This window comes from Mesorhizobium liriopis (genome assembly GCF_024053505.1).
Classification (GTDB): domain Bacteria; phylum Pseudomonadota; class Alphaproteobacteria; order Rhizobiales; family Rhizobiaceae; genus Mesorhizobium_B; species Mesorhizobium_B liriopis.
Window position 1 is genome coordinate 55,412 of the sequence record NZ_JAMXQS010000001.1, and the last position, 112,561, is coordinate 167,972.

The following is a 112,561-nucleotide window of genomic DNA, read 5'->3' on the forward strand; positions in this document are numbered from 1 at the left end:
CGCTGCGGTGACGGGCGCGGCGTCTGGAATCGGGTTGGCCACCAGTGAGGCCATGATCGCGGAGGGAGCGCGCGTGGTGATGGTTGATCGCGACCAATCCGCGCTCGAAGCACTTCGGGACAAGCATGGTGATGCCGTGCTTCCTGTGGTCGTTGACCTTCTCGATCCAGCGGATTGCGCAACCTTGCTCCCTAGAGTGCTTAACGCTGCTGGCCAGCTCGATATCTTTCACGCCAACGCAGGCACGTATGTGGGCGGCGAATTGGTCGATGCTGACACGACGGCCATCGACCGGATGCTCAACCTTAACGTGAACGTCGTGATGAAGAATGTGCACGATGTCTTGCCGCACATGATCGAGCGCGGTACGGGCGACATCATCGTCACGAGCTCGCTCGCCGCCCATTTCCCCACCCCTTGGGAGCCGGTCTACGCCTCGTCCAAGTGGGCCATCAATTGCTTCGTGCAGACCGTCCGGCGACAGGTGTTCAAGCATGGCATCCGCGTTGGCTCAATTTCGCCGGGACCGGTGGCAACCGCGCTGCTGTCGGACTGGCCAGCCGACAAGCTAAGGGAGGCGAGGGAAGCCCAGAGTCTCCTCGAAGCCAGCGAGGTGGCCAGTGTCGTGACTTTTATGCTCACCCGCCCCCGCGGCATGACGATCCGCGACGTGGTGATGATGCCGACCAACTTCGACCTTTGAGGCCTGCGCTGCTCAGCGGAGGAGCCGCTAATCAGCGCTGCAAGTAGGCCCCAAGTTTTGCTGCTTCCGCCATCATCGCAGGACCGTCGTTCTTGGACGCATCCTGCCTCGGCAAGCTGTTGAGTTCACCATGATGAAGCCGCTCGGCATGCGCCGATCATCGACACGCAGCTTGCCGTGGCTCTTGGGAACAAACGGACGCTACCGCAACACCTGTCCGTCTGTCAGCCAAGCATCTCGCTTACCCGCCGTCTCCTCACAAAGCCTGGAGTCATATCGTATCCCCAATCGATCGGACCGGGGCCTACAGGTCAGGCTGCTCCCAATCTAATCGTGTTTGCCGACAACGCACCCTCGTGAACGAGGAGGCCAATGCCGCCGTTGTGAAAAGCATGAGCACTGGCATCGCTTGCCTCGATGCGTGTGTCACCGACGGTGGCTGTGATCGTATCACCTGCGATCCGCGCCTTGACCGGGATCTGGTGTTCGAAGGTGAGTTCGAAAGACGTGCTCGCGAGTACCTTCGTTTCATCGTCACGCACGCGGACGATTTCGAGCTTGTTGTCGCGCGTCATCCTCACCGCGTAATACCGCTTGAGGCCTTGAACGCGGAGCGCGATGCCGCCGTAATTGCCCAGATGCACGGTGACGCCCGTTTCCACTGAATAGTCGGTCCATTGCCGCGTGCCATGCGAGACAAGGCCTTCGTCGCGTGATTGCGAGATGCGGAAGCTCGCGGGAAAGCGCTTGGAGAAGAACGAAACGCCGTTGACCCATGCCATGCGCCAGAAGTCGCCGTCGCCGGCCGGGCGCTTGAGCGTGAAGTCGGGCGCGCCATCCCAGCGCAGGTAGTCGATCAGCAGTGTGCCGTCGGCGCGCTTCCCGGTAGTGGAAATTGCGATGCCGATCTCGGCGATCGGTTGGCCGTCCTGTTCGGGCACGCGCCATTCGAGAACGGTTTCCTGGCCGGGTGCGAGAGCCACGGCTTCGCCCTCGACGTCGTTGAGACTGTCGCTGCCATTATAGGCGCGAAGGAACAGGCCGGCCTCAATCGTGCCCTTGTTGGTGTCGGGCGCGATCACCCGAGCGCGCACCGTCTGGCCGGGATAGACCAGCGGACTCGCCATCAGGTCATAGGTGCGCATGGCCAGCACCTCCGGGGGGGAGAACGTCGGGGTCGTGGCAATCGCGCGCTGGCCGGGAGCGAGCGCGTGATAGTTGATGCCAAGGGCCCGATCCGGTCCCTGTTCGATGTTGGTAACTGAAACCTGGGGCGCGCCGTGGCGCAGAAGCTGACGGAACCCTTGCGTGCTGCCCGGCAACGAGAAGTGGAACTGCGCTCCGTTCTTTGGTGGCGCCATCGGCTCTTCACCGTTTAGGCGTCGGCCGAGATCGGCAAGATAGATGGCAGTGCGCACCGCGTCGTTGACAGAGTTGCCGCCATCGGCCGAGGAGATCAGGAGGCGATCAGCCACGGGCCCACGCCAGTCCGGCCCGTTCTCGATGCCTTCGAGGCCGAGCATGATGCCGAGCAGGCAGCCGACATTGCCGGCATTGCAATCGGTGTCCCAGCCGGACGTGTTCACGATGGTCTGCGCCAGCGCGAAATCGTCGGGCGCATAAAGGACAGCCATGATCATCAACGCATGATTTGGGATCACGTGGCAGTTCCCGGGATATTTGTCGTAGCCGTAGCGGTCCTCGATCAACTGCCGCGTGTGGCGCCATTCAGCGTTCGCCTTGTGCCATGCGCGGATGTCGGCGATGAGTTTGGCGATGAGGCTCTCTGCCGGGATCACGGACAGACCCGTGTCGATCAGGTGGTCGATGTCGCTCGAGCGGAAGGCTTCCGCTTCCATCGCGGCCCAGAGCATCGCCGCATAAACGGACTCTCCGTCATGACTGACCTTGCCGGCCTGCTCCGCGAGCTTCGCGGCCAGTTGCGGCTTACCCGGTGAGACGAGCGCCCAGCCGTCGATGAAGATCTGCGCGCCGATCTGCTCGGCCACGGTCTGGCCATTGGTTTCAATCGAGCCGCTGGCGGGTGCAGGAATCCCCTTCTTGAGGTTGATCCAGGCTGTGTGCTCGGTGGAATTGCCGACTCCGCCCCACCACAGGATCGAGCGCTCCTCGACGATGTAGTTAAGCCAGGCCTTGCCGATCTCTTCAGCCGAAAGGTCGGGCGAGAGGGTATAGTCTTCCAGCGCACGCACGAAGGTGAAGGTGCCGGCCACATCGTCGTCGGTGACGACCAGCGGCTGGTCGAGCTGGTCGTGAACGTAATAGGTGATTTCGCCCAGCTCCTCCATGATCCTCTGGTAGGTCCAGCCCTCGAAGGGGCGACCGAGATAAACGCCGATCAGCTTGCCGAGAACGCCGGCATAGACGCGTTCGAGATAGTCGTTCGGGACGGGCATCGGGAAACCTCGATTGTTCGAAAATTGAAAGCTCAGCCCTTCACGGCACCGCCAGCCATGCCTTCGATGAAGCGGCGCTGGAGCAGGACGAAGAGGATGACGACGGGGAGTGTGACGATGAGAGCAGCAGCCATGATCTCACCCCAGTCGGACGTGTACTGACCGCTCAAAAGGAAGAACGCGACCACCGCTGTCTGCCGCTCAGCACCTTGCAGAAACGTCGTGGCGATCAGGAACTCGTTCCACGAGTAGAGCCCGATGATCAGCGCGACGGTCAAAATGCCGGGCGAGACGATCGGAAGCATCACCTTGGAAAAGACCTGCCAGTGGCTGGCACCGTCCATGATCGCCGCTTCTTCGAGCTCGCGCGGCACGGCAAGAAAATAGGTGCGCAGGAGCATCACCGCGAAAGGGGAATAAACGGCCGTATAGATGAGCGCCACCGCGAAGGTGTTGTTGATGAGCCCAAGCCGCGCGAAGCCGAAGTACAGCGGAAACAGAAAAAGCTGGATGGGCGCGGTCGTGGTGCCGAGCAGATAGAAGGTGATGATCTTCCAGCTCTTCACCTTGCGCCGCGCGAGCACATAGGCGGTCAGTGAGGCGGTGGAGCAGACGAGCACGATGGTGGTCGCCGTCAAAATCGCCGAGTTCAGCATGGTCGCGCCGAAGCGCGCGTCGGCCCATGCGCGGGTGAAGTTGTCCCAGCGCAAGACTTCGGGCAGCGCCAGCGGGTTCTGGACAATCTGCGCTGCGGGCTTCAGCGAATTCAGCACCAGCAGCGCGATGGGAAAGAGCGCGATCAGCAGTCCGATCCCGAGGGCGCAATAAGTAAGGCGCAGCGTCGTGCGGTTCTCGACGAGGTTCATCGATCGAACTCCTTCGCCTGCGCGCGGATATAGAAGGCGGTGGCAGCGAGCCCGAACAGGCTGATGACGACCGCGACCGCGGCCGCCTTGCCTACCGCGAGATCATAAAAGGCGCTGCGATAAGCGAGGGTGGAAAGCACCTCGGACGAGAAGGCCGGGCCGCCCTGCGTCAGGATGTAGACGAAGTCGAAAACGAGAAACGACCAGATCACGGTCATGATCATCATGAGCGTGATCGTGGGGCGGATGCCGGGCAAAAGCACGTACCACATCAGCTGCCAGAAGTTCGCGCCTTCGAGCCGCGCCGCCTCGATCTGCTCCTGCGGCACCTGCCTGAGTGCGGCAAAGAAGATCACGCAAAGGAAGCCCCACCAGTGCCAGAGATCGACGGTGGCGATGCCGTACAGTGCCGTCGAGGTGCGGGTGAGAGGGTCGGCCACCTCGATGCCGAAGCGGTTAAGGAGGCCATTTATCCCACTAACAGGACTGTAGATCATGCCCTGCCAGACGCGCGCGGTGATGGCTGTTGCGATGACCATGGGCAGGAAATAGATGACTTGAAAGAACGATGACCCGCGCCGCGCGACGAGCAACATGGCGGCGGCAAGCAGGCCCATGGCGATGGGCACCGTTAGAAAGATCGCAGTCCAGATGACGTTGTTGGTGAGTGCCGTCCAGAACACACGGTCGGGCCACAATGCGCGGAAGTTGGCGAGGCCGACAAAGACCGGATCGGAAATGCCGTCCCAGCGGAAGAAGGCGAGCGAGATCGTCATCAACGCCGGAATCAGGATGATCACGACATTGATGAGAAGCGTCGGCACCAGATAAAGGCAATGCATTCCGGTTCTCCCGGCTGAACAGGCAGGGGAGCGGCCGAAACCGCTCCCGGATATTGGCTGGAAGGGCTTAGCGCGCAGGGATCGCTGGCACCTTGCCTTCTTCCTTTTCGCCCTGGAACGTCGCGTCCAGCTGGGCCAGGAAATCGGCGGTGGTCGAGCGTCCGAGCCAGACCTCCTCCATGCCGCTGACAAGGTAACTATCGGTTGCCGGCGGCAGGAAGGTCCAGGTTGTGTAGCCGTAGCGGTTGGCGGCAACGGACTCCGCCAGCGTCTTCATGGCTTCCTGATAGAGAGCGGGCACTTCCGTGCCGATCTTCACTTTGGAGAGATCGGACAGTGGCATGTTCCACTCTCCCTGCCATGCGGTATTCATCGCGCCATAGGCTTCGTCGGAGAAGATAAAGTCGATGAGTGCCGCAGCCCCGTCCGGGTTCTTCGACGAGGCGGCGACCGAAAAGGTCGAGCCGACGCCGAGCGGATAAACCGGCCCTTCGATGCCATCTGCCGTCGGAAAGCCGACGAAGCCCGCTTCCGCGTTGTTCTGAGGGAAGTAGGTCGCAACGCGCTGGAACTGCCAGGTGCCGGTTGGCATCATGCCGGCCTTGCCCGATGCCATCAGGGCAAAGGCCTGCTCGTCCGTGAGCGAGAAATAGTCCTTGCCGAAATAGCCGGCCTGCCACCACTTGTTGAGCGTATCGATGGCCTTCACGAAAGGCTCGGCCGTCCAGGGCTGCGCGCCGGTCAGGGCCTTGTAGACGTTATCGGGCCCAGCTACGGCGTTCAAGGCGATCGACACATAATGCTCGTTGGCGGGGCGCCAGTTGGCATTGCCGGCAGCGAAAGGCAGGATGTTCGCGGCCTTCATCTCCTCAGCGAGCGCTTCCAGCTCGGCCAATGTCTTGGGCGCCGTCCAGCCGTTCTTCTCGAACAGTGTCTTGTTGTAGAACAGGCCAAGCGTTTCGTAGGTCTTGGGCAGGGCGAAGAGCTTGCCGTCATAGCGGCCCATTTCGAGGAAAACGGGCAGCAGGCGCTCGTTCCATTTGAACTTAGCGGCATAGTCGTCTAGCGCGAGCAACTGGCCGGCCTTGGCCATCGGCGCCACATAGCTCGGCCCAGCGGTGAAGACGATATCCGGTCCGCTGCCCGACAGCATCGCCACGCGCAGCTGCTTGTCCAGCTCGGTGCCTCGGTAATCGACGGCGACGTCGAATTGCGGATTCTTCGTGGTGAACGGCTTCACGAGAAGGTCGCGGATGAAGCCCTGCTGCTCGGGCGTCGCGGTCTCGTACCACCACGTGATGCGCTGCTTGTCCTGTGCCCGTGCGATCGTGCCGAGCGCGGTATTGGCGAGAAGCGCGCCGCCTGCGAGCTTCAAGCCGGAAAAGAGAACGTCGCGTCTGTTCATGATGGTTTCTCCCGAAAAAGGTTCTTGTTGCGTCACGTCGATTCCCGCTCGATGAGCTGGAAAGGCATTTCCTCAGCGGTGCCGGGGGCTGCCCGGTCGCCCTTGAGCCGCTTGAGCAGGATTTCCGCCGCACGCTCCCCCATACGGTCCTGAAACTGAGTCACGGTGGACAAAGAGGGTGAGACGAGGCGAGCGGCTGAAATATCGTCGAAGCCGATCACCGCGATCTCTGCCGGAATGGCGACCTTGCGCTCGCGCAGCGCTTGCATCACGCCGATTGCCATCAGATCGTTGGCCGCGAAAATGGCCGTGGGGCGCTTGGGCGCATCAAGTAGCGTCATAGCAGCGCGATGCCCGCCTACCTCGTTGAAAGCCTCGTCCAGCACGATCCAGGGCTCAGTTTTAATCCCGGCCAGTGCCTGACCATAGCCTTGGGCTCGTACCGCTTCAGGGCCACCCTTGCCCGCCACCATGGCGATGTGGCGATGACCACGTGCAATCAGGTGTTCAGTCGCAGCACGGGCGGCGGCGCGGTTGTCGACATAGATATCGTCGATCGGAATGGAGCCTGCATGCTTGGCTGAAGACTCCAGCCTCACCACTGGTATGTCGACATCCATCAGCACGCGAAGATCGGTAGCGCGGAGCGAAAAGAAGACGCCGATCACGCCATCAACACGACCCTCCCGCGCCCAATCCAGGAATTGGTGTTCTCGAGCGGGGTCGCCGTCGGTGTTCATCGTAATCACGTCATACCGCACGTCCTGCGCGATCTTTTGGACGCCGCGCACGAGCGCAGGGTAAAATGGATTGGTAATGTCGGGCACGATGCAGGCGATTGTCATCGTCCGCTGTGTCTTCAGCGCCTGCGCAAAGCGGTTGGGCGTGTAGCCAAGTTCTGCTGCAGCCGTTGTTATTCGTTGCAACGTTTCCACCGGCACAGGCGCCGTGGTCGAACTATTCAGTGCGATCGACACCATTGCCTGCGAGACGCCTGCGCGCTTAGCGACATCTCTCTGGGTTGGCCTGCGTGTCGGCAAAACAAATCCACTTATACGTATAAGTTATACGTATAAGTTTCTGCTGTTGCTAGGTCAAGCTGTTGCTTCAGGATCCCAAACAGGCCGCGAACCCTTCCACCTTTCGTGTTTTCCAGGGCTATGAGGAACATCATGATCGAAGAACAGGTTTCTGTTGCCCTTACTGATCCGAGAAGGGTGCGCGCCGCCGCTCAGCTCACGCGGGAGCAGGTGGCTGAGCGGGCGGGAGTGAGCCAGCAGGACATCAGCGGCCTGTAGTGTGGTACGCGAAACCCAAGTACCGAGACAGTCCACATTCTCGCGGTCGCGTTAGATGTGACGCATGTCGGCTTACTTAACCCCAGTTCCGAAACTTAGACCGCCGATTTCATCACCTATGTCCATGGGACAGCGGCATAATTTCATATTCAGTTTCAAAGGGGTGGCAACGGCCGTTGGACATCAACAAGATATTGATATTGATGAGGTATTCTGCTCCCCTAGGGCGTACCAGTAGCCTCCACGACTTCCCGACTTTGCTGAGTTTTATGACTTCAATGTCCAACCTTTCCGATAGGGTGGACGACGACTCGGCAAGTTGCGTTGCCTCTTTCCCAGCCGTTGATCTTTTCAAGCCGGCTCGGTGATCGTAGTCGAACCGAATGATCCTGGCTTTGGTCCAAGTGTGGAAGCCACCGCGATCCTCATTGCACGCGTCAACTGACCAGCCAGTGCGCGCCGGAGGCCGATATTCTGACTTTCGGCGAACCCGCCTGAATGGTTGGCGAGATGACACCGGAGCACGGGTGAGATCGGTCTGACGTTTCTCTCAAGCCACGCCTTGAATAAACCAAGATAGGCACACATATATTGATGGTGCAGCGCGTCCCCGTCAGAGGTTGATGCGCGATTTTCTTCCCTTTCGTCCGACCACGGATGTACTGGCGAGTTGAGTGGTGAAGAAGCGCACTTCTCGAAAGAGACAGCTGAGCCGTTGGGTGAGATCCCCAGCGGCTTTTTTGTTGTCCAATTTTCGTGGCGAGCAGCGTGAAAAGCAGCGCCTCAACCGCCTCTTTGCAGGAGCGCCTCCATGACGAACAAAGCCAAGCCCGATGTTTCCCCCAGCTCAACGCCTGAGACCGAGCGTGTGCCAAAGGACGGCTCAATGCCGCGCGTGTCCGACACGCTGATCAAGTCTCCCGAGACACCCGATGCGGACTATCATGCCGAGGCATTGGCGAATGCCGTGGTCGACAATGAAGCAGGTACGAGGCCCGACAGTGAAATCGGTGGTATCGTGCCGCTGAAGCGGAAGTAATCTCCGCCTACCCCCAATGCGAAGCCCGCGCTGAGGTGCATCCGGCATCACGGCATTCCGAGGGTCGTCACACGCGTTCGAGTTTGCGGTGTGGTCGAGCGGGCAGGGTGATGGTGATCGGGTCGCCGACAGCGACATCGCCCCCCGATACGACGATCCCCATGATGCCTGCCTTGCGGATCAAACCGCCCTGTTCGTCGCGGTCGAGAACGGCGGCGGTGAGGCCGGGCTGGTAGGCGTCGAGCTGGGCGCAGGGGTTGCGCAGGCCTGTGATCTCCACCACTGCACCGTCGCCCAATGAAAGCTGAGTGCCCGTGGGAAGGCTGAGAAGATCGATTCCGCGCGTCAGCACGTTTTCGCCGATCGTACCGGGGCCGACCCGGAATCCCTTGGTCTGCAGCTTCTCCAGCGTTTCCACGGCGACAAGATGAATCTGGCGCAGATTGGGCTGGTTCGGGTCGACCTTCCCGCGCGAGCGGTGCTTCACCGTTTTCCCCATATGCGCGTCGCCTTCGACGCCGAGGCCCTGGAGCAGGCGGATCGCAGACTGTGGTTCCTTGGAAAAGTGATGATTGGGACTGAGCGCCAGGGAGACGATTGTTGCGCTCATGAAGCGAACCGCCCCAGCGCGAACGGCTCGGGCGCCCGGTCGGCGGTGAGGCCGCGCAAGAAGGCGACGAACTCGCCGACATGGGTTTCGACCGCGCCGGTGTTGGAAATGGTGCAATCGACCGGCAGGTTGGTCATCGCGGCTTCTCGGTCGAGCCGGCGATCCACGGCCACGCCATCCTCGCGGCCTCGGGCGAGAATGCGGCTGCGCAAGGTTTCGCGCGGGGCTGTGACGAGCACCACGCGGGTCTCGGGAAAACGCGTGCGGGCATCACCGAGAGCGCGGCGCGACAGGTTGCAGATCGCGATGCGGCGGCCAGCGAGATCGTCGAGCACGAGCCCCGGAATGGCGTAGCTCAGGCCATGAGCGTCCCATGACAGCGCGAAGCGGCCCTGTTCGCGCAAGGTGGCGAAACGCTCGGGCGGCAAGGTGTCGTGGTCTTCGGCTTCCGAAGGCTGACGGGTGACGATGCGGCGGGGGAAAACGAAGTGATCGTCGTCCTCCAGGGCCTTCCGCGCGCCTGCGATCAGCGTGTCCTTGCCGGCCCCGCTCGGGCCTACGACGCAAACCAGAATGCCTGCCATCGTCTTGTTCTCCTCACTTCACGCCGCGAAACGACCTTCCGTCCACACGCGGCGGACCATGGGTGCCTCGTCGGCCACGGCCACTCGCACCAGATCGGCGCGCTTTCCCACTGCGATCTCGCCGCGATCGTCGAGCCCGGTCGCCTTAGCAGGCGCGGATGTCACCATGGTGATGGCTTGCGGCAATGTGATCGAGGCGACGCGGCGTGGCAGGTGGAAGGCGGCGAAGAGCAGGCTCGCCGGCACGTAGTCCGAGGAAAGCACGTCGAGAAGGCCCGCTTCGCCCAGCGTTTCGGCTGCCACATTGCCCGAATGCGAGCCGCCGCGCACCACGTTCGGCGCGCCCATCATCACGGCCACGCCCGCGCCATGCGAAGCTTCGGCCGCTTCCACCGTGGTCGGGAATTCGGCCACATGCACGCCATCCGCGACCGATTCCGCCACATGATCGGCGGTCGCATCGTCATGGCTTGCGAGCACCGCCCCCGCTTTTTCGGCAACCGCCACCAACTGCTTGCGATGGTCGGCCGCGAAGCGCTCGTGCAGGTCGAGGCGTTTCTGGATGAACTGCTGGATCTCGCTCTCCGACATCGAAGTGCGGCGGGTGTAGAAGCGCCGCCAGGTTTCCAGATCGCGGAACTGCCGCTGGCCGGGCGTGTGATCCATGAGCGACATCAGGTGCACGGGAAAGCGTGCCACATAGCTTTCCACCTGCTCCACCACATCCGGCGAGGCGATCTCGCAGCGCAGGTGGGTGCGATGATCGACGCGCAGACCGCCGATGCGACGCGCCGCATCGAGCGCTTCGGCGAGCGTCACGAGATCGGCTCCGATGGAGGCTGAGTCGGCATCCGAGCCCGCGCGAAGCGAGTCGAAGACGGTGGTGATGCCCGACGCCGCGATCTGCGCGTCATAGGCTGTCACGGCCGAGAGCGCATGCCAGCGCACATGCGGGCGCGGCGCGAAATGGCTTTCGAGATGGTCGGTGTGGAGCTCGATCAGGCCAGGCAGGAGATAGTCGCCTTTGAGGTCGAACCCGCGCTCGGGTGCATCGCCTTCACCCCACTCGACGATGCGGCCGTCTGCCACCGTGACCCAGCCCTTGTCCACCAGGCGGTCGGGCAGAACGAGAACGGCATTTTCGAGGACGAAGCTTTCGGGCTCAAGCATGGGTCAATTCTTTCTGGGATGCGCCGGGCTGGGGCGCGAAACGGGACACGTCGATCACCCGCGAGGCGACGGCGTCGCGCACGTCCTCGTCGTGGAAGATGCCGAGAATGGCGACGCCTTCTCGCTTCTTCTGTTCGATCAGCTCGACCACCGTCTGTCGGTTAAGGGCGTCGAGGGATGCGGTCGGCTCGTCGAGAAGCAGAAGCGAGCGCGAGGCGGCCAGGCCCCGCGCGATGTTCACACGCTGCTGCTCGCCACCGGAAAAGGTCGCAGGCGGCAGGTTCCAGAGCTTTTCGGGCAGGCGCAAAAGCGAAAGCATCTCCCTGGCCTTCTCGCGTGCCTGCTCCTCGCCGCCGTTTTCACCGCGCGCGGCTTCCGCCACCACGTCCAGCGTGGACACGCGGGGGATCACGCGCAGGAACTGGCTGACATAGCCGATCACACGGGCGCGCAAGCTCAGGATTTCACGCGGGGAGGCTTGCGTGACATCGACTTCGACGTCGCCGTCCCGCACGAGGATGCGGCCCCCGCTCGCGTGGTAATTGCCGGTGGTCATCTTGAGGATCGAGGATTTGCCGATACCTGACGGCCCACCGAGCACCACGCATTCGCCGGCATCGACCTTGAACGAGACATCGCGAACCACGCCGATCTCGGCCTGATCGCGCAGATGCAGCGTGAAGTTCTTGGAAACGTCTTGAAGTTCGAGAACGGGCGTCATGCGGGCAGCACCGAGGAAACGAGGAGCTGGGTATAGGCATCCTGCGGGTCGTCCAGCACCTGATCGGTGAGGCCGGTTTCGACCACGCGGCCGCCGCGCATCACCATGGTCCGGTGCGACAGGAGCCGCGCCACCGCGAGGTCGTGGGTAACGATGATGACCGCGAGGCCGAGATCGGAAACGAGGCCGCGAATGAGATCGAGCAGGCGCGCCTGCACCGACACATCGAGGCCCGAGGTCGGTTCGTCCATGAAGACGATGCGCGGATGGGTGACGAGGTTGCGGGCGATCTGGAGGCGCTGGCGCATGCCGCCCGAAAAGCTGCCCGGCATGTCGTCCACGCGCGCTTCCTCGATCTCGACGCGCGTCAGCCAGTCAATCGCCTTGCCGCGAATCTGCCCGTAATGGCGCTCGCCCACCGCCATCAGCCGCTCGCCGACATTACCGCCGGCGGAGACGCCCATGCGCAGGCCCTCACGTGCATCCTGCCGGACGAAGCCCCAGTCGGTGCGAAGGAGAAAACGCCGCTCGGCCTCGGAAAGGCTGGCCAGATCGCGTGTTTCGCCCGTGCGGAAGCGGTAATGAACGGAGCCGGCGGTCGGCTCCAGCTCTGTCGAAAGCAGCGACAGCAAGGTGGACTTGCCCGAACCGGACTCACCCACCACAGCCAGAACCTCACCTTCGTGCAGGTCGAAGGAGACATCGGTGCAGCCGAGCCGCGCACCATACATCTTGCGCAAGTGCCGCGCGGAAAGAAGGGACTGGTCGCTCATGCGGCGGTCTCCACGGGCAGGGCGGCATCGGGCGGGTCGAGGCGGAAACTGTAGCCGTAACGGGTGAACCCAAGGCTTTCATAGAAAGCGTGGGCGTGGGTCGAACGGACGTTGGAGGACAGCACCAGCTTGTAGCAGCCCTTGGCGAAGGCGAGCTTCGCGGCTTCCCGCATCATCTGTCGTCCGACGCCCCGGCGCTGGAAACGGGACGAGACCACTACGCTTTCCACCATGCCGATCGGCGTTCCCCAATGCGCGATATTGTCGATGCGCATCATGCAGAAGGTGCCAGCAGGCTGGCCGTCGACCTCGGCGAGATAAACGGCATAGTCGGGATAGCGCGCGAACGCCTCCATCAGGCGCTCACCGTCTTCGAGGGAGACCACGCGGCCATCATTGAAGTCGGGCTGCGCGTAGAGCGCGAGCACGGCCGGCAGGTCGGCCTTCTCAGCTTTGCGAACGAGGAGCTCAGACACGCGAGTTCCCTCCCGCCGTAATGGCTTCGGGCGCCGTGCCCAGCATTGCGCCGCGATGGCCCTCGCCACGGCGCGTTTCGCAATGGTCGGTGTCGGAACAGACGAACATGCGCCCCCCGCGATCGTCGAGCACGATCTCGTCGAGATAGACATCATGCGCGTCGCACAGCGCACAGGGTTGTTTGAACGTCTGCACCGCGAAGGGATGGTCCTCGAAATCGAGGCTCGTCACCTTGGTGTAGGGCGGCACGGCATAGATGCGCTTTTCGCGGCCCGCGCCGAACAGCTGGAGGGCCGGGCAGTCGTCCATCTTCGGATTGTCGAATTTGGGCGTGGGCGAGGGGTCCATCACGTAACGGCCGTCCACCTCCACCGGATAGGCGTAGGTCGTGGCGATATGGCCGTGGCGCGCGATGTCCTCGTAGAGCTTCACATGCATCAGCCCGTAATCGGCCAGTGCGTGGAGGCGGCGCGTTTCGGTTTCGCGTGGCTCGAGAAAGCGCAAGGGCTCGGGGATGGGCACCTGGAAGACGAGCACCTGATCCTCCGTCAACGGTGTTTCCGGGATGCGGTGGCGCGTCTGGATGATCGTTGCTTGCGTTGTGGCGGTCGTCGTTTCCACGCCCGCCGTGCGCTCGAAGAACTTGCGGATCGACACGGCATTGGTGGTGTCGTCCGAACCCTGGTCGATCACTTTGAGCACATCGTCGGCGCCGAGGATCGCCGCCGTCACCTGCACGCCGCCGGTGCCCCAGCCATAGGGCATGGGCATTTCACGGCTAGCGAAGGGCACCTGATAGCCGGGGATGGCGATGCCTTTGAGGATCGCGCGGCGGATCATCCGCTTGGTGCCTTCGTCGAGATAGGCGAAGTTGTAGCCGGTCTCGCTCATTCCGCGGCCTCCCGCATGGCTTCCTCAGCGGGCGCTGGCGCCGCCTCGTATTCTTGCCTGAGCGTGCGAAGCAGGCCGAGCTCGGCCTGGAAATCGACATAGTGGGGCAGTTTGAGATGCTCCACGAAGCCTGTCGCCTGCACGTTGTCGCAATGGGACAGAACGAATTCCTGGTCCTGCGCAGGCGCCGATTGCTGTTCGGCGAATTCGGCGGCGCGGAGCGAGCGGTCCACCAGCGCCATCGACATGGCCTTGCGCTCGGACTGGCCGAAGACGAGCCCGTAGCCGCGCGTGAACTGCGGTGGCACGCTTTCGCCACCGGCCTTCTGGCCGCCATGGAACTGGTTGACCATCTGGCACTCGGTCAGTTCCACCGTGCCCATCGGCACGGCAAAGCCCAGCTCCTCCGGCACGAACTCGACCTCGACCGCGCCGAAGCGGATTTCGCCGACGAAAGGATGGGTGCGGCCGAAGCCGCGCTGGGTGGAATAGGCGAGGCCGAGCAGGAAACCCTCGTCACCACGCGCCAGAACCTGCAGGCGCTGGTCGCGTTCGGTGGGGAATTCGAGCGGCGTGCGGGTGATGTCGCCGACCGGCGCGTCCGGGTCGGGCGCGGGCTCGCGTTCGATCAGGCCTTCCTCGCCGACCAGATCGACCACGCGTGGCGTCGCCTCGTCGCTGGCCGTGCCGATGGCGGGCTCAGCCGTTTCATCCCCCGCCGCTTCCAGTGCGAAGTCGAGCAGGCGGTGGGTGTAGTCGAAGGTCGGCCCGAGGATCTGGCCGCCGGGCAGGTCCTTGAAGGTCGCCGAGACGCGGCGGCGGATCTGCATTCGTCCGGTATCGACCGGCTCGCTCGCGCCAAAACGGGGCAGGGTGGTGCGGAAGGCGCGGACGAGGAAGATCGCCTCGATCAGATCGCCGCGCGACTGCCGGATGGCGAGCGAGGCCAGCGAGCGGTCGTAAAGCGACCCTTCCGCCATCACGCGATCGACGCCGAGCGCCAGCTGTTCGGCGATCTGCGCGGTGGAGATGGCGGGCAGGCTGGTGTCGCCACGCCGCTTTGACGCAAGCAGGCGATGCGCATTGTCGATGGCCTTCTCGCCGCCTTTGACTGCGACATACATGGCTCAGGCCTCCTCAGTCAGGCGCGACGAGCGCGGCAGGGCTGCGAGCGCGCCGGGTGCGGCGAAGATGAAGTCGACCCCGCGCGGAAAGAGCGTGCGGTTGTCGCGCAGGGTATCGATGAACTCGTCCGGCAGAGGTGTCGGTGAAAGTGTTCCGGGCCGTGGCAGGCCAGGGCCTTCGACGCGCAAGGCCGTGCCACCTTCCAAGCTCTCGACCGCGAGCACGACCGTCGTGGAGCGGTCGGGAAATTCTTCCGTGCCCAGCGCGAATGCGTCGAGCGGCGGCAGCGCGCGGGGATCGCGAACGAGCGCGAAAGCTGCTTCCGCCGGATCGCTGACGACCGGCGCACCGGTGTGGAAGCCCAGCCATTGAGCGACGGCGGGCTCGGAGCCGAGCGTTTCATCGAGCCAAAGCGGGGCGTCCTGATCGGCAAGCGCCAGCGCGATGCTCGCGAGTTCAGGCGTCAGCGGTGCCGGAGGGATGAGGTCAAGTGCCAGCGGCTGCACCGTGGTCGGGCGCGCCAGTGCATCCATCAGCACGCGAAACACCTTCTGCGCGTCGTGCGCGGCATCGCGAAAACCGGAGGCGAGTGCAGTGCTCATCAATTGTCTCCGCGCGTCATGGTGAAGAACTCGACGCGGGTCGCGGCGGTATGCTCCGCTTCGCGCTTCGCCTTGGCGGCGAGGCGTTCGGCGATGGGCGCGAGACCTTTCTCGACCTGCGAACGCGTTGTGGGGCGCTGCCAAAGCGCATCGAGAATGGCGGCAGCGCGCGCCTTCTGCCCGTCGCGGCCGAGATGGTAGGCAAAGCCGGCCGTCCCGTCGCTCAAGGAGACGGCAGCGCGCGAAACGCTCGCCTCGCCGACATTGAAGGGCGCGCCTTCGCCCCCGATCCGGCCGCGCAGCATCACGAGACCTTTCTCGGTGGGGCGCAGGTCGGAAACCGTCTCGTCACTCACCAGATCGGAAACCAGCGCTTCGAGTTCCCCACGCGGGGCATTCGCGCATATGCGCATCGCCGCCTGCCGTGCCTTGACCGTTTCTGCTTCCATTCCGTCCATCGGATGCATCCACTCGCCGTTCGTGGTCTTATTGACCTGAACTGAATGATTTGTCTAGTTATCTCGACAACTACACTGAAGGCAGAGCGTGACACGCTGATGACAGGGGCGACGGAGACCACGGCGGAAAGCTTCGAGCGGGGCGGGGGCATCGCCGTCTGGCGGCGCATTGCGGACGCCATCGAAGCGGAAATCGCGGCGGGCAACATGGCGCAAGGCGACAAGCTGCCGACCGAAGCCACGCTCGCGCAGCGTTTCGGCGTGAACCGCCACACGGTGCGCCGCGCGCTGGCCGCACTCGCGGCGGATGGTGCGGTGGAATCGACGCGCGGCAGCGGCACCTTCGTCGGCAGCGCGCGCATCCCCTATCCGATCGGCCCCTCCACCCGTTTTTCGGCCATCATGACGGCGGAAGGGCATGTGGCGGGCGCCGAGCTGATCGGTGCGGAAACGGTGGCGGCCAGCCGCGTGGTGGCCGAGGCGTTGGAGATCGAGGAAGGCGCTCCCGTCCTTCAGGTCAAGCTCAAGCGCCTGAGCGACGGCATGCCCGTCTCGCTTGGCACGAGTTTCCTGCCCTTGCCCCGCTTCGCCGGCTTTCCGGAGGCGCTGCGTGCGCAGGGCGCGGTGACGCCCGCACTGAAGGCCTGTGGTGTTCAGGACTATTCCCGTCGCGAAACACGAATTTCGGCACGCCTCGCAACCGGCGCCGAAGCCGCCACGCTTCAGCTCGAAGCCGAGCGGATCGTGCTGATGGCGACCGGTCTCAATGTCGACGATGCCGGCGTGCCGATCCAGTTCACCGAAGCGCTGTTTGCGGCGAGCCGGATCGAGCTGGTCGTGGGCTCGGGCCTGTAGGACCGACCAACACCCAGCCTGCGGGGTCGTCTGGCGGTTCTTTTCCGCCCCTGCTGCATCAAAACGCTTGCCCCTATCTCGATAGGAGCGGCACACTTTTCCTTGCAGGTTCGAAAAATCCCTCGCCAGCCGCCTCCCGATGCCAAATGTTGATCGGTCCTAGCGCGCCTCGCGCCCTATCAGTGCCAGGCGCAGGCGTGTCGAGATCCAGTCGATGATGGCGACCGTCACCAGGATCATCAGGATCAGGAAGGCGACCTGCTTGAGTTCGAGCACGCGGATCAGTTCGGTGAGGTAGATGCCGACACCGCCGGCACCCACGATACCGATAATGGTGGCCGAGCGCGTGTTGGATTCGAAGAAATAGAGCACCTGGCTCGCCATCACGGGCAACACCTGGGGCAGAAGGCCGAAGCGCACCTGATGCAGGCGGCTGCCGCCGGAAGCCTGAACGCCCTCCGCCCCGCGCCGGTCGGTCGCCTCGATGGCTTCCGAGAAGAGTTTTCCCAAGCCGCCGAAATCCGAGCAGGCGATGGCGAGGACGCCGGCGAACGGTCCCAAACCCACCACATTGATCCACATCAGCGCCCAGATGAGGGTGTCGACCGAGCGCACCACATCGAGCCCGCGCCGCACGGGGAAGCGAACGAAGATGTTCGGAATGACGTTCTTGGCAGCGAGAAACGCCACCGGAAAAGCGAGGATCGCGGCGACCAAGGTACCCAGAAAGGCGATGGCGACGGTTTCCACGAGCGCATCGAAAAAGGCCGTGAAGCGGCCTTCCGGGTTGGGCGGCAGCATCAGGATGGCGAACTCGCCCAGGCGATGCAGCCCGCCGAAGATGCGCGCGAGCGAGAAGTCGAGCGCGACGAAGGCAAAGCCGGTGAAGGCGACGAAAGCGGCGATGAGTGCCCCAAACTTGAACCGCTGCACCGTCGAGGTTGTGAAGAGTTCCGGATGGCGGCTCTTCAACCCGGCCATGTCGCCGAGCGCTCGCTCACGAAGCGTGGTGTCGGCGATGCTCATCGGGTGGGTGCCTCGAAGCCGATCAGGCGATGACGGATCTTTTCGGTCACGAGGTCGATCACGACCACGGTCGCGATGATCATCAGAAGGATCGCGCTCACATCGGTGTAGTAGAAGTTGCGGATGGCGACGAGGAATTCCTGGCCGATGCCGCCCGCCCCCACGAAGCCCATGACGCCCGCGCCGCGCACATTGATCTCGAAGCGCAGCAGCGAATAGGAGGCGAAGCCGGGCAGGATCTGGGGGACGATCGCAAAGCGCACCGCCTGCACCCAGCTCGCACCGCCCGAAAGCACGCCCTCGAAGGGCTTCATGTCGGCATTCTCGACCACCTCGGCGAAGAGCTTGCCGAGCGCGCCGGCCGTGTGGATGGCCAGCGCCAGAACGCCCGCCATGGGCCCCAGGCCGAAGGCGATCACGAAGAACAGGGCGAAGACGATCTCGGGCACCGTGCGGCAGAATTCCAGCAGCCGCCGCGCACCGAAGCGTAAGGAAGGGCTGGAAACGAGATTGGCGCTGGCGAGGAAACAGAGGGCGAAAGCGGCGATGCCGCCCATCAGCGTGCCGAGATAGGCGATGAGGATCGTCTCGCCGAGCAGCTTCGCCCAGCCATCCAAATTCCAGTACCAGGCCCGGATGTCCGCACCCAGCGTCGCCCAATGCAGGTCAGGCACGGTGCGCCCGACATAGGAGGTGAAGTTGCCGAGATTGCTGAAGAAGGTCGCCGGCCGCACTTCGGCGAAGGATGCGCTCAGAACCACCAGCACGAGCAAAACGGCGAGGCAGCCCAGCGTCACGAGGCGCCGGCGGCCGATCTCGTTTTTGTAGCGTTGCGTGAGGCCGGCGAGCTGATGCTCGGGCAGGATGGAGATGGCGCGGGCCAAGGGCGGAGCTTTCGGGAAACCGAGATCGAAAGGAAACGCGGCCGGCTCGTGGGGAAGCCGGCCGCTTGACGGAAGCAACGATTACGAGCGCTTGCGCAGGTCGTCGTTGAACTTGATCATGTCGATGATGCCCTGGAAATCTTCGGCCTTGGTTGGCGCGAATTCCTGGTCCTTGCCGTCGGAGAGGCCGTCGAAGGCCGCCTTGTCCTTCTTGTTCATGTCGAGGAAGGCCTGCTTGATCTGCGCGCGCAGTTCGGCGGGAAGGCTTTCGAGCGCGGCATAGGGGCCTTCGGGAAGGAGGTCCGACTTGAACACGACGCGGAAGTCTTCCTTCTTCATCGGGTTGCCGTCGGCGTCCTTGAGCACGCCCTTGGTGATCATGCGGGTGAGGTTGGAATCGTTTTCAGTGTTCCAGGAATTGGCGGCTGCATCGACGGTGCCCTGCGCAAGAGCGAGAACCGCGTTGTCGTGCGAGCCGGCATAAACGCTCTGGCCGAAGAACGTGTCCACGTCATAGCCAGCCTTGTTGAGGAAGAAGCGCGGCGCGTTGTTGCCGGACGTCGAGTTCGGATCGACCAGCGCGAGCTTCTTGCCCTTGAGATCCTCGATCTTCGTGTACGGGCTCGAAGCCAAGGTATAGATCACCGAGTAATAGCCGGTCACGCCGTTCTCGTGGCGGGCGAGCGCGAGCGGCTCGGTCTTGACGCCGGTCATCACGGCACGGGCATAGGAGGCCGGGCCGTAGAAGGCGATGTGGATGTTGCCGGCGCGCTGGCCCTCGATCACCGCGGCGTAATCATTGGCGACGCGCAAGGTGACCTTGGTGCCGAGTTCCTTGGAAAGGTAATCGGCGAGCGGGGTGTAGCGGTCGGTGGTGGTCGAGGCGTTTTCCGCCGGGATCACGCCGAGCACGAGCTCGGGAAACTGCGATTTCCAATCCTGGGCGAAGGCACCCGAAGTGGCGAAGGTTGCGGCAGCGGCAGCTGCGAAAGATAGCACGGTCCTGCGGGAGAACATGTGAAGCTCCTGGTTTCAGACGATCTGAGGTCTTGTTGTTGAGGCGTTTGCTCGTGGAAGCGGTTGCCGGGTCAGGCAACGACCGCAGCGGGACGAGCGGCCCGCGCGGCAAAATCGATCTGGTTGGCAGCCGGGCCGACCACTTCATGGGCCTCGATGCCGTAAAGTTCGCGCGCGGCGAAATCGCTGAGCGTTTCGGGGGCGCCGTCGAACACCACGCGGCCGGCCGACATGCCGACGAGGCGCGAGCAATAGCTCTTGGCGATGTCGAGTGAGTGGAGGTTGCACAGCACGGTGATGCCGTACTGCTTGTTGATGCGGGCAAGCGCGTCCATCACGACCCGCGTGTTGCGCGGATCGAGCGAGGCGATCGGCTCGTCGGCCAGGATGATCGAAGGCTCCTGAACGAGCGCGCGGGCGATTGCCACGCGCTGTTGCTGGCCGCCTGAAAGCTGTTCCGCGCGCTGGGCTGCGAACTGGGCGATGTCGAACTGCTCCATCACGGAAAGCGCCATCGCCTTGTCCTCGTCGGCCCAAAGGCGCAGCACGGAAGATGTGATCGAGGTCTTGGCAAGGCGGCCCATCAACACATTGGTGAGCACGTCGAGGCGCCCGACCAGGTTGAACTGCTGAAAGATCATCGCGCATTCGGCGCGCCATTCGCGAAGGGCTTTGCCTCTCAGCGCGCCGATGTCGCGGTTGTCGTAGCGGATCGTGCCGCTGGTGGTGTCGGCCAGACGATTGACCATGCGCAGAAGCGTGGATTTCCCCGCACCAGACCGGCCGATCACGCCGACGAACGAACCCGCCGGGATTTCCAGCGAGACCTGATCAACGGCCAGTTTTGAGCCGAAGCGGCGCGTGACACCATCGAGAACCAGCATGCCCGAACCCCTTGGCTTCCAGTCGATGGGTCTTTTGGGTAGGCCGGTCGTGCAACAGTTTCGTGACGTTAGCCGGGTTCGAGCTTGTCACGAGAGCGACATGCGTTTGTGAGAACGGGCCCCGTTTTAAGGGAAGAGGGGCGGCTCGCATGGCGGCTAAGAAACTGGGGCTGGAGCCCGTGATCGACGCTTCCGCTCGCGTGACCCGCTCGGAGCTTGGAGCCTATACGGAGATCGGCGCCCGCACGCTTTTCACCGAGTCCGCGCTCGGCGATTATTCCTATGTCGTGCAGGACTGCGAGATCATCTACTCGTCAATCGGCCGCTTCACATCGATCGCGTCCCATGTGCGGATCAATCCGGGCAATCACCCGATGGGGCGAGCCACGCAGAGCCATTTCACCTATCAGGCCTCGGCCTATTTCGAGGGCGAGACGGATGAGGAAGGCTTCTTCGACTGGCGTCGGTCGAAGCCCGTCGAGATTGGTCACGATGTCTGGATTGGTCATGGGGCGGTGGTTCTGCCGGGACGCAGGATCGGCAACGGTGCCGTGATCGCGGCCGGGGCCATCGTCACCAAGGACGTTGCGCCCTACACCATTGTCGGCGGCAATCCGGCACGGTCGATCAGGCCGAGGTTCAGTGAGCGAATCACAGCGGACCTTGAGGCCTTGGGGTGGTGGAATTGGTCGCATGAGGCATTGCGCGAAGCGTTGCCCGACTTACGTACACTCGGCGCGGAGGACTTCGTTTCTAAATACGCGTGATAACCCACAGCGCTCGGTTGAGTGACACAACGAATTTCACGCGTGAAATCGGCGGTGTTCGAATTTAAAAGGGGCATTCGAAACGCAGATGCTGCTGTCGCCATATGCCACGACACAGACTGCCTGAACAGGAATTCGACCATGGACATGCGCAGCCCGCGCGCGACCTTCGACTGGCGCGACCCGTTTGGTCTGGAGAACCAGCTCACGGAAGAAGAGCGCATGGTGCGCGAGACCGCGCGTGCATATGCCGAGGACAAGCTCCTGCCGCGCGTGCAGGAGGCGTTTCGCCATGAGCGCGTCGATCCGTCGATCTTCGCCGAGATGGGATCTCTCGGCCTGCTGGGCCCGACGATCGGTGAGGAATATGGCGGGGCGGGGCTGAATCATGTGTCCTACGGCCTGATCGCGCATGAGGTGGAGCGGATCGATTCGGGATACCGCTCGATGATGAGCGTGCAGTCCTCGCTGGTGATCGTGCCTATCGACGCCTTCGGCTCGGAGGAGCAGAAGCAGAAATATCTTCCGCCGCTCATCAAGGGCGAGAAGATCGGCTGCTTCGGCCTGACCGAGCCCGACCATGGCTCCGACCCCGGTTCCATGGCGACGCGGGCGAGGAAGGTCGATGGCGGCTATCTTCTGTCGGGCTCGAAGACCTGGATCTCCAATTCGCCGATCGCCGACATCTTCGTGGTCTGGGGCAAGACCGAAGACGGGCTGATCCGGGGCTTCATTCTTGAGAAGGGCTGGAAAGGCCTGTCCGCGCCGGCCATCCATGGCAAAGTGGGCCTGCGCGCCTCCGTCACCGGACAGGTGGTGATGGACGACGTGTTCGTGCCGGAAGAAAACATGCTGCCGGGCGTAACCGGGCTCAAAGGCCCGTTCACCTGCCTCAACTCGGCACGTTTCGGTATCGCCTGGGGCGCGCTGGGTGCTGCGCAGTCGTGCTACGAGACGGCCCGCCAATATGTGCTCGACCGCAAGCAATTCGGCCGGCCGCTTGCGGCCAACCAGTTGATCCAGAAGAAGCTCGCCGACATGGCGACCGAGATCGCGCTTGGCCTTCAGGGATGCCTGCGGCTCGGGCGCATGAAGGACGAGGGCCACCCGCCGGTGGAGCTGACCTCGATCCTCAAGCGCAATTCTTGCGGCAAGGCGCTGGAGATCGCGCGCAATGCGCGCGACATGCTGGGCGGAAACGGTATTTCCGACGAGTTCCCCGTCGCGCGCCATCTGGTGAACCTCGAAGTGGTCAACACCTATGAGGGCACACACGACATCCACGCGCTCATTCTCGGCCGCGCCATCACCGGCATCCAGGCCTTCGCCAACTGAGCGTTTGTCCCACCCCTGCCGAACAGCCTCGAAAGTGGTTTGGCAGGGGCGCCACTTCACAATTGCTCCGAGCGCGCCAGTTAAAAGCGTCGCGCCCCCCATGCCCTGATGGCATTCGCGGGCTGCAGCGATTTCAGGTTTCGGTGCGGCGTTGGACAATCAAGACACTTCCACCCATCAGGGCAGAGCTGACGAGACGGCAGACGAAGCGAACCTCAAAGCGTTGGATGGGCAAAGCCCCCAGCAATCCAAATCCGATTCCCCGCCGAAGCCCGAGCCGAAGCGTCCTTCCTTCATCAAGCGCCATCCCGGCCGGGTACTGCTCGGACTGATCGTGCTCGCAGCGCTCGCCGTCGCCGGCTATTTCATCTGGCTCGTCTTCTTCCATCCATATGAGAGCACCGACGACGCCTTCGTGGATGCACGCTCGTTCTCGGTCGCCACCAAGGTCTCCGGCTTCGTGTCGGAGGTTCTGGTCGAAGACAACCAGCATGTGTCCGTCGGCGATGTGATCCTGCGTATCGACCCGGTCGATTACGAAGCCTCGCTCGCGCAGGCCAGGGCCACGCTCGAAGGCGCGCAGGCTTCCGTGCAAAGTGCCGAGGCGCAGATTTCGGCTGCCAAGACCACCGTCGAGCAGCGGCGGGCGGAGCTCGAATCCGCCAATGCCGCGCTTCAATATGCCAGCGATGAAGCTGCCCGCCTCCAGGCGCTGCAGAAAAGTGGCACGGGCACCGTGCAGGCTTCCCAGCAGGCGACATCGAACCGCCAGCAGGCACAGGCGGGCGCCTCACAGGCGCAAGCGGCGATCAACTCGGCCTTGCGCAATGTGGATGTGGCCCAGGCACAGAAGGCCAACGCGGTCGCAACCCAGCGTCAGGCGGAAGCCGCGCAGAAGGTGGCCGAGCAGAACATCGCCTATACGACCATCACCGCGGCTCAGCCCGGCCGCGTGGTGCGTTTGACGGGTGCCAAGGGCCAGTTCGTGGATGCGGGCCAAAGCGTTGCGATGTTCGTACCCGACGAAATCTGGGTCACCGCGAACTTCAAGGAAACGCAGATCACCGACATGCGCCCCGGACAGGCGGTGGATGTGGTGATCGATGCCTACCCGGATCATGAACTGAAGGGCAAGGTGGACTCCGTCCAGCCCGGTTCCGGCACGGCCTTCTCGCTGCTTCCAGCCGAGAACGCGACCGGTAATTATGTGAAGGTGACCCAGCGCGTGCCGGTGAAGATCGTGGTCGATCGCTGGCCGGAAGACGTGTCGATCGGACCGGGCATGTCGGTGATCCCGACCGTTACCGTTCGCCCGCGCGACTGAGGCTCCCATCGTGAGCGCGGCAGCAGGAGGAATGGGCGCGCGGGCTTCTGCCGGTGCGAAGAACCCATGGATCGTCGCGATGGTGGTTTCGCTCGCGACCTTCATGGAAGTGCTCGACACCACCATCGCCAATGTCGCGCTGCGCTATATCTCGGGCGGCCTCGCGGTGAGTGCGGATGAGGCTTCTTGGGTCGTCACGACTTATCTCGTTTCCAACGCCATTGTGCTGGTTGCCTCCAGCTTCGTCGCCAAGCGCTTCGGCCGCAAGCGTTTCTATCTCGGCTGCCTGGCCGTCTTCACGCTGTCTTCGGTGCTTTGCGGCTTTGCCTGGAACCTCGAATCCCTGCTGCTTTTCCGCGTGATCCAGGGATTCGCGGGCGGCGGCATGGTGCCCGTGTCGCAGTCGATCCTGACCGACTCGTTTCCACCCGCCAAGCGCGGTCAGGCTTTCGCGCTTTTCGGCGTGGCGGTGGTGGTGGCACCCGTCGTCGGTCCCACGCTCGGCGGCTGGCTGTCCGACAACCTGTCCTGGCACTGGTGCTTCCTGATCAACGGCCCTGTCGGCGTGATCGCCTATTTCCTCGTGCGAGCGACCGTGGAAGACCCGGAAAGCGCTCAGAAGGAGCGTGCCGAGATGCGAAAAAAGGGCATCCGCTTCGACCTCGTGGGCTTCATCCTCGTCGCCACATTCCTCGGCGCGCTGGAACTCGTTCTCGACCGTGGTCAGGTCGAGGACTGGTTCGATTCCACCTTCATCATCGTTTCCACCGCCGTCTGCGTCGGCTCGCTTTTGATCGCAATTCCATGGTTCATGACAAAGGATCATCCGGTGATCGACGGCACCTTGATCGTCAGCCGGCAGTTCGGCTCATGCATGTTGGTGATGGGCGCGACCGGCGCGATCCTGATCGCGAGCACGCAATATATTCCGCAGATCCTGCAGGAGAATTACAGCTACACCGCCACCTGGGCCGGCTTGGCGCTATCGCCCGGCGGCATCGTCACCATGATGATGATGTTCGGTGTCGGGCGGCTGAATTCTCTGGTCCAGCCCAAATATCTGATCGCCATCGGCGCGGGGATCATCGCGATTTCGATGTATAATCTGACGCGGGTCTATGCCGACCTCAATTTCGGGTTCTTCGCCTGGGCGCGTATCTATATCGGCCTCGGCCTGCCGCTGATCTTCATTCCGATCACCTCGGCCTCCTATGACGGCTTGCGGCGCGATCAGACCGACCAGGCTTCGGCGCTCCTCAATGCCTCGCGCAATGTCGGCGGTTCGATCGGCGTGGCGATCGCGTCCAACACGCTGGCGCATCGCGAGCAATGGCACCAAAGCCGGCTCGTGGAGCATGTGGTGCCATCCGAACCGTCTTATGTGAACGCGGTCGCGCAAGCGACGCGCTACTTCATCGACCGTGGCGTGGGCGCTGCCGAGGCACAGTCGCGTGCGATGGCGCTGATCGGCCGGCAGGTGGCCGTTCAGTCATCCTATCTCGCCTATATCGACGTCTTCTTCGTTCTTGCCATGGTCTCGGCTGCGGCCGTCCCGCTCGCGCTCATCCTGCGTAATGTCGATATGCACAAAGGCGGCGGTGGTGGGGGCGGCGCCCATTAGAGGTTCGCGCCACGCCCATGAGCCTGAAAGCTCTCCAGGTCATGCGATAGACTGCTCTGACCATAAGCGTAATAGCCGCGACCGGACGTGCCGTAGGCCTGGCGATAGTCGAAACCATCCAGGTCCACCTTCGACAAGGCTGCGCCCAGAATGGTGCCGCCCGCGATACGCAAACGTTGAAGGGCGTTGCGTGCGACGCGGCGTGACACGCTTCGCGCCGAAACGACCATCAGGGTCTCGACCTCGCCATCATCCATCTCAAGCGCGATCCCACATTTCGCGAAGTCATCCCATCCAAGCTTTTCGAAGCCATGGCCATGGGGGTGCCGGTCGTGCTCGGGCTGGAAGGCGAGGCCGCGGAGATCGTGGAGCGTCATGAGATCGGAAGCGTCATCGAGCCGCAAAATGCCCGGGCGATGGCGGCGGCCATCAAAGAACTCGCAGCCGACCCGCAGCGCCGGGCAGAAATGCGCGCGAATGCCGGTCGCGCGTCCCTCGGCTATGAACGCAAGCGACTTGCCCTGAATATGCTGGAGGTTGTGGCGGACGCGGTTGCCCGCCACCAACCGCGACGGAGGCCGTCGCCTGCAAGGCGTCCATGGTGGGCACGCTAGTGAAAGAAAATGGGCCCGGAAAGTCTCCGAGCCCAAGAACGTCGTAGGAGGCGTTGGACGATTATTCTGCCGTCGCTGCCTTCTTGCGGCCACGACGGGCGGGCTGGACCTCGGCCTCGACAGGTGCACTGTCTTCCACGCCGGCATCACCCTCAGCGGCCTTGCGGCCCAGGCCGAGCTTCTTGGCGAGCTCCGAACGGGCGGACGCATAGTTCGGCGCCACCATCGGATAATCGCGCGGAAGATTCCACTTCTCGCGATACTGTTCCGGCGTCATGCCATAACTGGTCATGAGGTGGCGCTTCAGCGATTTGAACTTCTGCCCGTTCTCGAGGCTGACGATATAGTCGGGGAATACCGAGCGCTTCGGATTCACCGCAGGCACCAGTTCTTCCTTCGGCTCAGGCTGTGGCGAAGCCAATGCCTGCAGCGCCGCGCTCACATTGGCGATGAGATTGGGCAATTCCGCCATCGGCACCGGATTGTTGCCGACATAGGCGCTCACGATATCGGTCGTCAGTTCCAGATGGTTTTGGTCATTATCGGACATTGAATAAGCCTTCGAGAGTCAATTGAGGTCCATCGATCCGAGCTTCTGTCAGGTCTGAATACGAAGAACACCTTCCGCCCCCAAGTCTTGCTGAAAGCAATCTTCCCCACCGAACGGCGGATCGACTTCTTTCACGAATAATCCCTGATCTCAAGTGTCGTGCGAAGAAATGAGCAACAAATTTGTTGGTCTAAGAAACGGATGGGTGCTCTTGGTATCGTCCCTAGCGAGGGAATGTGCTTCAGACAGCAAAAAGTGCAAGTCAAAATTGCGAGAACCTTTGACTTGGGAGGTGGCTAGAGTGGAATGCGCAAATTGAGTGTCGCAAATCGGTACACTCTTATTTGCTTCGCCAACGGCAGCATTTCGAAAAGGCTCCAAGTTTATGAAACCGATTTCAAGGATCTTGTCATGTGGCTTCGTGTAGATGGCTGTAAGCCGTAGAAAGATGCCGGAGCTGGTGGCCGCAATTTGCTAAGCGCATAGGTGGCCGAACCGTTCATGAACTGGGATTTTGCTCAGAAAATAACCAGTCACAAAGAACAATGGTCGGAAATGCTTTCAGGGAACTGTTTGTAAGTTAGGCGAGACCGGTGAGTGAAACTTCCGAGCATTGGAGGGTTTCTGGAAGGTTTCGCCTCCCATTTCTGCTTGCCGTCGAAAGTGCGCCATCTCGCTAAAATTTAGCGCAAATCTTGAATGATGGTGATACAACTCATCATTGCAGCGGGACGTCGCGAGATAGTCCCTCGATGATCGGGCATTCCGGTCGATCGTCTCCATGGCAAAGATCGACGAAGCGCCCCAGCATTTCGCGAAGGCTGAGAAGTTCGGCGACCTTTCGATCGATTTCGCCGAGCTTCGCGGTTGCCAAGGCCTTCACTTCGGACGATTCTCGCGCCTTGTCGTCGTAGAGCGACAGGAGTTGCCGGCATTCTCCGACCGAAAAGCCGAGCGAGCGTGAGCGCTGAAGAAATCTCAGCCGGTGCACGTCCTCGTTCGAGTAATCGCGATAACCGTTGTCGCTACGCTCCGGAACAATCAAGCCGATATCCTCATAGTAGCGGATCGTCTTGGCGGGCAGGCCGGAGCGCTCGGCAGCGTGTCCGATATTCATGGTTCAAGCCTTCCTTTCATCTCCGAGCCTCAAACCGCGCAGCCGCAAGGCGTTGCCGATCACCGAAACGGAAGACAGGCTCATCGCAGCGGCTGCGAGCATCGGCGACAGAAGAACGCCGACAATCGGGTAAAGCACCCCGGCTGCGATCGGCACACCGAGACTGTTGTAGGCGAAGGCAAAGAACAGGTTCTGCCGGATGTTGCGCAGCGTGGCCTCCGCCAGGCTGCGCGCGCGCAGGATTCCGCCGATGTCGCCCTGCAGCAAAGTCAGCCCCGCACTTTCCAGCGCTACATCCGCACCTGTGCCCATGGCGATGCCGACATGCGCGGAAGCGAGTGCCGGCGCGTCGTTCACTCCATCGCCCGCCACGGCAACCAGCCGGCCCTTGGCTGCCAGCCCATCGACGAGTTCCTTTTTGGCTTCCGGCGACATCCCGGCATGAACCTCGTCGATGCCGAGTTCGCGGGCGACCGCATGGGCCGTCCGCTCATTGTCGCCCGTCGCCATAACGATGCGCAGTCCTCTCGCGTGCAGCGCGCGGATGGTGCCGGCGGCGTTCGCCTTCACCTGGTCGGCGACGGCCACGATGCCTGCCGGCTGGCCATCGACTGCCAGGAACATCGCGGTACGGCCTTGGTCGCCAAGCCGATCAGCCTCCGCGGAAAGTGCGGAGGGATCGGCGCCGACTGTCTGCATCAGCGCTCGATTGCCGAGTGCAACGGCCCGGCCACTGACGATCCCACGCACGCCCTGTCCGACCACCGCTTCAAAGCCTTCCACCGCCACCAGTTCGACGCCGCGCTCCTCCGCGCCGCGCAGGATGGCCTCCCCAAGCGGATGCTCCGAACCTCTTTCCAGGCTCGCGGCCATACGCAGCACATCGTTTTCGCTGAAGCCTTCGAGCGCCAGGATATCGGTCAGGCGAGGGCGGCCCTCGGTCAGCGTGCCGGTCTTGTCCACCACCAAAGTGTCGATCTGCGCCAGCCGCTCGAGCGCCTCGGCGTCACGAACCAATACGCCTTCGCGCGCACCACGCCCCATCGCCGTGGTGATCGACATCGGCGTCGCCAGTCCCAACGCACAAGGGCAGGCGATGATCAGCACGGAGACCGCGGCGATGATGGCATGCGCCAGCGCAGGCTCAGGTCCGAACAGGAGCCAGCCGAAAAAGGCGAGCGCCGCGACCCCCACCACGGTGGGCACGAACCATCCCGACACGCGGTCGGCAAGTGCCTGGATCGGCGCGCGCGAGCGTTGCGCGGTGGCAACCAGCGCCACGATGCGAGCGAGCACCGTGTCCGCTCCGACGAGATCCGCTTGGATCACCAGCGTGCCCTGCTTGTTGAGCGTGCCGCCCGTCACCGCGTCGCCTGCGGTTTTCTCCACGGGCAGCGGTTCGCCGGTCAACAGCGACTCATCCACCGAGGAGCGGCCTTCGACGACATGGCCATCCACCGGCACGCTTTCGCCAGGGCGAACACGCAGGCGTTCGCCCGCCACGATCTCGGCCAAGGGCACGTCCTCCTCGCGGCCGTCCTTGCCGATCCGTCGCGCTGTCTTGGGCGACAGGTCGAGGAGCGCACGAATGGCCGAGCCGGTCTGCTCGCGCGCTCTGAGTTCCAGCACCTGACCGAGAAACACCAAGGCTACGATCACACTCGCGGCCTCGAAATAGACCGGCACACCACCCTCATGCCCCCGCACGGTGTGTGGCAGTGCCTCGGGGAAAAGCAGGGCGAACGTGCTGAAGCCCCATGCCGCGCCCACACCGAGCGCAATCAGCGTCCACATGTTCGGGCTGCGATTGCCGATCGACTGCCAGCCGCGCCGGAAAAAGGGCAGGGCGGCCCAGAGCACGACCGGCGTCGCCAGCGCGAACTCGATCCACAAAGCCGTCTTTTCGCCGAGCCAGGCGCGAAAGGGCAAGCCGACCATCGGCCCCATGGTCAGAAGCAGGAGCGGCACTGAAAGGGCGGCACTCAGCCAGAAGCGATGGGTGAAGTCGGCAAGCTCGGGATTGGGCCCTTCCTCGTCTGTCGGCACGCCCATGGGCTCCAGCGCCATGCCGCAAAGCGGGCAGTCGCCGGGCTTGTCGCGCACCACTTCGGGATGCATCGGGCAGGTATATTGCGTGCCGGCCGGCATTGGCGCGGGCTTGGGCGCACCAGCAAGATAGGTGTCGGGCGAGACCTCGAACTTCGCCTTGCAGCCAGCCGAGCAGAAATAGAACTTCTGCCCCTCATGGCGCAGGAAATGCCGTGCGCTCGCGCGATCCACGCTCATGCCGCAGACGGGGTCCTTGGCGGAAAGATACTCTTCCGGCTTGGCGACGAACTTCGAGCGGCACCCTTCGCAGCAAAAGAAGAAGCTCCGTCCGTCATGCTCCGCGCTCGGCTTGCCGGCCGCGGGGTCGACCGTCATGCCGCAGACAGGATCGCGCACCACAGCAGGCGGCGCGTCGACTTTCGGCGCAGAACAGCAGATCTCGCCGTGATGGTGATGCCGGTGCGAAGAGTGTTCGGTCATGGCAGAAGCCTCATATCGGGCTTCCTAGATAGGGATTCCAGTTACTGGAAGGTCAAGGCAATCTGTTTCGCTTGACCTTCCACCTGCTGGAAGGCGCATCGGTAGGATGGAAGTTTCGCAAAAGGAGTTCCCCGTGCAAACACGTGCCCTGATCCTCTCCGTCCTGCTCCTCGTGGCCCCGCCCGCTTTCGCGCAGGAGAGCCATTCGAACGCGGATCATTCCGCCATGAACCATGCCGCGATGGAAGGCGCGTCCAAGGAATACATGGATGCGATGGCACGCATGAGCGAGGCGATGAACAAGATGACGATGACCGGCAAGGCCGACATCGATTTCGCGGAGATGATGATCCCGCACGATCAGGCGGCGATCGACATGGCGAAGAGCTACCTCGCGAGCGGCGACAACGATCCGGAACTCACCAGGATGTCGAACAAGATCATCGCCGCACAGGAGCGCGAGATCGGCATGCTCAAAAGCTGGCTCGCCAGGAACAGATAGGCTGGATCAGCGCGTCGGCAGCGGATCGGACGGACCGGGATCCGGTGGCAAGGGCTGTGGCGTCGGCGGCTCAGGGTCTGGGATCGGCTTGGGCGGGTTGGCTGGCATGGCAGCGCCTCCTTCGCCGCCATCAACCGTTTTGCGTAAGCTCGGTTCCCGCAGCCTGCATCAGCGCTGCCCGCACGCGCTCGCGCGAGAAGGGCAGGTCGGTCAGGCGCAGGCCCGTCGCATGGCGGATCGCATTGGCGATTGCACCGGCCATCGGCCCCTGTGCGGCCTCGCCCGAGCCCAGGAAAGGCTCTCCCGGACGGTCGATCACATGGACCTCGACCGAAGCCGGCACGCCGCTGAAGCGAAGGATCGGATAGGTGGACCAGTCGATGCCCGTCACCCGCGTGCGGTCGAAGGGCACGGCCTCGAATAAGGTCCAAGAGAGTGACTGCAGGATGCCGCCCTCGGTCTGGTTGCGGATGCCGTCCGGGTTCACGGCTTGCCCGCTGTCGATGGCACTCACCACGCGCTTGACCTGCACGCGTCCTGAAATCGGATCGATCTCTGCCTCCAGCGCGATCGCGCAATAGGCCGCGAAATTCTTGTAACGCGCAAAGCCGAAGCCCCGCCCCGTATTCTGCGGCAAGGGCTCGTTCGACCAGCCGAACCGTGTCGCAGCCTCCTCGACCACGGCTTTCGCGCGTAGGTCTTCGAGATGCTTCAAGCGGAACGCGACGGGATCGGTTTTCGCCAGCAGCGCCAGTTCGTCCATCGTGGACTCGATGGAAAATACATTCGCATAGGCGCCGAGCCCGCGAAGCGCGGAAACGCGTAGGGGCATGTCCTTGAGGAAATGCCACACCACCTGTTTCGAGGGCGACACATAAAGCGGCACGGAATTGCGGTCGCCATTGCCCGACTTGGTGATCTCGAGTTCCGGCTCTTCCGGCGCGAAGCGTTTGGCGCTGTGCCGGCCCGCGAGCAGTGCGCCGGCCGGGCCGGGGCGCGTCGAATGGGTGTTCGACCACAGCTCGTAGTTCCACTCGCTGATTTGGCCCGAAGCATCGATGCCGGCACGCACTTGGGTGACCATGGCCGGCCCGAGAGGCTCCCAGCCATGTTCCTGCTCGCGCATCCATTGCACGCGCACGGGGCGGCCCGGAAAGCGTTGAGCGATCAGCGCGGCGTCCGCTGCCGCATCGTCCGCTCCGTTATGGCCGTAGCAGCCCGAGCCCTCGCGATGAACCACGCGCAAGCGATCGGGCCCCAGTTCCAGCATCTCGCCGATTGCCTTCTGGTCCGGATAGACGCCCTGCGTGTGCGACCACACCGTCATGCGCTCGTCTTCCCAAAGCGCCACGGCACATGAGGGCCCGATCGAACCATGCGCCTGATAGGGCCGCGTGAAGCTCGCCTCATAGGTGTGGGCGGATGGAACAGGCGTCCCTTCGCTCGCCACCGTGCCGTCCTCGCGCGGCAGCTGCCGCAGGAAGTCGGGCAGGGCCGAGCTGTCGGGAAGCGTTTCGCTCTCGCTCCATTGCGCAGCCTTGGCGAGCATGCGCATGGCCTTGATCGCGCGGAATTCCTTATCGGCCACCACCGCCAGAAAATCGCCGTCGCGCACCACGCCGACGACACCCGGCATCGCGTCCACGCCTGCCGTGTCGACAGCCTGAAGCTGTGCGCCATAGCTTGGCGGGCGCACCACGCGCGCATGAACCATGCCCGTCATGCGCATGTCCTGCACATAGGCCTCGCCGCCCGTCACCTTGCCCGGAATGTCGATGCGCTGCATCGACTGGCCGATCTGCCTGAGCTGGTCGGGCGCCTTGAGCGGGCTCTGCGGCTGCGCTTCCACATGCAGAAGCGTGCTGGACACGAGCGCGCCATAGCTCAGCGTTTCACCGTTCGGCGCGATCACCGAGCCGTTTTCGGCCCGCAAGGTAGCGGGGTCGAGGCTCCATCGGCCCGCAGCTTGGCCGATCAGAAGCGCGCGGGCCTGGGCCGCCGCATTGCGCACGGCGGTCGCCGAATTCGGCATGGACTGGCTGCCGGCCGTGTAGCCCTCGTTCGGTGTCTGGCCCGTATCGGCCGTGATCATCTCGATGGCGCGCGGCTCCACCTCCAGTTCTTCTGCCGCCACCTGCAGGATGGCCGTCTTCACGCCTTGGCCGAGTTCGGCCTTGCCGGTGAACACCTTGATCGAACCGTCCGCCTCGATCCTGATCCACGAGTCGAGGAAGGGGCTTTGCGCCAGCGCACCGGGTAGCTCGGGCACAGCCTCCTTCGGCGCGCCGCCTGCGACCTCGCCCTCCTGCGCGAAGGCGCGGCTCATAGAGAAAGAAACGACGAGCGCGCCCGCGCCTTTCAGAAGCCCACGTCGGGAAAGGGCGTTCATGCGCCGCCTCCACGCTTGAGATCGCGTGCCCGCGCCACGGCCTTCAGGATGCGCGAATGCGTCCCGCAACGGCAGAGATTGGCTTCCAGCGCATCGCGGATTTCAGTGTCGCCCGCGTCTGGATTGCGCCGCACAAGCGCTTCCGCCCGCATCATCATGCCGGGAATGCAGTAGCCGCACTGCGCCGCCTGCTCCTCGATGAAGGCCTGTTGCATCGGTCCCGGCTTCCCGACCGTGCCCAAGCCTTCGACGGTCGTGATCGAACGGCCCTCGAGAAGCATCAGCGGCGTCAGGCATGACAGAACGGGCTTATCGTCCACAAGCACCGTGCACGCCCCGCATTGCCCGAGCCCGCAGCCATATTTCGCGCCATTGAGCGCGAGATCGTCGCGCAGAACATAGAGCAGTGGCGTATCCGGCTCGGTCTCGACGCTCTGCTCCTTGCCGTTCACACGCAGCGTCACAGCCATGGCGTCGTCCTCACGCTGGAATCGGTCGGAGAGGCAGCCGTGCCATCCGAGCGGTAGAGCGGCACGCGCGTCTTGCCCGATATCGTGTCCTCGACGCGCGTCGAAAGGTCGGGCCAAGCCGGCTGGTCGGAAAACTCCTCGCGCAGATAGGCGATGAGGTCGGTCAGCTGACCCGCATCGAGTGCGCCCGCGAAGCCGGGCATGATCGGCCCGCCTTCGCCTTCCGGCGCGGGCAACCCGTAAAGCGAAACATTGATGATGTTCTGCGGGCTCGGTGCGTTGACCGCCGTGCTCAAATGAAAGTTTAGGCCGCCATGCGGCAGGGCGCGTCCGCTTTCGTGGCAGGACGCACAAGCGGATTGATAGATGGCCTGGCCGCGTGCGCTAGCGGAAGAGGGGATGGCTTGGCTGTCGGCAGTCGGTGCCGCAGAGGCCGGCGTGGCCTCGCTCGTCTCCCCGGCTTTCGCCAATGCCTGTTCGCCCTTAGCGATCCGTTCAGGCGAAGGCGTGCCCATGCGGTCGGCGACATAGGCTGCGAGCGCGGAAACATCTTCGGGCGCCGCCACGCCGAGATTGGTCGTGACCGGCGCCATGGTGCCGCGTGACACGCCACGGATCTGCTGAAACCCGTTGGCGAGATAGAAGGCGAGCTTCTCTTTGTCCCACGGCACCGGCGCGGGCGACTTCTCGTTGATGGCATAAGCATGCCAGCCCTCGAGTTCGGCCCCGTCCCAATGCTGCTCGGCGATCTCCGCGCCCAAGGCATTGCGTGGCGTGTGGCAGGCGCCACAATGGCCAAGACCCTCCGCCAGATATTTTCCCTGGTTCCACGCCGCGTCATGCGCGGCATCCGGCTGATAGGCGCCGGGCCTGAAGAAAAGCATCTTCCAGCCTGCCACGAGCATGCGGTGATTGATGGGGAAGGGGAGGCTGTTTCCGGGCGTCGGCGCATCCACCGCCGGAAGCGACATCAGATAGGCGTAAAGGGCCCGGTTGTCCTCGTCACTCACCAGCGTGAAGTGGTCATAAGGGAAAGCCGGATAGAGGTGGTTGCCTTCCCGATCCACGCCCTCGCGCATCGAGCGCCCGAACGCAGCTTCCGACCAAGTGCCGATACCGCTGTTCCGGTCCGGTGTGATGTTGGTGGAATGGATCGTGCCGAATGGCGTATTGAGCGCCAGCCCCCCTGCGAAAGGCTTGCCGCCGGGTGCGGTGTGGCACGTCACGCAATTGCCGATCGCCGCAAGCTGCTCGCCCCTCGCACGGAGCGCCGGGTCGATCTGCAGTTGCGCTTCTTGAGCAGGGATCTCACTTTTCCAGGCATAAGCGACGAAGCCGCCCACGGCGATGAGAACAAGGACCGTAAGCCCGAGGAAGATGCGGCCGAAGCGCATGGAGCGAGATCATCTCCCGTGGCTGAAACTGGCTTGGGAAAAGAGCGAACGTAATCTCGGCAGGTTGGTTGCGTTGTTCGCTGCGCGAATAACGCGGGTGTGAAGCAGGAGCGGTCATGGAAAAGGGCGCCCCGAAAGGCGCCCCACTGAAAATCAGCCGAACAGCACTGCCGCCTTCTGCAGCGTGATCCACACGCCCCACAGGATCGGAATGCCGACCGCTGCCCATGCCAGCATGGCCTTGGCGTCGAAGCCGCCCGTTCCAATGCCGAACGAGCCCGTTGGTCCGGCATTCGCCGCCACCGTCTTGGCCTGCAAGGCTGCGACCTCTTCCTTGGACATGAACCACTTCTCGTCGAGCGGCCTGACCAGCGCGTTCGCGACGAGACCCAGCGCCAGCATGCCGGCGAGAATGTACATCGTTCCGCTGTAGAGTGCGGGGCCCGACACGCCGGCCGCGACCTGTGCCTCGCGAATGTAGTTCACCACCACCGGGCCCACGATGCCGGCCGTCGACCATGCCGTCAGCAGGCGCCCATGGATGGCCCCCACGAACTGCGTGCCGAAAATGTCGGCCAAGTAGGCCGGCACGGTGGCAAAACCGCCGCCATACATCGACAGGATGATGCCGAAGGCGAGCACGAACAGCACCTTGTTGCCGCTCTCCGCAAAGGTCGGCGCGAGCGCGTAGAGCACGATGCCGATGATGAAGAAGCAGTAATAGGTGTTCTTGCGTCCGAGCTTGTCAGACAGCGAGGCCCAGAAGAAGCGCCCGCCGATGTTGAAAAGCGAGAGCAGGCCGGTGAAGCCGGCGGCAATCGCCGCGATCGAAGCCTTCTGCGAGGTGTCGAGCTGGGAGAAGGAAAGCTCGGGCAGGCCGATCAGGCGTCCCCCGAAGATTTCCTGCAGCATGGGCGAGGCCATGCCGAGCACGCCGATGCCCGCCGAGACGTTGAGGCAGAGCACGGCCCAGATCAGCCAGAACTGCTTGGTCTTGTGGGCGTCGCGCAGGTGCACATGGCCGGCGGTCACCATCGTGCCGCGCGCCGCTGGCGCCGTCCACCCTTCGGGCCGCCAGCCTGCGGGTGGGATGCGATAGCCGAAAGCGCCGGCCATCATGAACACGAAATAGATCGCCGCCATCACGACGAAGGTTTGCCAGACGCCGACGGATTCCGCCGACTTGAAGCTGTTCATCAGCATGTCGGCCAGGGGCGCACCGATCATCGCCCCGCCGCCGAAGCCCATGATCGCCATGCCGGTCGCCATGCCGCGACGGTCGGGAAACCATTTGATGAGCGTCGAAACGGGCGAGATGTAGCCGAGGCCCAGGCCGATGCCGCCGATCACGCCGGCACCCAGCCACATCAGCCAGAGCTGGTGCAGGTAGACGCCGAGGGCTGCCACCAGAATGCCGCCGCACCAGCAGAGCGCCGATACGAAGCCCGCCTTGCGCGGACCCACGCGCTCCAGCCAGCCGCCCCAGATCGCCGCCGAGCAGCCGAGCAGCACGAAGAACAGCGTATACATCCAGCCGAGATCGGCCACGCGCCAGTCGCAGCTGGTGGTGAACAAGGCCGATGCGAGCGTCAGCCCGTCACATGCCGCCGGCTGGTCGATCCCGACCGCACGCGACAGCGGCAGCCAGAACACGCTGAAGCCGTAAGCCATGCCGATACAGAGGTGGATGGCCAAAGCCGCCGGCGGAACCAGCCACCGGTTGAAACCGGGTCTGGCGACGATGCGCTCCCGGTCGAGTAGTCCCGCGTTCGATGTGCCGGCCCCCGCCAGCCCGGATACTGCCATTGTCTAAGCCCTCTCTGCAATGGATGTGCGGAATTGCGTCAATCCCGTTCCCAACGCGTCCGCTGTTGGAAAGATTTCAGTTGCCCGCTAGGGCCTTAGGTGGATCACGAACGCGTCTTGTGCTGTCCGTATCGATCTGCCGAACCAAGGCCGAACCTGCCGTTCAGCGGTTCGATCCCGGTTCATCTGACACAAGACACGTTCCTGATCCACAGCCAGCTCTAGGATCGGTGCTCCGGAAAATTGGTGTCGCCCTTGTTCTCGCCCATGGCCGTGCCTTTGCCTTCGGGCGCGCCTTGGGTCGTGTCCATGCCGGTGCCTGAACCCGTATCCGGATCGGCATGAGGGCGACGGATGAGGGGGGCAGCATCGCGCACCAGCGGGTGCAGGCCCTCTCCGCCATCGTCCAGACAAGCGAACAGCGCCTTGCGCATGCGCGGCTCCCAGAACTTGTTGATATGGGTCGCCACACCTTCCGCGCGATTTTCGGGCTTCTGCGAGTCGAAGAAGGTCGCGATCTGGTTGGCCATGCGGATCAGCTTGGCGTGAACCGAGTGGGCAGGATGCGCCTGCGCGCCGCGGTCCTGCTCTTCCGCCTCGTTCTGGCCCCACTGCGCTTCCATCTGCTCAGGCTGCATCGCTGACATCCTCTTGCCCCGCCTCCCGCCCGGTCGGGCCTTTGTCCTCCAGCAACGGCGCAATCCGCTCGGAATGGGTGAAGAGGTCGAACTCATCGCCCCGCACCAGCGCGCAAAGCGTGATGCCGGCACCATCCGCCGTGCGCACCGCGAGCGCGGTGGGAGCCGAAACCGCGATCAGCATCGACGCACCGATGGCCGCCGTCTTCTGCACCATCTCGACGGACACGCGGCTGGTAACGACCACGGCTCCGCTCGCGCCTTCGATTCCCTCGCTCGCCAGCGCCCCGGCGAGCTTGTCCAGCGCATTGTGCCGCCCGACATCCTCGCGTGCTGCGACAATGCCCTGGCGTGGCACATAGAAGCCCGCCGCGTGCACCGCGCCCGTCTGGCGATGAAATGGCTGCTTTTCGGACAAAAGCCTCACCGCTTCTGCCACCTGCGCGGCCGACAGTCTCAATCCGCCCACGACGGAAGGCACGCTGCGCATCGCCTCGTCGATCGACTCGATCCCGCAAAGCCCGCATCCCACCGGTCCCGCCAAGCGCCGCCGCCGCGCCTGAAACTTTTCCGATGCGCCTTCGCGAAGGCTGATCTGGATATCGATCCCGGCACCGGCCTCCTCGATGGCGATTTCCTCGATCTCTCCGGGCGAGCGAATGACGCCTTCGGTCAGCGAGAAGCCCAGCGCGAAATCATGCAGATCGGCAGGCGACGCCATCATCACCGCATGCGTCGTCCCACCATAGGACAGCGCAACAGGCGTTTCCTCGGGGATTGTGCGCTCGGCGGTGAAGTTCTTTTCGACCCGCTGCGCGAAACGAGATGCGGTCGTAAGGGGAGGGCGGCTCAAAGGGAGTTTGCCTCTCGTGATAAGGACGTCGCGGCCGCCCTCACTCGGCCGCTTCCAATCGTCCCTCGATCCGCCGCGAGCGCCGTGCGAGCGCGTCGTATTCTTCCTGCCAGTGCGACGGCCCGTTGGACGGCGAGACCTGAACGGCCGTCACCTTGTATTCGGGGCAGTTGGTGGCCCAGTCGGAGAAGTCGGTCGTGATCACATTGGCCTGCGTGTCGGGATGGTGGAAGGTCGTATAGACCACGCCCGGCGAAACGCGATCGGTGATCGTCGCGCGCAGGGTCGTCTCGCCCGCGCGGGACGCCAGCCGCACCCAGTCGCCATCGCGCAGGCCACGGTTTTCGGCATCGTGCGGATGGATCTCGAGCCGGTCTTCCTCGTGCCACACGACATTCTCCGTGCGCCGTGTCTGCGCACCGACATTGTACTGCGAGAGAATGCGTCCCGTGGTCAGCAGGAGCGGGAAGCGCGGGCCGGTCTTTTCGTCGGTCGCCACATATTCGGTGCGGATGAACTTGCCCTTGCCGCGCACGAAGCCGTCCACATGCATGATGGGCGAGCCGAGAGGCACCTTCTCGTTGCAGGGCCACTGCACCGAGCCGATCTCTTCGAGATAGGCATAAGAGACCTTGCTGAAGGTCGGCGTGGTCGCCGCGATCTCGTCCATGATCTGGCTCGGATGGGAGTAGTTCCAGTCGAGCCCCATGGCCTTCGCCAGGTTCTGCGTCACCTCCCAATCCGCATAGCCGTTCTTCGGGCTCATCACGCGGCGGACGCGGTTGATGCGCCGTTCGGCATTCGTGAAGGTCCCGTCCTTTTCGAGGAATGTCGAACCGGGCAGGAAGACATGCGCGTAGTTCGCCGTCTCGTTGAGGAACAGGTCCTGCACCACCACGCATTCCATCGCGGCGAGGCCCGCCGAGACGTGCTTGGTGTCGGGGTCGGACTGAAGAATATCCTCGCCCTGGATGTAGATGCCCTTGAACGAGCCATCGACGGCGGCATCCAGCATGTTCGGGATGCGCAGTCCCGGCTCGTCGGAGATTTCCACGCCCCAGAGCTTCTCGAAGATGTCGCGCGTGGCGTCGTCTGAAACGTGGCGGTAGCCCGGCAATTCGTGCGGGAACGAGCCCATGTCGCACGACCCCTGCACGTTGTTCTGCCCGCGCAACGGGTTCACGCCCACGCCCGGACGTCCGATATTGCCAGTGGCCATCGCGAGGTTCGCGATGCCGATCACCGTAGTCGAGCCTTGAGAGTGCTCGGTCACGCCCAGCCCGTAATAGATCGCGCCATTGCCGCCGCGCGCATAAAGCCGTGCAGCCCCGCGCAGGGTTTCGGCCGGCACGCCGGTCAGCGCCTCGGTCGCCTCCGGGCTGTGGCGCTCGTCGGACACGAACTCGGCCCAGTCCTGGAACTCGTCCCAGTCGCAGCGCGAGCGGACGAACGCTTCGTCGTAGAGGCCTTCCGAAACGATCACATGGCCGAGTGCGGTCACCACGGCGACATTCGTGCCGGGGCGAAGCTGCAGATGATAGTCGGCCGCGATATGCGCTGATTTCACCATGTCGATGCGGCGCGGATCGATCACGATCAGCTTGGCACCCTGCCGCAGCCGCTTCTTGAGCCGCGAGGCGAAGACCGGGTGACCGTCGGTCGGATTGGCGCCGATGATGACGGCCACATCGACATCCTCGACCGAGTCGAAGTTCTGCGTGCCCGCCGAAGTGCCATAGGTCTGGCCCAGGCCATAGCCCGTCGGCGAGTGGCAGACGCGCGCGCAGGTGTCGACATTGTTGTTGCGGAAGCCCGCGCGGATCAGCTTCTGAACGAGATAGGTTTCCTCATTCGTGCAGCGCGAGGACGTGATGCCACCGATGGACTCGCGCCCATACTGGTACTGGATGCGACGGAACTCGGAAGCCGTATGCGCCAGCGCCTCTTCCCACGAGACCTCGCGCCACGGATCCGAGATCTTCTCGCGGATCATCGGGTTCAGGATGCGGTCGCGGTGGGTCGAATAGCCATAGGCGAAGCGGCCCTTGACGCAGGAGTGGCCGCGATTGGCCTGGCCATCCTTCCACGGCACCATGCGGACCAGTTCCTCGCCGCGCATCTCGGCCTTGAACGAGCAGCCGACGCCGCAATAGGCGCAGGTGGTGACCACCGAATGCTCGGGCTGGCCGATCCGGATCACACTCTTTTCTGTCAGCGTCGCGGTCGGGCAGGCCTGCACGCAGGCGCCGCAGGACACGCATTCGGATTCGACGAAAGCCTCGTGCTGGCCCGGCGACACGCGCGAGCCGAAGCCGCGCCCTTCGATGGTCAGCGCGAAGGTGCCCTGCACTTCCTCGCAGGCCCGCACGCAGCGCGAGCACACGATGCATTTGGATGGATCGTAGGTGAAATAGGGATTGGACTCGTCCTTGGGCAACCAGTTGAAATTGACGCCGACCCCGTCGCCATTGGCTTGGCGCGCCTTCACATGGTTCTCGCCCTCATAGCCGTAGCGCACATCGCGCAGGCCGACCGCGCCTGCCATGTCCTGCAATTCGCAGTCGCCATTAGCCGCGCAAGTGAGGCAGTCCAGCGGGTGATCGGAGATGTAAAGCTCCATCACGCCCTTGCGGATGTCCTTCAGCCGCGAGGTCTGCGTGTGCACCACCATGCCGGGCCCGACCGGCGTCGTGCAGGAAGCCGGCGTGCCCGGACGGCCTTCGATCTCGACCAGACAGAGGCGGCAGGAGCCGAAGGCATCCACCATATCGGTCGCGCAAAGCTTCGGCACCGAAATACCGGCCTCCTTCGAGGCGCGCATGATCGAGGTGCCCTCGGGCACGGTGATTGTCTTTCCGTCGATGGAAAGGGAAACGAGCTTTTCCGACCGGGAAGCCGGGGTGCCGAAGTCGATTTCAGGAACGAGACCCATCAGTGCCTCCTGAGCTTAGTGGATTGGTGCCCGCCGTTTCCCCGGCGAGCGTTGCGGCAACGAGAGCGTTGGCATGTCCGTGGCCGATGCCGTGCTCGGACTTCAGCCAGTTGACGATCTGCATATGCTTGAGGGCCGTCTGAGACCGGATCAGCCCCTGCCAATGGCGGATCGGCTTGCCATAGGTCTTCTCGATTGAAGGAAAATAGGACGCCGGTCCTTTGACCTTTGCGGTTTCACTCATTCCGCCGCCTCCCGCATTGGAGCAGGCCTGAAATCCTCCGGGAAATGCGTCATCGCGCTCGTCACCGGATAGGGCGTGAAGCCGCCCAGCGCACAGAGCGAGCCGAACTTCATCGTGTTGCAGAGGTCGGCGACGAGCGCGAGGTTTTTCTCGGGCTCGACGCCCATCCGAACCTTGTCCAGCGTCTCGACCCCGCGTGTCGAGCCGATCCGGCACGGCGTGCACTTGCCGCAGCTTTCGGCCGCGCAGAACTCCATCGCGAAACGCGCCATATGCAGCATGTCGGCGGTGTCGTCGAACACGGTGATGCCCGCATGCCCGATCAGCCCGTCCTTGGCCGCGAAGGCTTCGTAGTCGAAAGGCGTGTCGAAGAGGGCCGGCGGAAAATAGGCGCCGAGCGGTCCACCCACCTGCACGGCCTTCACCGGCCGACCGCTCCCGGTGCCGCCGCCGATCTTTTCGACGATTTCGCCCAGCGTCAGCCCGAACGCCGTCTCAAAGAGGCCGCCATAGCGGACATTGCCCGCGATCTGGATCGGGATGGTGCCGCGCGAGCGGCCAAGCCCGAAATCCTTGTAGAACTGCGCGCCACGGTCGAGGATCACCGGCACGGACGCCAGCGAGATCACGTTGTTGATCACCGTCGGCTTGTTGAAGAGCCCCTTATGCGCGGGCAGGGGAGGCTTGGCGCGCACGACGCCACGCTTGCCTTCGAGGCTGTTCAGCAGCGAGGTTTCCTCGCCGCACACATAGGCGCCGGCCCCCATGCGCACTTCCATGTCGAAGCTGTTCGCGGTGCCGAGCACGCTGGGACCCAGGATCTTCGCCGCCCGCGCGATGCGGATCGCCCGCTCCATCGTCTTGATGGCGTGAGGATATTCCGAGCGGATATAGACGAAGCCCTTGGTCGCCCCTGTCGCGATGCCGGCGATCGCCATGCCTTCGATGAGAACGAACGGGTCGCCCTCCATGATCATGCGGTCGGCGAAGGTCCCGCTGTCGCCTTCATCCGCATTGCAGACGATGTATTTGCGGTCATCCACCGCTTCGAGCACGGTCTTCCACTTGATGCCGGTCGGAAAGCCTGCCCCGCCGCGCCCGCGAAGGCCTGACTCGGTCACTTCCGCGACGATTGCGGTCGGTGTCAGCCCAACCGCGCGCTTCAGCCCAGCCAAGCCGCCATGCGCCTGGTAGTCGTCCAGCGACAGCGGATCGGTCAGCCCGCAGCGCGCGAAGGTCAGGCGCGTCTGGTTCTTGAGAAAGGGAATGTCGTTGGTGATGCCGAGCGACAACCGGTGCGAGCCGCCCTCGACGAGACCGGCATCGAAAAGCCCGGCAACATCGCCAGCCTTCACCGGCCCGTAGGCGACGCGGCCCGCAGCCGTCTCGATCTCGACCAGCGGCTCCAGCCAGACCATGCCGCGCGAGCCGTTGCGCACCACCGTGGCATCGAGCCCGCGTGAGGCGATCTCCCGCTCGACCGCAGCAGCCACCTTGTCGGCGCCGAGTGCGAGCGCTGCCGAATCGCACGGCACATAGATGCGCACGCTCATCGCCGCACCTCGTCCACGATTTCGTCGATCACATCCGCGTCGAGCCGGCCGAACACCTGCCCGTCGAGCATGGCCGCCGGCGCGCAGGCGCAAAGACCGAGGCAATAGACGGGCTCCAGCGTTACCGCATCGTCGCTCGTCGTCTGGTGAAACCCGATGCCGAGCTTGGCCTGCAACTGCACGAGCACCATATCGCCGCCGCTTGCCTGGCAGGCCTCGGCGCGACACACCTTCAACACGTGCCGTCCTGCCGGATGCGTGCGGTAGTCATGGTAGAACGTCATCACGCCATGCGCCTCGGCGCGCGAGATATTGAGCGCCTCCGCCACGATCGGCAGCGCTTCGGGCGGCACATAGCCGAACTCCTCCTGCAATCCGTGCAGGATCGGAAGCATGGGTCCTTCAAGGCCTTTGCAAGCGTCGATCACGGACGCCACGCGCTCAGTCACCTCGGTACTTGCAGGCTGCAAAGACATGCAGCGCCCTCCCCAAGTCTCCTCAATCGGACGAAAGCAGAGTTCGACGCGCTATTCAATAAAGCAATATCGTTGCTTGATAGGATTTTTCGATCAATCGACCGAATTATTCTATATTGCGCTGCAGCATTTTGCTCAGCGATCGGGCTTCATCTATCAAGGCGGAAACCAGCGGCGAATGCGGATCGCGTCTCGCGATCACCAAGCCGACCGAATGCCGCGCATAGGGTTTCACGATCGGCACCGCGCGGATGGTTTCGGCGAAGCCCAGCGTTTCCGCGAGGTTGAGCGGCATGATCGACGCCCATTTGCCGGTTCGGATATGGGAAAACAGCACGATCATCGAATTGGACTCAAGTGTCGGGCGGACCTCCGATCCGGCCTCGGCCAGATGATGGTCGATGATGCGCCGGTTCTGCATGTCCGGCGTCAGAAGACAGAGCGGCAGCTGCGCGACTTCCGCCCATGATACGGAGTCCGCATCCGCGTAAGGGTTTCCGGACGCGATGATCAGCCGATACTCTTCTGAATAGAGCGGGATGCTTTCGACGCGCCCCAGCGGCTCGTTGTCGAGATAGGTCAGGCCGGCATCGACCTCAAAGTTCCCGAGCAGCGACAGGATTTCCACGGACGTCCGCGACAGGATCGAAAACGAGATGCCGGGATGCCTGGCGCGCAAGGGCGTCGTGATGTGAGGCGTCATGGCGAGTGCCGTCGGAATGGCCGCGATCCGCAGCCGTCCCGACAGACCGGAGCGCGCCGCGCGCATCTCGTCGCGCATGGCGCGCGCATCGCCTGCGATCCGCCGCGCCCAGCCCAGCACCTGCTCGCCCTCCGCCGTCAGGCCCTGAAAGCGGGACCCGCGATTGACCAGCGTGACGCCAAGCTCCTGCTCCAGTGCCTTGATGGCTGCCGAAAGTGTGGGCTGCGTCACCCCCAGCTCTTCCGCCGCCCGCCCGAAATGCCGCTCACGGGCGAGCGCGATGAAAGCTTCGAGCTTGTCGATCATGCGCGGGGCAGGGGCAGAGCGTGCGTCATTGCCGAACAGGATAGCGCCAATGGCGACGCACGAGAAGCCTCGACAAATATACCCCCACCCCCTATATCTTTAGCCGTCTCGAGGGAAGTTCCGATGTCCCATCTCGTTTCCGAAAAGCCCAGGCTTCTCGCCCGCGTGCGCCGCCTTCGCGGTCAGCTCGATGCCGTCGAGCGTGCGCTCGAGGCCGAGATCGGTTGCGCTGACGTGCTGATGCTCGTCGCTTCCATGCGTGGCGCCATCAACGGCCTGACCGCGGAACTGATGGACGATCACCTGCGCGAGCACGTGCTGAATGCCGAGAGCGAAGCAGACCGCGAAAAGGGCGTCGCGGAACTGAGCGAAGTCGTGCGGAGATATCTGAAATGAGCGCCGCCCATCATCATGACCACGCGCCGGTGACTGGCGCGCACGACCACGTCTTTCTGGGCGACGAACACAGTCGCAACGAGCGGCGCACATGGCTCGTCATCGCGCTGACCGCTTCCATGATGGTGATCGAGATCGTCGCCGGCACGATCTACGGCTCGATGGCATTGGTCGCCGATGGCTGGCATATGTCCACCCATGCGGCGGCCATGCTGATCGCAGCGCTCGCCTATCTCTATGCCCGCAAACACGCGCGCAACCCGCGCTTCACCTTCGGCACCGGCAAGATGGGCGATCTCGCCGGCTTCGCGAGTGCCGTGGTGCTGGCGCTCATCGCACTTCTGATCGGCTGGGAAAGCTTTCTGCGCTTCCGCTCGCCCGTGCCCATCGACTTCACGCAGGCGATCCTCGTCGCAGTGGTCGGCCTTCTGGTCAATCTCGCCAGCGCCTGGCTTCTGCGCGACGACCACCATCATCACGGTGGCGGCCATGGGCATCATCACGGTCACGACCACCATCACGATCACGAGCATGACCACCACGGCGGGGGCAGGGACAACAATCTCCGCGCCGCCTATCTCCACGTCCTCGCCGACGCCCTGACCTCCGTTCTCGCCATCGTCGCACTTCTGGCCGGCAGCCTTTACGGCTGGATCTGGCTCGACCCGCTGATGGGCGTGGTCGGCGCGCTCGTCATCGCGCGCTGGTCGTGGGGGCTCATTCGCGATGCCGGCGGCGTGCTGCTCGACTATGTGCCGCCGAGCGAGGATCTTCCGTCGGAAATCCGCCAGGCCGTCGAGGCCGGAGGCGACCGCATCACGGACCTCCATGTCTGGCAGCTCGGCCCCGGCCATCACGGCGCCATCGTCGCGCTCACATCTGACAACCCGATGGCGCCCTCGCACTATCGCGAGAAGCTTGCCCATATCCACGATCTGTCCCATGTGACGATCGAGGTCGAGCCAAAGGCCGCATGAGCCGGCGCTTGGTGCAAAGGCCGATCTGCCTTATGTGATCGAACGTCCGTTTCGCCGAAAGTTCGCGTCATGAGTGTCACCAAGGAAACCGTTCTCGAACGCCTGCGAACCGTGCGCGGGCCCGATCTGGAAGATGACATCGTGGCGCTCGGCATGGTGTCCGATATCTTCATTGCCGACAGCAAGGTGTTCTTCTCGATCACGGTTCCGGCGGCCCGCGCCAAGGAACTCGAACCTCTTCGTGCCGCTGCCGAGCGCACGGTGAAGAGCATGGAAGGTGTCACCGATGCGATGGTGGCGCTCACCGCCGAGCGCAAGGGCGGCGGCATGGAGAACGCCCCGCCGCGTCCCAAGCCCACGATGCCGGCAGCACGCCCCCAGCCGACGCCTGCCGCGCGTGGGTCTGCGCATCACGGCCACGCTCATCCGCCCGCCGCGGCACCGTCGGGCCCTCAGGCGTCCAGGCGCGGCGTGCCCGGCGTGGAGAAGATCATCGCGGTCGCGTCCGGCAAGGGCGGCGTGGGCAAGTCCACCACGGCCGTCAACCTCGCGCTCGCACTGGCCGCCACCGGCAGCCAAGTCGGCATTCTCGATGCCGATATCTACGGCCCCTCGCTGCCGCGCCTCATGGGCCTTTCCGGCAAGCCCGAAACCCGCGACGGGCGCATTCTCCAGCCGATGCAGCGCTATGGCGTGAAAGTCATGAGCATGGGCTTCCTCGTCGAGGAAGACACGCCGATGATCTGGCGCGGGCCGATGGTCATGTCCGCACTTTCGCAGCTGTTGCGCGAGGTCGATTGGGCGCCGCTCGACATTCTCGTGGTCGATATGCCCCCCGGCACCGGCGACGCGCAACTGACCATGGCCCAGCAGGTGCCGCTGGCCGGCGCCGTCATCGTCTCGACCCCGCAGGACCTGGCGCTGATCGATGCCCGCAAGGGCCTCAACATGTTCAAGAAGGTCGATGTGCCGGTGCTTGGGTTGGTCGAGAACATGAGCTACTTCGTGGCCCCCGATACCGGCAAACGCTACGACATCTTCGGCCATGGCGGCGCGCGCGAGGAAGCGGCCCGCATCGGCGCGGCTTTCCTCGGCGAAGTGCCGATCGAGATGCGCATCCGCGAAACCTCCGATCAGGGCACACCCGTCACGGCGGCCGACCCGGATGGCCGTGAGGCGGCACCCTATCGCGCCATCGCGCGGAAGGTTCTCGAGCGGCTCGATGAGGTCGCGCAGGCCGACGCCGCTCCGGCGATCGTGTTCGAGTAGCGCGGCCCGCCCTAACCTCAGTGGCAAAATGCGCCTTGCTCACCGCCGGGCGCTGATCTATCCCATCCCAAAAGTCATACTTTTCGGGATGGGACCGCAGCCATGGCCGGCAACGCCACCAAGAAGAAGCTCCGTTCGCAGGAGTGGTTCGACAATCCCGACAATCCGGGCATGACCGCGCTCTATCTCGAGCGCTATCTCAACTACGGGCTGACACGCGCCGAGCTGCAATCGGGCAAGCCGATCATCGGCATCGCCCAGACGGGCTCCGATCTGAGCCCCTGCAACCGCCACCATGTCGAGCTTGCCAAGCGCGTCCGCGAAGGCATCGTGTCGGAAGGCGGCATCGTTCTCGAGTTTCCCTGCCACCCGATCCAGGAAACGGGAAAGCGCCCCACCGCCGGCCTCGACCGCAACCTGGCTTATCTCAGCCTCGTCGAGGTGCTTTACGGCTATCCGCTCGACGGCGTGGTGCTGACCATCGGCTGCGACAAGACCACGCCAGCCCTTCTGATGGGCGCGGCCACCGTCAACATTCCCGCCATCGCGCTCTCCGTCGGGCCGATGCTGAACGGCTGGCACAAGGGCCGGCGCACGGGCTCGGGCACCATCGTCTGGGAGTCGCGTCAGCGCCTTTCCGCGGGCGAGATCGACTACGAGGAGTTCATGCAGATCGTGTCGTCGTCCGCGCCCAGCGTCGGCTATTGCAACACGATGGGCACCGCGACCACGATGAACTCACTCGCCGAAGCGCTCGGCATGCAGCTGCCCGGCTCTGCCGCGATCCCCGCGCCCTATCGTGAGCGCGGCCAGATCGCTTACGAGACGGGCCGCCGCATCGTCGGCATGGTGGAGGAAGACCTGAAGCCTTCCGACATCATGACCCGCGAAGCTTTCGAGAATGCCATCGTCGTCAATTCCGCCATCGGCGGCTCGACCAATGCGCCGATCCACCTGAATGCCATCGCCCGCCATCTCGGGGTGCCGCTCGACAATGACGACTGGCAGCGCATCGGCCACAAGATCCCGCTCCTCGTGAACCTCCAGCCGGCCGGCGAGTATCTCGGTGAGGACTATCACCATGCCGGCGGCGTGCAGGCCGTGGTGCGCGAATTGATCAAGGCCGATCTCCTGCCGCATCCGAATGCCTTGACCGCCAACGGCGCGGCGATCGGCGAGAATTCGTCCTACATCAAGACCGAGAATTACGAGGTCATCCGCTCCGTTGCCGACCCGCTGAAGAAGGAAGCCGGCTTCATCAACCTGCGCGGCAACCTGTTCGATTCCGCGATCATGAAGACCTCGGTGATCTCGGAGGAATTCCAGACGCGCTATTTGTCGAATCCGGATGACCCGATGGCCTTCGAAGGACCTGCCATGGTGTTCGACGGCCCGGAAGACTACCATGCCCGCATCGACGATCCCGCGCTCGGCATCGACGAGCACACGATCCTTTTCATGCGCGGCGCCGGTCCTGTCGGTTATCCGGGTGCGGCCGAGGTCGTGAACATGCAGCCGCCGGCCTACCTCATCAAGAAGGGCATCCACGCGCTGCCCTGCATCGGCGACGGTCGCCAGTCGGGCACCTCGGGCTCGCCCTCGATCCTCAACGCCTCGCCGGAAGCAGCGGCCGGCGGGGGCCTGGCCCTTCTGCGTACCGGCGACCGCGTGCGTATCGATCTCAAGGCGGGCAGGGCCGATATCCTGATCTCGGACGAGGAACTGGCCCAGCGCCGGGCCGCACTGCAGGCCGAGGGCGGCTACAAATACCCCGCCCACCAGACGCCCTGGCAGGAGATCCAGCGCACCTTCGTCAACCAGATGGCGGAAGGTGCCATCCTCCTGCCGGCCGCGAAATATCAGGATATCGCCCACCGCAACGGCGTGCCACGCGACAATCACTGATCCTGCCTCTCACAGCGGCGTGACCCATGGTGAACGCATCCTTCAGGAGGCATTCATCGTTGGGGCGCGAAGCTTGCGCTCGATGGGATTGATCGGTCGTAAGCCACAGGCGGCCCATCGGCCCCGACCGTGAAAGGGAGTTGATACCATGAAGACATTCATGATCGGCGCGCTGGCGCTCACGATGGCCTCGACATTCGCTGCGCCAAGCTTTGCGCAGACCTATCGCTCGGAAGCGCGTGAAGCCCGTCAGGACTATCGCATCGAACGACAGCTTCGCCGTGGCGAGATCACCCCGCGCGAATATCGCCGGTTGATGCGCCAGCAGGAGCGCATCGATCGCAGCCAGCGTCGCGCGGCGCGGGACGGCGTGATCACCTGGCGCGAGCGCCAGCGGATCGAGCGCCAGCAGAACCGTGCTTCGCGCAACATTTATCGGAAGTCGCACAACGGCCGTTACGTGTACTAAGCCGTTCGACAAACGCGAAGACGAAGGGCCGGGACGCATAAGCGTCCCGGCCCTTTTTCATGTCGGCGCGTTGTTGCCTACCAGCGGTCGTAGAACCCGCCATAAATAATGCCGCCCCGCACGAACGGCCCGTCATTGTAGAGCCGGGCCCGGCGATCCGCGCGTCGGTCCAGATCGATGCGTTGCAGGCATTCGGCGAAGCTCGCCGTGCCGGGCCGGAAGCCGTAATCGCGACACTGGATCTCGTCGTTCCGCCTGACTTCCGCGGGGCTCAATGTTGTGCAGCCGCCGATCGCGGCGGCAGTCAGAAGAAGAAAAACAACGCGCGCGCGCATGGCCCGATCACCCTGAATGAAGCTTCCAACGCATCATAGAACAAGCATGCGCCGAGGCCAGAAGCTTCGGTCAGCTTCACGCAAGCCTGAATGGTCTACATGCGGATGCGCATCGAGTGAGGACGGCCCCGAAAGGCCGACCCCGCATAAAAAGAAAGCGAAGTGCTTTCTTCCCTTTTGCGAGGGGCGCGGACCGAAAGCAGCCCGCCTCAACCGGCGGGCTTTTTTCGTTTCGCCAGCATATCGCCTTCTCGATCCAGCCTCGCATCAGCAAATTCGACGCATGTTGGCAGCAACCGATTCACCATTGCCGGTGAATCCCAGCATGGTCGTGCCCGATTCGGGAATCTGTGCCGGCTTTTCAATTCCCCGGTAAGCTTTGGCGTGAGAAAAATCTCGCTCAAGAGCAAGGCCATTCTAACGCAAGACAGGGGTCGTTTCGGTGTCCGTTTCAATCGCGCGAGAGCAGGGAGCGTTCGTTCGCTGGCCTTCCGCCACGCCGCAAGAGGCGAGCGCGACGGCACCTGCTCTCACGACCGTCCGGGAAACACCGTCCCACTCGGCACCGGCCGCCGCGCCGTCTCGCGGCGCCGCCGAACTGTCTCAGGCACTCGCCGCCTTTCTTTCGCAGTACAACGACAATTCCAGCAACGGTGCGACGGCTTCCGCCCGCCATGTCGCCGAGGCCTATGGTGCGGCGTCTGAAACCTTCGAGGCATCGAGCAGCGCCGCCCCTTCGTCCGTTTCGCCGACTGCCATCGACAGCGCGCTCGACGGTCTCCAGGCCGATTTCGACAGCCTGATCTACAATCTGCGCTCGGTAAACGCCCAGCAGGCCGATCCGAGCCGGCCCATGGGCTCGTCCTACACGATGCCTGGCACCAAGAGCACCGATACGGTCACGCAGATGAAGTCGGACGTCGCCGATTTCGTGGGCGGTCTGATGAAGGTGACGCTGGCCATCGGGCAGAACGACCCGGCACGCGAGGCGGCAGCGCCGGCTGCTCAACCGCCGGCTTTCCCGGTCGCCACGCCTTCGGCGCCAACGAGCGCACAGCCGGTGGTGGAAACCGATAAGGCGCTGCAGGCGACCGTCCTCTACAGGCCTGAATCCGCTGCGCCCACCGCCGCAGCCAAGGTTTTCACCGGCTACAACCCGAATGATCAGCGCTCCTCGCTGTTCGGCCGCCTGCAGCGCCACTTCAGCGAGCTTTGATCCGCCTCAATAACCCAGGCTCTTGCGCGGCAGGAGAATATTGGCATGCCGCGCGCGCAAACCGTCATCAGTCTGTTTCGAGACGTGGCGCGGAAAGCGGGTCGCGAGGATGCGCTTCTTTTCCTCGATCGCGCGCTGCAAACTGTCCGGCCGTCCCTTTTCGTTCCATTCCTTGGGGCTGAAACGATCGCCGATGGCGGGGTAGAAATATTCCGTCTGCATCAGCGAAAGCGTCTGCTCGTGGCCGAGATAGTGGCCCGGCCCGTTCAGGCAGACATCCGCGATGGTTTCGACCGAAAGCGCTTCGTCCGTCACCTCGATCCCGCGCACGCAGCGTTGGCAGTGGCCGAGCATGTCATTGTCGATCAGGAGGCTTTCGAGGCAGAAGCCGAGCAGCGAGGCATGCATGCCGGCGGACTCGTAGACGAGATTAAGGCCAGACAGTCCCGCCATCACATTGGTGATGCCCTTCTCGTAACCCGACTGGATATCGGGCAGCTTGGCATCCGCCATGCCGGCCGCCGAGCCGCCCGGCAGGTCGTAGAACTGCGCCATCTGCCCGCAGGCGGCGGTCAGCAGCGCCTGCTCGGCCGAGCCGCCCGACATCGCGCCGGTGCGCAGGTCGGACACGAAGGGCCATGTGCCGAAGATGCAAGGATGGCCGGGCTTGATGGCGTTCACATAGACGAGCCCCGCCAGAACTTCCGCCACCGCCTGCACCACCGCACCCGCAATCGCGGCCGGCGCCGTCGCGCCCGCCTGGCCGGCTGAAAGCAAGAGGATCGGGATGCCGCCTTCGACGCAGGCTTCGAGCACGCCGCAGGCGTCCTCGGCGAACTTCATGGGCGGCACCACGAAGCAGTTGGAGTTGGACACGAAGGGCCGCGCCCGGAATTTCTCCTCGCCGCCCGCAATGGCATAAAGCATGTCGAGCGCAGGCTTGACGTTCTCGCGCACCGTGAAGCTCGTGCCCACATGCTTGGACGTGCCCATCACGCAGGCGTAAAGCGTGTTGAGGTCCATATCGAGCGGATCGGGAATATCGCGCGGCACCATGGGGCGCTGGAAGAAGTGGATGTTGTCGCAGCCATCCACGATGCGCGCGGCGTCATAGATGTCCTGAAGCAGCGACTCGCGATATTCGCGCTTTTCCACATCGACCACATGCACGGCCGCACCTGCCGTGCCGTAATGCACGCGCGTGCCGCCAACCTGCATGTCGTGGCGCGGGTCCTGCCCGTGAAGCGTGATGTTGCGCGCGGCCTTGGCGATCGTGTCGAGAACCAGCCGGCGCGGGAAACGGATGCGCCCATCCTGGCCCAGTTCGGCACCCGCGCCCCTCAGCGCCTGGATGGCCGATGGGATGGCGTTCGCAAAGCCGACCGTTTCGAGAAGCGTCAGGACGGCTTCATGGATGCGCTCGAGATCGCGCTGGTCGAGCGGCCTGTAGCGCCCGCCCTCCATGCCGGGCCGGATGGGGCGGACATCTTCCGCCAGCGGCGCGGATCGCAATGCCCGCCGCGCCTCACGCCCGCCTGATCGCCTTCCCCCCGCCGGCTTCTCCACCGTCATCGACATCGCTTGCTTTCCCGCATGAGAGACCTGGCGTTGGCCGCCGGTATGCTTCTTGGCCGTCAGGCGGCGGCCGGTCGCCGCCCGGCGGCGGTCGCCAGCTCGCGGATACCCGGCTCGATATGCTGGAGCGCGATCGACGAGATGCCGAGCCGCATGAACCGCGTCGGCTTGTCCGCCGCTTCGAAGAACCGGTCGCCGGGCTCGATCAGCACGGAGCGCGAGGCTGCCGCTTCCGCGATGCCGCGCGCATTGGTGCCGCGCGGGCCTTCGAGCCAGATCGAGGTTCCCCCCGCGCTGTCCGTCGAGCGCCAGTCGGGCAAGAAGGCATCGATCGCCTGAACCAGCCGCGTGCGCCGTTCGGCAAAGGCGGTGGACAGACGCCGCACCAGGGCATCGTGATGGCCGAGCGACAGGAAAAGCGCGACCGCGCGCTGGTTGTTGGCGGGTGGATGGCGCAGCATGAAGCGGCGCAGGGCGCGGAGTTCGGCCACGAGTTCGGCGGGCGCCACGATGAAGCCCATGCGCAGGCCCGGCGCAAGCGTCTTCGAAAGCGAGCCGACATAGATCACCCGGCCGGTGCGGTCGATGCTCTTCAAGGCCTGCTGCGGGGCGTCGTCGAAGAGCTGGCTGTCATAGCCGTCCTCGATGATGATCCGGTCGTTGCGCTCGGCATCCGCCAGCAGTTCCTCGCGCCGCGCGAGGCTCATCGGCACCATGGTCGGGCAATGATGGCTGGGCGTGACGAAGACGGTTTGCGCATCGGGATCGATGCTTTTCACCACCAGCCCATGCTCATCGACCGGTGTCGGCGCAATCCGCGCGCCCATCAGCTTGAAGGCCGAGCGCGCATCGGGGTAGCCCGGATCTTCCATCGCCACCACGGACTGCTTGGTCGCCAACAACTGCGCCAGCATGAAGATGGCGTTCTGCGCGCCCAGCGTCACGATGATCTCGTCGGGGCTCGCAAAGATACCGCGCCGGGGCAGGAGCCGGGCCTGGATCTGCTCGATCAAAAGCGGATCGTCGCGATCCACCATGTCCGCCGCCCAGTTGCGGATTTCGAGCACGGCCAGCGCCATGCGGTTGCATTCGCGCCATTCGGCGGTCGGGAACAGCGAAGGGTCGAACTGGCCATAGACGAAGGGATAGGACGTCTTGATCCAGTTCTCCTGTTTGCGCGAGGGCGGCAGGGCCGACGGCGTCATGGCCCGCCGCTTGGCCCAATCCACGCCGCGTAAGGGCTGCGGCTGCGCGCCCTCGGGCTTTGGCGGGGTCGCCAGCACTTCCGGATTGACGAAATGACCGCGCCGCTCGCGCGCCACGAGGAAGCCCTGGTCCACCAGCTGCTGAAAGGCCAGCACCACCGTGCCGCGCGCGACACCGAGCTTTTCGGCCAGGATGCGGCACGAGGGCAGGGGCATGGATGCCGCGATCTGCCTGTCGAGAATGGCCGCGACGATGGCCTGCCGGATCTGCGCTTGCAGCGTCTGGCCGGAATCCGGCGAGATATGGAACAGGCCTGACCAGATGGCCGTATCGTTTCTGTGTGTCATCGCGCACCCTCCTGCCGGACGATCCTCTTGGTGGGCTCAAGCCGGCTGCGATTTCTGGACCAAGGCTAGCTTCGGCCTTTGGACCAATCCTATAGGCCAGCGGCGTAAGATGTTATGCCAGTTTTGCGGGAGCCTGTCGCGATGATCCGCGTTTGCAAGCTTCGCGCGTTCTGCTAGTCCGGCCGCGCCAGTGTTTCCCCAGGAGCCGCCTCCCATGTCGCCGCTTTCCACTGCCCGCGAAATCGAAGCTCTCAAAAGCCACCGGGCCGAGACGCCCAAGGATATGCGCGCGGCCTTTGCCGAAGACCCGCAGCGCTTCGAGCGCTTCTCGCTCGAACATGACGGCATGCTGCTCGACTGGTCGAAATGCGCCGTGAACGAGAAGACGATCACGCTGCTGGCGGAGCTTGCCCGCGCTGCCGGCCTCGAAGAGCGTCGTGCCGCGATGTTCCGCGGCGACAAGATCAACGGCACCGAGAACCGTTCCGTTCTTCATGTGGCGCTGCGCGAGAGCGCCGACCGTGGCCTCACGATCGATGGCGAGGATGTCCACAGGGAAGTGGAAGAAGTCCTGTCGCGCATGAGCGCCTTTGCCGAGGCCGTGCGCTCTGGCGAGGCGAAGGGCGCGACCGGCAAGCCGATCACGGATATCGTCAATATCGGCATCGGCGGTTCCGATCTCGGTCCTGCCATGGCCGTGCTCGCACTCGCCCCGTTCCATGACGGCCCGCGCGCGCATTTCGTGTCGAATGTGGACGGCGCGCATATGCATGACACGTTGAAGGAGCTGGACCCCGCTTCCACGCTCTTCATCGTGGCCTCCAAGACCTTCACCACGATCGAGACCATGACCAATGCCGAAACGGCGCGGAAATGGATCGAGGCCGCGCTCGGCACGGATGCCGTCGGCCATCACTTCGCCGCCGTTTCCACCGCGCTCGACAAGGTGGCCAAGTTCGGGATCGGCGAAGACCGCGTGTTCGGCTTCTGGGATTGGGTCGGCGGCCGCTATTCGCTCTGGTCCGCCATCGGCCTGCCGATCATGATCGCGGTCGGCCCCAAGAATTTCCGCGATTTCCTGGCGGGCGCCGAAGCCACCGACAAGCATTTCGCATCCGCGCCGCTCGAGCAGAACCAGCCCGTGATGCTCGGCCTGATCGGCTGGTGGCACCGCGTCGCCTGCGGCTATCCGGCACGCGCCATCATTCCCTACGACCAGCGCCTGTCCCGTTTTCCCGCCTATCTGCAGCAGCTCGACATGGAGTCGAACGGCAAGAGCGTGACCATCGATGGCGAACCGGTGACCACGCCGACCGGCCCGCTTGTCTGGGGCGAGCCCGGCACCAACGGTCAGCACGCCTTTTTCCAGCTTCTCCACCAGGGCACGGACGTGATCCCCGTCGAGTTCATCGCAGCCGCTTCCGGCTTCGAGCCCGATCTCAAGCATCACCACGACCTGCTGCTCGCCAACTGCTTCGCGCAGTCCGAAGCCCTGATGAAGGGCCGCACGCTGGCCGAGGCGCGCGAGCAGATGGGTGCCAAGGGCATGGCGGCGGAAGAGGTCGAGACGATCGCGCCGCACCGCGTTTTTCCCGGAAACCGTCCGTCGATCACCATCCTCTACGACAAGCTCGATCCCTTCACCTTCGGCCGCCTGATCGCGCTCTACGAGCACCGCGTTTTCGTGGAGGCGCAGCTGTTCGGCATCAATGCTTTCGACCAGTGGGGTGTTGAACTCGGCAAGGAACTGGCGACGGGCCTGCTGCCCGTGGTCGAGGGCAAGGAAGACGCCGGCTCGCGCGACAGTTCGACCGCCGGTCTCGTCGCCTTCATCCACGGCAAGCGCTGAATGGGCAAGATCAAGGCCGTCCTGTTCGACAAGGACGGCACGCTGATCGACTTCCAGAAAACCTGGTTCGCGGTGGGCGACGCCATGGCGCTCGCCGCCGCCAACGGCGACCGGGCCGAGGCCGACCGGCTGCTGGAGCAGGGCGGCTACGACTTCACTGCCGCCCGCTTCAAGCCCGACTCGGTCTTCGCCGCCGGCACCAATGCCGAGATCGTCGCGCTCTGGTATCCCGAACTGAGCGATGCCGAGCAGGCGGAACGCGCCAAGGCCTATGACGCCTTCACGGCGGTCGAAGGCGCGAAACGCGCGGTGCCGCTGCCCGGTCTCGAAGCAGCCATTCGCGCGCTCCATGCGCGCGGCCTTCGCCTCGGCGTTGCCACCAACGACTCGGAGGAGGGGGCGAGGCTCACGCTCGAAGCTCTCGGCCTTTCCCCTTTCTTCGATGCCGCCTACGGCTATGATTCCGTCCCAAATCCCAAGCCGGCCCCCGATCCGCTTTATGCCTTCGCCAAGGTCGTCGGTTGCGAGCCGCAAGAAATCGCGATGGTGGGCGATAACAACCACGACCTCGTGATGGCGAAAGCCGGCGGAGCCGGGCTGGCGGTCGGTGTATTGTCCGGCACGGGAACGCGGGAAATTCTTTCACCTCTCGCGGATGTCATCTTGGATTCGGTCGCCGAGCTGCCCGATTTGCTGGCTAAGGCTTAAGTATAAGTCTCGACGGTCTCCGAAATCGGGCTATCTGATCCCAGGTTTCCAGGAGACCTCATGTCGCTCTCGATCCTCCTCACCGCCAGCACGCTCCTTCTCGCAATGGCCGCCGCGCCGGCTGCGGCCAGCCCGATCGAGGGCTTGCAGTGGAGAAACCGTGTGGTGATCGTCTTCGGTTTGGACGAAGCGAAGGTCGACAGCCAGCTCGACGCCTTCCTTGCCGACCGTTCGGCGCTCGAGGAGCGCGAGATGGTGCTGATCCATGTCGATGGCGAGGCTGTGTCCGTGCCCTTCGGCGACATCGACCCGCCGAGCGCCGGCGCGATGCGCGAAGCCTATCGCATCGATCCCGATGAGCCTTTCGTGGTGATCCTTGTCGGCAAGGACGGCGGCGAGAAGCTGCGCCGAACCGAACCCGTGACGGCGAGACAAATCTTCGATCTCATCGACTCGATGCCGATGCGCCAAAGCGAAACCAAACCCTGAGCCTGCCGAAGAGTGAACTTGCCGAAGGGTGAGCCTGCCGAAGGGTGAGCCTGTCGAACCCCTAGCCTCTGAGTTCGCGCCTCAGGATCTTGCCGACATTGCTTTTGGGCAGTTCCGTCCTGAACTCGATATGGCGCGGGCGCTTGTAGTTGGTGAGGTTGTCGCGGCAGAAGTCACGCACCTCATCCTCGGTCAGACTCTGGTCCTTCTTCACCACGAACAGCTTCGGCACCTCGCCCGCGCGCTCGTCCCGCACGCCGATCGCGGCCACTTCCAGCACCTTGGGATGGCGCGCCACGACCTCTTCCAGCTCGTTCGGATAGACGTTGAAGCCCGAAACGAGGATCATGTCCTTCTTACGGTCCACGATCTTGACGTAGCCGCGCTCGTCCATCACGCCGATGTCGCCGGTCCGCAGGAAACCGTCCTCGGTCAACGCACGGCGGGTTTCCTCGGGCTGGTTCCAGTAGCCAGCCATCACCTGCGGGCCCTTGATCAGGATCTCACCAACCTCGCCCAGGCCCACATCGCGTCCGTCATCGTCGCGGATCGTCACTTCCGTGGATGAGATCGGCACGCCGATCATGCCGGAGAACTCTTCGGCGTCGAACGGGTTGGCGGTGGCGACCGGCGAGGTCTCGGACAGCCCGTAGCCCTCCGCGATCCAGATCCCGGTCAAGGCCTTCCACTTCTCCGCCACCGCGCGCTGCACCGCCATGCCGCCGCCGAAGGTCAGGATCAGGGCGGAAAAGTCGAGCTTGCGGAACGCCTCGTTGTTCAGAAGCGCGTTGAACAGCGTGTTGAGGCCGGGAAAGACGTTGACCTTGTGCCTGCCGAACTCCTTGGCGAGTGCTGGAATATCACGCGGATTGGGGATGAGGATGTTGTGCGCCCCCTGCTGCATCCCCATCACGGCATTCACCGTCAGCGCATAGATGTGGTAGAGCGGAAGCGCGCAAAGGAAGGTCAGCCGATCGGGCTTGGGCTTTTTGGCATAGGCGCTTTCGAGCCACGCCGCATTCTGCGCCACATTGGCGAGGATGTTGCGGTGGAGCAGCATCGCACCTTTCGAGATGCCCGTCGTGCCGCCGGTATATTGCAGAAAGGCGAGGTCGTCCGGTCCCACCTGCACAGGCCGGAAGTCGAGTTTCCTGCCCTGTGCCAGAGCCTGCCTGAACGCGATATGACCCGGCAGCCTCCATGCGGGCACGAGCTTCTTGACCTTGCGCACCACGAAATTGACGAGCGTGCCTTTCAAGACCCCCAGCATGTCGCCCATGGTCGCCACCACCACATGGCGAAGTGCGCCCTTGTCCTGAACCTGTTCCAGCGTATGGGCGAAGTTCTCGAGGATCACGATCGCCTCCGCGCCCGAATCCTTGAGCTGATGCCCGAGTTCGCGCGGCGTGTAGAGCGGGTTGACGTTGACGACGACGAGCCCGGCCCGCAGCGCGCCCATCAGCGCCACCGGATATTGCAGCACATTGGGCATCATGATCGCGACACGCGCGCCCTTCTGCAGTCCCAGCGACTGCAGGAACGCGCCGAAAGCGCTCGACGCCTTCTCGAGCTGCTTGAAAGAAAGTGTGGTGCCCATGCAGGAAAAAGCGGGCCGCCCCGCATAGCGGCTGGTGGCACGTGCCAGCAGGTCTCCGACCGAATTGTCGGGGAGGGGCGTGATCTCGGGCGAAACGGAGGACGGGTAGCTCTTCAGCCACGGTTTGACGGGACGTTCGCCCGGAACGGGCTTCGCCGTCATCGCTGTTGCCGGAGCCTGTGTTCCGTTCTCATCCGCCATTCAGTTCCCTCCATCCGGCGAGCTTCCTGCTCGCCCTCGCTTTTCCTTTGAGTGTGGCGACAAGCATCCGGTCGCGCAAGTCTCGCTCTATTGCCCGAAGCCCTGATGCGCGTTGAGGAAAGCGATCTCGGCCGGCGTGCTTTCACGGTCCAGCACGCGGTTGCGGTGGGGAAAGCGGCCGAAGCGGGCGATGATGTCGCGATGCTCTTCGGCATATTTCAGCGTTTCCGGATCGCCCAGCGCGCTGAACAGCATCACCGAATGCTCCTGGTCCGCCATCACCTCGGAATGTTCGAGCGGCATGTAGATGAACTGGCGGTGCTCGGGCGCGATCTCTGCATCGAGTTCCTTTTCCACCGCGTTGCGCGCGATAAGGGCCGCCTGGTTGTCGGTGGCGAAGGCTCGTGCCGTACCGCGAAACATGTTGCGCGGAAACTGGTCGAGCGCGATGATCGCAGCCAGCGCCGCATCGGCCTCGTGATAGGCATCGGCGGGCAGGCTGGTGGCCAGTTCCTCGTGAATGGAAAGGAAGCGCGCGCGGATCGTTTCGTCGATCTCGGGCGTCGATTCGTACCATTGTTCGGGGGAAAGCTCGCCGAACCAGAACTCCAGAATCTCGGCCTGCCAGCTTTTTCTCACGACGATCTCGCCTTTCTGTGAACCGCGGCGACAATGCCGAAAATCCATTCGAGAACAAGTTCAGAGGCGTTGATTGCAACAGACGCACGGATGAACAGCATAAAATTGCTCAAATATCCGTCGGTTAAGCAATTTTCTTCCGTCCCCGGTGCTTGGGTCGCTATTGTGTTCCCAACCCTGAAAAACCTGCTTATATGCCGCCTTCGCCGGCCCGAACGGGGGGCTTGGCAAACAACAGGGAGCACTCAATGAAGAAGACGATTTTTGCGGCAGCGCTTCTCGCCGCGACCGTCCTCAGCGGCGCGGCCAGCGCCAAGACCTTCGTGTTCTGCTCGGAAGGTTCGCCGGAAGGCTTCGACCCCGGCCTCTACACGGCCGGCACCACCTTCGACGCCTCCGCGCACACGGTCTATAGCCGCCTGCTCGAGTTCAAGAAGGGCACGACCGAGACCGAGCCGGGCTTGGCCGAGAGCTGGGAAATTTCCGACGACGGTCTTCAGTACACCTTCAAGCTTCGTTCGGGCGTGAAATTCCAGACCACCGATTTCTTCACGCCGACCCGCGAACTGAACGCGGACGATGTGGTCTTCTCCTTTGATCGTCAGATGAACGCCCAGAACCCATGGAACCAGTATGTCGCTGGTGCTTCCTGGGAATACTTCGCTGGCATGGGCTTCCCCGAGCTGATCTCCAAGATCGAGAAGGTCGACGACCTGACCGTTCGCTTCACGCTCAAGCGCAAGGAAGCGCCGTTCCTCGCGAACCTCGCAATGCCTTTCGCCTCGATCGTCTCCAAGGAATATGCCGACAGCCTCGACAAGGCCGGCACCAAGGAAAAGCTGAACCAGCAGCCGCTCGGCACGGGCCCCTTCCAGTTCGTGGCCTACCAGCAGGATGCGGTCATCCGCTACAAGGCCAATCCGGACTTCTACAAGGGCAAGGAAAAGATCGACGATCTGGTCTTCGCCATCACCACCGACGCCGCCGTGCGCTTCCAGAAGCTCAAGGCCGGCGAATGCCACCTGATGCCTTACCCGAACTCGGCCGATGTCGAGTCGATGAAGTCGGACCCGGCTCTCAAGGTCGAGCAGCAGGAAGGCCTGAACGTCGCCTATCTCGCCTACAACACGACGCAGGCGCCGTTCGACAAGGTCGAGGTGCGCAAGGCGCTCAACATGGCCATCAACAAGCAGGCGATCGTTGACGCCGTGTTCCAGGGCGCTGCGACGCCGGCCAAGAACCCGATCCCGCCGACGATGTGGTCCTATGACGAGAGCACGGTGGACGACAATTACGATCCCGAAGCCGCCAAGAAGATGCTGGCGGATGCGGGCGTATCCGGCCTCTCGATGAAGGTCTGGGCGATGCCGGTGGCGCGTCCCTACATGCTCAATGCCCGTCGCGCGGCCGAGCTGATCCAGTCGGACTTCCAGAAGATCGGCGTCACCGTCGAGATCGTGTCCTATGAATGGGCCGAATATCTCGAGCGCTCCAAGGCCAAGGACCGCGACGGCGCGGTGATCCTCGGCTGGACCGGCGACAATGGCGATCCGGACAACTTCCTCGACACCCTGCTCGGCTGCGATGCGGTCGGCGGCAACAACCGCGCGCAGTGGTGCAGCAAGGAATTCGACGATCTGGTGACCAAGGCCAAGGAAAGCTCCGATCAGGCCGAGCGCACCAAGCTCTACCAGCAGGCCCAGGCCGTGTTCAAAAAGGAAGCTCCGTGGGCGACCCTCGATCACTCGCTTGCCATCGTGCCGATGCGCAAGGAAGTGACCGGCTTCGTGCAGAGCCCGCTCGGCGACTTTGCCTTCGACGGCGTCGACATCACCGAGTAATTTGAACTAGACATCGCGAGCGGGGGCGCCATCTCCAATGATGGCGCCCCCGTTTGCTAAGAGCCTATTCGAGAATTCATCGGCAAAGGGCCAGCGAGGAATTTTCGCTGTTCCGCGAGGCGCCGAACGTCAACGATGCTGAAGCATCGGCGAGTCTCGGCAACGACGCGGGCGGCGGAAAGAACCTCCGGACCGACCCGAAGACACGATCAAACAGGCTCCAAACGCCTTCGCACCGGCCCGGCTTGGCCGAACAGGACAGGCTTTCCATGTTCCGTTTCTTTCTCGGCCGCCTGGCCGTTCTGATCCCGACATTCCTCGGCGTGTCGCTGATCGCCTTCTCGTTCATCCGTCTTCTGCCCGGTGACCCGGTCGCCCTTCTGTCCGGTGAACGCGTGATGTCGCCCGAGCGCCACGCCCAGATCAGCCACAATCTCGGCCTCGACCGACCATGGATCGTGCAGTATCTCGACTATCTCTGGGGCGTGCTCCACGGCGATTTCGGCACTTCCATCGTCAGCAAATCCTCGGTCAGCGAACAATTCCTGCAGCTCTTTCCGGCGACGCTGGAACTCAGCATCTGCGCGATGATCTTCGCCATCGTGATCGGCATTCCGGTGGGTGTCTTCGCAGCGCTCAAGCGCGGCTCGTTCGCCGACCAGACGCTGATGGGCGTGGCACTCGTCGGCTATTCCATGCCGATCTTCTGGTGGGGCCTGCTGCTGATCATCCTGTTCTCGGGTGTGTTGCAGTGGACGCCTGTCTCGGGCCGCATCTCGCTGCTCTACTTCTTCCCGCCCGTCACCGGCTTCATGCTGATCGACTCAGCTCTGTCCGATCAGGCCGGTGCCTTCAAATCGGCCTTCAGCCACCTGATCCTCCCTTCAATCGTGCTCGGCACGATCCCGCTCGCGGTGATCGCGCGCCAGACGCGTTCGGCCATGCTGGAGGTTCTGGGCGAGGACTATGTGCGCACCGCGCGTGCCAAGGGCCTTTCGCCCTTCCGCGTGGTCGGCATCCACGCTTTGCGCAATGCCATGATCCCCGTCATCACCACCATCGGCCTGCAGGTCGGCGTGATGCTCGCGGGCGCGATCCTTACCGAAACGATCTTCTCGTGGCCCGGCATCGGCAAGTGGATGGTCGATTCCGTGTTCCGCCGCGATTACCCGGTGATCCAGGGCGGCCTGCTCATCATCGCCGGCATCATCATGCTCGTGAATCTGGCCGTGGACCTGCTCTACGGTCTCATCAACCCCCGCATCCGGCATTGAGGAATTGAGCGATGGCTGACACCACTGCCGCCGAGGATGTCGTGATCGATCCGTCGCGGGCGCGACGGCTTTCCGAATTCTGGTACTATTTCTCCGAAAACCGCGGCGCGGTGATCGGGCTCGTCGTCTTCATCATCCTGGTGCTGGCTGCCGTGCTCGCGCCGCTCATCACACCTCACGCGCCGGCCATGCAGTATCGCGACGCGGTGCTGCTGCCGCCCGCATGGGAAGCAAACGGCCGCGCAGCCTATCTGCTCGGCACCGATGCGGTGGGCCGCGATATCTTCTCGCGCCTGCTTTACGGCGCGCAGTTCTCGCTCTTCATCGGCGTGGTGGTGACGCTGCTCGCCCTCGTGGGCGGCATCGTGGTGGGCGTGATCGCCGGCTATTTCGGCGGCTGGATCGACACGCTGATCATGCGCCTGATGGACATCATCCTGGCTTTCCCTTCGCTGCTTCTGGCGCTGGTTCTCGTCGCCGTGCTCGGGCCGGGCCTGACCAATGCGATGATCGCCATCGCGCTCGTGCTCCAGCCGCACTTCGTGCGCCTGACGCGCGCCGCCGTGATGGCCGAGAAGAACCGCGAATATGTGGTCGCCGCGCGTGTCGCGGGCGCGGGCTCCTGGCGGCTGATGTTCCGCACCATCCTGCCCAACTGCATGGCGCCCCTGATCGTGCAGGCGACGCTCTCCTTCTCGAACGCCATTCTCGATGCGGCGGCCCTCGGCTTCTTGGGCATGGGCGCCCAGCCGCCGACGCCCGAATGGGGTACGATGCTGGCCGAGGCGCGCGAGTTCATCCTGCGCGCCTGGTGGGTCGTGACCTTCCCCGGCCTCGCCATCCTCATCACCGTGCTTGCCATCAACCTGATGGGCGACGGCCTGCGCGACGCGCTCGACCCGAAGCTCAAGCGGTCCTGATGGAAGGTGCGTCTTGGAACTGAGCGCATGGATCACGCCCGCGATCGTCGCAGCCCTCATAGCGGGGCTGGTGAATGTCGCGGGATGGTTCGTGACCTACCAGCGCGAGCGCCGGCTGGAAACGGCACGGCGCGAGGAGAAGGTGCGCGATTACATCACGGCCCTTCGCGCGGAAATCCGTTGCCACAATTTTCGCTGGTCGGAAACCGAAGCGGTCGAGCATCTGGCTGCGATCGCGGCTCGGATCGAGGGGAACCCGTCCTACACACCCTTCGTCCCCCGCGATGCAGGCAACAAGATCTACGACGCGATCGTGAACGAGATCCATCTTCTGCCTGCCGAGGCCATCGACGCGGTCGTGCGCTATTACGCACAGACCCATTCCGTTGCGGAGATGGTGGAGGACTTGCGCTCGGAGACTTACGATCGTCTCGACGCTGCGCGGAAAACGGCGATCTACCGGGACTATATCAGTCTCAGAACGGAAGCTGGGCGACTCGCGAGCGAGGCCGAGGACGCGCTCAACAACTGGCGCGGCGCGTCATGATGCGATCAATAGCCGGGGCGAGGGCCCGTGGGACCGGAAATCGGCTTGACCGGCGGAAGCTGGTTGGTGGTCGACATAACTGGGTTCTCAACCATTGCCCCCGAAATATAGACAAGATTGGAAGGAATTTGAAGTGAGCATCCTTCTCGAAATCGAAAACCTCTCCGTCGAGTTCGAAACGGCCTCCGGTCCGTTCCGCGCGGTGGACGGCGTTTCCATGAAAGTCCACGAAGGCGAGGTCTTGGCCATCGTCGGCGAGTCCGGTTCGGGCAAGTCGGTGTCGATGCTGGCCGTGATGGGCCTGCTGCCCTGGACCGCCAAGGTCCGCGCCGACAAGATGCTGTTCCAGGGCCGCGATCTTCTGGGTCTCGACGCCTCCGCCCGGCGCAAGCTGGTCGGCAAGGACATGGCCATGATCTTCCAGGAGCCGATGGCCTCGCTCAACCCGTGCTTCACGGTCGGCTTCCAGATCGAGGAAGTGCTGCGCGTCCATCTGGGCCTCGACAGGAAAGCGCGTCGCGCGCGTGCCATCGAGCTTCTCGATGCGGTCGGCATTCCCGATCCCGCCTCGCGCCTGTCCGCCTATCCGCATCAGATGTCGGGCGGTCAGTGCCAGCGCGTGATGATCGCGGTCGCCATCGCCTGCAACCCGAAGCTCCTGATCGCCGACGAGCCCACCACCGCGCTCGACGTGACGATCCAGAAGCAGATCCTCGACCTCCTGATGCGCCTTCAGGCCGAACACGGCATGGGCCTCATCATGATCACCCACAATATGGGCGTGGTCGCCGAAACGGCCGACCGCGTGGTCGTGCAGTACAAGGGCAAGAAGATGGAGGAAGCCGACGTGCTCTCGCTGTTCGAGAACCCGCAGCATCCCTACACCAAGGCGCTTCTGGCCGCGCTGCCCGAAAACGCCACCGGCGACCGCCTGCCCACCGTTTCCGCAGCCGCCTTCGAGGAGGTCCTCCAATGAGCCCGGTTCTCGAAATCCGCGACATCAAGCGCGACTACCGCCTGCCCGGCGGCCTGTTCCGGCAGGACAAGGTGATCCATGCCGTGAAGGGCGTGTCCTTCGCGCTCGAAAAGGGCAAGACGCTGGCCATCGTCGGCGAGTCCGGCTGCGGCAAGTCCACGCTCGCGCGCATCCTGACCATGATCGATGCGCCGACAGCCGGCGAGCTCTTCATCGAAGGCAAACGCGTGGACATCGCCAAGGATGGTCTCTCGCCCGAGATGCGCCGCAAGGTGCAGATCGTGTTCCAGAACCCCTATGGTTCGCTCAACCCGCGCCAGAAGGTCGGCGAGGTGCTGATGGAGCCGCTGGTCATCAACCAGACCGACATGCCCGCATCCGAGCGCCGCGAGCGCGCGCAGGGGATGCTGAAGAAGGTCGGCTTGGGCCCCGAGCACTTCAACCGCTATCCGCATATGTTCTCGGGCGGCCAGCGCCAGCGCATCGCGATCGCCCGCGCCCTGATGCTCAATCCCAGCCTTCTGGTTCTGGACGAGCCGGTTTCGGCCCTCGACCTCTCGGTGCAGGCGCAGGTCCTCAACCTGCTCGCCGATCTTCAGGACGAGTTCGGCCTGACTTACGTCTTCATCAGCCACGACCTGTCGGTGGTGCGCTATATCGCCGACGAGGTGATGGTGATGTATTTCGGCGAAGCGGTCGAACACGGCACGCGCGATGCCGTCTTTTCGAACCCGCAGCACAGCTACACCAAGACCCTGTTCGCCGCGACGCCGCGCGCCAGCGTCGAAAACATCAAGGCGAGGCTGGCAAGAAAAGCCGCTGCCTGAAGGGCCTGTCAGTGGAAAAGAGAAGGGCGCCTCGCGGGCGCCCTTTTTGGTTTCACTCAGTCGGTCAGCTCAGCGGGGACCTTGCCGCCATTTTCGGCGAGCTTTTTCAGTAGCGCCTTGTGAAGCCAGATATTCATCGTGGCCGAGTCGTTCTTGTCGCCGGTGTAGTGGAGTTCGTCCGCCAGCTCCTTGCGCGAAGCGAGATCGCTGTCGAGGTCGAGTGCCTTCATCAGGTCGACGATGGAATGCTTCCAGTCGAGGTTCTGGCCGTTCTTCTTGACGGCCGCGTCCAGCACCGCCGCGACATCGACCTGGCCCGATGCCGGGCTCGGTGAAGGGGCCGCTGACGAGGGAGTTGACGCCTGTGCGGTCTGTGTCGGGCGATCGACCTGGCTTGGCTGCGCCACGCCGCCGGACGGTGCGACCGGGGAGGGCGCGGCGGGAGCGGATGGGCTCACCGAAGCGGTCTGCGGCTGCGTGCCGGGCTGAACGGTCGAGCTCGGCTGAGCGGTCGTCGTCGGAGCGGCAGCCTCGGCCTCGTGATGCCCCCAGATCTTTTCCTTGATCCTGCTGAAAATACCCATTCCGCTCTCCTTGCTGTCGGCGATTATTGGCAGCCGTCTTCACGCGGCCGTGACATAAAGCGGGAAAGCCGGACCTTGGTTCCGGCTCCCGTCACCTGCCGCACCGACAGGGTCAGCCAAGAAGGCACCGCGGTCGACGCGTGGGCTGAAGGCCGGTCGAGCGCGCCGGAAGTCACTGCGGCCGCCTCGCATATACGGTTCGCCGCGACCACGCCCAACGCCCCGAAACTGATGCACCGGGGAACCGAAGCCGTGCCCTGAGGTTCGAACAGGCGGACCTTTCCTTTGGAAAAGCGCAAGCTTTGGAACGGCGCGGAACTCTGCGCCGAACCGCGCATTCTGTTCATCTCGGCGTGAGCGCGAGTTGAACGGCTTGTTTGGCAGGTCTTTCAGCCAGTGCACGCGCCGGACCGGCGCAAAAGCGTCGTTGATCCCCTCGGCGTGCGAGCGCCGTTGACCCATTGAATTTTTGCTTCAAGCGCCAGGAGATTGAAGATGAGCAATCAGGATCCCCCATTCGGCAACCCCTCGGATCGTCCTCTCGGCTCCTCCTCGAGCCTCGACCAGTCGGCGAAGAACGAGGCGGACAAGCTGCGCGACGCCGGCAATACCGTGCGCAACGACCTGAGCAGTGCTGCCGAAACCGCGAAGTCTGACTTCCGCTCGGCAACCGAGACCGCCAGCCGCGACTTCGCCGCGCTCAAGGACCAGGCTTCGAGTCAGTTGAGCGAGCTGAAGAACCAGGCCACGAGCGAGTTTTCGAACATCAAGTCGCAGGCTCAGGGCCAGCTCGGCGAGGCAACCGAAAAGGCCAAGGCCTACGCGACCGAGCAGGCCAGTCAGCTCGGCGACCGTGCGCGCAGCTTCGCCAACGAGCAGAAGGGCGTCGCGGCCGAGCAGGTCGGCGGCTTTTCCGAGGCCGTGTCGCGCTTCGCCGACGATCTGCAGGGCAGCAACAGCGCCGTTGCGGGCTATGCGCAGAACCTCGCCGGCAGCCTGCGCACGCTGGCCGACAACGTCCAGAACAAGAGCGTCGAGGATCTTTTCTCGATTGCCCAGGATTTCGGCCGCCGCCAGCCTTTGGCCTTCGCAGGTATCGCGGCCCTTGCCGGCTTCGCGGCCAGCCGCTTCCTGATCGCCTCGGCCAACCGGTCGGAGCCTGCGCCTGCATACGGTCGCGAGCGTGACTATTCTTCCACGCGCGATGCGCTGGACCGCGACGATTATGAGGTGGATTTCGAGCGTGACGCCACGCGCGACACGTCTCCCGCTTCCGGAGTGAGCACCCATGGCCGGATTTAACGACGGTCGCCCCCTGACCGAACTGCTGGGAAGCCTCGCTGGCGACATCAGCAGTCTGTTCCGCAAGGAAATCCAGCTTGCCAAGGCCGAGGCCTCCGAAAAGGCCACCGAGATGGCCCAGAGCGGCGTTCAGATTGCCATCGGCGCGATCCTCGCCCTCGGTGCTCTGGGCGTCTTGCTCGGCGCGGCCGTTTCCGGCCTTGCCATGTGGTTCGTCTCGATGGGCTTCACGCCGCCCGGCGCGAACGCTCTGGCTGCCCTCATCGTCGGCGTGATCGTGGCGATCGTCGCCTGGCTCTTCATCTCGCGCGGCCTCAGCGGCTTCAAGGCGCGTAATCTCAAGCTCGAACGCACCGCGACCTCGCTTCAGCGTAACGCGACCGCCGTGAAGGAGAAGTTCTGATGTCCAACTACACAGACACCGACTATTCCGAGCCGAAGTCCTCGGCCGAGATCCAGCGCGAGATCGAGCTTCAGCGCTCGCGTGTGGAAAACACCATCGACCAGATCCAGGACCGTCTTTCGCCGGGCCAGATCGTGGACGAGCTTCTGTCTTACACCAAGAACGGCGGCGGCGAGTTCGTTTCCGGCCTCGGTCGCGCGGTCAAGGCAAACCCGATCCCGGTCGCGCTTCTCGGCCTCAGCGTCGCCTGGCTCATGGCCGGCCCTTCGAAGGCATCTTCCTCGCGTTCCTATCGCGAAGATCGTGTCCGCCCGGTGCGCGCCTATGACTACGCCTATGAGGACGATTTCTTCGACGATGACGATTTCGACGACCTCTACGATGTGAACGACGAGGACTACCCTTACGCCACCGTCGAAGGCTCGTCGCTGCGCCGGTCTTATTCGGGCTCGGACGAAAAGACGGGCGGCCGCTTCTCGGAATTCGTCGATGACGCGGGCAAGAAGTTCCGCGCCGCCACCGACGAACTCGGCAACCGCGCTGGCCACTTCACGGACGAAGCCGGCAACACCTATCGCGGCTTTAAGGACAGCGCCGGCAACCGCATCGCGTCCTTCCGCGACGAAGCCGGCAACGTCATCGAGGGCCTGAGCGATTGGGCGTCCGACACCTGGGCCAAGGCACGCCGCGCCCTGCACGACGCCCGTGACGGTGCCTCGATCCGCGCTCGCCGCACGAGCCGTTCGGTCTCGGAAGCCGCTTCGGCCTTCTCGAGCTCGGTGTCGCGCAATGCACGCCGCGCGTCCGACGCCGGCGCTTCGGCCGGCCGCGGCATCTCGCGTGCCGGTGCCTCTGCCGGCCGCAGGTTCGCCGAGGTCGGTTCGGCCGTCGGCGATCGTGGCGCTCGCGCCGCACGTTCGGCTGCCGATACGATGCACGAGCAGCCGCTGATCACCGGCGCGCTGGCCTTCGCCGCCGGTGCCGCGATCGCAGCGCTTCTGCCGCGCACGCGACAGGAGGACGAACTGCTCGGCGAGACGGCCGATCAGGTGAAGGCCGAGGCCGGCCGCCGCGCGGCTGATCTCTACGAGCAGGGCAAGGAGCAGGCTGCTTCGCTCTACTCGGAAGCCAGCAGCAAGGCCGGTGACCTTTACCATCAGGCAACCGAGCGCGTTGGCGAGGCCTATAGCCAGGCGCGTTCGGCGGTTGCGGATCAGGCTGCCGCTGCGCGCGGCGCGGTTCAGGACGCTGCCGACAAGACCAGTGCTGCCGCGCAGGACGCGACCAACCGCGCCGGCGATGCTGTGCGCGACGTCGAGGTGGAGCGCGATACCGACCAGTTCGGCAATCGCGATCAGGCCCGCAACATCTGAGTCTCGACCCTCAAGCCAAGATCGGAAAGGGCGGCCCGCCGAGCGGGCCGCCCCTTCTTGTTAAGGAACTGTGCGGACGCAAGAGCCGTTAAATCCGACCAATGGGAGGATATTGACCGTGAACACCGCGAACCTTCAGCTCGAAGGCCTTTATCTCGCGCTCGCCGCGCTCATGGGCAGTTTGCGTCGCCACGATATCCTGAGCGAAAGCGCGATCGATGCGGCGCTTGCCGAAGCCGAGCGCGCTGCAAACGATGACAGCGAAATTGCCAGCGAACGCAGCGAAGCCAATCGCCAGGCCGTTGCCTTTCCCATCCGCCTTCTTCGACTGGCGAATGCCTATGGCACCGCTGAGATGCCGAGCTTCAGCGAACTCGCGGCGCGCGTCGGCCAGCACAACCACCAGAACGAACGCGAGGAACAGTGACCATGACCGACAAACCCGACGCCAGCACGCCAGATCGCAAACTCGGGCGCGGCAAGGATAGTGGCACCGGTGCCTTCGCCGGCACGCAAACCGGCGGCAAGAACAGTGGCGTCTCGAGCGCCAAGCCGCAGGTCATCACCGGCCACGAGGACGCCAGCTTCAAGGATAACCCGAAGGACCCGGGCAAGGACAGGTAAAGGGGGGAGGGGTGCTGAGCTTCTCGCAGGGGCTGGGGCGCGTGGGTTTCGGCGCAATCAAATCCGCACCGAAGCAGCGCAACGTGCATCAGGCTCCTCTCACCTTGACCACCAGCGCGTAGAGCGACTGACTGGCGGCCATGAACAGTCGCGTCCTCTTGCGGCCTCCGAAGCTCAGGTTTGCACAGGCTTCGGGAAGATGAATGATCCCGATCCGCGTCCCGTCGGGATCGAACACGTGCACGCCATTGGTCGCGGTGCTGCCCGAGCCTGAAGCCGCCCAAAGCCGCCCATCCTCATCACAGCGGATGCCATCGCTCTTGGCCGGCGCCATCTCGCCGAAGGCGCGGCCGTGGGCGAGCCGGACACCATCCTTCACATCATAAACGGTCAGCGACTGCTGAAATCCCTCATCGCCCGGATTGCCGGTGTCGACGAGATAAAGCCGCGAGAAATCCGGCGAAAAGCACAGGCCGTTCGGCCGTGCATGCGCCTCGCTGACGATTGCCAGTGTCCCATCGGCCGGGTCGAACCGGTAAACCCGCGTCGGCAGCGCCGGCTCGTCGCGGTCGCCCTCATAGTCCGACATGATCCCGTAACCCGGATCGGTGAACCAGATGCCGCCATCGGGATGGCAGGCGATATCGTTGGGCGCATTGAAACGCTTGCCTTCGAAGCGGTCCGCGAGAACCGTGATCGTTCCGTCATATTCGGTGCGGGTCACCGAACGAGGTCCATGCTGGCACGTCAGCAGGCGGCCTTGGTTGTCACGGGTATTGCCGTTCGAAAAACCGCTCGGCTGGCGGAAGGTGCTGACGGCGCCGGTTTCCTCTGTCCAGCGCAGCATGCGGTCGTTCGGGATATCGCTCCAGATCAGCTGACGCGTGTCGCCGAACCAGACCGGCCCTTCCAGCCAGCGTCCGCCCGTCCAGAGCCTTTCGATCGCAGATGAATGGTGCACGCAGGCCGAGAAGCGTGGATCGAGCGTCTCGATCGCCGGATCGGGGTAAGCGACGACCTCGCGCTCCCAATCGCGGTCGAGCGCGAATTCGTATGACGCGGCGAGCCGCTCGTCCCGGCTTTCCTTGACCGCCATCGCGTATGTGCCGCCTACGAGCCGAGATCGTCCAGCGTATGTTCGATTGCCGCGATGTTGAGCTCGAGCTGTGCCACGCGTTCGAGCGTGGATTGGCTCGGCATCGCCGGCACGTCCGCCGCCGCATAGAGGAGCCGCTGCTGCTCGCCCTTCAGCCGCTCGAGCAGGGCTTCGAGCTTGTCCCGCATGGTGAATGTCCCTTCCTTCGGATTCATCCGTCTATAGAACGCGGGCCCAAAGCCGGCAATGTAAAGACACGGTTTATCCGCAGAGCTTTGGCTGATATTCCAAATTTATGATGAAGGCGGCGGCACTGATCTGTGGCTTCATTTGAGAACCGTCGATTTCATTCCGCAGATGCTTCCATTCCAGAATCCCAGACGCTCCACTATCCCTCCCGAGGAAAGACGAACTTCGACAGTGAACGTCGGCCGCCATGACGGATCGTGTCCTCCCCGATACGTGGCAATGAGGCGAACCGGATCGATTTCCATTCCTGGGCGTTGGCGCGGCTCAATGGAGATTGAACATGGCGGACTATAGCGACAAGGGCCTCTCGATCCTCGCTTTCGCAGCCTATCACAGCCTGACCAGCGGCAGCACGGTCAGCGAGGTCGTGCTCGATGATGGCGAAGGCCACCGTGCCGACCCCGATGGCGTCAAGGAACTCGAGGATGCCGGCCTGCTCCAGGCAGATGGCGCGCGCGGTCGTCTGTCTTCGGAAGGCGAAGCCGCACTTGGCAAAGTGCTCGATGCCATTCGCGGAGCGGTTCGCTAAACGAGCCGGAACCGTCGATGAGCATCCGCTTCCTCATGCGTGTCGAAGTCGATGATGTCGGCGCCGAATTCACTGCCGAGGCCGCCCCCGGCCTCCCCGTGATCCGCGCCGACCGCTTCGTCGACCGCGAGCGCCTCGAGGCGATGGCCATCGAGGCAGCCGCGCAGGTTGCGGATGAGCTCGAGAGACAGCTCGCGGCAAGATCCCCGACCATTTCCGACCGAAGCTGAACTGAATGATTTCAGGAAACGGGTGGTGCCGCTTGCGTGACTCGAACACGCGACCCCCGCATTACGAATGCGATGCTCTACCAACTGAGCTAAAGCGGCAACCTTGGGGCGCCTGATAGCCTTTCCGGAAAATGGATTCAAGCCGGTTCGAGAAGCTTTTCGGCCTCAAACTTGCCGTATCTTTTCGGGATGCGCGAGATACATATGTTGGCGAACTCTTTGACGCAGTGGGGATAGCGCATGCCGATCAAGGCCGTGGTCTGGGGAGAGAACGTGCATGAGCAGGAGAATGCCGTCGTGCGCGGCATCTATCCCGATGGCATGCATGAGACGATCGCCAAGGCCCTGAACACGGGTGACGGCATCAAGGCGACGACCGCCACTCTCCAGCAGCCCGAGCACGGGCTGACCGAGGCGCGCCTTGCCGAGACCGATGTGCTGCTCTGGTGGGGCCATGCCGCGCACGGCAAGGTGTCCGATGCGGTCGTGGAACGCGTCGCCACCCGCGTTTGGGAAGGCATGGGCCTGATCGTGCTCCATTCCGGGCACTATTCCAAGATCTTCAAGCGGCTGATGGGCACGCCCTGCTCGCTCAAATGGCGCGAGGCGGGCGAGCGCGAGCGCCTTTGGGTGATCAACCGCAACCATCCGATCGTAGCGGGCTTGGGCGAGGCGCTCGAACTCGAGCAGAGCGAAATGTACGGCGAGCCCTTCGCCGTGCCTGAGCCGGACGAGACGGTGTTCGTGTCATGGTACGAGGGCGGCGAGGTGTTCCGCTCTGGCCTCTGCTACAAGCGCGGGGCAGGGCGCATCTTCTATTTCTCGCCCGGTCACGAGACCTATCCGATCTTTCATAATCCCGAGATCCACACCGTCCTGCGCAATGCGGTGAACTGGGCGCACAACCCGGCGCCTGCCTGGAAGAGCATCACGGACGCCCCGAACGTGCCGGTGAGCGAGGCGAGGGAGGCCATCGAGCAGAAGGGCCCGCGCCTTCATGCCGATGGCGAGGAAGGCTACCGGTAACTCAGTTCATCCGCGATTCAGGAAGGCTGCTGCACGGTCCTCCTGACATTGCTCAAACCACAGACCCTTCATGAAGAACCTGCTCCTTTTGGGAACCGGCACCATTGCCGGAATGCATCTTGCCGAGTTCGGTGCGCTGCATGACTGCCGCATCGTCGCCTGCGCGGATTCGCTGCCGGGTCGCGCGGATGCGTTTGCCGAGAAGAACGGCCTGCTGAACGCATTCGAAAGCCTGGACGATGCCATTCGTTGGGGCGATTTCGACGCGGCGATCAATGCCACGCCCGATGGCGTCCATCGCATCACCACGCTGCAGCTGATCGACGCGAACAAGCCGGTCTTCTGCGAAAAGCCGCTGGCGCCGAGCTTCGGCGACGCCATCGAGATGACCGATGCGGCGGAAAAGGCCGGGCTCGTCAACATGGTGAACTTCACCTACCGCAACTCGCCCGCGCTGCAGATGGCGCGGCAGATGGTGATAGGGGGTGCCATCGGCACGCTGCGCCATGTGGAAGCCGCCTATCGCCAGAGCTGGCTGGTCTCCAAGGCCTGGGGCGACTGGCGCACCGAGCCCGGCTGGCTCTGGCGGCTTTCCCGCGCGCACGGCTCGAACGGCGTGCTTGGCGATGTCGGCGTCCATATCCTCGACTTCGCCTGCTATGGCGCCAATGACGAGGTGGCGAGCCTGCGCGCCGATCTGGTGACTTTCCCGAAGGCCGAAGGTGACCGCGTGGGCGATTATGCGCTCGACGCCAATGACAGCTTCTCGATGACCGCGCGCCTCAAGGGCGGTGCGCTCGCGACCATTCTCGCCACGCGCTACGCGACTGGCCACGCCAACGACCTGTCTTTGGCGCTGCATGGCACGCAGGGCGCGGTGAAGGTCGAGACCGATGGCCGGTCGTCACAGCTCTTCGTCTCGAGCGGCAAGGGCGTGGACGCCCATCGCTGGCGCCGCAAGAATGTGCCGCCGACGCGGCGCAACGCGCGCGCCTTCGCCGATGCGCTGATCTCCGGGGTCAACGGCGAGCCCTCCTTCCGCCGTGCCGCCGAAATGCAGCGCATCATCGACGCGGCCATCGTCAGCGCGGAATCGGACCGGACGGTGGTTCTCGCTTAAACGCCGAGGCGGGTTTTCGCCTCGCTGTATTCCCGTTCCAGCCGGTCGACCAGTTCCGCGACCGGCTGAACCCGGTCCACCGAACCCACGCCCTGGCCCGCGCCCCAGATATCCTTCCAGGCCTTGGCGCCCTCGACCGCTGCCTTCTCGAAATCCATCGCGCTCGGGTCGGCGCTCGGCAGCCTGTCCGGATCCATGCCGGCAGCCTCGATCGAACCCTTGAGATAGTTGCCGTGGATGCCGGTGAAGAGGTTCGAGTAAACGATGTCGGCCGCGCGCGAGCCGACGATCATCGCCTTGTAGGCGTCGCTCGCCCGCGCCTCGTTTGTCGCGATGAAGGGCGAGCCCATATAGGCCATGTCGGCACCCATCGCCTGCGCCGCGAGGATCGCGCCGCCCGTGGCGATGGCGCCCGACAGGATCAGCGGCCCTTCGAACCATTGCCGGATCTCGCCGACCAGCGCGAAAGGCGACAGCGTTCCCGCATGGCCCCCGGCGCCTGCCGCCACCGCGATCAACCCGTCCGCGCCCTTCTCGATGGCCTTGCGCGCATGGCGGTCGTGGATCACGTCGTGCAGCACGATGCCACCATAGGAATGCACCGCCTGATTGACCTCCTCGACCGCGCCGAGCGATGAGATGACCACGGGCACCTTGTATTTCACGCAGAGCCCGAGATCGCGTTCCAGCCGCTTGTTGGAGCGGTGCACGATCTGGTTCACCGCGAACGGCGCAGGCCTCCGCCCCTGGTGGGGTGCGCCGAGCGCTTCGGTGATCTCCGCCAGCCATTCGTCCAGTTGCGCTTCGGGCCGCGCGTTCAGCGCTGGAAACGCTCCCATCACGCCGGCGCGGCATTGCGCGATCACGAGCGGCGGGTGGGAGATGATGAAGAGCGGGCTGGCGATCAGCGGCAGGCGAAGATCCTGCGAGAGGATGGGAGGCAGGGCCAAGTCGGTTCGGATCCTCGTCTGAACTGTGGAACGGCCGGTTCTAGCATAGGCGCCTCGCGCCACAATCCATGCCACGTGGCTAGGCGCACAGCGCATGTTTCGCTAGAGATTCGAAACGGATGAGGCGGGGGATGCGCTTTTCCGCTCGATTCTTGAAACAGATGGCCCCGATCAACCGGGGACGGAGAGAGAAACCGCGTGGATCCCATTGAAAAGGCCATCCGCAACGCGTTCGAGAAAGGCGATGCACGCGACCGCGCCTTTCGCGAGAAGGTGTACCGCTCCGCCTTCGCCGCGCTCGACAAGACGCTGAAGAACAATCCCCAGGTCACGGTCGAAAAAGCCATCGCGCGTCGCAAGGCGTTGCAGACCAAGATCACCCAGATCGAAGCCGAGTTCGTCGCACCCCCGCCGCCGGTCGCTCCTTCGCTGGACATGAGCCCGTCGCTGGACGGCGTGCGCCCGACCCAGAACACTCGCCCATCGCCCCGCGCGCCGCAGGGAGGGCCCCGCGTCGAGCCCGGCTTTGACGGCATCGATAACCCGTCGCCCGTTGCCGAGCGCTCCGGAGGCTTTGCCGTCGATCCCGACATGCGCCGCGAACCGCGCAGGCGCGGCTGGGGCGGCCTGCTGTTCTTCCTCTTGTTTCTCGCCATCCTCGCAGGCGCCGGCTACTGGGCCTACCAGAACGGCATTATCCGCCAGCTGGCCGACCAGTATCTCGGCAGCTCGGCCACAACGACGACCACGCCTGAAACCACCGACGGGCAGCCGATCGAGCCAGCGCCGGCCCAGCCATCCTCGTCCGCCCCGCCGGCGCTTGGCGAGCAATCCGACGAGAGCCGCAACTGGATCAACGTGTTCGATCCCACCGACCCGGCCACCGCACGGGCCACGGGCGGCGCCGCCGCGCGTGGCGCGAATGATCCGGCAGGTCCTTATCTCGAAGCCCGCTCCAACGGTGCAGACGGCACGGTGGTCTTCGATGTCGGCCAGGGGATTCTCGACCAGCTCAAGGGCCGCTCTGCGACCTTCGACATCGTCGCGCGCGGGGCGGGCGGGTCCGGGACGCAGGTTTCGGTCGATTGCGACTTCGGCCCGCTCGGCGACTGCGGCCGCAAGCGTTATGCGATCACCCCCGACCGGGCCGACTACCTGTTCGAGGTGACCTTCCCGAACGAGACCCCGCGCGCAGGGGGAACCATCACGATCAACACGGATGTGTCCGGCGGCACCGGCGCGGTGGATATCTTCGAAATCCGCGTCGCGCCTGCGGAGTAAGTCTTTGGTCTCGCCGCGATCCCGACCGCGAGACCGCCGCGCGCTTCGGCTGGCATGGCGGCAGCACGATGATGGATGAAATTGCGGCTGCAGGGTCGCGATCCCCCGCATCCGCGCGTTCCCGCTTTTTCTTCATCCACCCCCTCTGCGCCTTCGCTTAGATTTCGCTCACCGCTTCATCGGGAGCCAGGTCGCGACGGCGCATCTGTGGAGCGGACGGTGCCGGACTGGTCGTGCCAACGTAGTGCGGCTGGGTGATGAGCCCCTAAGTCCGGGCCCCAAGTGAGGAGCGGTGGGTGACGCCCCGTTCTGTGGACCTAGGGCAAGAACACCGAAAGCGGCGCATGGCGCGGGTCATGCACTTCACTAAAGCCACGAGGCCAGCGCCATGCGCCGTCTCCTGAACCCCAACCACCCCATACCCCGGCTCGAAACCCGAGCGCGGCAGCGACGACGCGCATCCGGAGGTTGCCAGGGCAAAGTGGAATCGGGTTCCGTGAAAACTGGACAGCCTCTAGCGATCCAGCAACGACTCGAGCGATTCCAGCCGGTCCGCCTCGGCCGGCGGCTTGTCCCAGCGCAGCCGCGACACGCGCGGAAAGCGCATGGCGATGCCCGATTTGTGCCGCGTCGAACGCGCCAGCCCCTCGAAGGCGACTTCGAGCACGAGCCCGCTCTGTCTGTCGGCGCGCACGGAGCGCACGGGCCCGAAGCGGTCGATCGTGTGGTCGCGCACATATTTGTCGATCTGCTTCAACTCGGCATCGGTGAAGCCGAAATAGGCTTTGCCCACGGGCACCAGCTCGGGGTTTTCTTCCGGCCCGGTCCAGACGCCGAACGTATAATCGGAGTAGAAGCTCGACCGCTTGCCATGCCCGCGCTGGGCATACATCAGGACGGCGTCCACCGTGTAGGGATCGCGCTTCCACTTGAACCACGGCCCCTTGGCGCGGCCGGCCATGTACGGCGCCGACCAGCGCTTCAACATCACGCCTTCGATGACCGGGTGCGGCGGCCGCTTCCGCTTGTCGTCCACATCATGCCAGTCGGAAAACTCGACCAGCGGAGAAAGGTCGAAGCGGAACGGGTCGAGCTCGCTGATGAAGCGTTCCAGCCGCTTGCGCCGTTCCTCGAAGGGCAGGGGGCGCAGATCCTCCTCGCCCTCCTGCAAGAGGTCATAGACGCGCACGAAGACCGGATAGTCCTCCATGACCTTGGCCGAGACCGTCTTGCGGTTGAGCCTCTGTTGCAGGTCCGAAAACGTGCCCGTGCCGCCCTTTTTATCGTGCACCAGAAGCTCGCCATCGATGGCCGCATCGAACTGCACCGCATCCATCAGATCGGGAAAGGCCCCCGAAACATCATCGCCGGTGCGCGAATAGAGCCGCTTGATTCCGTTCTCGGCCACCACCTGCACGCGGATGCCGTCCCACTTCCACTCGGCGGCATAGTGCTCGGGCTCCAGCCTTTCGAGGTCGTTGTTCTCGACAGGTGTCGAAAGCATCACCGAGCGGAACAGCGCCTCGGGCTTGCGCTCCGGTTTCTCGCCATGGCCTTCGAGCCAGGCGAAGAGGTTGAGATAGGGCACCGAGAGCCCGTGCCAGACTTCCTCCACCTCGTTGACGTCCACGCCACCCAGATCGGCCAAGGCCTGCTTGGCCAGCCGCGCCGACACGCCGATGCGCAGGCCGCCGGTCACGAGCTTGATGATGGCGAACCGCGCCGAGGCGCTTTCAGCACTGTCGAGCAGCCGCGCCAGCACACGCGGCCCATCCGACCGGCTCGCGGTTTGAAGGCTCTCGACCACTTCGGAAAGCGTCGGCGTCCGGTTCGCGCGCAGATGCGATTCCGGCGCGGGCCAGACCAGCGACACGGCTTCGGCCAGATCCCCCACATAATCGTGGCTGTAGCGGAACAGCACCGGGTCCATCCGCTCTTCCATGAGCGCGCGCAGCATCGCGGGCTTCACCGCATTGATGGTGAGATCACCGGTGATGGCGGCCAGCGCCAGCCCGCGGTCGGGGTCTTCGGTCTCGCGGAAGTAGTCGGTCAGAAGCTTGAGCTTGCCGAGGCGCGAGGGCGTGAGGACGAGACGGTCGAGGAGTTCGGCGAAGCGGTTCACGTGTCAGTCGCCCTCATCCTCATATCCCACCAGATGCAGCGGCTGCGCCCGGATGCCATTGATCTCGCACCACCGTACCAGCGCCTCCTCGCGCCCATGCGTGACCCACACTTCGGACGCGCCCGTTTCCGCGATCGTTTCGATCAGCTCGTCCCAATCCGAATGGTCGGAGATGATCAGCGGCAGCTCCACGCCGCGCTGCTTGGCGCGCTGGCGGATGCGCATCCAGCCGCTGGCGAAGCTCGCGACCGGATCGGGAAAGCGCCGCGCCCAGCGGTCGGCGAAAGCGGACGGCGGCCCGACCACGATGGCGCCCGCGAAGTCGCCCTTGTTGCCCTTTTCGAGCGTGGCCGGCAGCAACTCGCCCAGCGCCACCCCTTGCTCCTCGTAGAAGCGCGACAGCTTGGCGAGCGCGCCGTGGATATAGATCGGCCTGTCATAGCCCGCATCGCGCACCAGCCGGATCACCCGCTGCGCCTTGCCGAGCGCGTAGGCCCCCACAAGGTGCGCGCGCTCGGGAAACTGCTCGGTCGATTTGATCAGCCGCGCGACCTCTTCCGTGTCCGGCGGATGGCGGAAAACGGGAAGCCCGAATGTCGCCTCGGTGATGAACACGTCGCAGGAAATCGGCGTGAAAGAAAGACAGGTCGGATCGGCGCGCCGCTTGTAGTCGCCCGACGCCACGATGCGGCAATCCTTGTGCTCCACCAGGATCTGCGCGGATCCCAGCACATGTCCCGCAGGGTGAAAGCTCACTTTGACGCCGTTGACCTCGATCACCTCGCCGAGCTTCGCCACCTGCGTCGCGCCTGCGAAATTCTCGCCATAGCGCAGCGCCATGATCTGAAGCGTCTGATCGGTTGCCATCACATGGGCGTGGCCCGAGCGTGCATGGTCCGAATGCCCATGGGTGATGAGCGCCCGGTCCACGGGCCGCACCGGGTCGATGAAAAAATCTCCCGGCGGGCAATAAAGACCCTCGGGTCGGGGATGCAGCAAATCCTTGGCGCGCATACCGAATATATAGGGTTTGCGCTCCCCGCGAAAAGCCTGTTGCGCGCCACCGCACAAAGGCACAAAAGCCCGCGAACGACGCCTCGGAGTCCTGCACTTGAAGCCCTTCAACACCGCCTCGGGCGACCTGATCGCCGACCGCCGTGCGGACTATGCCGAGATGCTGGTGGCGAACGGTGACCCGGCCGCTGCCGCCGAACTCATGCTCGGCGCGCTCGAGCTTGCCCCCGGCTGGGCCGTCGGCTGGTTCCGTCTGGGCGAGATGCACGAAATGGCAGGCGAGGCGGATGCCGCCGAGCGCGCATGGCGCATGGCGCTTCAGGTCGACCCCGCCGACCATTCCGGCGCCACGCTCAAGCTCGCTCTGCTCGGCACTGAGCCCCAGCCCGAAACGCCACCGCCCGCCTTCGTGGAAGCCCTGTTCGACCAATATGCCGACAAGTTCGACGCCTCGCTCGTCGGTGCGCTCGACTACCGCGTGCCCGAACTGCTGTTCGAAGCCATCACCGCGGCTGCCCCCGGCCGCTTCGCCCGCGCGGTCGATCTCGGCTGCGGCACCGGCTTGATGGGCGAGAAGCTGCGCCCGCTGGCGGACAGTCTTGCCGGCTACGACATCTCGGCCGAAATGCTGCGCAAGGCGCGCGGCAAGAACGTCTACGACCAGCTCGAAAAAGCCGATCTCGCCGATCTCCCCTTTGCCGGCCCGCCGGCCGACCTGATCACGGCAGCCGATGTCTTCATGTATCTCGGCGCGCTCGATCATGCTTTCGAAGGCATCAGGAAAATGCTGGCCCAAAACGGCGTCTTCGCTTTCTCCGTCGAACGGGGCGACGAGGCGGTGGCGCTCCGGGAGACCCGCCGCTACGCCCATGCCGAAACCTATATTCGCGACCTGCTCGCCCGAAACAGCCTCGCGATCCTGAGCCTCGAGACGGCAACCATCCGAAAGGACCGCAACGACGATGTCACCGGCTTGATCGTCCTCGCCCGCAAGAGCTGACGCGCGTCGTCCCGATAGCTGCCGGCGCTTGGCCCAAGCCGTGTCGAGCACTACCTTGATGGCGTGACAAAACTCCTCGCCATCGAGCCCCAATCGCTCACCCCCGCCCGCCTGCCCGAACCCTTCGTCAAATGGTTCGCCAAGCGCGGCTGGGCGCCCCGCGCGCACCAGATCGAGCTTCTGGCCCGCGCCCAGGGCGGCGAGTCCATGCTGCTGATCGCACCCACGGGTGCCGGCAAGACGCTAGCCGGTTTTCTGCCATCGCTGGTCGAGCTCACGGAGCGGCCCAAGCGCAAGCCGGGCGAGCCGCAACACGGCATCCACACGCTCTACATCTCGCCGCTCAAGGCGCTCGCCACCGATATCGAGCGCAACCTGAGCAAGCCAGTCGACGAGATGGGCTTGGCCGTGACAATCGAAACCCGCACCGGCGACACGCCTTCCCACAAACGCGCCCGCCAGAAATTGCGCCCGCCGGATATCCTGCTCACCACCCCCGAACAGCTCGCGCTGATGATCGCGCAGCCCGACGCCGCGCGCTTCTTCGCCGACCTCCGTTTCGTGGTCTTCGACGAACTTCACGCGCTCGTCACCAACAAGCGCGGCCATCTTCTCTCGCTCGGCCTCGCCCGCCTGCGCAAATACGCGCCGGGCCTCCAGACGGTGGGCCTTTCCGCAACCGTGTCCGACCCCGCCGAACTCCAGCGCTGGCTTGTGCCCCAAGCCCCGCTCGGCAGCGAAAGCGGGCTGATCACGGTCGATGGCGGTGCGAAACCCACCATCGAGATCCTTGAATCGAAGGAACGCGTGCCATGGGCGGGCCACACCGCGCGTTATGCCATGGCCGAGGTCTATCAGGCCATCCGCGACCACAAGACCACGCTGCTCTTCGTCAACACGCGCTCGCAGGCGGAGATGCTGTTTCAGGAACTGTGGCGCGCCAATGACGACAACCTCCCCATCGCGCTCCATCACGGCTCGCTCGATGTGGGCCAGCGCCGCCGCGTCGAAGCGGCCATGCAGCGCAACGAGTTGCGCGCCATCGTCGCCACCTCGACGCTGGATCTCGGCATCGACTGGGGCGATGTCGATCTCGTGGTCTGCGTCGGCGCGCCCAAGGGCGCCTCGCGCCTCGCCCAGCGCATCGGGCGTTCCAACCACCGCATGGACGAACCCTCCAAGGCCATCCTCGTGCCCGCCAACCGTTTCGAGGTCATGGAGTGCCGCGCGGCCGTGGAGGCCAACTATCTCGGCGCGCAGGACACGCCGCCGCTGATCGCGGGCGGCCTCGACGTGCTTTGCCAGCACATCCTCGGCTGCGCTTGCGCGGCCCCCTTCGACCCCGACGAGCTTCTGGCCGAGCTGCGCACAGCGGCCCCTTATGCCGAGCTTTCCGAGCAGGATTTCGCCCGCGCCGTCGATTTCGTCGCGACCGGCGGCTATTCGCTGCGCGTTTATGAGCGCTACGCCAAGATCAAGCGCACGGCGGACGGTCTCTGGCGCATCACCCATCCGCGCATCGCCCAGCAATACAGGCTGAATGTCGGCACCATCATCGACTCGGCCATGCTCAACGTCCGCTACGCCAAGGCCGGCATGAGCGGGCGGGCCGGGGCCATGCTCGGCCAGGTCGAGGAATTCTTCGCCGAAACGCTGTCGCCCGGCGACACTTTCCTGTTCGCCGGCAAGGTCCTGCGCTTCGAGGGCCTGCGCGAAAGCGACTGCATCGTCTCCAACGCACAGAACTCGGACGCGCAGGTGCCCTATTTTGGCGGCTCCAAATTCCCGCTTTCCACCTATCTCGCCGCCGTCGTGCGCCGCATGCTGGCCGACCCCAAGCGCTGGAGCGAACTGCCGGATCAGGTCTCCGACTGGCTCCGCATCCAGAAGCGCAAGTCCGCGCTGCCCAAGCCCGGCGAACTTCTCGTCGAGACATTTCCGCGCGCCAACCGCTTCTACATGGTGGCCTATCCGTTCGAAGGCCGGCTCGCCCACCAGACGCTCGGCATGCTGCTGACCCGGCGTCTCCAGCGTGCCAATCTCAAGCCGCTGGGTTTCGTCGCGACCGATTATGCGCTCGCCATCTGGGCCGCGCGCGACCTCGGCGAAGCCTTCTCGTGGGACGACACCGCGCTGGACGAGCTTTTCAGCGAGGACATGCTCGGCGAAGACCTCGAAGACTGGCTCGCCGACAGCTACCTGCTCAAGCGAACCTTCCGCCAATGCGCGGTGATCGCGGGACTGATCGACCGCCGCCATCCCGGCAAGGAAAAAAGCGGGCGACAGGTCACGGTCTCGGCCGATCTCGTTTTCGACGTGCTGCGCACCCACGAGCCGGACCATATCCTGATGCAGGCGACGCGCACGGACGCCGCAACCGGGCTTCTCGACATCCGCCGGCTCAACGAAATGTTGAATCGCATCCGCGGCAAAACCGTGCACAAACCGCTTCGCGCGGTTTCGCCGCTGGCTCTTCCCATCATGCTTGAGATCGGCCGCGAGCGCGTGAACTATGACACGGAAGATGAATCACTGGCGCAGGACGCCGACGACCTCATCGCCGAAGCGCTCGGAACGGGATGAAGACTGAGACCACAGAAGGGATCGAAGGCAGAGGACAGGCCGCGACCAGCGAAGCCCTGCTCCACCAGACGCGCGTAGTCTGCGACCATCGCGGCGTGCTCTTCCTGCCCGACTACCGCACGCTCGTCGTGTCCGATTTGCATTTGGAGAAGGGCTCGTCCTTCGCCCGCCGCGGCATGTTCCTGCCCCCTTACGACACCGCGGCCACGCTCAAGCGCCTTTGCGCGCTGGTCGAGGAATACGCGCCGCGCACCGTGATCAGCCTCGGCGACAGCTTCCACGACACCGACGGTCCCGCGCGCCTGATCGAGCCCTTCCGTTCGCAGCTTGCCGATCTGGCCTCGGGCCGCGAATGGTTCTGGATCACCGGCAACCACGACCCGCACCCGCCCGGCGGCCTGCCCGGCGAGACCTTTACCGAACTGCGCATTGCCGGCCTCATCTTCCGCCATGAGCCGCAGGAAAACGCGGAGCCCGGGGAAGTCGCCGGCCACCTGCACCCCTGCGCCAAGATCGTCGCGCGCGGCCGTGGCCTTCGCCGCCGCTGCTTCGCCAGCGATGGCGCCCGCATGATCCTGCCCGCCTTCGGCTCGCTGACGGGCTCGCTCAACGTTCTCGACCGTGCCTATGCGAAGCTCTTCGCCTGGGAACGTTTCACCGCCCACATGATGGGCGGCACCCGCATGTTCGCTGTGCCAAGAACACTGCTCTATCCTGGCTGAACCCATCCATGGCACTGCTTGCCCCTGAAAGGGAGGCTCGCAATGCCCGAGATCATCATCCGCCCCGTCGAGCCGGGCGACCTCGACCAGTGGCTCCTCCTCTGGCAGGGCTATCTTGAGTTTTACAAGCAGCCCTTCGACCGAACGGTCACCGAGACCACCTGGGCCCGCTTCTTCGACCCATCCGAGCCCGTCCACGCTCTCGTCGCCGAGAGCGAAAACCAACTCGTAGGCGTCACCCACTACATCTTCCACCGCAACACCTGGATGGTGAACCCGGTCTGCTACCTGCAGGACCTCTTCACCGCGCCGCAAGCGCGGGGCAGGGGCGTCGGCCGCAAGCTGATCGAAGCGGTCTATGAAGCGGCCAAAGCCGCCGGCTCTCCGCGCGTCTATTGGCTCACCCGTGAGACCAACGCTCAAGCCATCGCGCTTTATGCGAAGATTGCCGAGCGTTCGGGCTTCATTCAGTTCCGCAAGGCGATCGACATAGCGAAGTGACGAGCGCTCTGGATAGAACGCGCGCCGACAGTTGCCAGTCGGTCAGTTCCCTATTCCAAGCGCTGGCAATGAACGTCTCAATCCTTTCGGAAGATCACCCGTCCCAGCCACCCCGTCGCGACTGCCAGCAGCACCGAGCAGAAGCCGTAGAAGATGCCGTGATTGTCGGCCAGCCGAAACAGGGTCTGCTCGAAGCCCGATTTGCGGATCGACAGCTGTGCCGATGTTTCCTTCACGAAGAAGCCGTTCTTGAACAGAAAGGCGCGTGCCTTGTGGGTACCGACGGGCACGTTGGGCGGAAGCGTCAGGGTCGCGCGGAAAAGGTTCTGCGACAGGAACTGCACGTCGCCCGGCCGTTCGCTGTAGAGGCCGGTCTTCAGCATCAGCGAGCGGAGGGCTGTGGTGAACTCCGAGATGCGCAGGGGATCGTCGCGCTTCTGCGGTTCGAGATAGATCGAGGCCGCGCCCAGCGACAGGCGTCGGTAGCTGCCCGGGTCGGTGATGTCCTGATATTGCCGCGTGGTCGCCACCGAATAGCTCGCCGGCACATTGATGAAGCTCTCGGACTGCGTGTTGATCCACATCCCGAGCACGCGGTTTTTGCGGCGCACCACGATGGGCCGTGCGGGGCCTTCCAGCACCACCACGATGTCGTAGCGGTTCTGCCGCGCGATCAGCGGATCGGCGTTTTCGAGCGAGCCGAAAATGGTGAGGTCGGCGCCGGAAAAATCGGCGGTGATGCTGATGTGGTCGGTGGAAAGCCCGATCTGGATGCTTTCTGGGTTGTCGGTCTGCTGCGCGCGTGCCGTCAATATGCTCAGCGAGAAGAACAGGAGGAAGAGCGCGCCCAGCCGTTTCACGCTCAGGCCCCGGTAAAGGTGGTGAGCGAATAGATGTCGTCGGGCGTCAGGAAGAGGTCGAGCGCGAGACGCAGGCAGACGGCGAGCACGAGCAGAGCAAGCAGTGCGCGCAACTGTTCGCCACGCAGCTTCTGGCCGGCCTTGGCGCCGTATTGCGCACCCGCCACGCCTCCGATCATCAAGAGAAAGGCCAGGATCACGTCCACCGTACGGTTGGTGGAAGCGTGCACCATGGTCGTGTAGCTCGCCACGAATATCATCTGAAACAGCGAGGTTCCCACCACGACATTGGTGGGAACCTTGAGCAGATAGATCAGGGCCGGCACCATGATGAAGCCGCCGCCGACACCCATGATCGAGGACAAGAAGCCGATGCCGGCGCCCAGGCCCAGGACGGGGATGATGCTGACGAAGAGCTTCGAGGCACGGAAGCGCATCTTGAAGGGCAGGCGCAGGATCCAGTTGTGCTGGCCGGGTTTGCGCAGGGCAGGTGCCGCGCCGTCGCGCGAGCGGCGGATGGCGTTGACGCTTTCCACCAGCATCAGCCCGCCCACCGTGCCCAGAAACACGACGTAGAGGATCGACACGATCAGGTCGAGCTGGCCGACGCTGCGCAGGAAAGTGAAGGCGGCGGCGCCCAATGTGGCACCGAACACGCCGCCGATCATCAGGACCGTGCCGAGCTTGAAGTCGATCGTGCGCCGCTTGAGATGCACCAGCGCGCCCGAGACGGATGAGGCGACCACCTGGTTCGCGCCCGTCGCCACCGCGATGGCCGGCGGAATGTTGTAGAAGATCAGAAGCGGGGTGATCAGGAAGCCGCCGCCCACGCCGAACATGCCCGACAGGAAGCCGACTGCTGCCCCCATGAAGAGCAGCACGACCACGTTCACCGACATTTCCGCGATGGGAAGGTAGATACCCACTTACACGCCTGCTTGCCCCACTTGGACGACAGGCCGATGCCCGTCTGATCCGGGCCTATCATTCCCGGATGTTTCTCGGCACCGTTCGTTGCGCCAATCTGTGCCGAGAATGAGGCTTCGGGCCGCAAATTGCATTACGGCCCGAAACGAAATGTTTGGAATGGTTAGCGGAACCGATCCGGCTACTTCTTGGCGATGAGAGCCTGCACCAATTTCTGGTCCACTTCGCCGGTCGGCGACAGGTCGTTGTCCTTCTGGAACTGAACGATGGCCGCCTTGGTCTTGGTGCCCATCACGCCGTCCGGGCTCCCCGCCTCATAACCGTTCTTGGCGAGGATCAGCTGGATCGTGCGTACGGCGGCCTTCATGTCCACCGGCTTGTTCTCGACGGTCGTGGACGGCCCTTCGTTCCAGGTCTCGGGCAGCTCGACGCGGTTGGCTTCCGGATCGACCGGCTTGGCTTTCCAGAGCTCAGCCGTGGTCTTGGCGCGCTGCAAAGCGTCGGCGCTCAGCGTCTTGCCGATCTCGTCACGCTTGGCGCCCGCATCCGCGTCGCCCTGCGCCGCAACGACCGCGAACCACTTGTAGGACGCTTCGAGGTCGCGGGGCATGCCGACGCCCTTGGCGGCGAGGATGCCGAGGTTGAACTGGCTGTCGCGCACGCCATGTTCGGCGGCAGCCGTGAACCAGCGCACGGCGGCCTCGTTGTCTACCGCTCCATTGGCACCCATGGCATTGAGCACCGCGAGGTTGTGCATCGCGGACGCGTTGCCCTTTTCGGCCGCCTGCTCGTACCATTTGCGAGCGCCGGCGAGGTCGCGCGTCCGGCCCGTTCCCTTTTCGAGAAAGCTGCCCATCCGGTATTCGGCTGGTGCCAGGCCGAGGCCCGCTGCCTTCTCCATCAGGTTCGCGGCCAGAGCGGGATCGGCTTTCACGCCGCGCCCTTCGGCCAGTCGCGACGCGACCTCGAACAGCGCCTTGGCATCACCCGCTTCGGCGGCTGTGCGCAGTGCGCTGGGGCTGATCTCGGCAGGGATAGTGATCGCAGCGGTTGCGACCGGAGCGGCCTCCGTGCTTGCCGGCTCCGCAGCGGCGTTCGTCATCGGAGCCGCGCCATCGATCCGGGCCGCGATCGGGTCGCTGTCCTGATCTGCCTGGGCGGGCAGGGCGGCTTCTACCTTTGGTGCCTCGGGCTCCACAGTCCGCGCAACCGGTGCGGGGGCGCTCGCAACCGCGCTGACCGTTTCCGTCTTCACCTCGACCGGCGCGGCAATCTTCGCCGCCGCCATGGCCGGCATTGCCTCGATGGCCCTTTGCGGGACGCTCGCCGTCGGCTGCGCGTCGAGCGCGAGCTCGCGGGTGGCGAGATAGTGATTGCCGACCTGCAGGCCTGCCAGCGCGATCATCACCGCACCCACGGCCATCAGCACCGACTTGCGACGGCGCTTGAGAAGATCGGTCAGGCGTCCGCCCGAAGCCGCGCCCGAGCCGGACTTGCGCTTCAGCGTCTCGGCTTCGGCCGCTGCCGCCTGGGCGGCACGGCGCGCAGCCGCGATGAAGTCTGACTTGGCGACATCCGCATCGCCATTGCCCGAACGCTCGTCGCGCACCCGGCGCATGATGGCGCCAAGATCGGGGCCGCCCGTGTTGGGCTCGATCGGCTCGTTGCGAGGTGCTGCGCCCAGTGGTGCGTCGAGCGAGACGGCAGGCGTCTCTTCAGCCTCAGCAGCCGGTACCACGACCGCCGGCTCGCTCTTCGGAGCCGCCGCTTCCTGCTTGCGGAAGGCGCGCGACAACCCGCCGAGCAGCGAGCGCTTCTCCGCCTTGGCCCCCGGCGTTTCTGTGACCGGAGCGTCCGCTATGGTCTCGCTCGGCATGGCGTCCGCAGGTTCCATCTCGATCACGTCGAGCGGCGGCGTGTTCTCGATGGTCAGCTTGGCCGTCTCAGCCGGCGCTTCCGCTTTCGGCTCTTCGCGGCGGGTTTCGAGTGAGCCCAGGCGCTCCACGATCTTGATCAGCGTGTCGTGGATAGCCTCGAAAGTCTTGGCGTTGCGCTCGTCCGAGCGCTTGGTCAGCGCTTCGAGCGCCTTCAGATCATCGGTCAAGCCGGCAACGGTGGAAGCCACAGCCTTTCCGTCCTCGCTCGTCAGATCGAGCGAACGCACCGCGTTCTCGGCCGCCTCGCGCGCGGCGGAAACCACCGCATCATGGTTGGCCGCGATCTTCTCCTCGATCTTGTCGAGGCGCGGGGTGATCTCTTCCATATCGGCGCGTGACAGGCGAGGCTGGCTCAGGTGCTCGGTCAACACCTTGATCTGCGCTTCGAGCGAGCGGATCAGCTTGCTCTCGCCCTTGCCGGCCGGCGCACGCTCTTCGAGCTTGCGCGCGAAATCCTCGAAGCGCGCATCGATGATGCCGAGAATGTCGTCATGTGCGGGGGCTGGCGCAGGCGTCTGCGCCGCCACCGTATCGAGCTTCAGCGACACTTCGTCCAGGCGCTTTTCGAGATCGCGGAACAGAAGCGTATTGCGCTCCGGCTCGCTGCCCATGCGCTTTTCGAGCATGACGGACAGCGCATCGAACCGCTGCTCGATGGCCTTGAACAGAAAATCCGGGTCGGGCAGCGCCGGCACCGCATCGAGCTTGGCCGCGATGATCGCGACCTGATTCGATAGCTGCTCGATCGCCTTGTGCGGCAGGTTGGCGCGCGCGCCCAACTCGTCCACACGCTCCGACAGCTGGGTCAGGCGGCGCATGATCTCGTCGGACGGCTCTTCAGCGCGCGCACTCATCTGGCGCGACACCGAAGCGAGCTGTGCTTCCAAACGCGCGAGCGGTTCTGCGTCGAAGGGCAGGGGCTTGAGCGATGCGGTTGAGGCGACGAGCGCGCGGGAGATCTCTTCCAGCCGCGCCTCGACATTGGTGCCCTGCGGCTTGCGGATGTTCTCTTCGAGCTGGTCGAGCCGCGTGTGCAGCGATGCGACCGAGCCCTTCGCCGTGCGGTCCGAATGCGCGAGCTGGCTCAAGGAGGAGCGCACTTCCTCAAGGTCGGCCTTGAGCGATTCCACACCCCTGTTCTGCTGGCGCTCGCCCACCGCGCGGATGGCATCCTGCAGCCGCTCGAACTCGTCCTGCAGCGAAGGCACCGCAGGGGACGGCGCACGCGCCTCGCTTTGCGGAAGGTCGGTCTTGCGACGTGAATAGCCCGAAACATTCTCCGGCTTGCGGTTCTGGCGGTCGAGCGCGTCGCGCATTTCGCGGAGTTCGTCGGCGATGCGGCTGGCGGCCCCCGCCTCGTCCTGCTTGAGACGGGCGCGCTCCACTTCGCGTGCCATCCAGCCGAGGCTTTCTGGCGCGCCGACGTCGCGCTCGTCTTCTTCGCGCAAGGCATCGCTCATCTGGCGCACATGCTCGTCGAGCAGATCCAGCGAGCGGTCGAGCCGCTCGTTGGAAAAGGCAGGCCGCCTCTGGCGCCCGGCATTCAGCGTATCGAGATAGGAGCGCCTGCTGGTCACCGGTGCAATCCCTTGCGAATCGAGCCGCATTCCGGCTCACCTGAAACTGTTTTGCCGGTGGGACCTCTCGCGGGACTGGAAGCGGGCGAAACGGTCGAGCCGTAAAGATTCTGCTTCCAAGACCGGGACCGAACCGCCGGTCCGGCCACATTCATCCGATTATGGTAAACAACGCGTTAACCAAGATTACCGCTTCGATTGCATGAAAGCGGCAAGCAAATATTTCCAAGTGAAATCGGTATCACCGTCCAGCGGCGCTTGCGTGAGGAAAAACGCGGCCATATGTGGAGTGGCTTAACCGGCCGATCGACGCGGCCATAATCCCACATCAGCTGACGGCAGCATTTTTCGTTGTCGTCCCGACGCATGGCTCGGGCCTGTCCGGGCTTGCGCTTCATGGGCAAAAGCAAAAACAAATGACCGAACCGCAGCACCGCCTCATGGCGAGCGAGCCTACGTCCTTCGAACCGGTGATCAACGACGCTGCCGACGATTCCGACGAACTGACCCGCATTGGCGACATGGCGCAACGCTTCGGCGTGTCGCTCCGCACGCTTCGCTTCTATGAGGACAAGGGCCTTCTCTCGCCCCAGCGCGAGGGCAACACCCGCCTCTACACGCGCCGCGACCGTGCGCGCATGTCGATCATCATGCTCGGCCGCAAAGTCGGCTTCTCGCTCCGCGACGTGAAGCAGATCATCGATCTTTACGATCCGAAAGGTCCGAACACCAAGCAGTTCCGCTTCGCGCTCGACAAGTCGGAAAAGCAGCTCAACCGCCTGCACAAGCAGCGCACCCAGCTCGACGAGGCCATCGGCGAACTGGGCCAGACCATTGATTTTCTTCGCAACAAGCTCGGCCCCAAGGCGCCTGAGTCCAAGACGCGCCAGTAAGCGTTTCTCATTCTCCACCTGAACGTGAAGCCCGGCCGGTCCCCATGCCCGCCGGGCTTTTTGCTTTCCGCTGCACCAACTCCTTGAGCGTCAATCAAACGAGCCGTTGCTCCGCGCTACGCTCTTGAAATCCTCTTGGTGCAAACAAAAGTGACGTTTACGCAAACGTCAAAATTTGCTACCACTTTGAGGAGTTGAGCGGACAGGGGAAAGAGTGTCCGCCTCGCAACTATTTCGAGTTCAGGGAGACCGCATGCCGACCTATCGCGCGCCGACCAAAGACACGCTTTTCGTGCTTCAGGAAGTTCTCGGCTTCGAACGTTATTCCAACCTGCCGGGTTTCGCCGATCTAGGCAGCGAGACCTTGGAAGCCGTGCTGGAAGAGGGCGCCAAGCTCTCCGAGAACGTGCTGCAGCCGACCAACCGCGTCGGCGATACGGTCGGCTGCGTCCGGCTCGACGACGGCACGGTGAAGACGCCCGACGGCTTCAAGGCGGCTTACGATCAGTATCGCGAGGGCGGTTGGCTGGGCCTTGCAGTCCCCGAGGAATATGGCGGGCAGGGGCTTCCCTACAGCCTGCACACGGCTGTCTCCGAATACATGATCGCCGCCAATATGTCGCTCATGATGTATCCGGGTCTGACCCAAGGCGCCATCGCGGCCCTCATCGCCCATGGCACGGACGAGCAGAAGGCGCAGTGGCTGCCACCGCTGGTGGAAGGCCGCTGGACCGGCACCATGAACCTCACCGAGCCCCATGCCGGCACCGACCTCGGCCTGCTGCGCACCAAGGCCGTGCCCGCAGGCGACGGTTCCTATCGCATCACAGGCCAGAAGATCTTCATCTCGGCCGGCGAGCACGATCTTGCCGAGAACATCGTCCACCTGGTTCTCGCCCGTATCGAAGGCGGACCGGCAGGCTCCAAGGGCATCTCGCTCTTCGTCGTGCCGAAATTCCTGCCGGACGGAGAAGAGCTCCGAGAGCGCAACGCCGTGTCCTGCGGGGCCATCGAGGAAAAGATGGGCATCCACGGCAATGCCACCTGCGTCATGAACTATGACGGCGCGACCGGCTGGCTGCTCGGCACCGAGCATGGGGGCTTGCGCGCCATGTTCACGATGATGAACGAGGCGCGCCTCGGCGTCGGGCTGCAGGGCCTCGCCATCGGTGAGGTCGCCACCCAGAATGCCGTGGCCTATGCCAAGGATCGCATTCAGGGCCGCTCGCTGTCCGGGGCCAAATCGCCCGACAAGGCGGCCGATCCGATCATCGTCCACGCCGATGTGCGTCGCAACCTGATGACCGCGCGCGCCTTCAACGAAGGCGGCCGCGCGCTGGCCCTCTGGACTGCGCTCCAATCCGACCTCGCCCATCGCTCGCCCGACGACAAGCAGAGGCAGGAAGCCGATGACCTGCTCGGGCTCCTGACCCCCGTGGTCAAGGGTGTCTTGACCGACAAGGGCTTCGACCATGCGGTAACGGCCCAGGGCGTGCTCGGCGGCCATGGCTATATCGAGGAATGGGGCATGAGCCAGTTCGTGCGCGATGCCCGCATCGCCATGATCTATGAAGGCACCAATGGCGTCCAGGCCATGGACCTCGTCGGCCGCAAGCTGCCCGCCAATGGCGGTCGCGCCGTTCAGCTCTTCTTCAAACAGGTCGGCGAGTTCTGCGAGGAGAACCGGGGTGACGAAAAGCTCACCCCTGTCACCAAGGCGCTCAAGAGAGGCCTGAACGATTTGCAGGCGGCCACCATGTGGCTCGTTCAGAACGCCATGCAGAAGCCCGACAATGCGGGGGCAGCTGCGACCGACTATCTTCACCTCATGGGCCTCGTGTCGATCGGCTACATGTGGGCGCAGATGATCAAGGCCGCGCAAGCCAGGATTGCGGCCGGCGCCAACGGCTCGGCGAGCTTCCTCGAAAACAAGCTCGTGACCGGCCGCTTCTTCATGGAGCGCGTGATGTCCGAAACCGCGCTTCGCCTCGCACGTATTCAGTCGGGCGCGGACACGCTTATGGCGCTGCCCGACGAGGCATTCTAAGGTTCGAGTGACGCCAAGAGGATCAGCCGCGATGACCGAAGCTTACGTCTATGACGCCGTGCGCACACCGCGCGGACGGGGCAAGAAGGATGGTGCGCTGCACGAGGTGCCGGCCGTGCGGCTGGGTGCCGGCGTGCTCAGTGCCTTGCGCGACCGCAACGGCCTCGACACGGCGCAGGTGGACGACATCATCTTCGGCTGCGTCGATCCGGTCGGCGAGGCGGGCTCGGTCATCCCGCGTTCTGCCGCCTTCGAGGCGGGCTACGACTTCAGGGCGCCGGGCATGCAGATCTCGCGCTTCTGCGCGTCCGGTCTCGATGCCATCAATCTCGGTGCCGCCAAGATCGTGGCCGGCTCCGATGATATCGTGATCGCAGGCGGCGTCGAATCCATGTCGCGCGTCGGCATGGGAATGTCGGGCGGAGCCTGGTACATGGACCCCTCCGTATCGCTCCCTGGCTGGTTCATGCCCCAGGGCGTTTCCGCTGATCTGATTGCCACCAAATACGGCTTCAGCCGCGACGATGTGGACGCCTATGCGGTGGAAAGCCAGAAGCGCGCGGCGGCCGCCTGGGACGATGGTCGCTTCAAGAACTCGGTGGTGCCGGTCAAGGATGTGAACGGCCTCACCATTCTCGACCGCGACGAGCATATGCGCCCCACCACCGACATGCAGTCGCTGGCGTCCCTCAACCCGTCTTTCGTGATCCCCGGTGAGATGGGCGGCTTCGATGCGGTTGCCGTCCAGCGCTATCCCGAACTCGAAGGCATCAACCACGTCCACCACGCGGGCAATTCCTCAGGGATCGTCGATGGCGCGGCGGCCGTTCTCCTGGGCTCCAAGGAAGCGGGCGCGGGCCTCGGCCTGAAGCCCCGTGCACGCATCAAGGCCTTCGCGAATATCGGTTCCGAGCCCGCGATGATGCTGACGGGCCCCGTCGATGTTACCGAAAAGCTCCTCAAGCGGTCCGGCCTGACGCTCGCCGACATCGACCTCTTCGAACTGAACGAGGCCTTTGCCAGCGTCGTGCTGCGCTACATCCAGGCCTTCGATATTCCGGAAGATCGTATCAACGTGAACGGCGGTGCCATCGCCATGGGTCATCCGCTGGGCGCGACGGGTGCGATGATCTTCGGCACGGTTCTCGACGAGTTGGAGCGCCGCGACCTCAACACGGCGCTCGTGACACTTTGCATCGGCGCCGGCATGGGCACGGCGACCATCATCGAGCGCGTCTAAGCTCCACCTTTCATTTCCGGATCAAGGGAGCGAACCACCCATGACCTACACGAATTTCACGCTCGACACGGATGCGGAAGGCATCGCCCTGCTCACCTGGGACATGCCTGACCGTTCCATGAACGTCTTCACCGAAAGCGTCATGGAGGAACTCGACGCGATCCTTGCCGAAGTGGTCGCGAATGACGCCATCAAGGGTGTGGTGCTGACCTCCGGCAAGAAGGATTTCTCCGGCGGCGCGGACCTCAACATGCTCAAGCGCATGATGGCCCAGTTCGAAGCCGAGAAGACGCGCGACCCCGGGAATGCCACCAAGCTCTTGTTCGAGAATGCCGGCCTGATGACCGGCCTGTTCCGGCGCATCGAGACCTGCGGCAAGCCCTGGGTGGCGGCTATCAACGGCACCTGCATGGGCGGCGCGTTCGAGATCTCGCTCGCCTGCCACGGCCGTGTCGCCGCCGACAGCGAGCGCGTGAAGCTGGCGCTGCCCGAGGTCAAGGTCGGCATCTTCCCCGGCGCCGGCGGCACCCAGCGCGTACCACGTCTGGCCGACACGCAGGCCGCCCTTCAGATGCTGACCACCGGCCAGACGCTGACGCCGCAAAAGGCCAAGGGCATGAACCTCATCCATGCCATCGCCGCCCCCGATCAGCTCATTGAAACGGCGAAAAAGATGATCCGCGACGGGCTCAAGCCTGTGCAGCCCTGGGACGAGAAGGGCTTCAAGATCCCCGGCGGGCCGGTTTACTCGGCGGCGGGCGCGAACCTCTGGCCGCCGGCCGCCGCCATCCTGCGCCGCGAGACCAATCTAAACTACCCCGGCGCCGCCGCGATCCTCAAATGCGTCTATGAAGGCCTGCTCGTGCCCTTCGACACGGCGCTCAAGATCGAGCAGCGCTACTTCACGCAAATCCTGCAAACCACCGAAGCCGCCATGATGGTGCGCTCGCTCTTCGTCTCGCTGCAGGAACTGAACAAGGGCGCCCGCCGCCCGGCTGGCGTGCCCGAAACGAAGTTCTCCAAGATCGGTGTGATCGGCGCGGGCTTCATGGGCGCCGGCATTGCCTATGTCACGGCCAAGGCCGGCATCCCGGTGGTGCTTGTGGATCGCGACCAGGAGTCGGCCCAAAAGGGCAAGGCGCATTCCGACACGCTGATGGCCGAGCAGGTCAAGAAGGGCCGCGCCAAGCCGGAAGACAAGGAAAAGCTCCTTGCCCTCATCACGCCCACCGCTGACTACGCGGCCCTCGAAGGCTGCGAACTGGTGATCGAAGCGGTTTTCGAGGATTCAACCGTCAAGAAGGCCGCGACGCAAGCCGCCGAAGCGGCCATCGGCGACACCGCCATCTTCGCGTCCAACACCTCGACCATCCCCATCAGCGCACTCGCCGGCAACTCCGTGCGGCCCGACAGCTTTGTGGGCATCCACTTCTTCTCGCCAGTCGACAAGATGATGCTGGTGGAAGTGATCCGTGGCGAGAAGACCGGCGAAAAGGCGATTGCGACGGCACTCGATTATGTGCGTGCAATCAAGAAGACGCCCGTTCTGGTCAACGACACGCGCGGCTTCTTCGTCAATCGCTGCGTCCTGAAATACATCGCCGAAGCCTATCGCATGCTGATCGAGGGCGTGCCCGCGCCAATGATCGAGAACGCCGCCAAGTTCGCCGGCATGCCGGTCGGACCGCTGGCGCTCGCCGACGAGGTGGCGCTCGATCTCGCCCAGAAGATCATGCGCCAGACCGTGCGCGACCTGGGCGAAGGGGCTGTCGAAGCCGATCAGCTCAAGCTCGTGGACGAAATGGTCGACCGCTTCGATCGCAAGGGCCGCAAGAACGCCAAGGGCTTCTACGATTACCCGGCGAAGCCCGCGAAAAAGGCGCTCTGGCCCGGCCTGAAAGACCTCTATCCGCAAAAGGCCCCCGAGGCCGTCGATTTCGATGAGCTGAAAAAGCGCTTCCTGTTCGTGATCGCCATCGAGGCCGCGCGCGTGATGGAAGAAGGCATCGTCACCGACCCACGCGAAGCGGATGTCGGCTCCATCCTGGCCTTCGGCTTCGCGCCCTATACCGGCGGCGTGCTTTCGATGATCGACGGCATGGGCGCGGCGAAGTTCGTGGCCGAGGCCGATGCGCTCAAGGCCAAGCACGGCGCACCGTTCGAAGTGCCGCAGCTCCTGCGCGACATGGCGAAGAGCAACGACACGTTCTATGCCCGCTTCAATCCTTACCCGCCCGAGAAAGAGGCCGCCTGAGGCAAAAGCGGGCGCCTTTCGCTGGACACCGGGAAGGGCTCGCCCTACAACATTAGGGGCAAGGATTTTTTTCCTCTGGAGGGGCAGGCGCGATGCTTTCGCATGAGCGGGTCTGGGCGGCGATCGATGCATTGGCTGCCCGCTATTCGCTTTCGGCGTCGGGGCTCGCCAAGCGTGCCGGGCTCGATTCCACGGCCTTCAACAAGTCCAAGCGCTGCTCCGTCGATGGCCGCCCGCGCTGGCCTTCAACGGAATCGCTGGCCAAGGTGATCGAAGCGACGGGATCGTCGCTCGACGAATTCCTGTCGCTGGTCGATGGCGAAAAGGAAGCCGCATCCGGCGGCTCCCGTGTGCCGCTGATCGGCTTCGCGCAGGCCGGTGCCGGCGGCTTCTTCACCGATGCCGGCTTTCCCGTGGGGCAGGGCTGGGAGATGGTGGACCTGCCCGCCGCTGCGCGTGAAGGATCCTATGCTCTGCAAGTCCAGGGCGATTCCATGCTGCCGCTTTATCGCGACGGCGATGTGCTGATCGTCGAGCCCGAAACGACGGTGCGCAAGGGCGACCGCGTGGTGGTCAAGACCACCGGAGGCGAGGTGATGGCCAAGGTCCTGATGCGCCAGTCGAGCGAGGGTGTCGAACTCCTGTCACTCAACCCCGAGCACCCGTTGCGGGAAATCCCGGCCGCCGAGATCGACTGGATCGCGCGCATCGTCTGGGCCAGCCAGTAAGGACCTCCTCGCATGCGTCCCGCAGCCATCAACGGCATCGCAGCGCTCGGGCTCGTGGTGCTTTCCAGCGCGATGGTCGCCCTTGCGCCGAATCCGAACGACAGCGCTTCGGCGCTGGATCGATCGCCCGCCACGCAGCTCAGCGCCGAAGATGCCGCCGACATGGATGCGCTGACCGCCGAGCCATCACCGGACGACACCGCCGCCGAGAATGCGACGGATGAAACGGCGGCACCTTCCGACCAGACTGCCGCCGCCAAACCTGAGATCGATCCGCAAACAGGCCTCGAACGTTTGCCCGCGCGTCCGCCCCTGAGCGAGCCCGAAAAGCCGGAAGCGCCCAAGCCGACACTGCTTTATCGCCCCGTCGCCACTGCCGCCGGCCGTCTGGAAGCGGGCGGGCATGTGGTCGAGGTTCAGGGCGTGAAGATCACGGAAGCCGACCAGGTCTGCGATGCGCCGAACGGCAAGTCATGGGCCTGCGGGGTCGTCGCCCGCACCGCCTTCCGCAACTGGCTGCGCAACCGCGCCGTGCTCTGCACCGTGCCCGACAAGCCGTCGAGCGCGGTGGTCAAGTCATCCTGCACGGTCGGCAACGAGGATGCGGCGGCATGGCTCGTCGCGCATGGCTTCGCCGAAACGGACGACAGTGGCCCTTATGCGGAAGCCCAGGCCGAGGCCAGGAAAGTCGGCCGCGGCATCTGGGGTTCCGCACCCGCCTCAGGCGGCTGAAGCGAGTTTTCCCTCAAGCGCGTCGGCAATGAGCGCCCGCGTTTCCTTGACGCCGTAAAGTGCCGCGAACGAGCCGAAGCGCGGGCCGCGCTCCTGACCGATCAGCACCTGATAGATCATCTGGAAGAACGCCACCGACACGCCGGGCCCACCTTCCGGGCTCTTCTTGGCATGGTCCTGATAGCGCGGAATGGCGCGTGCCACATCGAGCGCCGCGTTCTGGATGGCCCCGCCATCTGCAGCCGCCGGCAATGCGGCGAGCGCGTCCGAAAGCTTCGCCAAGGCCGCGCGCTCTTCTTCGTCCGGGGCGCGATGCACCTTGGCCGGCTTCACGAAATCCTCGAAGTAGCGGATCGCATAGCCTGCGAGCCGGTCGAGTTCGGGATGCGTTTCGGCCGTCACGCCCGGCGCATAGCGCGAGATGAACCCCCAGAGCACGCCCTTGTCGCCCGCATTCGAGGCGCTGACGAGGTTGAGCAGAAGGCCGAAGGGCACCGGCAGGTCGATCGCCGGCGGATTGCCGTTGTGGATGTGCCAGACCGGATTGCCGAGCTGTTCCTTGATCTCCTGACGCGGATAGGCCGAAAGGAACTGGTAATATTCTTCCACCGCCCGCGGGATGACGTCGAAGTAAAGCTTCTTCGCCTGGCGCGGCCGCTGGAACATGTAAAGCGCCAGGCTTTCGGTCGGCGCATAAGTGAGCCACTCGTCGATGGTCAGCCCGTTGCCCTTCGACTTCGAGATCTTCTGGCCGACTTCGTCGAGGAACAGCTCATACACGAAATGCTCTGGCGGGCGCCCGCCGAGGATCGCGCAGATGCGGTCATAGATCACCTGATTGGTCTGGTGATCCTTGCCGAACATCTCGAAATCGACATCAAGCGCAGCCCAGCGCATGCCGAAATCCGGCTTCCACTGCAGCTTCACCGCGCCGCCCGTCACAGGCAGGGTGGTCTCCTCGCCGTCCTCGTCGTCGAAGGTGATGGTGCCGGCTTCCGCGTCCACCTTCTTCATGGGCACGTAGAGCACGCGTCCCGTCTTGGGCGAGATCGGCAGGAAGGGGCTATAGGTCGCCTGACGCTCGGGCCCGAGCGTCGGCAGCATCACCTTCATGATGTCGTCATAGCGTTCGGCTGCGAGCTTCAGCACCGCATCGAAGCGGCCCGCTTTGTAGTATTCGGTGGCACTCGCGAACTCGTAGTCGAAGCCGAACGTGTCGAGAAAGCGCCGCAGCATTGCATTGTTGTGGTGCCCGAAGCTTGGGTAGTCGCCCCCGAACGGGTTCGGCACCGAGGTTAGCGGCATATGCAGGTAGGGCTCGAGGAAGGTGCGGTCCGGCACGTTGTCCGGGATCTTGCGCATCCCGTCCATGTCGTCCGAAAAGCAGAGCAGGCGCGTCGGCACCTTGTCTTCGGTGAGCACACGAAAGGCGTGGCGCACCATGGTCGTGCGCGCCACTTCGCCGAAAGTGCCGATATGGGGCAGGCCGGAAGGGCCATAGCCTGTTTCGAACAGCACGGCCTCTGGATAGCCCGTGTCCTTGTAGCGCGCGATGATCTTCTGCGCTTCCTCGAACGGCCAAGCCTTGCTTTCACCGGCGGCGCGGAGGGTTTCAGGGCTCACATCGATCATCGCGGACAGTCCATCATTGCGAGCGTCAGGCTCTAGGCAAGCGAGCCCGAGCCGTCAACGCGCAGGATCAGTAGAAGCCGACAGGAAAGGTACGCAGGTAGAGTTCGGTAAAGCGCCCATTCGTGGCGATCGTCTGCAGCGCATAGTCGAGCCCGGCTAGAAGATCGGCATCCTCGCGCTTGACGGCGATCGACAGTCCCGTGCCGAGATATTCGGGCGCAAGGTAGGGTCCGCCGGCAAAGACACAGCACCCGCGCCCTTCCTCGCCTGCCAGCCAGTAGGACAGCCGCATCCCATCACCGAAAATCGCCGCGATCTTCTTTTCGCGCAGGTCGCGATAAAGCTCTTCGGGCTTGGCGTAAGGCTTCACATCGAGCCCGTCGAACTCCGCCCGCAGCATCTTTTCATGTGCCCCACCCGCCAGCACGCCGACCGCCTTGCCATGCAGGCTTTTCACCAGCGGCTCGGCCGGCAGCTGATCTTTCAGGGTCACGAACCGGGCCGGAAACCAGAGAAACGGCCGCGTGAAGCCCAGCGTCTCCCGCGCCTCCGCATTGGCCGCCACGCCCGCGATGATCGCCTCGCCCTCGCCACGCAATAGGGCCGGGCGCAACTCGCTCCACGGCAGCGCCTGAATCTGACACTTGTCGCCGAGTTTCAGCTCCGCACAAATGGCCCGCGCGAGATCGATGTGAAAACCCGACAACTGGCCCTGAGCATCGATCGCGTTGAACGGCGGAAAATCCGTGCTGGTCAGAAAGCGCAGGCGGGGCAGGGCGGAGAGATCGGGGGACGCCAGCCGTTCGCGCGGTTCCCAAAGCAGCGGGATCTTGGGCTCCTGTGCCCATGCGGCGCCGGGCAGAAGCAGCCCGGCGCAAAGCACTGCCATCTTCACGCGCTGCGTCGTTCGAAGGAGCTTTGAAGGGGATGCGGCCATATCTCACCCCTAGCATCCGCCAAAGCCACTCGAAAGCGCCAGAATAGGCGTGGCTCACAGCTGCCACGCATGTCGAACCGGATGGCGAAGTAGATTCGCTGATGGCCTTTGTTTTGTGCCGCGATATTGGCAGTCGAACAGAGAACAACTGTGGATGAACTTGGAGATCGCCGTACACCAAAGTCATCGCCTCTTGTCTCAAAGCAATCGCGCTGAACAAATTCATGCCGGGGAAGCCGCTCACAGCGGCGCGGGGTGAGTGAACACGCATGGACGTTCTCGAAAGAGATCGCGAGACCGATCCGCCGCTCATGGCGGATGCTGAAACCTTCAGCGCAGCCGAAGCGAGCGTCTCGACGCACAGGATGGCAGAGCTCGTCTTTCCAGCCATCACGGATTGGTGCCCCATCCTCGACCGGCTTAAACTTTCCTTCGAAGAACGTCTTGAACTCGCCGCCACTGCCGATATCGACCGTCGCACTCTCGCCCAGCAACTCGTGGCTTCAGGTCGCATCTCCGAAGTCGCGCTGACGCGCCTGATGGCCGAACAGCTCGGCCTCTCGTTCCAGGAAACAATCCGGGCGGACCATCTCATGGTCACGGACGAAGACTGCTTCTCGCATCTCGGCGCCAACAGCCGCTTCGCCCTTATGAAACAGGAGGGGTCGAATAGCCGCAACGCATTGCTGCTGGCTCTCAACCGCATGTCACCCCGCGAGGCCGCCGGTCACCTCGCGGCTAAGCCCGAACTCAGGCATTGGCTCAGGATCGTCGCGCCATCGACGCTGCGCCGCGCGCTCATCGAACGTGCCGAGCCGATGCTCCTTCGCGAAGCCGTGCTCGGCCTTTTCGAGCGCAACCCCGATCACTCCGCGCGTCAGACGCTCAACCCATGGCAAGGCGTGGCCGTCGGGGTCCTGTTGACCCTTCTGCCCTTTGCTTTTTTGCTCGTACCGGCCGCCTCGCTCCTCGTCACGCATCTGCTGTCCTCGCTGTTCTTTCTGGCCTGCGTCGCTTTGCGCCTCGCCGCGATCCGCGCTGCCCCCGCCTATCGCGTGACGCCCGTCGCCCATCGCATCCACGAGGAACTGCCGGTCTACTCCGTTCTGGTTGCGCTCTACCGGGAACGCGCGGTCGTGCCGCAACTGATCGAAGCGCTGCAAAAGCTCGAATGGCCGGCGGGCCGGCTCGAAGTGAAGCTGATCTGTGAGGCCGACGACCATGACACGATCGAGGCCATCCGCGAGGCCGGGCCACCGCCGAATTTCGAGATCGTCGCAGTTCCGCCCGCGCTGCCCAGAACCAAGCCCAAGGCCTTGAACTACGCTCTGCCTCTGACCTCAGGCGAGTTCGTCGTCCTTTTCGATGCGGAGGACCGCCCCGATCCGCTGCAGCTCAAGGAAGCGCTCGACCGCTTCCGCCGAGCCGGCCCTGATCTGGCCTGCCTGCAAGCCCCGCTCGTCATCTCGAACGCGAATGCGTTGCCTGTCGCGGGCCTGTTCGGCCTGGAATATGCAGCACTTTTCCGCAGCCTGCTGCCTTACCTCGCCAAGAAAAGATCCTTTCTGCCCCTCGGCGGCACATCGAACCACTTCCGCCGCACAGCGCTCGAAGAAGCGGGAGCGTGGGATCCGTTCAACGTCACGGAAGACGCCGATCTGGGCCTGCGCCTTCTGCGCATGGGCTATCGCACCGAAACGCTGACGCATCCGACGCTCGAAGACGCGCCTGAAGATTTGAGGACCTGGCTGCCGCAACGCACGCGGTGGTTCAAGGGCTGGCTGCAAACGCTGTTCGTGCATATGCGCCATCCCGCCCGACTCCTGCGTGAGATCGGCGTCGGGCCATTCCTCATCACACAGGTGTTGCTGCTCGGCATGGTCGCCTCGGCCCTCGTCCATCCGCTTTTGATCGGGACGTTCGCCGTTCTCATCTGGCGCCTGATCAGCGGCGTGCCTTTCGACACCTTCTACGCCGCGATCCTGCTCCTCGACATCACCAACATCGTCTGCGGCTACCTCTCGTTTCTCGCACTCGGCTGGCGCTCGATGTCGAAGCGCGAGAGACGCGGTTTCCCACGTCTCGTGCTTCTCACGCCGCTCTACTGGATGTTGCTCTCCGTTGCCGCCTGGAATGCGGTCTGGCAGCTATGGAAAAGGCCGCATCATTGGAGCAAGACCGCGCATAAGCCGGTGCGGTCAGTGGTCTGAGAACGCCGGCCCCTCCGCGATGATCTTCGGATCGGCCTTGCCGATTGCGTCCAGATCCCGTCCCTCATAGGGAACGGCGCTCAGCACATGCCGGATCACCTCCAGCCGCGCCCGGCGCTTGTCGTTCGACCGCACCAGCGTCCAAGGCGCCTTCGAGCTATGCGTGCGCCGGAACATCTCTTCGGATGCGCGTGTGTAGTCGTCCCATTTCGGAATGGCCGCCACATCCATGTCCGAGAACTTCCAGGTCGCCAGCGGGTCGTGACGGCGGTCGTGGAAGCGCTTCAGCTGGGTTTCGCGGCCGATCGACAGCCAGAACTTGAAGAAGCGGATCCCGTCATTGACGATCAGCCGCTCGAAATGCGGGGTTTCTTCAAGGAACTTCTCGGTCTCCTCGGGCGTGCAGAACCCCATCACGGTTTCCACGCCCGCGCGGTTGTACCAGGATCGGTCGAACGACACGAACTCGCCGCTTGTCGGAAAATGCGTGACGTAGCGCTGATAGTACCACTGCCCCTGTTCGCGGTCCGAAGGCTTGGCGAGCGCGATGTTGGGCGCGTAACGCGGGTTCATGTGTTCGCGCAGCACCTTGATGGCTCCGCCTTTACCCGCGGCATCGCGCCCCTCGAACAGTGCCATCACGCGCTCGCCGCTCTTCTGCAGCCATGATTGCAGCTTCACGAGTTCCGTTTGCAGCCTGACCAGTTCCTCCTCGTAGATCTCGCGCTTGAGCTTCTTGTCGTAAGGATAGCCGCCCGACTGCAATGCCTTTTCGTCGATCCAATCCGGCAAGACGGGGTCGTTGATATCGAAAGCCGGCAGTTCGTCGTGATGCTTCTTTTTGTGCTTCATCGTCCGGTGATCCTGCATGTGTTAGACCCGCAGAATTGGGCGGAAACGCCGGAAAATCCAGCCCCGCCGGTGGTAAGCCGGCGGCGATGAGGACCGATGGAAAGTGACGAGACGATCACGCCGGCGACGTTCGTCGCGCTGGCAAGCCTGAGTGCCGGCCTCGGCGGCGGGCTGATCCTGTCGGGCGATGGCGGCGCGATGCTGGCAGCCGGGCTGGCCTTCATGCTGGTCGCTGCCGTTTGCTTCGCTCTTTCGCTGCGTCGCACGAAGGCCGAAAACTCCGTCGCATCCCGCCCGGTCGACGCAAGCCTCGGCGTTCCGGCCATCGAGGCACAGGCGCTGATTTCAGCCATGCCCGATCCCATGGTCGTGTTCGACCCGGCCGGCTTCCTGCTTCACGCGAACCCGGCCGCTGAACTCGCTTTCGGCGCGCTCAAGCCCGGCCTTTCGCTGCCGTTGCGGTTTCGCGCCCCGGAGATGCAGGTGATGATGGGTGATCTGCTTTCGGGCAGCGTGTCGCGCGCCGAAACGCAGCTGTCCGAGCGCGTGCCGGTCGAGCGTTCGTTCCATGTGTGGGGTACGGCACTCGGCGATGGCCATTTCGCGCTCGTGTTCCACGATCTCGGCGAAGCGCGCCGCATCGACCGCATGCGCTCGGATTTCGTGGCGAATGCCAGCCACGAATTGCGCACCCCGCTCGCGGCCATCGCGGGCTTCGTGGAAACCCTGCGCGGCCCCGCGCGCAATGACGAAAAGGCCCGCGACCGCTTTCTCACGATCATCGGCGAGCAGACCGCGCGCATGACGCGTTTGATTGACGATCTCCTGTCGCTGTCGCGCCTGGAATCCCGCCCGACCCTCGATCTCGGCCAGAAGGTCGATCTGACGGCTGTCGTGCGCGAGGTTGCCGAAACGCTCGGCCCGGTCGCTGCCGAAAGCGGCGTGCGCCTCGAACTCGACGTCGATCAGGTCGAGGTGGGCGGCAGCCGCGATGAACTGGTGCAGGTCGTCCAGAACCTCATCGAGAACGCCTGCAAATACGGGGCTTCGGGCGGGCGCGTCCTGGTTTCGCTCAAGCAGGCCGACCAGATGGAAGCCGAGCTTTCGGTGCGCGACTGGGGCGCCGGCATCGCATCCGAGCATCTGCCTCGCGTGACCGAGCGTTTCTATCGGGCCGATGTTCAGTCGAGCCGCGCCAAGAAGGGAACGGGCTTGGGCCTTTCCATCGTCAAGCACATTGCTACGCGCCACCATGCAAGGCTGACGATCGCGTCGGAACCGGGCAAGGGCTCGCTCTTCGCGCTGCGCTTTCCGAGCAAATTCGTTTAACTATTTTGCCGGCGTGTTATCGCCGTGTCACAATGCGGGCCGATCATCGGTGAATCACGGGAGAATAATCCCGAAGGAGGAAACGAGGCGTGCGTTCGCAACATATTGTCGGCGCGTTTGATGCCGAGCTTCAGGGTCTGTCTCGCCGGATAGCCGCCATGGGCGGCATGGCCGAGCGCATGGTGGAGGAGGCCGCGACCGCCTTGCGCCGTGGCGATCTGAGCCTTGCCGACCATGTGATCGCGTCAGACGAGCGCCTCGATGCGGCCCAGCGCGAACTGGACGAGACCGTGGTTTCGCTGCTCGCCCGCCGCCAGCCCTTGGCCGGCGACCTGCGCGAGATCGTGGCCGCCCTGCGCATCGGCGCCGACCTCGAGCGCGTCGGCGACCTCGCCAAGAATGTCGCCAAGCGCCTCGGCGCGGTGGACGCCGGCGAGCGTCCGCGGGAATTGCAGAGCGGTCTCGATGCGCTGGCGGAAGCCGCCCAATCCCAGCTCAAGGACGTGCTCGACGCCTACGCCACGCGCACGGCCGACCGCTTGGCACCCATGCGCGACCGCGACCGCGAGATCGACACGGTCTTCACGTCACTGTTTGGCAGCTTGCTGGAGGCGATGATGAACGAGCCGCGCACGATCACGGCGTCCACCCATCTGCTTTTCTGCATCAAGAATTTCGAGCGCATCGGCGACCACGCCACCAACATTGCCGAAACGGTCTTCCAGATGGTCACCGGCCACGAAATGCCTGCGGACCGCCCCAAGGCCGACCGCACCCACTCCCTTTCAGGCGCGGCCTAAAAACCAATGACTTGGCGCAACGCAGAACAGCCGAGAAAATTCATTTCGGCGAGTCAGCTGAGAGTGCCGGCGAGAACCGGAGCGCAGCGTACATTCGTACGTGAGCACCGGAAGCGCAGCCGGTGCCCGCAGATGGCCGCCGAAGCGGGTTTAATCGACTGTTCTATCGGATGCGGCGGCGTTCCGAGGCCGGCTGAAACGCGATCTTCGCGTGGTAGCGGCAGTAAGGGCCGGTATCGGCACAATCATTGCCGCAGAAGTTGAAGTCTTCCGACAGCGGGTCGCCGTTCGGCCATTTGCAGGTCCGCTCGGTCAGCTGCACGAGGCGAAGGCGGCGCGAGATCGGCACCACCACATTGTCGGACGGATTGACGGGGCGCTGATAGACCTGCGGTGCGGCGTCGAACTCCGCCTGCAGCGCAGTCGCGCCGATGCTGGCGGTCACGGGCCGCATCACCTGGGCGGCCGCCACGACGGCTTTCGCCGTCATCTGCACCTGTGTCGAGACGATGGCGGCGGGTGCCGCCTTCTTCTTGACCACGGGCGCTGCGGCGGCACGGCCGCGATTGTTGAGCTTGAGGCGATGAACCTTGCCGATCACGGCATTACGGCTGACGCCGCCCAGCTGCGCTGCGATCTGGCTCGCGCTCAGCCCTTCTCCCCAAAGCTTGCCAAGGAGTTCAACACGCTCGTCCGTCCAGTTCATGAACATCCGCTCCATCGTCATATGCGGGCAGAATCCGTAAAAGTCCCGGCTACGCACCAGGGCGCCACTTCGAATTTCCGGGATCGGGATCTGCCGCGAGAAACCTGTCTTCAGATGGCCCTAAGATACAGGACCGACTGACTCGGTGACAAGAGTCCAGCTTGGGGCAAGATTCGCTTTTTTCGGTTTTCCCCAACTGTGCCGCTCCCGATTCTCGGTGCCGAAAGCTTGGAATGATCTGGCCCATTTGGGCGCGAAACCTTGTGTGACAAGGGTTTTGCGCGTTGACTTGGGACCCGGTCAGCCGTTAACAAACGCGAAGGGCCGCCACCCACCGGGCGGCTCTTTTGATTTTTTACGGCCCCGGGCCAGATGCGGGGTCACGACCCACGCGAAACCGGAGCCGAACCCATGGCTGGTACCGCCCTCTACGATACGTTTGCTCGCGCGCCTCTGGCCTTCGAGCGAGGCGAGGGGGTCTGGCTCGAAACGCGAGAAGGCGAGCGCTTCCTCGATTTCGCGGCCGGCATTGCGGTGAATTCGCTGGGCCATTCCCACCCGCATCTCGTGAAGGCCCTGCAGGAGCAGGCGGCCAAGCTCTGGCACGTCTCGAACCTTTACGAGATCCCCGATCAATCCCGCCTCGGTGAGCGGCTGGCTGCCAACACCTTCGCCGACAAGGTATTCTTCACCAATTCCGGTGCGGAAGCCTTGGAATGCGCCATCAAGACCGCGCGCCGCTATCACTATGCCAAGGGCGCACCGGAGCGCTTCCGGATCGTCACATTCGAGGGTGCTTTCCACGGCCGCACGCTCGCCACCATCGCGGCCGGCGGCCAGAAGAAATATCTGGAAGGCTTTGGCCCCAAGGTCGAAGGCTTCGATCAGGTGCCTTTCGGTGATTGGGCGGCGCTCGAGGCGGTCGTAGGTCCCGAGACCGCCGCGATCCTGATCGAACCGGTGCAGGGTGAGGGTGGCGTACGCCCCGTGGAGGCGTCCTTCCTGCAGAAGCTGCGCAAACTCTGCGACGATCAGGGCATGCTCCTGATCTATGACGAGGTCCAGTGCGGCATCGGGCGCACCGGCAAGCTCTTCGCCTATGAGTGGTCGAATGCCGTGCCCGACATCATGGCCATCGCCAAGGGCATCGGCGGCGGCTTTCCCGTCGGCGCGTGTCTCGCGACTGCCGAGGCCGCGTCCGGCATGGTCGCCGGCGTCCACGGCACCACCTTCGGCGGCAACCCGCTCGCCATGGCGGTCGGCAATGCCGTGCTTGACGTGGTGCTGGAGGAAGGCTTCCTCGATGAGGTGTCGCGCAAGGCGCTTCTGATGAAACAGGGCCTGGCCGAGATCGCCGATGCCTTCCCCGATGTGGTCGCCGAAATCCGTGGCACGGGCCTGATGCTCGGCATCAAATGCGTCGTGCCGAACGGCGAACTCGTCGGCGCCATGCGTGACCAGAAGATGCTGGCCGTTGCCGCCGGCGACAATGTCGTGCGCCTCTTGCCGCCCCTCAACATCACGGATGACGAAATCCGCGAGGGCCTCAACCGCATCCGTTCGAGCGCCGAAGCCCTGTCGCACAAGCTCAAGGCAGCATGATGAGCCAGCCGCGCCACTTCACCGACCTGTCCGCCGTTTCGCCTGAAACACTGCGCGACATCCTCAGCGACGCCGCGATCCGCAAGGCCGCCCTCAAGCGTGGCGAGCGCTCAAAGCCGCTCGAAGGCAAGGTGCTCGCCATGATCTTCGACAAGCCTTCGACGCGCACCCGCGTGTCCTTCGAGGTCGGCATGCGCCAGCTCGGCGGCGAAACGCTGGTGCTTTCGGGCACCGACATGCAGCTCGGCCGTGCCGAAACCATTGCCGATACGGCCAAAGTGCTGTCGCGCTATGTCGATGCCATCATGATCCGCACAACCGATCATGCGCGCCTCATCGAACTCACCGAGAACGCCACAATCCCCGTGATCAACGGCCTGACCGACGACACGCATCCATGCCAGATCATGGCCGATGTGATGACCTTCGAAGAGCATCGCGGGTCGATCAAGGACAAGCTCGTCACCTGGACCGGCGATGGCAACAACGTTCTCCATTCCCTGATGGAAGGCTCCGCCCGCTTCGGCTTCCGCTTGAACGTCGCGGTGCCCCAAGGCAGCGAACCCGAGCCGCGCTTCAGCGACTGGGCCAACACCCATGGCGGGCGCGTCGCCTTCCACTCGAGCGCGGAAGCGGCGGTGGACGGCTCGGATGCGGTCGTGACCGATTGCTGGGTGTCCATGAACCAGGAGCACCGCGCGCGCGGCCACAACATCTTCCAGCCTTATCAGGTCAACGAGGCGCTCATGCGCCACGCGAACAAGGGCGCGCTCTTCATGCATTGCCTGCCCGCCCATCGCGGCGAGGAGGTGACGGACGCGGTGATCGACGGCCCGCAATCGGTGGTCTTCGACGAGGCCGAGAACCGCCTGCACGCGCAAAAGGCCATCCTCGCCTGGTGCCTGGGAGCGGCCCCGCTCGACGGTTGATCGAAGCGAAAACGCTTCCTATCTTGGGGCGAACTCCTTCTCGTCCCACTCGCACATCCCGCTCGGCTTATTTGAGCGGAAGGATACCATGCCATGCAGCTTTCCTCTGCCACCGGCACCCATGAACCCCGCCTGGGCGAATTCGGTTTCGCCGGCGACGATCATGTCGTGCCCTTCGAAGTCGGCGCGCTCGATATTCGCGGCCGCGCGGTGCAGCTTGGGGGCCTTCTGGATTCGATCCTGAGCCGGCACGACTATCCCGAGCCCGTCGCGCGCCTTCTCGGCGAGGCTATCGTGGTCACGGTTCTGCTCGGCACCTCGCTCAAATTCGAAGGCAAGTTCATCTTCCAGACTCGGTCCGAGGGTCCGGTGGACATGCTGGTGGTGGATTTCGCGACACCCCGCGCGGTGCGCGCCTACGCCCGCTTCGACCCCGAGCGGGTGGCCGACGCGATTGCCCGCAATGAGGCGTCACCCGAAGCGCTGCTCGGCCGGGGCGTGCTGGCACTTACCATCGATCAGGGCGAATACACCCAGCGCTATCAGGGCATCGTCGAACTCGACGGTGCCTCGCTGGAGGAGGCCGCGCGCCGCTATTTCCGCCAGTCGGAGCAGATCCCGACCGATGTGCGACTGGCGGTCGCCAAGCAGCTTCGCCCCGGCGGCGAACAGCATTGGCGCGCCGGCGGCCTGCTGGTGCAGTTCCTGCCCGAAGCGCCCGAGCGCCTGCGCATGCCCGACCTGCCCGGCGGCGACGGTGCGGACGAGGCCGATCACGCCTTCACCGACAATGCCTGGCTCGAAGTGCAGGCCTTGATGGCGACCGTCGAAGCCGGCGAGCTCACCGATCCGACTGTCGGCACGGAGCGCTTGCTGTTCCGGCTCTTCCACGAGCATGGCGCGCGCGTCTTCGAAGGCGTTCAGGTCGTGGACGAATGCACCTGCTCGCGCGATCGTATCGCGGACGTTCTTCGCGGCTTCACCGCCGAGGAGATCACCGAAAGCACCGAAGACGGCAAGATCGAAGTCGCCTGCGAGTTCTGCTCGACCTCCTACGTGTTCGACCCCGCCGAGTTCGCGCCCAAGAGCTAACGGTCAGGCGGCAGCGCCTTGCCCAGATCCCCTTCGAGCAGCCGCACGAAGGGGAGGGGCTCCAGCTTTCCGGGCTCCGCGAACGGGTTCGAGAAGGCGTAGATGAAGAACAGGATCATCCCCGAATAAGCGCCGAACACGGCGAACAGCACCATATGCGTGCGCGTCGGGCGGTAGACGTAGAATGGCACGGCGAGCAGCACGAGCCCGATCAGCGCGGGCGCCCAGAACAGCTCGCTGAACCGGTCGAGCACGGACGATTCCCGCATCTGCCGGAACCCTGCAATGTCGGTCGCCCGTCCACGCATGCGGTTGGCAAGGAATGTCTGCCGGTCCGACTGCGGCGTGAGGTCGAGAAGCTGGTTGTAGATCCGGTCCCAATCGACCCAGGCCTGCGCCGATAGGCCCTTCTTCTCGCCGAGGTCATGCCATTCCACCGTCACCACGGTCCGCACATATTGCGCAAGCCCGGCCCTGATAGGCTCGACGGGCGGCCCGCCATAGCGGTTGATGTCGTTGAAGATGTCGGCGACCGCGACCGCTTCTTGGGCGAGCGACGCGCGCACATCCTTGTAGTCGTCCAGCTCCTGCGCATAGACCAGCGCCAGGATCAGGCCATGAAGCGCAGCGATGCGGGTCGCGACCGATCCCGCCACATCATGCGTCCGATCGCCTTCCGCGCCGGGGCTCAGCAGTTTGCGCGCCCCATAATAGCTGCCCAGCATGATCGTCACCGTGATCATCACGAACACGATGCCGATAAGCGCCGATACGACGAAACCGTCCATGCCGCTCCTCCTCGCATCGAGGCTAGAAGCTCGCGCGCGGCGTTGGAAGTGGCGGCGGGGCTTAATTCACCGAACGCTTGACGTTCGGCAGGTCGAGCGAGAAGGCGGGAATCGCGATGTCGAACTTTTCGCCCGTCTCGCTCACCATGGAATAACGGCCTTCCATGAAGCCGGAGGGCGTCGAGAGCGGGCAGCCCGAGGAATACTGGAAGCTGTCGCCCGGCGAGAGCGTCGGCTGCTCCCCGACCACGCCCGGTCCCCGCACTTCCTCGACATGGCCCGTGGCATCCACGATGCGCCAGTATCGCGACACGAGCTGAACCGTTTCCTCGCTTTCATTGGCGACGGTCACGCGATAGGCCCACACATAGTGGCTGTCTTCCGCATCCGACTGGTCGGGAAGAAAGCTCGGTTCGACCTCGACCACGAGATTCCGCGTCACCGCGCGATACATGATGCTCTGCCTGCGTATGCCATGGCTGGGATTTCGGTCCCCAAGCGGCATTCGTCAAGGTATGGCGTGGTGGAAGGCAGAGGGAGAAGGCGAGGATGTTGGATGGCTGGGCGCGCCGAAAGCTCGATCCTGCGCTCGGCAGGACAGGTGCCGCCCTAGCGCACCGTGGCATCTCCGCTGATGCCGTCACCTTCGCCGCCTTCGGCATCGGCATCGCCGCTGCCGCCGCTGCGGCTTGGGGTTGGTTTCTCTTCGCCCTCGTCCTGATGCTCGCGAGCCGCCTCGGCGACGGTCTCGACGGCGCGGTGGCCGGGCACACGCGCCGCACGGATCGCGGCGGCTTTCTCGACATCACCCTCGACTTCGCCTTCTATGGCGCCTTCCCCTTTGGCTTTGTCCTTTACGACCCCATCGCCAACGGTCTGGCGGGTGCGGCCCTCCTGCTCGCCTTCTACGTCAACGGCGCGAGCTTCCTCGCCTTCGCCATCATGGCCGAAAAGCGCGGCATGGCGAGCACCGCGCGCGGGCCGAAGTCGCTCTTCTTCACGACGGGCCTGGCGGAGGCGACCGAAACCATCGCCGCCTTCGCCCTGATGTGCCTGTTTCCGGCGTGGTTTCCGGTCATCGCCTGGACGTTCGCGGGCGTCACGGCCTATACGACCGTTTCGCGGCTCGTGCTGGCCTGGCGTACGATCGACTGAGCGACTTCGACAACGCGTAGGGGCATCAAGCGACGCGGGATTTTCTCCCGCGTCACCTCGCGCCGATGGTCAAACGCCGAACGTCACCAACCCTTTCTCATCGATTTGCCAGGCCGGGTTCCACGCGATCTCCCAAGCATGGTTGTCAGGGTCGGCGACATAGCCGCGAAAGCCGCCATGCGCCGGCGCATCGGCGGGGCGCAAGATACGTCCGCCAAATTGCAACAGCTGCTGCATGACGGTGTCGACATCGGCTTGCGCGGAAACATTGTGCGCCAGCGCGAAAGCCCCG

107 protein-coding genes and 1 tRNA gene (2 of these 108 cut by a window edge) are annotated in these 112,561 nt (G+C 64.1%); 52 read left to right on the forward strand and 56 right to left on the reverse strand.

The window, feature by feature from the left end; genetic code table 11:
• On the forward strand, positions 1-703 hold the 3' portion of the coding sequence (locus tag NGM99_RS00290; protein ID WP_252815051.1) for an SDR family oxidoreductase. 26 nt of this gene lie to the left of the window's left edge; the window shows 703 of its 729 coding nt (coding positions 27-729); its start codon lies off the left edge, out of view; the stop codon is at positions 701-703.
• Between the two features lie 311 nt (positions 704-1,014).
• On the opposite strand, the gene NGM99_RS00295 is transcribed toward NGM99_RS00290, so the two are convergent.
• From NGM99_RS00295 to NGM99_RS00315, 5 genes are all read right to left on the reverse strand, one after another.
• Positions 1,015-3,120, reverse strand: coding sequence for an ADP-ribosylglycohydrolase family protein (locus NGM99_RS00295; RefSeq protein WP_252815052.1), 2,106 nt, complete (start codon positions 3,118-3,120; stop codon positions 1,015-1,017).
• Between the two features lie 32 nt (positions 3,121-3,152).
• A complete protein-coding gene (locus tag NGM99_RS00300) occupies positions 3,153-3,986 on the reverse strand; it encodes a carbohydrate ABC transporter permease (RefSeq protein ID WP_252815053.1) in 834 nt (277 codons plus the stop codon).
• Positions 3,983-4,828, reverse strand: a complete 846-nt coding sequence (locus NGM99_RS00305) for a carbohydrate ABC transporter permease (RefSeq protein ID WP_252815054.1) — start codon at positions 4,826-4,828, stop codon at positions 3,983-3,985. Before NGM99_RS00305 ends, NGM99_RS00300 begins: the two co-directional genes overlap by 4 nt.
• Positions 4,829-4,895: 67 nt before the next feature.
• Positions 4,896-6,233, reverse strand: a complete 1,338-nt coding sequence (locus NGM99_RS00310) for an ABC transporter substrate-binding protein (protein ID WP_252815055.1) — start codon at positions 6,231-6,233, stop codon at positions 4,896-4,898.
• A gap of 32 nt (positions 6,234-6,265) precedes the next feature.
• A complete protein-coding gene (locus tag NGM99_RS00315; RefSeq protein ID WP_289852284.1) occupies positions 6,266-7,273 on the reverse strand; it encodes a LacI family DNA-binding transcriptional regulator in 1,008 nt (335 codons plus the stop codon).
• Positions 7,274-7,405: 132 nt separating this feature from the next.
• On the opposite strand from NGM99_RS00315, the gene NGM99_RS21555 reads away from it, so the two are divergent.
• On the forward strand, positions 7,406-7,531 hold the full coding sequence (locus tag NGM99_RS21555; protein ID WP_289852285.1) for a helix-turn-helix domain-containing protein: 126 nt from the start codon (positions 7,406-7,408) through the stop codon (positions 7,529-7,531).
• Positions 7,532-8,342: 811 nt separating this feature from the next.
• The gene (locus tag NGM99_RS00320) at positions 8,343-8,570 is read left to right on the forward strand and encodes a hypothetical protein (protein WP_252815057.1); all 228 of its coding nucleotides are present in this window, start codon (positions 8,343-8,345) and stop codon (positions 8,568-8,570) included.
• Positions 8,571-8,637: 67 nt separating this feature from the next.
• Here NGM99_RS00320 and NGM99_RS00325 read toward each other — a convergent pair whose 3' ends face one another.
• From NGM99_RS00325 to phnG, 10 genes are read right to left on the reverse strand one after another with little or no spacing between them, the layout of a single operon-like run.
• Entirely contained in the window at positions 8,638-9,180 is a 543-nt protein-coding gene (locus NGM99_RS00325; RefSeq protein WP_252815058.1) for an MOSC domain-containing protein, read from the reverse strand.
• Entirely contained in the window at positions 9,177-9,764 is a 588-nt protein-coding gene (gene phnN / locus NGM99_RS00330) for a phosphonate metabolism protein/1,5-bisphosphokinase (PRPP-forming) PhnN (protein ID WP_252815059.1), read from the reverse strand. Before phnN ends, NGM99_RS00325 begins: the two co-directional genes overlap by 4 nt.
• 18 nt (positions 9,765-9,782) lie before the next feature.
• A complete protein-coding gene (locus NGM99_RS00335; protein ID WP_252815060.1) occupies positions 9,783-10,934 on the reverse strand; it encodes an alpha-D-ribose 1-methylphosphonate 5-triphosphate diphosphatase in 1,152 nt (383 codons plus the stop codon).
• On the reverse strand, positions 10,927-11,655 hold the full coding sequence (phnL, locus tag NGM99_RS00340) for a phosphonate C-P lyase system protein PhnL (RefSeq protein WP_252815061.1): 729 nt from the start codon (positions 11,653-11,655) through the stop codon (positions 10,927-10,929). The genes NGM99_RS00335 and phnL overlap by 8 nt, the downstream gene beginning before the upstream one ends.
• The gene (gene phnK / locus NGM99_RS00345; protein WP_252815062.1) at positions 11,652-12,428 is read right to left on the reverse strand and encodes a phosphonate C-P lyase system protein PhnK; all 777 of its coding nucleotides are present in this window, start codon (positions 12,426-12,428) and stop codon (positions 11,652-11,654) included. The genes phnL and phnK overlap by 4 nt, the downstream gene beginning before the upstream one ends.
• Positions 12,425-12,904 carry a GNAT family N-acetyltransferase gene (locus NGM99_RS00350; protein ID WP_252815063.1) on the reverse strand — a complete coding sequence of 160 codons (480 nt, stop codon included), beginning with the start codon at positions 12,902-12,904 and terminating at the stop codon, positions 12,425-12,427. Before NGM99_RS00350 ends, phnK begins: the two co-directional genes overlap by 4 nt.
• Positions 12,897-13,796 (reverse strand): alpha-D-ribose 1-methylphosphonate 5-phosphate C-P-lyase PhnJ, encoded by a 900-nt coding sequence (locus NGM99_RS00355; RefSeq protein WP_252815064.1) that lies wholly within the window; start codon positions 13,794-13,796, stop codon positions 12,897-12,899. Before NGM99_RS00355 ends, NGM99_RS00350 begins: the two co-directional genes overlap by 8 nt.
• A complete protein-coding gene (locus NGM99_RS00360) occupies positions 13,793-14,920 on the reverse strand; it encodes a carbon-phosphorus lyase complex subunit (RefSeq protein ID WP_252815065.1) in 1,128 nt (375 codons plus the stop codon). Before NGM99_RS00360 ends, NGM99_RS00355 begins: the two co-directional genes overlap by 4 nt.
• Before the next feature lie 3 nt (positions 14,921-14,923).
• Positions 14,924-15,523 (reverse strand): phosphonate C-P lyase system protein PhnH, encoded by a 600-nt coding sequence (phnH, locus tag NGM99_RS00365; protein ID WP_252815066.1) that lies wholly within the window; start codon positions 15,521-15,523, stop codon positions 14,924-14,926.
• Positions 15,523-15,972: a phosphonate C-P lyase system protein PhnG gene (gene phnG / locus NGM99_RS00370; protein ID WP_252815067.1), complete on the reverse strand. Its 450-nt coding sequence runs from the start codon at positions 15,970-15,972 to the stop codon at positions 15,523-15,525. Before phnG ends, phnH begins: the two co-directional genes overlap by 1 nt.
• A 108-nt stretch (positions 15,973-16,080) precedes the next feature.
• Here phnG and phnF point away from each other — a divergent pair, with 108 nt between their 5' ends.
• Entirely contained in the window at positions 16,081-16,836 is a 756-nt protein-coding gene (gene phnF / locus NGM99_RS00375; RefSeq protein ID WP_252815068.1) for a phosphonate metabolism transcriptional regulator PhnF, read from the forward strand.
• A gap of 159 nt (positions 16,837-16,995) precedes the next feature.
• Here the strand turns inward: phnF and phnE (NGM99_RS00380) are convergent, their stop codons facing one another.
• From phnE (NGM99_RS00380) to phnC, 4 genes are all read right to left on the reverse strand, one after another.
• On the reverse strand, positions 16,996-17,856 hold the full coding sequence (gene phnE / locus NGM99_RS00380; RefSeq protein ID WP_435371374.1) for a phosphonate ABC transporter, permease protein PhnE: 861 nt from the start codon (positions 17,854-17,856) through the stop codon (positions 16,996-16,998).
• Between the two features lie 2 nt (positions 17,857-17,858).
• On the reverse strand, positions 17,859-18,746 hold the full coding sequence (gene phnE, locus NGM99_RS00385; RefSeq protein ID WP_252815070.1) for a phosphonate ABC transporter, permease protein PhnE: 888 nt from the start codon (positions 18,744-18,746) through the stop codon (positions 17,859-17,861).
• Positions 18,747-18,827: 81 nt separating this feature from the next.
• The gene (gene phnD, locus NGM99_RS00390) at positions 18,828-19,763 is read right to left on the reverse strand and encodes a phosphonate ABC transporter substrate-binding protein (protein WP_252815071.1); all 936 of its coding nucleotides are present in this window, start codon (positions 19,761-19,763) and stop codon (positions 18,828-18,830) included.
• Between the two features lie 71 nt (positions 19,764-19,834).
• Complete coding sequence (gene phnC / locus NGM99_RS00395) at positions 19,835-20,647, reverse strand: phosphonate ABC transporter ATP-binding protein (protein ID WP_252815072.1); 813 nt, start codon at positions 20,645-20,647, stop codon at positions 19,835-19,837.
• 149 nt (positions 20,648-20,796) lie between these two features.
• Here phnC and NGM99_RS00400 point away from each other — a divergent pair, with 149 nt between their 5' ends.
• The 4 genes from NGM99_RS00400 to NGM99_RS00415 all read left to right on the forward strand — a co-directional run bounded on the left by NGM99_RS00400 (position 20,797) and on the right by NGM99_RS00415 (position 25,694).
• The gene (locus tag NGM99_RS00400) at positions 20,797-21,414 is read left to right on the forward strand and encodes an LbetaH domain-containing protein (RefSeq protein ID WP_252815073.1); all 618 of its coding nucleotides are present in this window, start codon (positions 20,797-20,799) and stop codon (positions 21,412-21,414) included.
• Between the two features lie 147 nt (positions 21,415-21,561).
• Positions 21,562-22,749, forward strand: coding sequence for an acyl-CoA dehydrogenase (locus tag NGM99_RS00405; protein ID WP_252815791.1), 1,188 nt, complete (start codon positions 21,562-21,564; stop codon positions 22,747-22,749).
• 151 nt (positions 22,750-22,900) lie between these two features.
• A complete protein-coding gene (locus tag NGM99_RS00410) occupies positions 22,901-24,073 on the forward strand; it encodes an HlyD family secretion protein (protein ID WP_252815074.1) in 1,173 nt (390 codons plus the stop codon).
• A 31-nt stretch (positions 24,074-24,104) separates the two neighbouring features.
• Positions 24,105-25,694 carry a DHA2 family efflux MFS transporter permease subunit gene (locus NGM99_RS00415; protein WP_252815793.1) on the forward strand — a complete coding sequence of 530 codons (1,590 nt, stop codon included), beginning with the start codon at positions 24,105-24,107 and terminating at the stop codon, positions 25,692-25,694.
• Here the strand turns inward: NGM99_RS00415 and NGM99_RS21675 are convergent.
• Entirely contained in the window at positions 25,691-25,951 is a 261-nt protein-coding gene (locus NGM99_RS21675; protein ID WP_353937358.1) for a hypothetical protein, read from the reverse strand. The genes NGM99_RS00415 and NGM99_RS21675 overlap by 4 nt on opposite strands.
• Before the next feature lie 60 nt (positions 25,952-26,011).
• On the opposite strand from NGM99_RS21675, the gene NGM99_RS21680 reads away from it, so the two are divergent.
• Positions 26,012-26,308, forward strand: a complete 297-nt coding sequence (locus tag NGM99_RS21680) for a glycosyltransferase (RefSeq protein ID WP_353937365.1) — start codon at positions 26,012-26,014, stop codon at positions 26,306-26,308.
• Positions 26,309-26,369: 61 nt separating this feature from the next.
• Here NGM99_RS21680 and NGM99_RS00425 read toward each other — a convergent pair whose 3' ends face one another.
• From NGM99_RS00425 to NGM99_RS00435, 3 genes are all read right to left on the reverse strand, one after another.
• On the reverse strand, positions 26,370-26,858 hold the full coding sequence (locus NGM99_RS00425; protein WP_252815076.1) for a Ros/MucR family transcriptional regulator: 489 nt from the start codon (positions 26,856-26,858) through the stop codon (positions 26,370-26,372).
• Between the two features lie 718 nt (positions 26,859-27,576).
• The gene (gene cueR, locus NGM99_RS00430) at positions 27,577-27,975 is read right to left on the reverse strand and encodes a Cu(I)-responsive transcriptional regulator (protein ID WP_252815077.1); all 399 of its coding nucleotides are present in this window, start codon (positions 27,973-27,975) and stop codon (positions 27,577-27,579) included.
• A 3-nt stretch (positions 27,976-27,978) separates the two neighbouring features.
• Positions 27,979-30,504 carry a heavy metal translocating P-type ATPase gene (locus tag NGM99_RS00435; protein WP_252815078.1) on the reverse strand — a complete coding sequence of 842 codons (2,526 nt, stop codon included), beginning with the start codon at positions 30,502-30,504 and terminating at the stop codon, positions 27,979-27,981.
• Between the two features lie 133 nt (positions 30,505-30,637).
• Here NGM99_RS00435 and NGM99_RS00440 point away from each other — a divergent pair, with 133 nt between their 5' ends.
• The gene (locus tag NGM99_RS00440) at positions 30,638-31,006 is read left to right on the forward strand and encodes a DUF305 domain-containing protein (protein ID WP_252815079.1); all 369 of its coding nucleotides are present in this window, start codon (positions 30,638-30,640) and stop codon (positions 31,004-31,006) included.
• Positions 31,007-31,136: 130 nt separating this feature from the next.
• Here the strand turns inward: NGM99_RS00440 and NGM99_RS00445 are convergent, their stop codons facing one another.
• From NGM99_RS00445 to NGM99_RS00495, 11 genes are all read right to left on the reverse strand, one after another.
• Complete coding sequence (locus tag NGM99_RS00445) at positions 31,137-33,395, reverse strand: xanthine dehydrogenase family protein molybdopterin-binding subunit (protein ID WP_252815080.1); 2,259 nt, start codon at positions 33,393-33,395, stop codon at positions 31,137-31,139.
• Positions 33,392-33,865: a (2Fe-2S)-binding protein gene (locus NGM99_RS00450; protein WP_252815081.1), complete on the reverse strand. Its 474-nt coding sequence runs from the start codon at positions 33,863-33,865 to the stop codon at positions 33,392-33,394. Before NGM99_RS00450 ends, NGM99_RS00445 begins: the two co-directional genes overlap by 4 nt.
• A complete protein-coding gene (locus NGM99_RS00455; protein ID WP_252815082.1) occupies positions 33,856-35,259 on the reverse strand; it encodes a cytochrome c in 1,404 nt (467 codons plus the stop codon). The genes NGM99_RS00450 and NGM99_RS00455 overlap by 10 nt, the downstream gene beginning before the upstream one ends.
• A gap of 153 nt (positions 35,260-35,412) precedes the next feature.
• Positions 35,413-37,065, reverse strand: coding sequence for an OFA family MFS transporter (locus tag NGM99_RS00460; RefSeq protein ID WP_252815083.1), 1,653 nt, complete (start codon positions 37,063-37,065; stop codon positions 35,413-35,415).
• A gap of 221 nt (positions 37,066-37,286) precedes the next feature.
• Complete coding sequence (locus tag NGM99_RS00465; protein ID WP_252815795.1) at positions 37,287-37,595, reverse strand: formate dehydrogenase subunit delta; 309 nt, start codon at positions 37,593-37,595, stop codon at positions 37,287-37,289.
• Positions 37,596-37,692: 97 nt separating this feature from the next.
• Positions 37,693-38,556, reverse strand: a complete 864-nt coding sequence (gene fdhD / locus NGM99_RS00470; RefSeq protein ID WP_252815084.1) for a formate dehydrogenase accessory sulfurtransferase FdhD — start codon at positions 38,554-38,556, stop codon at positions 37,693-37,695.
• A gap of 40 nt (positions 38,557-38,596) precedes the next feature.
• Entirely contained in the window at positions 38,597-41,488 is a 2,892-nt protein-coding gene (gene fdhF, locus NGM99_RS00475) for a formate dehydrogenase subunit alpha (protein WP_252815085.1), read from the reverse strand.
• Positions 41,472-41,732: a DUF4287 domain-containing protein gene (locus NGM99_RS00480; protein WP_252815086.1), complete on the reverse strand. Its 261-nt coding sequence runs from the start codon at positions 41,730-41,732 to the stop codon at positions 41,472-41,474. The genes fdhF and NGM99_RS00480 overlap by 17 nt, the downstream gene beginning before the upstream one ends.
• Entirely contained in the window at positions 41,729-43,285 is a 1,557-nt protein-coding gene (locus NGM99_RS00485) for a formate dehydrogenase beta subunit (RefSeq protein WP_252815087.1), read from the reverse strand. Before NGM99_RS00485 ends, NGM99_RS00480 begins: the two co-directional genes overlap by 4 nt.
• Positions 43,282-43,761, reverse strand: coding sequence for a formate dehydrogenase subunit gamma (locus tag NGM99_RS00490; protein ID WP_252815088.1), 480 nt, complete (start codon positions 43,759-43,761; stop codon positions 43,282-43,284). Before NGM99_RS00490 ends, NGM99_RS00485 begins: the two co-directional genes overlap by 4 nt.
• Before the next feature lie 106 nt (positions 43,762-43,867).
• Positions 43,868-44,770, reverse strand: a complete 903-nt coding sequence (locus NGM99_RS00495; RefSeq protein WP_252815089.1) for a LysR family transcriptional regulator — start codon at positions 44,768-44,770, stop codon at positions 43,868-43,870.
• Positions 44,771-44,893: 123 nt separating this feature from the next.
• On the opposite strand from NGM99_RS00495, the gene NGM99_RS00500 reads away from it, so the two are divergent.
• The 5 genes from NGM99_RS00500 to NGM99_RS00520 all read left to right on the forward strand — a co-directional run bounded on the left by NGM99_RS00500 (position 44,894) and on the right by NGM99_RS00520 (position 49,786).
• On the forward strand, positions 44,894-45,166 hold the full coding sequence (locus NGM99_RS00500; protein ID WP_252815090.1) for a metal/formaldehyde-sensitive transcriptional repressor: 273 nt from the start codon (positions 44,894-44,896) through the stop codon (positions 45,164-45,166).
• A complete protein-coding gene (dmeF, locus tag NGM99_RS00505) occupies positions 45,163-46,143 on the forward strand; it encodes a CDF family Co(II)/Ni(II) efflux transporter DmeF (RefSeq protein ID WP_252815091.1) in 981 nt (326 codons plus the stop codon). The genes NGM99_RS00500 and dmeF overlap by 4 nt, the downstream gene beginning before the upstream one ends.
• A 69-nt stretch (positions 46,144-46,212) precedes the next feature.
• On the forward strand, positions 46,213-47,412 hold the full coding sequence (locus tag NGM99_RS00510; protein ID WP_252815092.1) for an Mrp/NBP35 family ATP-binding protein: 1,200 nt from the start codon (positions 46,213-46,215) through the stop codon (positions 47,410-47,412).
• A 102-nt stretch (positions 47,413-47,514) separates the two neighbouring features.
• The gene (locus tag NGM99_RS00515) at positions 47,515-49,317 is read left to right on the forward strand and encodes an IlvD/Edd family dehydratase (protein WP_252815093.1); all 1,803 of its coding nucleotides are present in this window, start codon (positions 47,515-47,517) and stop codon (positions 49,315-49,317) included.
• 148 nt (positions 49,318-49,465) lie between these two features.
• On the forward strand, positions 49,466-49,786 hold the full coding sequence (locus NGM99_RS00520; RefSeq protein WP_252815094.1) for a hypothetical protein: 321 nt from the start codon (positions 49,466-49,468) through the stop codon (positions 49,784-49,786).
• A gap of 77 nt (positions 49,787-49,863) precedes the next feature.
• Here NGM99_RS00520 and NGM99_RS00525 read toward each other — a convergent pair whose 3' ends face one another.
• Positions 49,864-50,121: a hypothetical protein gene (locus NGM99_RS00525; protein WP_252815095.1), complete on the reverse strand. Its 258-nt coding sequence runs from the start codon at positions 50,119-50,121 to the stop codon at positions 49,864-49,866.
• A gap of 442 nt (positions 50,122-50,563) precedes the next feature.
• Between NGM99_RS00525 and NGM99_RS00530 the strand changes: the two genes are divergently transcribed.
• On the forward strand, positions 50,564-51,337 hold the full coding sequence (locus NGM99_RS00530) for a hypothetical protein (RefSeq protein ID WP_252815096.1): 774 nt from the start codon (positions 50,564-50,566) through the stop codon (positions 51,335-51,337).
• Between the two features lie 6 nt (positions 51,338-51,343).
• Here NGM99_RS00530 and NGM99_RS00535 read toward each other — a convergent pair whose 3' ends face one another.
• Positions 51,344-52,915, reverse strand: a complete 1,572-nt coding sequence (locus tag NGM99_RS00535) for a trimethylamine methyltransferase family protein (RefSeq protein ID WP_252815097.1) — start codon at positions 52,913-52,915, stop codon at positions 51,344-51,346.
• A gap of 56 nt (positions 52,916-52,971) precedes the next feature.
• Positions 52,972-54,465, reverse strand: a complete 1,494-nt coding sequence (gene pdxR / locus NGM99_RS00540; protein WP_252815098.1) for a MocR-like pyridoxine biosynthesis transcription factor PdxR — start codon at positions 54,463-54,465, stop codon at positions 52,972-52,974.
• 214 nt (positions 54,466-54,679) lie between these two features.
• Here pdxR and pgi point away from each other — a divergent pair, with 214 nt between their 5' ends.
• Genes pgi through NGM99_RS00555 form a run of 3 tightly spaced genes read left to right on the forward strand, consistent with a single transcriptional unit; the run spans position 54,680 to position 57,511 of the window.
• On the forward strand, positions 54,680-56,314 hold the full coding sequence (gene pgi, locus NGM99_RS00545) for a glucose-6-phosphate isomerase (RefSeq protein ID WP_252815099.1): 1,635 nt from the start codon (positions 54,680-54,682) through the stop codon (positions 56,312-56,314).
• Entirely contained in the window at positions 56,315-57,022 is a 708-nt protein-coding gene (locus NGM99_RS00550; RefSeq protein WP_252815100.1) for an HAD family hydrolase, read from the forward strand. It begins immediately after the preceding gene.
• 60 nt (positions 57,023-57,082) lie between these two features.
• Positions 57,083-57,511, forward strand: coding sequence for a DUF4174 domain-containing protein (locus NGM99_RS00555; RefSeq protein ID WP_252815101.1), 429 nt, complete (start codon positions 57,083-57,085; stop codon positions 57,509-57,511).
• Positions 57,512-57,572: 61 nt separating this feature from the next.
• On the opposite strand, the gene NGM99_RS00560 is transcribed toward NGM99_RS00555, so the two are convergent.
• Positions 57,573-59,309, reverse strand: a complete 1,737-nt coding sequence (locus NGM99_RS00560) for a long-chain-fatty-acid--CoA ligase (RefSeq protein ID WP_252815102.1) — start codon at positions 59,307-59,309, stop codon at positions 57,573-57,575.
• Positions 59,310-59,396: 87 nt separating this feature from the next.
• Positions 59,397-59,948 (reverse strand): DUF924 family protein, encoded by a 552-nt coding sequence (locus NGM99_RS00565; RefSeq protein ID WP_252815103.1) that lies wholly within the window; start codon positions 59,946-59,948, stop codon positions 59,397-59,399.
• Between the two features lie 248 nt (positions 59,949-60,196).
• On the opposite strand from NGM99_RS00565, the gene NGM99_RS00570 reads away from it, so the two are divergent.
• The 6 genes from NGM99_RS00570 (at position 60,197) to NGM99_RS00595 (ending at position 66,333) form a co-directional block, all read left to right on the forward strand.
• Complete coding sequence (locus tag NGM99_RS00570) at positions 60,197-61,789, forward strand: ABC transporter substrate-binding protein (RefSeq protein ID WP_252815104.1); 1,593 nt, start codon at positions 60,197-60,199, stop codon at positions 61,787-61,789.
• A gap of 269 nt (positions 61,790-62,058) precedes the next feature.
• Positions 62,059-63,063 carry an ABC transporter permease subunit gene (locus NGM99_RS00575; protein ID WP_252815105.1) on the forward strand — a complete coding sequence of 335 codons (1,005 nt, stop codon included), beginning with the start codon at positions 62,059-62,061 and terminating at the stop codon, positions 63,061-63,063.
• 11 nt (positions 63,064-63,074) lie between these two features.
• Positions 63,075-63,983, forward strand: coding sequence for an ABC transporter permease subunit (locus NGM99_RS00580; protein WP_252815106.1), 909 nt, complete (start codon positions 63,075-63,077; stop codon positions 63,981-63,983).
• A 13-nt stretch (positions 63,984-63,996) separates the two neighbouring features.
• Positions 63,997-64,530 carry a hypothetical protein gene (locus NGM99_RS00585; protein ID WP_252815107.1) on the forward strand — a complete coding sequence of 178 codons (534 nt, stop codon included), beginning with the start codon at positions 63,997-63,999 and terminating at the stop codon, positions 64,528-64,530.
• 133 nt (positions 64,531-64,663) lie between these two features.
• Positions 64,664-65,506, forward strand: coding sequence for an ABC transporter ATP-binding protein (locus NGM99_RS00590; RefSeq protein WP_435371359.1), 843 nt, complete (start codon positions 64,664-64,666; stop codon positions 65,504-65,506).
• Positions 65,503-66,333, forward strand: coding sequence for a dipeptide ABC transporter ATP-binding protein (locus NGM99_RS00595; RefSeq protein WP_252815108.1), 831 nt, complete (start codon positions 65,503-65,505; stop codon positions 66,331-66,333). Before NGM99_RS00590 ends, NGM99_RS00595 begins: the two co-directional genes overlap by 4 nt.
• A 56-nt stretch (positions 66,334-66,389) precedes the next feature.
• Here NGM99_RS00595 and NGM99_RS00600 read toward each other — a convergent pair whose 3' ends face one another.
• On the reverse strand, positions 66,390-66,917 hold the full coding sequence (locus NGM99_RS00600) for a DUF3597 domain-containing protein (RefSeq protein ID WP_252815109.1): 528 nt from the start codon (positions 66,915-66,917) through the stop codon (positions 66,390-66,392).
• Between the two features lie 495 nt (positions 66,918-67,412).
• On the opposite strand from NGM99_RS00600, the gene NGM99_RS00605 reads away from it, so the two are divergent.
• From NGM99_RS00605 to NGM99_RS00625, 5 genes are all read left to right on the forward strand, one after another.
• Positions 67,413-68,219: a hypothetical protein gene (locus NGM99_RS00605; protein WP_252815110.1), complete on the forward strand. Its 807-nt coding sequence runs from the start codon at positions 67,413-67,415 to the stop codon at positions 68,217-68,219.
• Positions 68,206-68,622: a phage holin family protein gene (locus NGM99_RS00610; RefSeq protein WP_252815111.1), complete on the forward strand. Its 417-nt coding sequence runs from the start codon at positions 68,206-68,208 to the stop codon at positions 68,620-68,622. Before NGM99_RS00605 ends, NGM99_RS00610 begins: the two co-directional genes overlap by 14 nt.
• Positions 68,622-69,995 carry a DUF3618 domain-containing protein gene (locus NGM99_RS00615; RefSeq protein WP_252815112.1) on the forward strand — a complete coding sequence of 458 codons (1,374 nt, stop codon included), beginning with the start codon at positions 68,622-68,624 and terminating at the stop codon, positions 69,993-69,995. Before NGM99_RS00610 ends, NGM99_RS00615 begins: the two co-directional genes overlap by 1 nt.
• Before the next feature lie 118 nt (positions 69,996-70,113).
• On the forward strand, positions 70,114-70,422 hold the full coding sequence (locus NGM99_RS00620) for a hypothetical protein (RefSeq protein WP_252815113.1): 309 nt from the start codon (positions 70,114-70,116) through the stop codon (positions 70,420-70,422).
• A 2-nt stretch (positions 70,423-70,424) separates the two neighbouring features.
• The gene (locus NGM99_RS00625; protein WP_252815114.1) at positions 70,425-70,619 is read left to right on the forward strand and encodes a hypothetical protein; all 195 of its coding nucleotides are present in this window, start codon (positions 70,425-70,427) and stop codon (positions 70,617-70,619) included.
• An 88-nt stretch (positions 70,620-70,707) separates the two neighbouring features.
• On the opposite strand, the gene NGM99_RS00630 is transcribed toward NGM99_RS00625, so the two are convergent.
• Together NGM99_RS00630 and NGM99_RS00635 are read right to left on the reverse strand one after the other, a co-directional pair.
• Positions 70,708-71,715, reverse strand: coding sequence for an SMP-30/gluconolactonase/LRE family protein (locus NGM99_RS00630; RefSeq protein ID WP_252815115.1), 1,008 nt, complete (start codon positions 71,713-71,715; stop codon positions 70,708-70,710).
• A gap of 14 nt (positions 71,716-71,729) precedes the next feature.
• Complete coding sequence (locus NGM99_RS00635; protein ID WP_252815116.1) at positions 71,730-71,903, reverse strand: hypothetical protein; 174 nt, start codon at positions 71,901-71,903, stop codon at positions 71,730-71,732.
• A 341-nt stretch (positions 71,904-72,244) separates the two neighbouring features.
• Between NGM99_RS00635 and NGM99_RS00640 the strand changes: the two genes are divergently transcribed.
• Both NGM99_RS00640 and NGM99_RS00645 read left to right on the forward strand, forming a co-directional pair.
• The gene (locus tag NGM99_RS00640) at positions 72,245-72,493 is read left to right on the forward strand and encodes a hypothetical protein (RefSeq protein ID WP_252815117.1); all 249 of its coding nucleotides are present in this window, start codon (positions 72,245-72,247) and stop codon (positions 72,491-72,493) included.
• Between the two features lie 17 nt (positions 72,494-72,510).
• Positions 72,511-72,723, forward strand: a complete 213-nt coding sequence (locus NGM99_RS00645) for a hypothetical protein (RefSeq protein ID WP_252815118.1) — start codon at positions 72,511-72,513, stop codon at positions 72,721-72,723.
• 23 nt (positions 72,724-72,746) lie between these two features.
• Here NGM99_RS00645 and NGM99_RS00650 read toward each other — a convergent pair.
• Positions 72,747-72,822: transfer RNA gene (locus tag NGM99_RS00650), tRNA-Thr, on the reverse strand.
• A 141-nt stretch (positions 72,823-72,963) separates the two neighbouring features.
• On the opposite strand from NGM99_RS00650, the gene NGM99_RS00655 reads away from it, so the two are divergent.
• Together NGM99_RS00655 and NGM99_RS00660 are read left to right on the forward strand one after the other, a co-directional pair.
• Positions 72,964-73,749, forward strand: coding sequence for a ThuA domain-containing protein (locus tag NGM99_RS00655; RefSeq protein WP_252815119.1), 786 nt, complete (start codon positions 72,964-72,966; stop codon positions 73,747-73,749).
• A gap of 70 nt (positions 73,750-73,819) precedes the next feature.
• Positions 73,820-74,869: a Gfo/Idh/MocA family protein gene (locus tag NGM99_RS00660; protein WP_252815120.1), complete on the forward strand. Its 1,050-nt coding sequence runs from the start codon at positions 73,820-73,822 to the stop codon at positions 74,867-74,869.
• Here the strand turns inward: NGM99_RS00660 and NGM99_RS00665 are convergent.
• Positions 74,866-75,819 carry an NAD(P)H-dependent flavin oxidoreductase gene (locus tag NGM99_RS00665; protein ID WP_252815121.1) on the reverse strand — a complete coding sequence of 318 codons (954 nt, stop codon included), beginning with the start codon at positions 75,817-75,819 and terminating at the stop codon, positions 74,866-74,868. The genes NGM99_RS00660 and NGM99_RS00665 overlap by 4 nt on opposite strands.
• Positions 75,820-76,017: 198 nt before the next feature.
• Between NGM99_RS00665 and NGM99_RS00670 the strand changes: the two genes are divergently transcribed.
• Positions 76,018-77,100 carry a hypothetical protein gene (locus tag NGM99_RS00670; protein ID WP_252815122.1) on the forward strand — a complete coding sequence of 361 codons (1,083 nt, stop codon included), beginning with the start codon at positions 76,018-76,020 and terminating at the stop codon, positions 77,098-77,100.
• Positions 77,101-77,614: 514 nt separating this feature from the next.
• Here the strand turns inward: NGM99_RS00670 and NGM99_RS00675 are convergent.
• Positions 77,615-79,222 carry a cisplatin damage response ATP-dependent DNA ligase gene (locus tag NGM99_RS00675; RefSeq protein WP_252815123.1) on the reverse strand — a complete coding sequence of 536 codons (1,608 nt, stop codon included), beginning with the start codon at positions 79,220-79,222 and terminating at the stop codon, positions 77,615-77,617.
• A 3-nt stretch (positions 79,223-79,225) separates the two neighbouring features.
• Entirely contained in the window at positions 79,226-80,236 is a 1,011-nt protein-coding gene (locus NGM99_RS00680; protein ID WP_252815124.1) for a ligase-associated DNA damage response exonuclease, read from the reverse strand.
• A 97-nt stretch (positions 80,237-80,333) separates the two neighbouring features.
• Between NGM99_RS00680 and NGM99_RS00685 the strand changes: the two genes are divergently transcribed.
• From NGM99_RS00685 to NGM99_RS00700, 4 genes are all read left to right on the forward strand, one after another.
• Entirely contained in the window at positions 80,334-81,236 is a 903-nt protein-coding gene (locus NGM99_RS00685; RefSeq protein WP_252815125.1) for a class I SAM-dependent DNA methyltransferase, read from the forward strand.
• Between the two features lie 63 nt (positions 81,237-81,299).
• A complete protein-coding gene (locus NGM99_RS00690) occupies positions 81,300-83,819 on the forward strand; it encodes a ligase-associated DNA damage response DEXH box helicase (protein ID WP_252815126.1) in 2,520 nt (839 codons plus the stop codon).
• Positions 83,816-84,541 carry a ligase-associated DNA damage response endonuclease PdeM gene (pdeM, locus tag NGM99_RS00695; protein WP_252815127.1) on the forward strand — a complete coding sequence of 242 codons (726 nt, stop codon included), beginning with the start codon at positions 83,816-83,818 and terminating at the stop codon, positions 84,539-84,541. Before NGM99_RS00690 ends, pdeM begins: the two co-directional genes overlap by 4 nt.
• 42 nt (positions 84,542-84,583) lie before the next feature.
• Positions 84,584-85,042, forward strand: a complete 459-nt coding sequence (locus tag NGM99_RS00700; RefSeq protein ID WP_252815128.1) for a GNAT family N-acetyltransferase — start codon at positions 84,584-84,586, stop codon at positions 85,040-85,042.
• A 77-nt stretch (positions 85,043-85,119) separates the two neighbouring features.
• Here the strand turns inward: NGM99_RS00700 and NGM99_RS00705 are convergent, their stop codons facing one another.
• The 3 genes from NGM99_RS00705 to NGM99_RS00715 all read right to left on the reverse strand — a co-directional run bounded on the left by NGM99_RS00705 (position 85,120) and on the right by NGM99_RS00715 (position 90,343).
• Entirely contained in the window at positions 85,120-85,902 is a 783-nt protein-coding gene (locus NGM99_RS00705; protein WP_353937359.1) for a TIGR02186 family protein, read from the reverse strand.
• Positions 85,903-85,904: 2 nt separating this feature from the next.
• A complete protein-coding gene (locus tag NGM99_RS00710) occupies positions 85,905-86,828 on the reverse strand; it encodes a sulfite exporter TauE/SafE family protein (protein ID WP_252815129.1) in 924 nt (307 codons plus the stop codon).
• 182 nt (positions 86,829-87,010) lie between these two features.
• Positions 87,011-90,343 carry a peptidoglycan-binding protein gene (locus NGM99_RS00715; RefSeq protein WP_252815130.1) on the reverse strand — a complete coding sequence of 1,111 codons (3,333 nt, stop codon included), beginning with the start codon at positions 90,341-90,343 and terminating at the stop codon, positions 87,011-87,013.
• 416 nt (positions 90,344-90,759) lie between these two features.
• Between NGM99_RS00715 and NGM99_RS00720 the strand changes: the two genes are divergently transcribed.
• From NGM99_RS00720 to NGM99_RS00745, 6 genes are all read left to right on the forward strand, one after another.
• The gene (locus NGM99_RS00720) at positions 90,760-91,236 is read left to right on the forward strand and encodes a MerR family transcriptional regulator (protein WP_435371360.1); all 477 of its coding nucleotides are present in this window, start codon (positions 90,760-90,762) and stop codon (positions 91,234-91,236) included.
• Between the two features lie 253 nt (positions 91,237-91,489).
• Positions 91,490-93,283 (forward strand): acyl-CoA dehydrogenase, encoded by a 1,794-nt coding sequence (locus tag NGM99_RS00725; RefSeq protein WP_252815131.1) that lies wholly within the window; start codon positions 91,490-91,492, stop codon positions 93,281-93,283.
• Between the two features lie 31 nt (positions 93,284-93,314).
• Positions 93,315-94,523 carry an acetyl-CoA C-acetyltransferase gene (locus NGM99_RS00730; RefSeq protein ID WP_252815132.1) on the forward strand — a complete coding sequence of 403 codons (1,209 nt, stop codon included), beginning with the start codon at positions 93,315-93,317 and terminating at the stop codon, positions 94,521-94,523.
• 40 nt (positions 94,524-94,563) lie between these two features.
• Positions 94,564-96,777 carry a 3-hydroxyacyl-CoA dehydrogenase NAD-binding domain-containing protein gene (locus tag NGM99_RS00735; RefSeq protein WP_252815133.1) on the forward strand — a complete coding sequence of 738 codons (2,214 nt, stop codon included), beginning with the start codon at positions 94,564-94,566 and terminating at the stop codon, positions 96,775-96,777.
• A gap of 92 nt (positions 96,778-96,869) precedes the next feature.
• Positions 96,870-97,505, forward strand: coding sequence for a S24 family peptidase (locus tag NGM99_RS00740; RefSeq protein ID WP_252815134.1), 636 nt, complete (start codon positions 96,870-96,872; stop codon positions 97,503-97,505).
• Between the two features lie 12 nt (positions 97,506-97,517).
• Complete coding sequence (locus NGM99_RS00745; RefSeq protein WP_252815135.1) at positions 97,518-98,237, forward strand: thermonuclease family protein; 720 nt, start codon at positions 97,518-97,520, stop codon at positions 98,235-98,237.
• On the opposite strand, the gene NGM99_RS00750 is transcribed toward NGM99_RS00745, so the two are convergent.
• On the reverse strand, positions 98,226-99,869 hold the full coding sequence (locus NGM99_RS00750; protein WP_252815136.1) for a lysine--tRNA ligase: 1,644 nt from the start codon (positions 99,867-99,869) through the stop codon (positions 98,226-98,228). The genes NGM99_RS00745 and NGM99_RS00750 overlap by 12 nt on opposite strands.
• 67 nt (positions 99,870-99,936) lie before the next feature.
• A complete protein-coding gene (locus tag NGM99_RS00755) occupies positions 99,937-100,758 on the reverse strand; it encodes a transporter substrate-binding domain-containing protein (RefSeq protein WP_252815137.1) in 822 nt (273 codons plus the stop codon).
• Between the two features lie 317 nt (positions 100,759-101,075).
• Here NGM99_RS00755 and NGM99_RS00760 point away from each other — a divergent pair, with 317 nt between their 5' ends.
• Positions 101,076-103,016, forward strand: coding sequence for a glycosyltransferase (locus NGM99_RS00760; protein ID WP_252815138.1), 1,941 nt, complete (start codon positions 101,076-101,078; stop codon positions 103,014-103,016).
• On the opposite strand, the gene ppk2 is transcribed toward NGM99_RS00760, so the two are convergent.
• Positions 103,005-103,868 carry a polyphosphate kinase 2 gene (gene ppk2 / locus NGM99_RS00765; RefSeq protein ID WP_252815139.1) on the reverse strand — a complete coding sequence of 288 codons (864 nt, stop codon included), beginning with the start codon at positions 103,866-103,868 and terminating at the stop codon, positions 103,005-103,007. The genes NGM99_RS00760 and ppk2 overlap by 12 nt on opposite strands.
• A 96-nt stretch (positions 103,869-103,964) precedes the next feature.
• On the opposite strand from ppk2, the gene NGM99_RS00770 reads away from it, so the two are divergent.
• Together NGM99_RS00770 and phoU are read left to right on the forward strand one after the other, a co-directional pair.
• On the forward strand, positions 103,965-105,197 hold the full coding sequence (locus NGM99_RS00770; RefSeq protein WP_252815140.1) for an ATP-binding protein: 1,233 nt from the start codon (positions 103,965-103,967) through the stop codon (positions 105,195-105,197).
• 89 nt (positions 105,198-105,286) lie between these two features.
• Positions 105,287-105,997, forward strand: a complete 711-nt coding sequence (phoU, locus tag NGM99_RS00775) for a phosphate signaling complex protein PhoU (RefSeq protein ID WP_252815141.1) — start codon at positions 105,287-105,289, stop codon at positions 105,995-105,997.
• A gap of 163 nt (positions 105,998-106,160) precedes the next feature.
• Here phoU and NGM99_RS00780 read toward each other — a convergent pair whose 3' ends face one another.
• Positions 106,161-106,703, reverse strand: coding sequence for a GcrA family cell cycle regulator (locus tag NGM99_RS00780; RefSeq protein WP_252815142.1), 543 nt, complete (start codon positions 106,701-106,703; stop codon positions 106,161-106,163).
• Positions 106,704-107,114: 411 nt separating this feature from the next.
• On the opposite strand from NGM99_RS00780, the gene NGM99_RS00785 reads away from it, so the two are divergent.
• The 3 genes from NGM99_RS00785 (at position 107,115) to NGM99_RS00795 (ending at position 110,326) form a co-directional block, all read left to right on the forward strand.
• A complete protein-coding gene (locus tag NGM99_RS00785; RefSeq protein WP_252815143.1) occupies positions 107,115-108,305 on the forward strand; it encodes an aspartate aminotransferase family protein in 1,191 nt (396 codons plus the stop codon).
• Positions 108,305-109,234: an ornithine carbamoyltransferase gene (gene argF / locus NGM99_RS00790; protein WP_252815144.1), complete on the forward strand. Its 930-nt coding sequence runs from the start codon at positions 108,305-108,307 to the stop codon at positions 109,232-109,234. The genes NGM99_RS00785 and argF overlap by 1 nt, the downstream gene beginning before the upstream one ends.
• Positions 109,235-109,327: 93 nt before the next feature.
• Entirely contained in the window at positions 109,328-110,326 is a 999-nt protein-coding gene (locus NGM99_RS00795) for an Hsp33 family molecular chaperone (protein WP_252815145.1), read from the forward strand.
• Here NGM99_RS00795 and NGM99_RS00800 read toward each other — a convergent pair.
• Both NGM99_RS00800 and apaG read right to left on the reverse strand, forming a co-directional pair.
• Entirely contained in the window at positions 110,323-111,114 is a 792-nt protein-coding gene (locus NGM99_RS00800; protein WP_252815146.1) for a bestrophin-like domain, read from the reverse strand. The two genes, NGM99_RS00795 and NGM99_RS00800, sit on opposite strands and share 4 nt — an antisense overlap.
• 61 nt (positions 111,115-111,175) lie before the next feature.
• Positions 111,176-111,568 carry a Co2+/Mg2+ efflux facilitator ApaG/CorD gene (apaG, locus tag NGM99_RS00805; RefSeq protein ID WP_252815147.1) on the reverse strand — a complete coding sequence of 131 codons (393 nt, stop codon included), beginning with the start codon at positions 111,566-111,568 and terminating at the stop codon, positions 111,176-111,178.
• A gap of 95 nt (positions 111,569-111,663) precedes the next feature.
• Between apaG and NGM99_RS00810 the strand changes: the two genes are divergently transcribed.
• Positions 111,664-112,269: a CDP-alcohol phosphatidyltransferase family protein gene (locus NGM99_RS00810; protein WP_252815148.1), complete on the forward strand. Its 606-nt coding sequence runs from the start codon at positions 111,664-111,666 to the stop codon at positions 112,267-112,269.
• 69 nt (positions 112,270-112,338) lie between these two features.
• On the opposite strand, the gene NGM99_RS00815 is transcribed toward NGM99_RS00810, so the two are convergent.
• Positions 112,339-112,561: the 3' portion of a VOC family protein gene (locus NGM99_RS00815; RefSeq protein WP_252815149.1), read on the reverse strand. Its footprint extends 200 nt past the window's final position; the window shows 223 of its 423 coding nt (coding positions 201-423); its start codon lies off the right edge, out of view; it ends in the stop codon at positions 112,339-112,341.

Excerpts from the sequence above, each read along its gene's own strand:
- phnD (WP_252815071.1), bottom strand. The coding sequence starts at position 19,763 with ATGTTCTCCCGCAGGACCGTGCTATCTTTCGCAGCTGCCGCTGCCGCA.
- NGM99_RS00735 (WP_252815133.1), top strand. The coding sequence starts at position 94,564 with ATGACCTACACGAATTTCACGCTCGACACGGATGCGGAAGGCATCGCC.
- NGM99_RS00450 (WP_252815081.1), bottom strand. The coding sequence starts at position 33,865 with ATGGCTGTGACGCTGCGTGTGAACGGCAAGGAGCAGAGCGTCGAGACC.
- NGM99_RS00485 (WP_252815087.1), bottom strand. The coding sequence starts at position 43,285 with ATGAGCGTGCGCATCTATGTGCCGTGCGATTCGGCAGCGCTCGCACTC.
- NGM99_RS00795 (WP_252815145.1), top strand. The coding sequence starts at position 109,328 with ATGCAGCTTTCCTCTGCCACCGGCACCCATGAACCCCGCCTGGGCGAA.
- NGM99_RS00645 (WP_252815118.1), top strand. The coding sequence starts at position 72,511 with ATGAGCATCCGCTTCCTCATGCGTGTCGAAGTCGATGATGTCGGCGCC.
- NGM99_RS00770 (WP_252815140.1), top strand. The coding sequence starts at position 103,965 with ATGGAAAGTGACGAGACGATCACGCCGGCGACGTTCGTCGCGCTGGCA.
- NGM99_RS00480 (WP_252815086.1), bottom strand. The coding sequence starts at position 41,732 with ATGAGTGAAACCGCAAAGGTCAAAGGACCGGCGTCCTATTTTCCTTCA.
- NGM99_RS00745 (WP_252815135.1), top strand. The coding sequence starts at position 97,518 with ATGCGTCCCGCAGCCATCAACGGCATCGCAGCGCTCGGGCTCGTGGTG.
- NGM99_RS00760 (WP_252815138.1), top strand. The coding sequence starts at position 101,076 with ATGGACGTTCTCGAAAGAGATCGCGAGACCGATCCGCCGCTCATGGCG.
- NGM99_RS00405 (WP_252815791.1), top strand. The coding sequence starts at position 21,562 with ATGCGCAGCCCGCGCGCGACCTTCGACTGGCGCGACCCGTTTGGTCTG.
- NGM99_RS00300 (WP_252815053.1), bottom strand. The coding sequence starts at position 3,986 with ATGAACCTCGTCGAGAACCGCACGACGCTGCGCCTTACTTATTGCGCC.
- phnK (WP_252815062.1), bottom strand. The coding sequence starts at position 12,428 with ATGAGCGACCAGTCCCTTCTTTCCGCGCGGCACTTGCGCAAGATGTAT.
- pdxR (WP_252815098.1), bottom strand. The coding sequence starts at position 54,465 with ATGACACACAGAAACGATACGGCCATCTGGTCAGGCCTGTTCCATATC.
- NGM99_RS00780 (WP_252815142.1), bottom strand. The coding sequence starts at position 106,703 with ATGAACTGGACGGACGAGCGTGTTGAACTCCTTGGCAAGCTTTGGGGA.
- phnL (WP_252815061.1), bottom strand. The coding sequence starts at position 11,655 with ATGACGCCCGTTCTCGAACTTCAAGACGTTTCCAAGAACTTCACGCTG.
- NGM99_RS00720 (WP_435371360.1), top strand. The coding sequence starts at position 90,760 with ATGACCGAACCGCAGCACCGCCTCATGGCGAGCGAGCCTACGTCCTTC.
- cueR (WP_252815077.1), bottom strand. The coding sequence starts at position 27,975 with ATGAATATCGGACACGCTGCCGAGCGCTCCGGCCTGCCCGCCAAGACG.
- NGM99_RS00465 (WP_252815795.1), bottom strand. The coding sequence starts at position 37,595 with ATGGCCAACCAGATCGCGACCTTCTTCGACTCGCAGAAGCCCGAAAAT.
- phnF (WP_252815068.1), top strand. The coding sequence starts at position 16,081 with ATGACAGGGGCGACGGAGACCACGGCGGAAAGCTTCGAGCGGGGCGGG.
- NGM99_RS00460 (WP_252815083.1), bottom strand. The coding sequence starts at position 37,065 with ATGGCAGTATCCGGGCTGGCGGGGGCCGGCACATCGAACGCGGGACTA.
- NGM99_RS00635 (WP_252815116.1), bottom strand. The coding sequence starts at position 71,903 with ATGCGGGACAAGCTCGAAGCCCTGCTCGAGCGGCTGAAGGGCGAGCAG.
- phnG (WP_252815067.1), bottom strand. The coding sequence starts at position 15,972 with ATGGAAGCAGAAACGGTCAAGGCACGGCAGGCGGCGATGCGCATATGC.
- NGM99_RS00800 (WP_252815146.1), bottom strand. The coding sequence starts at position 111,114 with ATGGACGGTTTCGTCGTATCGGCGCTTATCGGCATCGTGTTCGTGATG.
- NGM99_RS00660 (WP_252815120.1), top strand. The coding sequence starts at position 73,820 with ATGAAGAACCTGCTCCTTTTGGGAACCGGCACCATTGCCGGAATGCAT.
- NGM99_RS00600 (WP_252815109.1), bottom strand. The coding sequence starts at position 66,917 with ATGGGTATTTTCAGCAGGATCAAGGAAAAGATCTGGGGGCATCACGAG.
- NGM99_RS00625 (WP_252815114.1), top strand. The coding sequence starts at position 70,425 with ATGACCGACAAACCCGACGCCAGCACGCCAGATCGCAAACTCGGGCGC.
- phnN (WP_252815059.1), bottom strand. The coding sequence starts at position 9,764 with ATGGCAGGCATTCTGGTTTGCGTCGTAGGCCCGAGCGGGGCCGGCAAG.
- NGM99_RS00320 (WP_252815057.1), top strand. The coding sequence starts at position 8,343 with ATGACGAACAAAGCCAAGCCCGATGTTTCCCCCAGCTCAACGCCTGAG.
- NGM99_RS00555 (WP_252815101.1), top strand. The coding sequence starts at position 57,083 with ATGTCGCTCTCGATCCTCCTCACCGCCAGCACGCTCCTTCTCGCAATG.
- NGM99_RS00700 (WP_252815128.1), top strand. The coding sequence starts at position 84,584 with ATGCCCGAGATCATCATCCGCCCCGTCGAGCCGGGCGACCTCGACCAG.
- NGM99_RS00455 (WP_252815082.1), bottom strand. The coding sequence starts at position 35,259 with ATGCGCTTCGGCCGCATCTTCCTCGGGCTTACGGTCCTTGTTCTCATC.
- NGM99_RS00525 (WP_252815095.1), bottom strand. The coding sequence starts at position 50,121 with ATGCGCGCGCGCGTTGTTTTTCTTCTTCTGACTGCCGCCGCGATCGGC.
- NGM99_RS00755 (WP_252815137.1), bottom strand. The coding sequence starts at position 100,758 with ATGGCAGTGCTTTGCGCCGGGCTGCTTCTGCCCGGCGCCGCATGGGCA.
- NGM99_RS21680 (WP_353937365.1), top strand. The coding sequence starts at position 26,012 with ATGGGGGTGCCGGTCGTGCTCGGGCTGGAAGGCGAGGCCGCGGAGATC.
- NGM99_RS00535 (WP_252815097.1), bottom strand. The coding sequence starts at position 52,915 with ATGTCGATGACGGTGGAGAAGCCGGCGGGGGGAAGGCGATCAGGCGGG.
- fdhF (WP_252815085.1), bottom strand. The coding sequence starts at position 41,488 with ATGGGTCTCGTTCCTGAAATCGACTTCGGCACCCCGGCTTCCCGGTCG.
- NGM99_RS00570 (WP_252815104.1), top strand. The coding sequence starts at position 60,197 with ATGAAGAAGACGATTTTTGCGGCAGCGCTTCTCGCCGCGACCGTCCTC.
- NGM99_RS00325 (WP_252815058.1), bottom strand. The coding sequence starts at position 9,180 with ATGAGCGCAACAATCGTCTCCCTGGCGCTCAGTCCCAATCATCACTTT.
- NGM99_RS00295 (WP_252815052.1), bottom strand. The coding sequence starts at position 3,120 with ATGCCCGTCCCGAACGACTATCTCGAACGCGTCTATGCCGGCGTTCTC.
- NGM99_RS00515 (WP_252815093.1), top strand. The coding sequence starts at position 47,515 with ATGGCCGGCAACGCCACCAAGAAGAAGCTCCGTTCGCAGGAGTGGTTC.
- phnH (WP_252815066.1), bottom strand. The coding sequence starts at position 15,523 with ATGAGCACTGCACTCGCCTCCGGTTTTCGCGATGCCGCGCACGACGCG.
- NGM99_RS00730 (WP_252815132.1), top strand. The coding sequence starts at position 93,315 with ATGACCGAAGCTTACGTCTATGACGCCGTGCGCACACCGCGCGGACGG.
- NGM99_RS00785 (WP_252815143.1), top strand. The coding sequence starts at position 107,115 with ATGGCTGGTACCGCCCTCTACGATACGTTTGCTCGCGCGCCTCTGGCC.
- NGM99_RS00310 (WP_252815055.1), bottom strand. The coding sequence starts at position 6,233 with ATGAACAGACGCGACGTTCTCTTTTCCGGCTTGAAGCTCGCAGGCGGC.
- NGM99_RS00355 (WP_252815064.1), bottom strand. The coding sequence starts at position 13,796 with ATGAGCGAGACCGGCTACAACTTCGCCTATCTCGACGAAGGCACCAAG.
- NGM99_RS00360 (WP_252815065.1), bottom strand. The coding sequence starts at position 14,920 with ATGTATGTCGCAGTCAAAGGCGGCGAGAAGGCCATCGACAATGCGCAT.
- NGM99_RS00520 (WP_252815094.1), top strand. The coding sequence starts at position 49,466 with ATGAAGACATTCATGATCGGCGCGCTGGCGCTCACGATGGCCTCGACA.
- NGM99_RS00560 (WP_252815102.1), bottom strand. The coding sequence starts at position 59,309 with ATGGCGGATGAGAACGGAACACAGGCTCCGGCAACAGCGATGACGGCG.
- NGM99_RS00575 (WP_252815105.1), top strand. The coding sequence starts at position 62,059 with ATGTTCCGTTTCTTTCTCGGCCGCCTGGCCGTTCTGATCCCGACATTC.
- NGM99_RS00435 (WP_252815078.1), bottom strand. The coding sequence starts at position 30,504 with ATGACCGAACACTCTTCGCACCGGCATCACCATCACGGCGAGATCTGC.
- NGM99_RS00550 (WP_252815100.1), top strand. The coding sequence starts at position 56,315 with ATGGGCAAGATCAAGGCCGTCCTGTTCGACAAGGACGGCACGCTGATC.
- ppk2 (WP_252815139.1), bottom strand. The coding sequence starts at position 103,868 with ATGAAGCACAAAAAGAAGCATCACGACGAACTGCCGGCTTTCGATATC.
- NGM99_RS00680 (WP_252815124.1), bottom strand. The coding sequence starts at position 80,236 with ATGCGCGCCAAGGATTTGCTGCATCCCCGACCCGAGGGTCTTTATTGC.
- NGM99_RS21555 (WP_289852285.1), top strand. The coding sequence starts at position 7,406 with ATGATCGAAGAACAGGTTTCTGTTGCCCTTACTGATCCGAGAAGGGTG.
- NGM99_RS00655 (WP_252815119.1), top strand. The coding sequence starts at position 72,964 with ATGCCGATCAAGGCCGTGGTCTGGGGAGAGAACGTGCATGAGCAGGAG.
- NGM99_RS00640 (WP_252815117.1), top strand. The coding sequence starts at position 72,245 with ATGGCGGACTATAGCGACAAGGGCCTCTCGATCCTCGCTTTCGCAGCC.
- NGM99_RS00335 (WP_252815060.1), bottom strand. The coding sequence starts at position 10,934 with ATGCTTGAGCCCGAAAGCTTCGTCCTCGAAAATGCCGTTCTCGTTCTG.
- apaG (WP_252815147.1), bottom strand. The coding sequence starts at position 111,568 with ATGTATCGCGCGGTGACGCGGAATCTCGTGGTCGAGGTCGAACCGAGC.
- pgi (WP_252815099.1), top strand. The coding sequence starts at position 54,680 with ATGTCGCCGCTTTCCACTGCCCGCGAAATCGAAGCTCTCAAAAGCCAC.
- NGM99_RS00810 (WP_252815148.1), top strand. The coding sequence starts at position 111,664 with ATGTTGGATGGCTGGGCGCGCCGAAAGCTCGATCCTGCGCTCGGCAGG.
- NGM99_RS00500 (WP_252815090.1), top strand. The coding sequence starts at position 44,894 with ATGTCCCATCTCGTTTCCGAAAAGCCCAGGCTTCTCGCCCGCGTGCGC.
- NGM99_RS00305 (WP_252815054.1), bottom strand. The coding sequence starts at position 4,828 with ATGCATTGCCTTTATCTGGTGCCGACGCTTCTCATCAATGTCGTGATC.
- NGM99_RS00400 (WP_252815073.1), top strand. The coding sequence starts at position 20,797 with ATGGCGGCTAAGAAACTGGGGCTGGAGCCCGTGATCGACGCTTCCGCT.
- NGM99_RS00605 (WP_252815110.1), top strand. The coding sequence starts at position 67,413 with ATGAGCAATCAGGATCCCCCATTCGGCAACCCCTCGGATCGTCCTCTC.
- NGM99_RS00415 (WP_252815793.1), top strand. The coding sequence starts at position 24,105 with ATGGGCGCGCGGGCTTCTGCCGGTGCGAAGAACCCATGGATCGTCGCG.
- NGM99_RS00725 (WP_252815131.1), top strand. The coding sequence starts at position 91,490 with ATGCCGACCTATCGCGCGCCGACCAAAGACACGCTTTTCGTGCTTCAG.
- NGM99_RS21675 (WP_353937358.1), bottom strand. The coding sequence starts at position 25,951 with ATGGATGATGGCGAGGTCGAGACCCTGATGGTCGTTTCGGCGCGAAGC.
- NGM99_RS00630 (WP_252815115.1), bottom strand. The coding sequence starts at position 71,715 with ATGGCGGTCAAGGAAAGCCGGGACGAGCGGCTCGCCGCGTCATACGAA.
- NGM99_RS00750 (WP_252815136.1), bottom strand. The coding sequence starts at position 99,869 with ATGATCGATGTGAGCCCTGAAACCCTCCGCGCCGCCGGTGAAAGCAAG.
- NGM99_RS00510 (WP_252815092.1), top strand. The coding sequence starts at position 46,213 with ATGAGTGTCACCAAGGAAACCGTTCTCGAACGCCTGCGAACCGTGCGC.
- NGM99_RS00425 (WP_252815076.1), bottom strand. The coding sequence starts at position 26,858 with ATGTCCGATAATGACCAAAACCATCTGGAACTGACGACCGATATCGTG.
- phnC (WP_252815072.1), bottom strand. The coding sequence starts at position 20,647 with ATGCTGGTTCTCGATGGTGTCACGCGCCGCTTCGGCTCAAAACTGGCC.
- NGM99_RS00595 (WP_252815108.1), top strand. The coding sequence starts at position 65,503 with ATGAGCCCGGTTCTCGAAATCCGCGACATCAAGCGCGACTACCGCCTG.
- NGM99_RS00580 (WP_252815106.1), top strand. The coding sequence starts at position 63,075 with ATGGCTGACACCACTGCCGCCGAGGATGTCGTGATCGATCCGTCGCGG.
- dmeF (WP_252815091.1), top strand. The coding sequence starts at position 45,163 with ATGAGCGCCGCCCATCATCATGACCACGCGCCGGTGACTGGCGCGCAC.
- NGM99_RS00740 (WP_252815134.1), top strand. The coding sequence starts at position 96,870 with ATGCTTTCGCATGAGCGGGTCTGGGCGGCGATCGATGCATTGGCTGCC.
- NGM99_RS00615 (WP_252815112.1), top strand. The coding sequence starts at position 68,622 with ATGTCCAACTACACAGACACCGACTATTCCGAGCCGAAGTCCTCGGCC.
- NGM99_RS00495 (WP_252815089.1), bottom strand. The coding sequence starts at position 44,770 with ATGATCGACAAGCTCGAAGCTTTCATCGCGCTCGCCCGTGAGCGGCAT.
- argF (WP_252815144.1), top strand. The coding sequence starts at position 108,305 with ATGAGCCAGCCGCGCCACTTCACCGACCTGTCCGCCGTTTCGCCTGAA.
- NGM99_RS00610 (WP_252815111.1), top strand. The coding sequence starts at position 68,206 with ATGGCCGGATTTAACGACGGTCGCCCCCTGACCGAACTGCTGGGAAGC.
- pdeM (WP_252815127.1), top strand. The coding sequence starts at position 83,816 with ATGAAGACTGAGACCACAGAAGGGATCGAAGGCAGAGGACAGGCCGCG.
- NGM99_RS00445 (WP_252815080.1), bottom strand. The coding sequence starts at position 33,395 with ATGAACGCCCTTTCCCGACGTGGGCTTCTGAAAGGCGCGGGCGCGCTC.
- NGM99_RS00490 (WP_252815088.1), bottom strand. The coding sequence starts at position 43,761 with ATGTCTTTGCAGCCTGCAAGTACCGAGGTGACTGAGCGCGTGGCGTCC.